Raw genomic sequence first — 115,343 nt, 5'->3', positions numbered from 1 at the left:
TACGGCGACACGCACCCGTACCGAGCCGCGCGGCTCGCCGTTCCGGTGCGCCGCTCCCGCGGCGCGCTCCGCCCGACCTCTCTCCCCCAGGATGGAGATCCCCCTCATGACCACCCGTACCCGGCGCAACCGGCTCTTCGCAGCCGGTGTGGTCGCCGCCTCCGTCTCCCTCGCACTGACCGGCTGCAGCAGCACGGGCGAGAGCAGTGGCGCCCCCAACGCCTCCGCGACCGTCAACGAGGTCAAGGCCGACCCCAAGCTGGCCGCGCTCGTCCCGGACGACGTCAAGACGGCCGGCAAGCTCATGGTGGGCGCGGACGCCTCGTACGCGCCGGACGAGTTCAAGGACGACAGCGGCAAGGTCATCGGCTTGGACGTCGACCTGGCCAACGCCATCGCCGCCAAGCTCGGGCTGAAGGCCGAGGTCCAGGACTCCGGCTTCACCGCGATCATCCCCGGCATCCAGTCGAACAAGTTCCAGCTCGGCATGTCGTCCTTCACGGACAACAAGGAGCGCGAGCAGATCGTCGACATGGTGACCTACTTCAACTCCGGCAGCGCCGTCGCGGTGAAGAAGGGCAACCCGGAGAAGATCGACCCCAAGGACCTCTGCGGCAAGAAGGTCGCCGTCCAGACCGGCACCACCCAGGCCGACGAGATCAAGGACACCCGCGACCCGGACTGCGCCAAGGCCGGCAAGCCGGGCGTCCAGAACGGCGGCGACAAGTTCGACCTCCAGACGGACGTCACCAACGCCGTGGTCTCCGGGCGCGACCAGGCGATGATGGCCGACTCCCAGGTCGTGGACTACGCGGTCAAGCAGTCCGGCGGCCAGCTGGAGAAGGTCGGCGAGACCTACGGTGTGGCCCCCTACGGTGTCGCCCTGGCCAAGGGCTCCAAGCTCGCCCCGGCCGTCCAGGGCGCCGTCCAGTCGCTGATCGACGACGGCACCTACAAGCAGATCCTCACCAAGTGGGGTGTCGAGGCCGGAGCCATCGACAAGTCGGTCATCAACGGCGCCAACTGACCCTCGTACGCTTCACCTTCTCCCCCGAGGCCACACCGTGAACTCTTTGGACAAGGGGACGGCGGAGAAGGGGCGGCCTGAGACCATCAAGGCCGTCCCGGTCCGCCACCCCGGACGCTGGGCGGGCGCAGTCGTCATCGCCGTACTCGGAGCGATGCTGCTGAGCGCCCTCTTCACCAACCCCGCCTTCAAGTGGGACATCGTCGGTCAGTACCTGTTCCACGACAGCATCATGCACGGCCTGCTGGTGACGCTGGAGCTGACCGCGCTCGCCATGCTCATGGGTGTGGTCGGCGGCATCATCCTCGCGGTGATGCGGCTGTCCCCGAACCCGCTGCTGGCCGGCGTCGCCTGGGTCTACATCTGGATCTTCCGCGGCACCCCGGTGCTGGTGCAGCTGGTGTTCTGGAACTTCCTCGGCCTGATCTGGGCCAAGCTGTCGATCGGCGTCCCGTGGGGGCCGGAGTTCTGGTCCGAGCAGACCAACGTGCTGATCCCGACCTTCGTCGCCGCGCTGCTGGGCCTCGGCCTCAACGAGGCCGCCTACATGGCGGAGATCGTCCGCGGCGGCATCCAGTCGGTGGACGAGGGCCAGGCCGAGGCCTCGCACGCGCTCGGCATGAGCCGGTTCCAGACCATGCGCCGGATCGTCCTGCCGCAGGCCATGCGGGTGATCATCCCGCCGACCGGCAACGAGACCATCTCGATGCTCAAGACCACCTCGCTGGTCTCCGTGATCTCCCTGGAGGAGATCTTCCGGGCCGGCCAGGTCATCTACTCCCGGAACTACCAGAACATCCCGCTGCTGATCGTGGTCAGCATCTGGTACCTGTTCTTCACCTCGGTGCTGACCATCGGTCAGTACTACATCGAGCGCCACTACGCCCGAGGCTCCAACCGCACCCTCCCGCCCACCCCGCTGCAGCGGCTGCGGGGCCTGTTCGCCGGGAAGCCCGCCCCCAAGGCGAACGCCGACGTCGTCCCGGGGCTTGAGGGAGGTGGTCACGTATGACCGATCTGACCAAGACCCCCGCCGGCGCCGCCGCGTCCGCCGAGCCGATGGTCCGCGCCGAGAACGTGCACAAGTCCTACGGCCTGGTCGAGGTGCTCAAGGGCATCGACCTGGAGGTCAAGCAGGGCGAGGTGTTCTGCCTGATCGGCCCGTCCGGCTCCGGCAAGTCCACCTTCCTGCGGTGCATCAACCACCTGGAGAAGATCAACGGCGGCCGCCTCTGGGTGGACGGCGAGCTGGTCGGCTACCGGCAGAAGGGCGACAGGCTCCACGAGCTCAAGGACCGCGAGGTCGCCCTCAAGCGGCGCGACATCGGCATGGTCTTCCAGCGCTTCAACCTGTTCCCGCACATGACCGCCATCGAGAACATCATGGAGGCGCCGGTCCAGGTCAAGGGCGAGGGCAAGGCCGACGCCCGCGAGCGCGGGATGGCCCTGCTGGAGCGGGTCGGCCTCGCCGACAAGGCGGGGAACTACCCCTCGCAGCTCTCCGGCGGCCAGCAGCAGCGCGTGGCGATCGCCCGCGCGCTGGCCATGAAGCCCAAGCTGATGCTCTTCGACGAGCCCACCTCCGCGCTCGACCCGGAGCTGGTCGGCGACGTCCTCGACGTCATGCGCGGCCTCGCAGAGGAGGGCATGACCATGGTGGTCGTCACCCACGAGATGGGCTTCGCCCGCGAGGTCGGCGACGCGCTGGTGTTCATGGACGGCGGGGTGGTGGTCGAGTCCGGCAACCCCCGCGAGGTGCTCACCGACCCCCAGCACGAGCGCACCAGGGCCTTCCTGTCCAAGGTGCTCTGAGCCCGTACCGTCGGCGCCCGGCAGGCCCGTCCTGCCGGGCGCCGACACTTTCCCGACCCGGGCAACAGGTCGGAGCCCCCGCACAGGTAATAGGCTGGAGGGAGTCAGCCCGTTACCAAATCCTGGAAGGACCCCTGTGGAGCTCGCCGCCTACGCCGATCTCGCCGTTCGGCTGGTGAACACCGAGGAGCCCGAGCGCGGCACCGACACGCTGACCTCCGTGGAGGCGGTGCGCGGCCTGTTCTCCGACTCCTCGCGGGCCGCCGCCCTCGCCGACGAGTCCGACCTGCCCCGGCTGCGGGCGGTGCGGACCCGGCTGCGCGGGGTCTTCGAGGCCGCCGCCGACGGCGACGAGGTCCGCGGCGTCGACCTGCTGAACAGCCTGCTGATGGAGTACCCCGTCAGCCCGCTGATCTCCGGGCACGACCACCTGGACGACGCCGGGCGGCCGCGCTGGCACCTGCACCTGGCCGACAACTCGCCCACCGCCACCGCGCACTTCAGCGCCGTCGCCTGCATGGGCCTGGCCGTCCACCTGACCGAGCTGGGCGCCGACCGGCTCGGCATCTGCCAGGCCGCGCCCTGCCGCAACGCCTACCTGGACACCTCGACCAACCGCTCCCGCCGCTACTGCTCGGACCGCTGCGCGACCCGCGCCAACGTGGCCGCCTACCGGGCCCGCAAGCGCCAGGAGGCGGAAGCCGCGGCCCGCGCCTAGCCGGGAACGCGCCCTAGACCTCTTCCACCCAGACGCCGAGCCGACGGGCCAGGCCCGGCACCCGGGCCAGCCGCGGGGCGAGCAGCAGCCGCTCCAGCCGTCGCCCCGGCGCCAGCCAGGCCGGGCTCGGGCGCAGCCGCAGCAGCGCCCGGCCGAGCACCAGCTCGTCCGGGACGGCGCCGTAGCTGCGGCTGTCGCTGTCCACCGGGCGGTTGTCGGAGAGCAGCCACCAGCCCTTGGCCCGGCGCTCGGCGGCCCGCTTCACCACCAGCAGGTCCTGCTGGAACGGGTGGCGGAAGACCACCACCGCGCCCGGCCGGATCGGCGCGCCGTAGCGGACCAGCAGCTGGTCGCCCTCGCGCAGGGTCGGGACCATCGACGGCCCCGCCACGTCGACCAGCCCGAACGGCAGCGCGCCACCGTCCCGGCCCTGCCTCCCGGCTCCGGCGCCCTCCGGCCGCGTGCTCCGCGCCACGACTCCTCCTCCCGATCCGCCCGCCCCCAGTCTGCCGCACGGACCGCCACCTGCTCGATGTCCGGAATACCCCGTTTCCGGGTCCGTCTTTTGCCCTAGGCCCGCCGCCCGACCGCGAAACCGGGAGGGCGGAAGGGTAATCTCGGGCGCGGGAAGACGATCTAAGGAAGGACTCCCATGTTCTCTCGTCTGTTTGCACCGCGCGCCACCGCCCACGCCCACTGCGACCTGCCCTGCGGCGTGTACGACCCGGCGCAGGCCAAGCTCGAGGCCGAGTCGGTCAAGGCCACCCAGGAGAAGTACCAGGCCAACGAGGACCCGCACTTCCGCGCCCGCGCCATCATCATCAAGGAGCAGCGCGCCGAGGCCGTCAAGCACCACATCTCGGTGCTGTGGAGCGACTACTTCAAGGCCCCGCACTTCGAGAAGTACCCGCAGCTGCACCAGCTGATCAACGACACCCTGAAGGCCGCCTCGGCCGCCAAGGCGTCCACCGACCCGGCCACCGGCCAGGCCCTGCTGGACCTGATCGCCGAGGTCGACAAGATCTTCTGGGAGACCAAGCAGGCCTGAGCCTGACGCGTCGCCACCCGGCCGCCCCCGTCCGCACCGCCGGACGGGGGCGGTCGTGCGTTCACGTCCGGTCCGACGCGGTAAGGGTTGCCTGCCCTGAGCGGCTGTTATGCTGCCAGGGCGTCCGAGGGGGAAGTCCGGTGTGAATCCGGCGCTGACCCGCAACGGTGAGCACGGCCCGTACCAGCCCGTACGACCGCGCCAGCCCGATCGCCCTCGGTCGCCGACCTCCCGACAACTCGCCGCGGACTGCGAGGGGAACGGCGCCCCGGCACGCCTCCGGCCCGCGCCCGCCCCGGCGCACCCGCGGCCCGAGGCAAGGCGCACCCGTGAACCGTGCAGTCGGCCCGCCCGCTCGTCGAATACCCGTCGTCCCGCTCGCCGCCGGCCTCGCCGCCGCGCTGCTGCTCTCGCTGGTCTGCGGGGTCGCCCTCGGCTCCTCCGGGCTCGGCCTGCCCCGCGTGCTGCGACTGCTGGGCGCCGGGCTGACGGGCGGCCGGCTGGACGCCGGCGAGGCGGCCGCGTACGCGATCGTCTGGGAGATCCGGCTGCCGCGCACCGTGCTGGCCGCCGTGGTCGGCGCCGGTCTCGCCGCCTGCGGGGTCGCCGTCCAGGCGCTGGTGCGCAACGCGCTGGCCGACCCCTTCGTGCTCGGCATCTCCTCCGGCGCGGCCGTCGGCGCCAACGCCGTGCTGCTGTTCGGCGCCTTCGCCTCGCTCGGGGTGTGGGCGGTCTCCGCCTCCGCCTTCGGCTCCGCACTGGCCGCCATGACGCTGGTCTACCTCGCCGCCCGCACCGCGTACGGGCTCACCCCGCTGCGCCTGGTGCTCACCGGCACCGCCCTGTCCTACGGCTTCTCCGCCACCACCACCCTGATGGTCTTCGCCGCCGACCGCGGCGAGGCCGCCCGGGACGCCATGATGTGGCTGCTCGGCAGCCTCGGCGGCGCCACCTGGGGCAAGGTGCCGATCGCCGCCGTCACGGTGCTGGCCGGCCTCGTCCACCTGACCTGCGCCGCCGGGCGGCTGGACGCGCTCGCCATGGGCGACGAGACCTCCGCCTCGCTCGGCGTGGACCCGGACCGGCTGCGCCGTGAGCTGTTCGTGGTGACCGCCGCCGTCACCGGCACCGTGGTCGCGGTCAGCGGGGCGATCGGCTTCGTCGGGCTGCTGGTGCCGCACCTGGCGCGGATGCTGGTCGGCGCGGGGCACCGCCGGGTGCTGGTGATCGCGCCGCTCGCCGGGGCGCTGCTGCTGGTCTGGGTGGACATCGCCTCGCGCACCCTGCTGGCACCCGCCGAACTGCCTGTCGGGGTGTTCACCGCGGTGCTCGGCGTGCCCGCCTTCCTGGTGATGATGCGCCGCCGCGGCCAGGCCTTCGGAGGCACCCGATGACCGGCGTGACCGAGGCGGCCGGCATGACCGGTGCGACCGGACCGGCGCAGGCCCAGGACCTCGCCGTCGACGCCGTCTCGGTGGAGCTGGCCGGCACCCGGCTGGTCCACGAGGTGAGCCTGGCAGCCGCCGCCGGGCAGGTGGTCGGGCTGGTCGGCCCGAACGGCAGCGGCAAGTCGACCCTGCTGCGCTGCGTCTACCGGGTGCTGAAGCCGGCCGGCGGCGTGGTCCGGCTGGCCGGCGACGACCTGCACGCCCTCACCGCCCGCGAGACGGCCCGCCGGGTGGCCGCGCTGACCCAGGAGCACTCCGCCGAGTTCGACTTCACGGTGGCCGAGGTGGTCGCCATGGGCCGGCTGCCGCACCGCCGCGGCTTCGGCGCCCCGGCCGAGGGGGACGGGGAGCGCTGCGCCGAGGCGCTGCGCAAGGTCCGGGCCGGGCACCTCGCCGAGCGGGGCTTCCTGAGCCTGTCCGGGGGCGAGAAGCAGCGGGTGCTGTTCGCCCGCGCGCTGGTCCAGGAGCCGCGCCTGCTGGTGCTGGACGAACCCACCAACCACCTCGACATCGCGCACCAGTTGGAGGTGCTGGCGCTCGCCCGCGAGGCCGGTCCGACGGTGCTCACCGCGCTGCACGACCTCAATCTGGCGGCGAGCCACTGCGACCTGCTGTACGTGCTGCGGGCCGGCCGGATCGTCGCCTCCGGTCCACCCGGCGAGGTGCTCCGCCCCACCCTGCTGGCCGAGGTGTTCGGCGTCCGGGGCACCCCGGTGCGGCACCCGGGGACGGGCGCCCTCCAGCTGCTGTTCGACCGCCTCGACCACCCCGCCTGATCCCACCCCTTCCAGAGGAACCACCGTGCGCACCAAGGCCGTTGCCACCACTGCCCTGCTCGCCCTCGGACTCACCGCCTGCGGCGCCGAGATCGCCCCGGAGGAGGCCGCCACCGCCTCCGCCCACTACCCGGTGACCGTGCGCAACTGCGGCGACCAGCTCACCTTCGACCGGAAGCCCGCCCGGGCGGTGACCAACGACGTCGGCATCACCGAGCTGATGCTCTCGCTCGGCCTCGCCGACCGGATGGCCGGCTACGTGATGCCCGACGACAAGGGGCGGATCGACAAGGTCGCCTGGAAGGACGGCTACCAGCAGACGGCGTGGCTCTCCAAGCAGCGGATCACCAAGGAGATCGCGCTGGACGCCAAGGCCGACCTGGTCTTCGCCGGCTGGCACTACGGCTTCGACGAGGGCCAGGGCGTCACCCCGCAGGCCTTCAGGGCGCTCGGCATCGACTCGTACGTGCTCAGCGAGTCCTGCCGCAGCGGCAAGGGCACCGAACGCGGCGTGATGGACCCGCTGGAGGCGCTCTACACCGACCTGGCCAACCTCGGCGAGATCTTCGACGTCAAGGACCGCTCCGACAAGCTGATCGCCGACTTCAAGGCGCAGATCGCCGCCGTCCCGCAGCCTGGGCGCCGCCCGTCCGTCTTCCTGTACGACAGCGGGCAGGACAAGCCGTACACCGCCGGGAAGTTCGCCGCCGCGAACGAGATCATCGCCAAGGCCGGCGGGACCAACGTGATGGGCGACCTCGCCGACAGCTGGGTCACGGCCGGCTGGGAGAGCGTGGTGCAGCGCGACCCCGAGGTGATCGTGATCAACGACTACGCGACGCCCGGGGCCGAGGAGAAGCGGAAGTTCCTCAAGTCCTTCCCGGCGCTGGCGAACGTCTCCGCGATCAGGAACGACCGGATCTTCGTCATGGACTACGTCGACCTGGTGGAGAGCCCGCGCAACCCGGCCGCGATCAGCGCGCTGGCCGAGTACCTGCGCACCGTGCCGGCCCGCTGACCGGCCCGGATCCCGGCCCTCCGGTACGGGCGGCCGGGCGTACGCTCAAGGTACGAGCCGACGGAACCCGACCGGAGGAGCGACATCATGACCACCATGGCGGCACCCACCGCCTTCGACACCCGCGCACTGCGCGAGGGCATCGAACGCTGCGACGCCGAGACCCTCCTGTCGCTCTACGCGGAGGACGCCGAACTGCGCATGGTCGATCGCAGGACCCAGCCCAGCCACCCCCTGGTGATGCACGGGCGGGAGGAGATCGGCGCCATGCTGGACGACATCTACGGCCGCGAGATGACCCACAAGCTGGAACAGGTGGTGGTCCAGGGCGACCACGTCGCCTTCCTGGAGTCCTGCCGGTACCCCGACGGCGTCCGGGTGCTGATGTCCTCGATGGCCGGGCTGCGGGACGGCCGGATCGTCGATCAGACCTCCGTCCAGGCCTGGGACGAGACCGGTCCCGAGCAGTAGGCTCACAGGCATGATCCGCACCGCCGTCGCCACCGACGTCCCCGTCATCCACGCCATGATCCGCGAACTCGCGGAGTACGAGAAGGCCCTGCACGAGGCGAAGGCCACCGAGGAGCAGCTGCACGAGGCCCTGTTCGGCGAGAATCCGGCCCTGTTCGGTCTGATCGCCGAGGACGACGCCACCGGCGAGCCGGTCGGCTTCGCCGTCTGGTTCCGCAACTTCTCGACCTGGCGCGGCACCCACGGGATCTACCTGGAGGACCTCTACGTCCGCCCGGAGTCGCGCGGCGGCGGCCACGGAAAGGCGCTGCTGCTGGAGCTCGCCCGGATCGCCGTCGAGCGCGGCTACTCCCGGGTCGAGTGGTCGGTCCTGGACTGGAACCAGCCCTCGATCGACTTCTACAAGTCGATCGGCGCGGTGTCGATGGACGAGTGGACGGTGTACCGGCTCACCGACGAGGCGCTGGCCTCCGCCGGACGACGCTGAACGGCCGTCCGGAGTCCGGGGAAAGGGTCTGCCACCCTGCGTCGCAATGCCTTACCATGAGTAACTCCCGAACCGGGGTGCGGAAGGCAGAGCGATGGCGGATCCGCGACGCCGGGCCCCCTTCGGGGGTAGCAAGCGGTAACAAGCGGGGTACCAAGAAAGCACAGCGCGCCACCCAGGAGGCAAGGGTGTCCCAGATCGACGGCGATCTCGGTGTTCAGGACTTCGTGGAGGTCCGGCTGCCCGCAGCGGGGGCCTACCTCTCCGTGCTGCGAACAGCGACGGCCGGGTTGGCGGCCCGGCTGGACTTCACGCTCGACGAGATCGAGGACCTGCGGATCGCGGTCGACGAGGCCTGCGCCATCCTGCTCCAGCAGGCGGTGCCCGGTTCCGTACTGTCCTGCGAGTTCCGGCTGGTCGGCGACTCGTTGAAGGTCACCGTCTCCGCCCCGACCACCGACGGCAAGGCTCCCGAACGGGACACCTTCGCCTGGACGGTGCTCTCCGCCCTGGCCGGCGAGGTCGACTCCTCGGTCGGTGAGGACAACACCGTGTCGATCAGCCTGCACAAGAAGCGCGGCGGGTCCCCCGCCCACTAGCCGGGCACCGGACCGAACCGCACGACCGAGCAGCACCCGCGCAAGGGCCGTCCGCCGCTCCCCCGACCCGGGGCCCGGCGGACGGCTCCCGGTACCGCCCCCCAGGCGGTACGACCAACGAGACGATTCCGGGGCCGCCGGCCCCGGTGCTCCCGGAACGGAACGGGGGAATGGCCGTGAGTGATCTGGACCGTACCGGCCTCGCGACGGCGGGACCTGCCGTACCGACCCAGGCGAGCGTTTCCGGCCTCGCCGCCAACGACGAAGCGCACCCGAAGGACGCCCACCGGATGAGCCACCCCACCGAGCCGACGTCCGAGCCGACGCCTGCCTCCGCGCCACCGCCGGACCCGGTGGACGGGACGGACCAGGAGGTCGAGGCCGAGCTGCACGGCGCCGTGCCCGCCCAGAGCTCGCACCGCACCGGCGCCCCGGACCGGGAGGCCGCCCGCGCGCTGTTCGTCCGGCTGTCCGCGCTGCCCGAGGGCTCCCCGGAGCGGGTCGAGCTGCGCAACCAGCTGGTGCGGATGCACATCCCGCTGGTCGAGCACCTGGCCCGGCGCTTCCGGAACCGGGGCGAGCCGCTGGACGACCTCACCCAGGTCGCCACCATCGGCCTGATCAAGTCGGTGGACCGCTTCGACCACGAGCGCGGCGTCGAGTTCTCCACCTACGCGACGCCGACCATCGTCGGGGAGATCAAGCGGCACTTCCGCGACAAGGGCTGGGCGGTGCGCGTCCCGCGCCGGCTCCAGGAGCTGCGGCTGTCGCTCACCACGGCGACCAGCGAGCTCTCCCAGCGGCACGGCCGCTCCCCCACGGTGCACGAACTGGCCGAGCACCTGGGGATCTCCGAGGAGGACGTCCTGGAGGGCCTGGAGTCCGCCAACGCGTACTCCACGCTGTCCCTGGACGTCCCGGACAGCGACGACGAGTCGCCGGCCGTCGCGGACACCCTGGGCGCGACCGACGAGGCGCTGGAGGGCGTCGAGTACCGCGAGTCGCTCAAGCCGCTGCTGGCCCAACTGCCGCCCCGGGAGCAGAAGATCCTGGTGCTGCGGTTCTTCCGGAACATGACCCAGTCGCAGATCGCCGCCGAGGTGGGGATCTCCCAGATGCACGTGTCCCGGCTGCTCGCCCGGACCCTGGCCCAGCTGCGGGAGAAGCTCCTGGTGGAGGAGTAGGACTGACGGCCGCCCAGCTCAGGCTCGGCGGCCGTGCGGTCACCCGGCGGCCCTGTGCGCCCCTAGTCCTCGGACGGGGCGTACAGGGCCGCCGTCGACTTCGGGTTCAGCAGGCAGCCGATGCCCACCAGGCCGAGCACGCCGACCAGCACGCCGACCGCGACCATCGCGCCGCCGCTCTGGAACATGTAGTAGGCGACCGGCAGGCAGATCGAGTTGGTCAGTACCGCCGGACTGCGGCCCCAGCGGCGCTCCTTGAGCAGCGCGAGGGCGGCCAGGACCGGCAGCACGCCGAGCAGCACGATGACCGCTCCGCCGAACTCGTTCAGGGCCAGCTGCTTGGCCTGGCCGGACAGCGCGGCCACCATGTCCCAGACGCCGACGACGGCCAGCGCGGCGCCCTCCAGGGCCGTGATGGCGGCGCCCAGGGTCAGGGAGGCCGGGCGGCCGGAGCCGGCCGAGGGTGCGGGTGCGGAGGTTTCTGCGGTCACTCCAGCAGGGTAGCCGCCGGTTGGTCCGTACCGACCCGTAGGCTTTCCCCATGCGCGCTCTCCTGGTCGTGAACCACAAGGCCACCACCACCAGTGGCCGGACCAGGGACGTCCTGATCCACGCGCTGCGCAGCGATCTCAAGCTGGAGGTCGCCGAGACCCGGTACCGGGGCCACGCGCGCGACCTGGCCCGCGAGGCGTCGGAGGACGGCACGGTCGACCTGGTGGTGGCGCTGGGCGGGGACGGCACCGTCAACGAGGTGGTGAACGGGCTGCTGGCGCACGGCCCGGGCGAGAAGGTCCCGCGACTGGCCGTGGTGCCGGGCGGTTCGACCAATGTGTTCGCCCGTGCGCTGGGTCTGCCCAACGACCCGGTGGAGGCCACCGGCGCCCTGCTGGACGCGCTGGAACACGGCCGGGAGCGGCCGATCGGGCTGGGCAAGGCGATGACCGACGGGCTGCCGGACCGCTGGTTCACCTTCACCGCCGGCCTCGGCTTCGACGCCGGGGTGGTCGGCCGGGTCGAGGAGCAGCGCCGGGCCGGGCGCAAGTCCACCCACGCCCTGTACGTCGCCCAGGCACTCCGGCACTACTTCACCCAGCGTGAGCAGCGCCGCTCCGGCCCGATCTCCCTGGAGCTGCCGGGCCACGAACGGGTTCCGGGCCTGGTCCTGTCGATAGTCAGCAACACCTCGCCCTGGACCTTCCTCGGCAACCGTCCGGTCTACCCCTCACCTCTCGCCTCCTTCGACACGGACCTGGACGTCTTCGGCATCACCCGGATGACGGCGTTCGGCACAGCTCGAACGGTCCGTCAGATCCTGCGGTCGTACACGTCTTCGAGCGATGGCGCCCCTCCGGCCGGGCCTTCCGGGAAGCACGTCGTCTCCTATCACGACGTCAGACACTTCACCTTGGTTTCGGAGGAACCGGCCCCGTTCCAGGTCGACGGGGACCATCTTGGAGACAGGAGTCGCGTCAGTTTCACAGGCGTACGGCGGGCACTGCGTGTGATTGTGTGACTGGAAGGGGGGTTCCTCCTTCTTCTCGAACGCACAAGCCCCCTTCACTCCATAGAAGTACCGGCTGTGAGCTAGGCGACACCGAAGAATCCAAAATTCCTCCCCGAAGGGGGTTGTATCCGAGCCCGAGGTTTGCGAACCTCTACATGGCGATCGGGACACATCGCAGCGACGGCAACTCCGGAACCACAGGAGCGCCGACCGCGGAGTGCCCCTCGAATCGCCGAATCCCCCCCAGCACAGACCACCCGGGCCCGGTGGGCCTTTGGTCTCTTTTGCTGTTGCGGGATTCGTGAAAGCGTTCACATTCACAAGCCATTCGATTATGCCGATCGGGTCACCCCCCGCGGCAGGAGGAGTTGGACGACCATGGACTGGCGCCACCGCGCTGTCTGCCGCGAAGAGGACCCGGAGCTGTTCTTCCCGATCGGGAACACCGGTCCTGCTCTGCTGCAGATCGAGGAAGCCAAGGCCGTGTGCCGCCGCTGTCCGGTGATGGAGCAGTGCCTCCAGTGGGCGCTCGAGACCGGCCAGGACGCCGGCGTCTGGGGCGGCATGAGCGAGGACGAGCGTCGCGCGATGAAGCGCCGCGCCGCCCGCAACCGCGCCCGCACCGCCTGATCGCCCAGCGATCACACGCCGTAGCACCGGCAGAACCGCAGTACCGATCGACACACGATCAAAGGCTTCCCTGCACCTCCTGGTGAAGCCTTCCGCACAAAGGACCTCGCCCGGCCAGGTCCCGCGACACCGGCCCCGCCCAGACACTTGATACTGTTCACTTAGAGCAATATCGTGGAGCTGTGGCGCTCACCGTGTGCAACGCACCGGCGAGGTGTCGCACCACCCAGAGCCCCCGTTCCGGCCGACTCCCCCCGACGGCCGGAACGGGTTGAGAGGCCCTGTCGACCCACCCCCCCGGTCGACAGGGCCTCGTTGCTGTTTCCGCATCCCGGCTTCCGCATCCCGACTTCCGCGCTCCGGCTTCCGCACTCCGGCGCGTGAAGCGTGCACCCGGCGCGTCCGCCGAACGCGCGCCCCTGCCATGCGCCTTGGCGCAACGGATTCTCAGCAGAATCTCAGCGAACCAGGGCCTCGGCGAACCGGGGCCTCGGCGAACCCGAGCCTCAGCGGACCGGGATCTCCAGGACCACCTTCGTTCCGCCGTTCGGGCCGGCCACCATGTCGAAGGTGCCGCCCAGCTCACCGGTCGCCAGCGTCCGGACGATCTGCAGCCCGAGGTTGCCCGCCGTCTTCGGGTCGAACCCCTCCGGCATTCCGCGGCCGTCGTCCTGCACCGTGATCAGCAGGTACTCCTCCGGCCGGGCGCCGCCGGTCCAGCTGTCCGACCAGCCCTTCCCGGTCGCCGGGGCCCGCCCGCGCAGCGCGCTGACCTCCAGGTTCCCGGAGGCGGTCGGGCCGAACGCGTGCTCCAGGGCGTTCTGGAGCAGTTCGGTCAGCACCATCGACAGCGGGGTGGCCACCTCGGCGGACAGGATGCCGAAGCTGCCGGTGCGGCGGGTCGCCACCCGGCCGTCCTGGGACAGCTCCATCACCATCGCCAGCACCCGGTCGGCGATCTCGTCGAAGGCCACCTGCTCGTCCAGCGCCTGGGAGAGCGTCTCGTGCACGATCGCGATCGAGCCGACCCGGCGCACCGCCTCGTCCAGCGCGGCCCGGCCGGACTCCGACTCCATCCGGCGGGACTGCAGCCGCAGCAGGGCCGCGACGGTCTGGAGGTTGTTCTTCACCCGGTGGTGGATCTCCCGGATGGTGGCGTCCTTGGTCATCAGCTCGCGGTCGCGGCGGCGCAGCTCGGTGACGTCCCGGCAGAGCACCAGCGAACCGGTCAGGGTGCCCTTGGGCTTGAGCGGGATCGCCCGCAGGGTCACCACTCCCCCCTGCGCCTCCACCTCGGTCTGCCGGGGCGCCCAGCCGCTCGCCAGCTTCACCAGCGCCTCGTGGACGGCCGAGCGGGAGGGCGGGGCGAGGTCGGCGGTGGCCCGGCCGAGGTGGCTGCCGACCAGGTCGGTGGTGAGGCCGAGGCGGTGGTAGGCGGAGAGGGCGTTGGGGCTGGCGTAGGTGACGATGCCGTCCGCATCCAGCCGGATCAGGCCGTCGCCGACCCGGGGGGCGGCGTCCATGTCGGCCTGCTCGACGCCGGGGTAGGGGAAGGAGCCGGCCGCGATCATCTGGGCCAGGTCGGAGGCGCTCTGGAGGTAGGTGAGCTCCAGCCGGCTCGGGGTGCGGACGGTCAGCAGGTTGGTGTTGCGGGCGATCACGCCCAGCACCTTGCCCTCGCGCCGGACCGGGATCGACTCGACCCGGACCGGGACCTCCTCGCGCCACTCCGGGTCGCCCTCGCGCACGATCCGCCCCTCGTCGAAGGCGGCGTCCAGCAGCGGGCGGCGGCCGCGCGGGACGAGGTGGCCGACCATGTCGTCCTGGTAGGAGGTGGGCCCGGTGTTGGGCCGCATCTGCGCCACCGAGACGTAGCGGATGCCGTCCCAGGTGGGGATCCACAGCACCAGGTCGGCGAAGGAGAGGTCGGAGAGCAGCTGCCACTCCGAGACCAGGTGGTGGAGCCATTCCACGTCGGCCCCGGTGAGGGTGGTGTGGCGGCGGACGAGTTCGTTCAGCGAGGGCACATGGCGAGCGTAGCGCCGCCGGTCCGGGCGGGGCGCGGCGGACCGGCGGACGGACCCGCGGGGGGCCTGGTGGGAGGCCCGGAGGGACCTGCCCGCCCCCCGGGAGTTGTTTAGACCAATTTGCCGAGAGGCCTGGACAATCGAGATTGGTCTAGTCCACAATGAAAGGGCACCAAGGAGAGGTTCCCGCGCAACTGCCCTGACCGCGCGCGGCCCCTCCTCGGTCGGACGCCGCAGATCGAGGACCCCGCACAGTTCTCGATCGAGCCCGGCGCCCGACGACAGCTCCGGGCTGCGGTGCCGCATGGGTTGAGGGTCCCGTGTCGGCGCCGTGGCCCGTAGTGTTTTCGGCCCCCGGAGCCGTGTTCCGCCGCTCAAGGAGCAGGCCCCCGGTCCACGACCTGTGGACCGGGGGCCTGCTCGCACGCGGAACGGGCTACCTCGTCTCGGTGACCTTGGCCAGGGCGCGCGGGGCGTCCGGGTCCTGGCCGCGGGCGATGGTGATCTCGTGGGCCAGCAGTTGCAGCGGCAGGATCTCCAGGATCGGCTGCACCTCCTCGGGCACGCCGGCCGGCAGCGCGAAGCCCGCCGAGGCGGCCTCCACCTGCTCCTGCCGGCCGATCACCACCAGGTCCGCACCGCGACCGCGCAGGCGGTCCAGTACCGGCTGGAGGGCCTCTCCGCCCTTGCCGTCCGGGACGATCGCGATGACCGGCGAGACGTTGTCCACCATGGCCAGCGGGCCGTGCAGCAGGTCGGCGCCGGAGAACGGGGTGGCCGGGATGTAGGTCGTCTCCATCAGCTTGAGCGCCGCCTCGCGGGCGGTCGGGTAGCCGTAGCCGCGCGAGGTGATGACCAGGCGCTGGGCGAAGCGGTAGCGCTCGGCCAGCGTCTTCACCTCGGCCTTGCGGGCCAGCACCCCGGCGGCCAGGCCGGGCAGATCCTTGACGGCCGAGCCTCCCCCGGCCTTCGGCCGGGGGAGCCCCCATGCCTCCGCGAGGCCCTCGACCAGCAGGTAGAGCGCCAGCAGCTCGGCGGTGTAGGTCTTGGTGGCCGGCAGCGCCCTCTCCGGGCCGGCCAGCACGTCGATGTGGAACTCGGAGACCTCGGCCAGCGGCGAGGCGGGGTTGTTGGTCACCGCGAGGGTGATGGCGCCTGCCTCGCGGGCGGCCTTGGTGGAGGCCACCAGGTCGGGCGAGCCGCCGGACTGGCTGACGGTGACGGCCAGGACGTCGGTGAGGTCCGGCTTGGCGCCGTACGCGGTGGTGGTGGACATCGAGGTCAGGCCGGCCGGCTTGCCGAGCAGGATCTCGATCAGGTACTTGGCGTACAGCGCGGCGTTGTCGGACGTGCCGCGCGCGGTGAGCAGGACGAAGCGCGGGCCGCGGGCGGCGATCTGCGCGGCGACCTCGCGGATCTGCGGGGCACCCTCGTCGAGGATGCGCTGGAGGACGGCCGGCTGCTCGGCCATCTCCGCCGCCATGATCCGGCCGGGGACGGGAACGGTCTGCGGGTCGGACATCTGGGTCTGCCTCCGATGAGACGGTTCGACCCCGCTCGGACGGCTGCCCGGCGGGGACCTCCACGGCGGCGAGTCCGCACACTCGCTGCGGTTCTTCGTCCCGCAATCCTACGGGCGCACCTGCCGCCGGGCACTCCGTCCGCGCGCTCCCCGTCGCGCCCCTCCGGTACGCCCCTGCGAAGACGGCGGGGGCGTACCGCGACGGGCGCGACGGAAGGTCAGGACGGCTTGTTGATCAGCTGGTCGATCGCGGCGTCGGCCTCCTTGGTGGCCTGGTCCACCGACTTGCCCTTGAGGATCGCGGCCAGCATGTCCGGGATGATCTTCTGCTTCTCGACCGCGCCCCAGCCGGGGGCCAGCGGGGTGAACCAGGCGTCCGGGACGGCGTTGGCCGCGGCGGCGGTGGTCGGCTTGTTCTTCAGCGGGTTCAGCTGGGTCAGGTTGTTCGGCAGGATGTCCTTGTCGGCCAGCGCCTGCTCCGACCTGGTGCTGGTGAACATCCGGATCCAGTCGGTGGCCAGTGCCACCTGCGGGGACTTGGCGGTGACGGCGAGGTCGGAACCGCCGATGAAGGTCGGCAGCGGCTTGCCGTCCGGACCGGGCATGGTGGCCACCTTGACGGCGTCCTTGATGCTCGGGTCGCCGGTGACCGGCGCGGTCACGCTGGCCGCCTCGTAGCCGTTGCCGTAGAAGGACGCGGCGTGCCCGCGGGCCATCGACTCGAACTGGTTCTGCTCGTTCACCGTCAGGTCGCCCTTGTTGTACTTGCGCACCAGGTCGACGAAGTGGCTGATGCCCTGCTGGGACTTGGGGTCGTGCAGGGTGCCGTGCCAGTTGCCGGAGCTGTCGAACTTGGCGATGCTGCCGCCGTACCCGGCCACGTAGCTCATCGCGGCGTACCAGTACGGGCCGGGCAGGTAGAGCGGGGAGAAGGTCTTGTCGGCCTTGTTCCGGTCCGCGATCCTGTCCAGCGCGGCCAGCAGGTCCGCCTCGGTCTTCGGGAAGTCGGCGCTGCCGGTGGCCTGCTGGAAGGCGGCGGAGTTGTAGATGGCCACGCGGGAGCCGGCGTAGTAGGGCACGCACCAGAGCTTGTCCTGGTACGTGCAGGTGTTGGCGAGCGCCTTGATCCAGCTGTCGGAGTTGTCGAAGGTGCTGCGGTCCACCGGGGCCAGTGCGCCGGAGAGCACGTACTTCATGGTCTCGGTGTTGCCCAGCTCGACCACGTCGGGTGCGTTGCCGTCGGTGATGGCCTTGTCGAGCTTGCCCACCTTGTCGGCCCAACCCTGGTAGGAGAGCTTGAGGCTGACGTTCGGGTACTTCGCCGCGAACTCGTCGTTGACCCGCTGGACCAGGTCCGGCCAGTTCTTCTGGGCGTCGTCCATCAGCCAGACGGTGACGGTGCCACCGGTGGCCTTCGGGTCCGCGGAGCCGCTCGCGCCGCCGTCGCCCGCCGGCTTCGCGGACGAGGAACAGGCCGTCAGACCGACCGCCAGTGCCATGGTCCCGAGCGTCGACATGAGCTGACGCTTCTTCACGCCATCCTCCGAGGGGTGTAGAGCCGTGTTGCCCGCCGACAGCGTGATTGGCGCCCGCGGCGGAGAGTCCGGACAGGGGGCGGCGAAGAGCTTCAGGGAGGGCCGATACCACATCCGGCGAGGTTGAATCTCGAACCGGATGACTGGACTCTGGCCTAGACCATAGGTGGTGTCAACGACCAAAAGCCTTACTCGGGAGGGCCGTTGCAGAGCTGTTGTACCGCGTGGCGGCCAGTTGCCGTTCCGTCACCCTAAGTGGATCTTAAGGTGGACTTAAGGTCTGCTTGAGGGAGCACGGTCACCTGGCGAATCCGCAGGTCAACGCCGGGGAAACGGAACGGGCCCGCCATGCGGCATGCGCATGACGGGCCCGTCGGCCGACGCCTGCCGGACAGGTCCGGTGGCGTCTCGTCGATCGGTTCAGCCGACCGCTCCCGGCTGCCCGGTGAGGACCTCCACGGCCGCCAGTCCGCAGACCCGGGCGGCGCCGTGGGTGGCGATGTGGAGCGCGCCGACCGGCTCGGACTGGGGCAGGCCCATCTCGACCACGGCGGCGTCCGGCCGGGCCGCCACCAGGCGGCCCAGCACGGCGGACATCCACGCGTGCCGGTGCACGTCCCGGACCACCAGCACCAGCCGGCGGCCCTCGGCCCCGGCCACCAGCTCCTCGACCAGGGCGTCCAGCAGCTCCGGCGCGGCCTCGGCCGCCGACACCTCGCGGGTACGGGTGCCGGGGAAGCGGTCGGCCAGCATGCCGGCCACGCCCCACGGGGTGACGTCGCCGACCGCGATGTTCGGCTCGTCCGAGAACGAGGCCACGTACGGGCGCTCGCTCACCGGCGGCACCACCAGGCCCGGCGCCCGGACCACCCTGAGCGCCCGGCGCGCGGCCCGCAGGCCGACCGCCAGGTCCGGCCCGACCCGCTCGCCCTGGGCCGCGATCCGGCCCCAGCTGCCCAGCGACCGGACCCGCTCGGCGGCGTCCGCCAGCCGCTCCTCGGCGAGCCGGCCGGAGCGCACGCCCGCCACGATGGCGTCGCGCAGCATCAGCACCGTCTCCTCGTCGGCGAGCCCGCCGCCGACGCAGATCGCGTCCGCGCCGGCCGCCAGGGCCAGCACGGTGCCCTCGCCCATCCCGAAAGTGTCGGCGATGGCGCCCATCTCGATCGCGTCGCTGACGATCAGGCCCTGGTAGCCGAGGCCGCCGTCGGCCGGGGCCGCGCGCAGCAGGTCGCGCAGCACGGTCGGGCTCAGGGTCGCGGGCAGCTTCGGGTCCAGCGCCGGGATCATGATGTGGGCGGTCATCACGGCCTTGGTGCCGGCCGCGATCGCCGCCTGGAACGGGACCAGGTCGCGGGCGCGCAGCACGTCCAGGTCGACGTCGATGACCGGCAGCCCGTGGTGCGAGTCCACCGCGGTGTCGCCGTGGCCGGGAAAGTGCTTGGAGCAGGCGGCCACACCGGCCGACTGCAGGCCCTCGACCCAGGCGGCGGTGTGCCGGGCGCACAGCTCGGGGTCGGCGCCGAAGGAGCGGACGCCGATGACCGGGTTGCGCGGGTTGGAGTTGACGTCCGCGGTGGGCGCCCAGTTGTAGTTGACGCCGGCCGCGGCCAGCGCCCGGCCCAGCTCGCGGGCGACGTCCCGGGTCAGCGCCGGGTCGTCGATCGCGCCGAGCGCGAGGTTGCCGGGCCAGGACGAGCCGGAGCCCGCCTCCAGCCGGGTGACGTCGCCGCTCTCCTCGTCGATGGCGATCAGCAGGTCCGGGTTCTCGGCGCGCAGCGCCCGGGTGAGCGCGGACAGCTGGTCGAGGTCGGCCACGTTGCGGTCGAACAGTGCGACCGAGCCGAGGCCCGCGGCGAGGTGGCGGCGCAGCCACTCCGGCGGCTCGGTGCCGACGAAGCCGGGCTGGAGGACGGTCAGGGCGTCGCGGTGCAGCTGGTCGCTGTCCGGCACGGTGGGAACGAGGATGCTCACGTTGACTCAGCCCTTCACGGCGCCGTCGGTCAGTCCGTTGACCGCCTTGCGCTGCAGGAAGATGAACAGGATCAGGATCGGCACGGCGAAGAGGGTGGACGCGGCCATGGTCGCGCCCCAGTCGGTGCCGAACGCGGTCTGGAACGAGGAGAGCCAGACCGGGAGGGTCTGCGCCGTCTCGTTCTTGTTCAACATGTTGACCAGCGGGAACTCGTTCCACGCGGTGATGAAGCCGAACAGCGAGGTCGACATCAGGCCGGGGGCGAGCAGCGGGAAGATCACCTTCACGAAGGCCTGGGTGCGGGTGCAGCCGTCCACCATGGCCGACTCCTCCAGCTCCTTCGGCACGGCGGCGATGAAGCCGCGCAGCGTCCAGATCGTGAAGGGCAGCACCATCATCAGGTAGAAGGCGGTCAGCGGCACCAGGCTGTTGAGCATCTCGTTGTCGCGGACGATCAGGTAGGCCGCGATGATCATGACCTCCCAGGGCGCCATCTGGGCGGCCATCACGACCAGGACGAAGCCCTTGCGGCCGCGGAAGCGCATCCGGGCGATCGCGAAGGCGGCCAGGGTGGCGATCACCAGCGAGCCGAGCACCGCGCCGACGGTGACGATCAGGCTGTTGGTGACGTACGTCCAGAAGTTCTGGACGTGCACGGCCCGGTCGAAGTGCTCGAACGTGCCGTTCAGCGGCAGGAAGACGGGGTCCCGGCTGACGATGTCCTTGTTCTGCTTGAACGAGGTCGAGAACATCCAGTAGACGGGGAAGATGAAGAAGACGAAGAGGACGACCGCGATCAGGTTCGGCCAGGTGCGTCCGATGAGCGAGCGCCTCACAGCTCGTCCTCCTGCTTGAGAATGATGCGGAAGTAGTAGGCCATCAGCGCGGACAGCATCAGGATGGTGAGCACCGCGATCGCGGAGCCGACGCCGAAGTGCTGGGACCCGATGCCTTCGAGGAAGGCGTGCACCGGCAGGGTGCGGGTCAGGCCGTCCGGTCCGCCCTTGTTGATCAGGTAGACCTGGGTGAAGGCCTTGAACACCCAGATGACTTCGAGGAAGGTCGTGGCCAGGAGGAACGGCTTCATGATCGGGAAGATCACCGAGCTCCAGATCTTGGCCGAGCCGGCGCCGTCCATGCGGGCGGCCTCGTAGAGTTCCTTGGGGATCGTGGTCAGGCCCGCGTACATGTTGAACGCCACGAACGGGACCGACTGCCACACGATCAGCAGGATGATCACGAAGAAGGTGGAGTACTGGCCGCTGGTCCAGTTGAAGTGGGCCATGGAGTGCCAGCCCAGCTTGTCCAGGAACCAGTTGACGACGCCGAAGTTCTGGTCGAAGAGCCAGGTGTAGACGGTGGTCGCGGCGACCACCGGCATCGCCCAGGCCAGCAGCAGGCCGATCGAGAGCAGCAGCCGCATCCGCTTGCCGAGGGTGTTGAGCAGCAGGCCGACCAGCGTGCCGAACACCATGATCAGCACGACGTTGACCGCCGTGAAGACCACCGTGCGCAGGGTGATCGCCCAGAACTCCGAACTGCCGAGCTGGTCGGTGTAGTTGGTGAAGCCGTTCCACTCGGTCAGGCGCTGGATGAACTGCCGCCTGTTGAGGTTCTGGAACGACACCACGGCCGTCTGGATCAACGGCCAGACCAGCAGGACGAGGGTCGCCGCGATGGCCGGAAGCAGCAGCAGGTAGGGGGCGAACCTGGACGCCGCGCTGGGCCCGTCCGACGGTCTGCCGCTCTTCCTCGGGGTGCGCTCGGCACCGGGGGTGGTGAACTCGTCTGTCGACGCCACCACGGAATTCGTTGGTTCCGGGGACTGTGTCTGCACCCGTTCCGACTGCGCAGCCATCGTTCTCTCTTCCTTGCAAACCCGACCACGACGGAAGGCGTCGCTCACCGGCCCCCGCCGGGAGCCGGTGAGCGACGCCGCTCGACTGCCTTACTGCTTCTGGTTGAGACGCTTCGCGATCTCGTCGTCGGCCTTCTTGGCCGCGGCGGCGTAGTCGCCGGTCAGCGCCGAGGTCAGGAAGTCCTTGATCGGGTTCGGCTCGTTCTCGACGTTGGTCCAGGTCGGAACGTTCGGGGTGGTCGCGCCGTTGGCGGACGCCGGCAGGGCGGCCTTGGCGAACTCGCCGGTGACCTTGCTGTTGAGCGAGACCTTGTTCGGGATGAGGCCGGCGCCGGCCATCAGGCCCTCGTTCTTGTCGCTCATGGCGATCTTCAGGAAGCCCTTGGCGAGCTCGGGGTTCTTGCTCTGCTGGGCGATCGCCAGGTTCGAGCCGCCGAGGAAGACGCTGGACGGCTTGTCCGCGGTCGCACCGGGGAGCGCGAAGTAACCGATCTTGTCGGCCGCCAGCTCCTCGGGCTTCGGGACCTCCCAGCCGAGGCCGATGATGGTGCCGATGTCGCCCTTGGCGAAGACGTCCTTCTGCTGCGGGGTGGCCTCGTCCTTGTCCTTCGGCGCGGTGGTCGAGTGGCTCTGCAGCTTCTTGTAGGTCTCGAACGCCTTCTGGCCCTCGGGGGTCGACAGGCCGCCGACCCACTTGTCGCCGTCCTTCTTCGCGAGCTTGCCGCCCTCGCTGGTCAGCAGGCCGAAGTAGACGTACCACTCCTGGCCGGGCATGTAGAGGGCGTCGGTGACGCCGGAGACGGCCTTGACCTTGTCCAGGTCGGTGTACAGCTCTTCCAGGGTCTTCGGCGGGGCGGCGATGCCGGCCTTGGTCCAGATGTCCTTGTTGTAGGTCACCACGCGGTTGGTGAAGTACCACGGGGCGGCGTACTGCTTGCCCTCGATGATCGAGGACTCGTTCAGGTTGGCGGCCCAGTCGGCGCCACCCAGGTCGGCCTTGTCCTTGGTGATGTCGAGCAGGCCACCGGTGGCCGCGTAACCCGCGGTCTGGGTGTTGCCGATCTCCAGGACGTCCACCGAACCCTCGGAGAGGGCGGCGGTGACCTTCTGGCCGATGCCGTTCCACTTCTGGGTCTGGATGTCGAGCTTGGCACCCGGGTAGGCGGCGGTGAAGTCGGCCTTGACGCTGTCCTCCCAGCCCTTGGGGGCCGAGCCGTCCATCAGCCACACGGTCAGGGTCTTGCCGTCGTAGTTCTTGGCCGACGAGCCGCCCTCGCTCTTCTTGCCGTCCGAGCCACAAGCCGCCAGGCCGACGACCATTGCTGCGACGCCGACCGCCGCGATGAGCTGACGCTTCACGCCATCCTCCTGAGGGATGCCTGGGTTGCCCCCGTCGGGCGGCAGCGGCAGACCCACACAAAGCGGGGGGAAAGGTGCCGCGGACCCCTTCGAACGGGTGGGGGGATTCATAGTGACCGGCCTAGTGGTGTAGACCAGATGCCTGGAGCTTGGCCTAGACCAATGGGCCTGTCAACGGCTGTTCGACCGATCCCGACCACCCGTTATCAAGCCGACACCGCACATCGTTCATCGCGTGATGAGGTATTCGTTCCGTAGCCATACATGCAACGATGTGAGCCGTTAACGATGTGGTGGGGTCGACGAAGACCTCGCGAGAAGCGGGAGAACAGGTCCGATGAGCAGCGACGGGGGAACCAGCGCCCAGGTCAACGACCCCGAGGTGAACAGCCTCCCGGCGCAGGCCGGCACCGACCCGACCGCGCGCGTCCCCAAGTACTACGGCCTGAAGCGGCACCTGCTGCAGCTCACCGAGACCCAGCCCGCCGGCACCCCGGTGCCGCCCGAGCGCGCGCTGGCCGCCCAGTTCGACACCTCGCGCACCACCGTGCGCCAGGCCCTCCAGGAGCTGGTCGTCGAGGGCCGGCTGGAGCGCATCCAGGGCAAGGGCACCTTCGTCGCCAAGCCCAAGGTCGCCCAGGCCCTCCAACTGACCTCCTACACCGAGGACATGCGGGCCCAGGGTCTGGAGCCCACCTCCCGGCTGATCGAGATCGGCTACATCACCGCCGACGACCGGCTCGCCCCGCTGCTCGACATCAAGCCCGGCGGCCGGGTGCTGCGGATCGAGCGCCTGCGGCTGGCCAACGGCGACCCGATGGCCATCGAGGTCGCCCATCTGTCCGCCAAGCGCTTCCCCGCCCTGCGCCGCAACCTGGCCAAGCACAGCTCGCTGTACGCGGCGCTGCGCGAGGTGTACGGGGTCACCGTGGCCGAGGCCGAGGAGACCATCGAGACCACCCTGGCCAACCCGCGCGAGGCCGGCCTGCTCGGCTCCGACCTCGGCCTGCCGATGCTCCAGCTCTCCCGGCACTCCTTCGACGCCGAGGGTGATCCGGTCGAGTGGGTCCGCTCGATCTACCGCGGCGACCGCTACAAGTTCATCACCCGGCTGAAGCGTCCGGAGTAGACCCACTCCCCCGCCGCACTTCGGGCACCGGCGCACGCGACCCGCGCGCCGGTGCCATGTGCGTTCTGCGACGGCGGCGCCCTTTCCGTCCACCGCGGTACCGCATTCCTGTTGCCCCGCGGCGCCTTTGCGCCCCTCGACAGCGGCACCTTTGCGCCCCCCGACGGCGGACATCGGTCGGTTACGTCCGACTGGCGGGAAGTTCCGTCGATTCCGGTGACATGGATCACCCCATGCTCTAGATTGCGCAGCCGTACTGACCTGACTGCCGATCACCGATGGTGCTGCTCGGCGGGCCCGTGCGGCGCTCGGCGCCGACCGGGCTGCGGCGCCGACGGGGACCTCTCCGGAGCGGAGCCGACGATGCCCTCTGATCCCCCGACCGTCGACGATGTCATGCCCGAGCCAGCCGGGGAACCCGTCCCGGCGGTGACGCCCGAGCGGGTGCTGGCCGGCCTCGCCCTGCTCGTGCCGATCGTCGCGATGCTCTGGGTGTCCTCCTACGACAAGGGAGACCCGGCGGTGGCCGGGATGCCGTTCTTCTACTGGTACCAGCTGCTCTGGGTGCCGGTGTCGGCCGTGTTCACGGTCGCCGCCTACCTGCTGATCACCCGGGACGAGAAGGCCCGCAAGGCGGCCCGGAAGGGCGGTGCGCGATGAAGGACGTCAACGTGCCGGCCCTCGTGGTCTTCGTGCTGTTCTTCGCCCTGGTCACCGTGATGGGCTTCCTCGCCTCGCGCTGGCGCCGCGCGGACGACGCGGCGCACCTGGACGAGTGGGGCCTGGGCGGCCGCAGCTTCGGGACCTGGGTGACCTGGTTCCTGCTCGGCGGCGACCTCTACACCGCGTACACCTTCGTCGCCGTCCCGGCGGCGGTGTACGCGACCGGCGCGGCGGGCTTCTTCGCGGTGCCGTACACGATCATCGCCTACCCGCTGGTCTTCCTCTTCCTGCCTCGGCTCTGGTCGGTCTCCCGGGTGCACGGCTACGTGACCCCGGCCGACTTCGTGCGCGGCCGGTACGGCTCGCGGCCGCTGTCGCTGGTGGTGGCGCTCACCGGCATCCTGGCCACCATGCCGTACATCGCCCTGCAACTCGTCGGCATCCAGGCCGTGCTGGACGTGCTGGGGGTCGGCGGCGGGGAGAACGCCAACTGGTTCGTCAAGGACCTGCCGCTGTTCATCGCCTTCGGCGTGCTGGCCGCGTACACCTACTCCTCCGGCCTGCGCGCCCCGGCGCTGATCGCCTTCGTCAAGGACGCCCTGGTCTACATCGTGATCATCGTCGCGGTGATCTACATCCCGATCCGGCTCGGCGGCTACGGGCACATCTTCGACACGGCCGCGCAGCACTTCAAGGAGGCCAAGGCCGGCTCACTGACCATCCCCGAGAACAAGCAGTGGACGTACGCCACGCTCGCCCTCGGTTCGGCGATGGCGCTGTTCATGTACCCGCACTCGGTGACCGGCGTGCTGGCCTCCAAGTCCCGCAACACCGTGCGCCGCAACATGGCGATCATGCCCGCCTACTCGCTGATGCTGGGCCTGCTGGCGCTGCTCGGCTTCATGGCGCTCGCGGCGGGCGTCGGCAAGGGCGTCAAGGGCTACAACTCCCAGCTGTCGGTGCCGCAGCTGTTCGCGGACATGTTCCCGGACTGGTTCACCGGCGTGGCCTTCGCCGCGATCGGCATCGGCGCGCTGGTGCCGGCCGCCATCATGTCCATCGCGGCGGCCAACCTGTTCACCCGCAACGTCTACAAGGAGTGGCTCAAGCCCGCCGCCACCCCCGCCGACGAGACCCGGATCGCCAAGCTGGTCTCGCTGCTGGTGAAGGTCGGCGCACTGGTCTTCGTGCTCGGCATGGACAAGCAGGCCGCGATCAACCTCCAGCTGCTGGGCGGCCTGTGGATCCTGCAGACCTTCGTGGCGATCGTCGGCGGCCTGTTCACCCGCTGGTTCCACCACTGGGCGCTGTTCGCCGGCTGGGCGGCCGGCATGGTGTACGGCACCTGGAAGGCGTACGGGATCGCCAGCCCGGCCACCAAGCACTTCGGCGGCAACGCGGCCGAGATCCCCGGCATCGGCCAGATCGGCTACATCGGCGTGACCGCCTTCGCGCTCAACCTGATCGTCTCGGTGGCGCTCACCCTGGTGCTGCGGGCGGTCAAGGCGCCGGACGGCCCGGACGAGACCAAGCCGTCCGACTACAGCGCCGAAGCCGGCGACGACGAGCCGAAGAACGCGCCGGAGCCTGTAGCGGCGCACTGATTCGCGCGGTACGCGCCCTGTGATCGCGCCGCCTTCTCCGTGAACACTGGAGAAGGCGGCGCGATCATATGTATGAACAGGCGTGTACGCCGGGCACCACCAGACCGGACCGGCATCCGGCCGGGACCTGATCGACCACGGGGAGCTCGCGGCCATGGCAGAACTCGGTACCACCCTCAACGGCCAGCACCAGTCCACCCAGAGCCAGCACCACCACGTCACCGCGCAGGGCCAGCACGGCACCGCCCACCGCCCGGCGGCGGCCGGCCGGCTGCCGTCCGTGCTGATCGCGACCCGGCACGGGGAGTCCACCGCCAACGTCGAGTTCCAGCTGGCCGAGGCCGCCGGAGCGCTCAGCGTCCCGATCAGCTGCCGCGACGCCGACATCCCGCTGTCGCTGCACGGCCGCCGTCAGGCCCAGGCGCTCGGCCACTGGTGGGCCGGCCTGCCCAGCGCCGACCGCCCGCGCAGCGTCTGGTGCTCACCGTACGTGCGCACCGCCGAGACCGCCCGGATCGCACTCGCCCAGGCCGCCGGGCTCGGCGCCGTTCCCGTCACCCTGGCCCTCCGCTACGACGAGCGGCTGCGCGACCGCGAACTCGGCGTCCTGGAGATGCTGCCGAAGGCTGCGATCGAGGCCAAGCACCCGGAGGAGGCGGCCCGGCGGCGCAAGATGGGCGAGCTGTACTACCGCCCGCCGGGCGGCGAGTCCTGGGCCGACGTCGCACTGCGGGTGCGCAGCCTGCTGCGGGACCTCTGCGAGGAGGAGGCCGGACGGCCCGTCCTGCTGGTCGCGCACGACTGCACGGTGCTGATGCTCCGCTACGCGCTGGACCGGCTCACCGAGGAACAGCTCACCGCGCTCGGGCCGGTGCACAACTGCTCCACCAGCCTCTGGCGGTCCCAGGAGGGACGGCTGCGGCCGGACGGCTGGAACGGGGTCGATCACCTGGCGGCCGAGGAGGACTGACGGTCCGTCATGGCGCGCCCGGTTCGGAGGCCGGGTCCGGGCCGGCGAAGCAGCGCCGGTAGGCCAGCGGCGTGGTGCCCAGCCGGCGGCCGAAGTGGTGCCGCAGGGCGGCCGCGTTGCCGAAGCCGCAACGGGCGGCGATCGCGTCCACCGACTCGGTGGTGGACTCCAGCAGCCGCTGGGCGAGCAGCACCCGCTGGCCGACCAGCCAGCGGTGCGGGGTGGTGCCGGTCTCCTGCTGGAAGCGCCGGGCGAAGGTGCGCGGCGACATGTGCGCCCGGCCGGCCAGCTGCTCGACGGTGGCCTCCTCGGCCAGGTGGTGGCGCATCCAGTCCAGCAGCGGGGCCAGCGATTCGCCGGCGGCCCCGGGCAGCGGGCGGTTCACGAACTGGGCCTGCCCGCCCTCCCGGTGCGGCGCCACCACCATCCGGCGGGCGATCTCCCGGGCCACCTCGGCGCCCTGCACCTTGCGCACCAGGTGCAGGCAGGCGTCGATGCCGGCCGCCGTCCCGGCGGAGGTGATCACCGGGTCGTCGTCCACGTAGAGCACGTCCGGCTCGACCGTGGTCAGCGGGAAGCGCGCGGCCAGCGCCTCGGTGTGCCGCCAGTGGGTCGCGGCGCGGCGGCCGTCCAGCAGCCCGGCAGCACCCAGCACGAAGGCGCCGCTGCAGATGGACAGCACCCGGCCGCCGTCCTCGACCACCCCGCGCAGCGCCTCCAGCAGCGGCTCCGGGTAGGTGCGGCGGATGCCCGCCGCGGTGACCACGGCGAGGTCGGCCCCGGCCAGCCGCTCGGGTCCGTACGGGACGTCCACCGCGAAGCCGGAGTGGGTCGCGTGCGGCCCCGGGCGGGCCCCGGCGATCGCGAAGTCGTACCCGGGCAGCCCGTCGGCGGTGCGGTCCAGGCCGAACACCTCGCAGGCCACGCCCAGTTCGAAGGGGTGGATCTCCTCCAGCACCACCGCGACCACGTTCTCCAGCATGCCGTCCAGAATGCCCCCGGCACCCGCCCCGGCGGAAGAATCCTGGTGGCAGGAATTCGAGGCGATCGGTCGTTCCTGCCACTCGTGGCCGCCGTGGGCGCCCGGCCACAGTGGTGCCCATGGACAGCGACACCCTTTCCGGCGCACTCGCCCTGGCCGCGGCCCTCGGCGGCTTCGGCCTGCTCGGCGTCCTGATCGGCCGCGAAGCCTCCCGTGGCCCGGCGGCCGGCCGCGACAACCACCACCGCCCGGGCGGCTACCCCGCAGACCCGGCCCGCCCCGAGCGGCTGTACGGCACCCCGCCCGCCGCCGCCCCGCGCCCCGGCGCCGACCGGGCCGCCCTCCCGGCCCGTTCGACCCCGGAGAACCGTCCCGCAACGGGCTCCGGCACACTGGCCCGATGGACTTCCTCATCCGCCAGGCCCTCCCGGAGGACCTGGCCGACGCCGGCCGGATCACCGTCGAGGCCTTCGTCGGCGACGGCTACACCAGGCCCACGAGCAGCTACGTCGAGCTGCTGCGCGACGCCGGGCGACGGGCCCGGGAGGCCGAGCTCCTCGTCGCCGTCGACGCGGCCGGAACCGGGGTCCTCGGCTGCGTGACCTTCGCGGTCGGCGGCACCGAGTGGGCGGACATAGCCTCCCCGCAGGAGGGCGAGATCCGGATGCTCGCCACCGCCACCGCCTCCCGCGGCCGCGGCGTCGGCGAGGCCCTGGTCCGCGCCACCGTCACCCGCAGCCGCGAACTCGGCCTGGCCGGCATGGCCTTCTCCACCCGCCCGGAGATGACCGCCGCCCACCGGGTCTACGAACGCGTCGGCTTCCGCCGCACCCCCGGGCGCGACTGGTCCCCGTACCCGGGGATGGATCTGATGGTCTACACGATGGCGTTCTGAGCGGGCGGCCCGCCCTGAACACCCGTCACGGCCTCTTGTCGTACCCGGGCGCCACGTAGACCGTGTACCGGCCGTGCTTCCCGCTCGTCACCACGGTGACCACCCGGTACCCGGCGGCCTTCAGGGTGGGCTGGATCGCCTTGTCGATGGCCGCGGTCTGGGTGAAGTCCAGGACCACGACCTTCCACTCGTGGGCCTGGATGCCGGCCTGGATCGCGGGCACCCCGTTCTGCATCTCGCCGGTGGCCGGGTCCCGGCGGAAGACGGCCACCAGGTCGTGCCACTGCTGCCAGTTGGTCTGCTTGCGCAGGTAGTACGCGGGGACGTTGTAGTTCTCGACCAGGTACCGGTCCTCGCCCTTGACGATGTACGGCTCCAGGGCGGCTACGAACTCCTTCGAGTTCGACCACTCTCCGTACATCTCCCGGCCCTGGGCCGAGCCCACCCAGACGAGCGGACCGACCACCAGGGCGGCGGCCGCCACCCCGGCCACCAGGTGCAGCCGGCCCTTCAGCCAGAGCACCGTACGGGCCAGGACCAGACCCACCACGATGCAGGAGAACCAGGCGCCGAAGTCGACGTGCTTCTGCAGGGACAGCCAGGTGTGGATGCGGATCTGGTTCACCGGCGCCATCAGTCCGGCCAGCAGCAGGAGCAGCGCCAGCCAGAACTCGGGCCAGGCCGCACCACCGCGCCGCCGCGCCCGCACCAGCTGCACCAGCACCCCGGCCAGCGCGACCACCAGCAGCGGGCCGACCCAGCGGGCGGCCTCCGAGGCCACGTAGGAGTACGAGTCGTGGCCCGGGGCGCGCTTGAGCGTGGTGTGGTTGAAGCCGTTGACGTACTTCTCGCCGGCCGCCAGCGCCGCCGCACCGACCGCCACCACGAAGGTCAGCAGCACCAGCAGCCCGCGCCGCCAGGCCTCCCGGAGGCGCAGCGAACCGCGCGGCCCGGCCAGCACCGCGATGCCCGCCACCACCGGCACCCACAGCAGCGCGGCGTACTTGGTGGCGCCGGCCAGGGCCAGCAGCAGCCCGGAGGCGACCAGGCTCGGGTAGCCGCCGCCCGTGGTCAGCCGCACCGCGAAGTACCCGGCCCAGGCGAGGATCGCCAGCGCCATCGCGTCGTAGGTGGCCAGGCCGCCGAGGAACTGGGTGGGGCCGAGCGCGACGAAGGCCGCCGCCGCGCAGAACGCCGCGAGCGAGCCGTGCAGCCGCCGGGTGGCCAGGTGGACCGCGACGGTGGCGGAGAGCATGAACGCCAGGCTCAGCAGCCGGGCGCCGTTCAGCCCGCCGAGGAAGTCCGCGACGGCCACCACCACCGGGTAGATCAGCGGGGAACCGGAGAAGAAGGTCTCGTACGTCGACACCGGGGTGCCGTGCCGCAGGTGCGCGATCTCCTGGTAGCCCGCGTAGATGTAGGTGCCCTCGTCGATGAAGGCGGTGTTGCTGAGGATCAGGTGGTACGAGAGCGCCCCCTGGATCAGCAGCACGGCCAGCAGCGGCAGCCAGTCGGCCCGCAACGCCGGCCGGGCCGGGTGCGACAACCTGGGCGGCCCTGGCTTGCGGCGGCGCCGGTCGGCCGCCGGGTAGGCCTGCGCCGTCCCGGTGGCCGCCCGGTCGCGCTCGCCGAGGGCCACCCCAGCCGGCCTGGCCCCGCCGAGGACGGGCTTGCGGGTGGACTCGGGCCGGATCCAGCGGCCGTCCGCGCTCATCAGTACTGCTCCTCATCTGGGACTTCGCATCCGGACGGGCCCTGGAGCCCACGCCCCGGGGCGCGCTTCGGCCGCCGCCCCACACTGCCGGGGGCGGCGGCCGGACGTTCACGAGGGCCGGTCGGCCCTGCGGCGGGTCCTGCGGTCGTCCTCACCGGACCGCGGAACCCGCCCCGACGGGCTCAGCCGCCGAGCCAGGCACCGGTCGGCGCGGTGGCCGGAGGCGAGCTCGGACCGGCCACGATCTTGACGATGTCGGCCTCGGGCAGCACCTGGTCCCACACCTGGATGTCGGCGACCGCGCCGTGCCAGGGATCGGCCCACTGCGAGTTGGAGCTCAGCCGGCCGATCTGAAGGGTGTTGCCGCCGCTCGGCGGCACCCCGGCCGACTTGGCCGAGGACTGCGAAGCGCCGTTGACGTACAGGGTGATCTGACCGGACGGGTCGTCGTACACGCCGGTCAGCAGCACCCACTGGTTGACCGTCGCGTCGCCCTTGGACCAGGCGATCGCCGAACCGCCGCCCGGCACCTGGACCTTGAAATACCACTGGTCGTGCCCGTTGTTGCTGGCCCGGCCCAGCGAGTACGAGTAGTACTGGCCGTCGCCCTGGCTGACCGCGCTGCGGTTGCCGTTGGGCACGTCGACCAGCACCCGCGCGGAGACGGTGAAGCTCTTGCTCACGTCGACGACCGGGGTGGACGTCGAGGCGAACGAGTCCTGGCCGCTGGGCAGTTTGAGGACCTGCCCGGAGAAGCCGGGCATCGTCCCCTGCTTGGCGTCGGCACCCAGGTTGAGCGCGGCCGAGCCCTTCTTGGCGGGCAGCGAGCCGACGGTCGGCGGGCTGTCGATGCCCTTGACCGGCGGTGCGCTCGCCGGGCTCGACGGGCTGGAGGTCGTCGGGCCGGGCTGGCCGGTGCCCTGGGCCACCGGCTTCTTCTCCTTGTCGTGCTGGTAGTACCAGTACCCGCCGCCACCACCGGCGGCGGCCACCACGACCACGGCGGTCACCACGCCGATCAGCTTGCGCCGGCGGCTGCGCGTGGCGGACTGCTCGTTCTGCTCGGCCAGCGCCTCCCAGTTCGGTGTGCCGGACTGGGAGACCGGCACACCGGACGGGGGGACCGGCTGCTGGAAGCCGCCCTGCTGCTGCCAGTGCGCCACGGGCTGGGCCGGCTGCGCGCCCGGCGGGAAGGGCTGCTGGCCGACGGGCGGACCGGGCTGTGGCATCGGCGCCTGCGGCTGGACGGGGTACGGCTGGACGGGCTGCGCCTGCTGCGGCGCCACCGGACCGGGCTGTGGCGCCACCGGACCGGGCTGCACCGGCCCCGGCGCCAGCGGGGTGGGTCCCCCGCCCGGATGCGGCACCGGCGGCACCGGCTGCGCGGCCGGATGCGGCGTCATCTGCTGGGGCTGCACGGGCGCAGCGGGCGGCGGCCCGTAGCCGGACGCGGGGCCGAAGGCTCCGCTCGGGGACTGCGGTGGCACACCGGTGGCCGGAGCGGCCCCCCCGGCCGGTGCCTGCTGCGGTGGCGTGGGGGGCTGGCCCGGCTCGCCACTCGGTACCGGTCGATCGCTCATGGCCCGAATGCTAGGGCATCCACCCGGCCACGCCCATGGGGGGTGCGCGGACGAAACGTCAATGCGGCTGCGGTTTACCGCGCGCGACGCCGGCTCACGCGGCTCCGTTGTACGGCAGCTTCCAGCGCTGCGAGACGGTGTCCGCGCACGGCCTCAGGAGCACCGCCGTACCGTCCGCGAGCGCCCCGCCCGCGGTGCCCAGGCACAGCCCGGTGTCCTGGTGCTTCAACCGCTGCCCGGGGGCGGTGACCCAGCGCTGCGCAGGGCCGCCGGTGCACTCGGCCAGCGTCACCGAGGAGCGGTCGGCGGCCGGCGTCAGGCAGGCCGCTCCGCCGCGCAGCGAACCGTCGTTGCCCACCGTCCACCCGGTCGAGACGGCCTGGTCGCCGCAGGATCCGACGGTCACCGGCGTCCCGGCGATCCCGCCGCCACCGTGCCGCAGGCAGATCCCCGGAGCCCCCGCCGGGACCTCGCCGGCCGGCAGGCCGACCCGGTTGTGGAAGGCGAAGGAGTTGCTGCGCAGGCCGGTCCCGCCGCTCCAGACCTCGAAGCCCGCCTGCACCCGACACAGGTAGGAGCCCTTGGGGACGTACCCGCGGGCCATCGCGTCGGCGGTGAACAGCCGCAGGTTGAGGCCGCGGGTGGTGTGGGTGGGTGCCGTGCGGACGTAGCTGATCACGCTGTGCGGGCCGGTGATCGGCGCCTGGTAGACGTGATAGCTGGCGTCGCCGAAGGGCAGGGCGTCCGACACCTTGTCACCGGCGGGCCGCACGTTGTCGGTGGCGTCCAGCCAGATCATCACCTCGGCGCTCTCTCCCGGGAGGCAGTTGCCCGGGCTGGAGCCGTACCAGAGGTCGAAGGAGAGGTTGAAGGAGCCGCTCACCCGGCCGTTGGCGTCCCAGTCGGCGGTGGCGTCGCCGAGTGCGCTGACCGGCACCGGCAGTCCGCTCGCGCCCGGGGCGGTGGAGACGTTGGGGTAGGCGCCCGGGGCGAGCGGGTTCTTCGGAACGAAGTCATCGGTCCGGGACAGCGTGAACCCGCTGTCCCCGACCGGGTCCACGCAGACGGTGCCGGCGGTGTTCCACGGGTTCGGTTCGAGGACCTTGGCGCCGCCGTCCAACGCCAGCTTGGGGAACGGCTCCTGCGCGGTCGAGCAGAGACCCGGCCCGGACGCCGCCGTCGTGGCGGCCGGCGGCTCCACCGCCCCGACCTCGCCGCTGCACCCGGCCAGCAGCGCGGCGACCGCACCGAACGCGGTGACCGCCCGCAGGCCCCGCGCCAAGCGCCCGGCCGTGCCGCCCTCGATGATCATCACTCTTCCCCGAACCGTCCTCGCCCGTCGAGCGGACAACCGTACACAAGCATTCCGGCCGCACCCTCGTTCACATCACGATCGGAACTCGATATCGGTTCCTGGCGGCTGACGGAAGAGGGGGGAGCGCACTCCGTGCGATCGGTCCCGTACGATCCTGGCGTCCCCTGGTGCCCGAGCGACAACGGCCGCCTGGCCGGGACGGTTCAGACTCAGTACGGCTTCGGGGGAGTAGAGCACGTGACTGTCACCGAGAGCGCGCGACTCGCGGGAGGCGGTCAGCCGCCGGTCTCACGACGCCGCAGTCGGCGCGACCCGGCCGCCCGCAACCGGTGGGGCCTGCTCCCCCAACCCCCGGACAACACCGAGAAGTACCTCTACGCCCGCACCAACCTGTGGGTGCTGACCTGCTTCTCCCTCATCAGCTTCGCCTGCATGGTGGCCAGCGAGATCGGGCTGCTGAGCGCGACGCCGTGGTTCCTCTTCTTCGTACCGCCGCTCGCCTTCACCATCGTCTACTACCTGATCTCCCGTTGGGTGCACGGCTTCAACGAGACCTTCGACCTCTCCGCCCACCGGGCCCTGGTCAAGTCCTGGCAGCCCGAGCGCTATCCGACCGTCGACATCTTCCTGCCCGTCGCCGGCGAGCCGATCGAGGTGCTGCACAACACCTGGACCCACGTCGCCCGGCTGCGCGACCAGTACCCGGGCGAGGTCACCCCGTACGTCCTCGACGACAGCAACAGCCCGCAGCTCGCGCAGATGGCCGTCGACTTCGAGTTCGTGTACGGCACCCGCGACAGGCTCGGCTGGTTCAAGAAGGCCGGCAACCTCCAGTTCGGCTTCCGCAACTCCGACAGCGACTACGTCCTCATCCTGGACGCCGACTTCGCGCCCCGGCCGGACCTGCTGAACGAAATGCTCCCCTACATGGAGGCCAACCCGCGCCTCGGCATCGTCCAGTCCCCGCAGTTCTTCCGCATCCTCGACTCGCAGAACTGGATCGAGCGCGGCGCCGGCGCCGTCCAGGAGCTGTTCTACCGGACCGTCCAGGTCTCCCGGCAGCGCAACGACGGCGCCATCTGCGTGGGCAGTTGCGCGATCTACCGGCGCGCGGCGCTGGAGGAGAACGGCGGCACCACGCTGATCGGCCACTCCGAGGACGTGCACACCGGCTTCGACCTGCGCCGCCTCGGCTGGGACCTCCAGTACATACCCGTCGCGCTGGCCACCGGCGTCTGCCCGGACAACGTCGGCGGCTTCTTCAACCAGCAGTACCGCTGGTGCACCGGCTCGATGAGCCTGCTCGGCAGCAAGAAGTTCTGGCAGACCAAACTGCGGCCGGTCACCCGGGCCTGCTACCTGTCCGGCTTCTTCTACTACATCCACACGGCGCTGTTCACCGTCGTCTCACCCCTCATACCGATCGTCCTGCTGCTCGCCCGCCCCGACCTGATCCGCTGGGAGAACACCGCGCTGGTGCTGCCCGGCCTGATCTACGCGACGATCATCTTCCCGCTCTGGCACCGCAACCCCTACCGGCTGGAGGCCTGGGCCGCCCGCATGATGTACGGCTGGGCGCACGTCTTCGCCATCTGGGACATCGTGCGCCGCAACCGGATGGCCTGGCAGCCGACCGGCTCCAGCGGCGCCAAGAGGAACAAGACCCGCCGGTTCTGGATCGGCGTCATCGCCTGGGGCGGCGGAACGGCCCTGCTCTGGGTGCTGCTGAGCATCTGGCGGATGCTCACCATGGGACCGCTGAACTTCGCCCTCGTCCTCGCCTCCGGCCTCTTCTACGCCACCATCGTGGGCCGGGTCCTCGTCCAGCCGCGCCCCACGGAAGCAGTGTGATCGCCATGACCGCCCACCTCCGGCGGGCCGGCCGGCTCCGTCGCCGGCTGGCGCTCCCGCTGCTGACCGCCGGGTTGCTGCTCCTCACCGCCTGCGGCCCGGAGGACCCGGGCTTCGCGATGCAGCAGGACGTCGCCGCGCCCGCCCCGGCCGCCGCCAGCACCCCGGGCGCGCCCCCCGCCGCCGCGGTGCCGACGCAGGCCGCCCAGCCCAAGGCCCTGCCGGCCGGCGTCCCGTACGACGTCACGCCGCTGCTCAAGCCGAAGAACAAGTACCTCGGCACCGCCCTGCCCGGCGTGCCCGCCACGATGGACGCGCTGCCCGGCTACGGCGGCGCGATCGGCAAGCAGCCCAACGTCCTGGAGTTCTACGCCCATTGGAAGGGCGGCTTCGACACCGCCGGCGCGCGCCGGATCCACGAGGCCGGCGCGCTGCCCTTCATGGCCTGGGAGCCGCACGAGCCCTCGCTCGCCGCGATCGCGGCCGGCGACACCGACGACTACGTGCGCGGCGTCGCCAAGGCCGTCGCCAAGCTCAACCTGCCGATCGCCATCAGCATCGCGCACGAGATGAACGGCGACTGGTACCCGTGGGGCCGCCAGGCCGCCAGCCCCCAGGACTTCGTGGCCGCCTGGCGCCACGTCCACGACCTCTTCGACCAGGCCGGCGCCACCAACGTGATCTGGGTCTGGAGCCCCAACATCACCGTCCCCGCGCCCAACACCCGCCTGGCGCCGTACTACCCCGGCGACACCTACGTCGACTGGGCCGGCATGACCGGCTACTTCACCAACGACGGCCCCAAGACCTTCGAGGCCCTGTACGGCCCGACCATGGCCGAGATCCGCACCTTCTGCAACAAGCCCTTCTTCATCAGCGAGACCGCCGCCGAGCAGGGCAGGCACCAACAGGCCTTCGTCGACCAGCTGTTCTCCGGGATGGAGGCGCACGACGACATCGTCGGCTTCATCTGGTTCAACATGATCAAGCGGGCGGACTGGCGGGTCGAGACCGTTCCGGACACCCTCGCCGCCTTCAAGAAGCGGGTGTCCGCCCCCCGCTACGGCTTCGACATCCGGAACCCATGATGACCAGCGACCTCTCCCCCACCCCGAAGCACCCCGCCGGCCCGGTGTCGGACGTCCCCCCGCCGGACGGCCCGGAGCCCCGTACGCCCGTGCCCGTCGACAACCCCGACGGCGTCGAGCTGGCCCCGTACACCATCCCGCAGGTCCCCGCGATCGGCTGGGACCCGGGCCCCAGCCCCCGCCGCCGCTGGATCGCCCGCGGCCTGCTGGGCGCCGTCCTGACCGTCCAGGCCGCACTCTCGCTGCGCCTGCTGGCCGCCGCGCACCCCGAGGAGGCGGCCGCCATGGTCGTCGGGCGCCAGCAGCTGGCCCACCTGCTGCACGGCACCCCGGTCACCACCGACCTGGTCGACCGGGTGCACGGCTCGCCCTGGCTCTACCCGCCGCTGGCCGGCGCCGCCGCCGACGCCAACGGCATCTGGGGCACCCGGCTGCTCAGCCTCGGCTTCGCGCTGCTGACCACGGTGCTGCTGTACTCGCTGACCAGGCGGCTGTTCAACGAGCGGGTCGCCATCTGCGCCATAGCCGTGTACGCCGTCCTCCAGTCCACCGTCGTGGTCGGCTTCTACGCCGCGCCCGAGTCCCTCGCCGTCCTGCTGGTCGCCGTCGCGGCCTGGACCACGGTGTTCACCGCCCGCCGCCACCCGGCCATGGCCCTGCTCGCCGCCCCACCCACGGCACTGGCCTGCGCCGTGGCCTACTCCGCGGCCTTCGCCGTCCCCGCGCTGGTCGCTCTCGCCTTCGCCTGCGCCCGGCCGTACCATCGGGCCGGCCCGGCCGCCGTGCGCGCGCTGCTGGCGGCCCTCGGCACCCTCGTCCTGCTGCTGCCGTTCGGCACCCTGGGCAAGGTCGCCGGATGGTCGCCCTCGCAGGGCAACGCCCCCGGCTCCACCGGCTCGATCCTGCTCGGCACGCTCCAGTGGGCCGGCCTGTTCACCGTCCTCGCGGTGGCCGGCACCATCGCCTACGCGCGCCGCGAGCAGATGAACGAGCACGACGCACCGGAGAAGGACGCCGTCCCCACCTCCCGGAGCCGGCGCGCCCTGCTCGGGGCCACCCTGACCGTCACGGCCCTGCTGATCCCCGCCGCCCACCTGTGGACCGGCACCTCCGGCGCGTTGTTCCGCCACCTCGGCTACGGCATGCTGCTCGCCGCCCCGCTCGCCGGGGTCGGCCTGACCCGGCTGGTCGGTGCCCACTTCCGCCATCCCCAGCTGGGCATCCTGGTCTGGGTCGCCCTGCTCGCCCTCGGCCTGGAGCAGTCCGCCCTGCGCTACCAGAACGGGCCCGACTCCGGCCGCCTGCTGGCCGTCCTGCGGGCCCACACGCAGCCCCAGGGCCGCTACCTCACCGAGGTCGACGGACTCGCCGAGTACTACCTCGGCAGCGTCTCCAAGCCCGAGCAGTGGGTCTCCGCGCGCACCGGCACGGAGTACCGCGACGGGGCCGGGGTCGAGCATCACGGCGACGACGGCAGCGTGGCCGCGATCCGGGACGGCTGGTTCACGATGGTCGTCCTCGACAGCACCGCGCCGAGGGCCACCGACCGGGCCCTGAGCGAGGCCCTGGCCGTCGCCGGGCACTACCGGCTGGTCGCCCAATTCACGTCGCCGACCGGCGATTCGAGTACGTACAAGGTCTATCTCAAGCACTGACCGGCCGCCCGGCCTACGCACATCCGCGACACGACAGGCACAACATATGGTGCCGCCGCAGTCCGGCGGCACTACATGTATGCTCACTCCTGCTGTCGATGCAGGGGAACCCGGTGCGAATCCGGGACTGCCCCGCAGCGGTGTGCGGGCGGCTCCAGCAGCCGTACCCGCGAGTCCGATGACCTGCCGAACAGTGTGCGCCACGGCCCTCCCGCAGAGGCCGCGCCGGCACCAGCAGTACCCCCTCCGGGCCTCGCGGGCGGGCCGGGGAGTCACCGTCGCGCGACGCCGTCTGCGTTCGCGCCGTGCTCCCCTGCCCAGATCGGCCCGGTGCCCCCGATCACCGCCGCCGATCGCCGCCAGGAGAGAGCGCCTTGACCATCGCCGCCTCAGCCACCCTGCCCGCCCAGGGCTCCGGTACCGCCTTCACCGACCCGACGGTCTCCGACCCCGGCGGCGCCCTGCTGCGGCTGCTCACCGACCGCAGCACCGACCTCACCGAGGTGGACCCCGGCCATGTCGCCGCCGCCGCGCTGCGCGGCCGCCACGCCGGCTCGGACTTCGCCGAGCTGCGCGGGCTGGCCGTGGACGCCGCCGCGTCGATGATCGCCGAGGACCCCCAGTACTCGAAGCTGGCCGCCCGCCTGCTCGCGCTGGAGATCGTCGACGAGGCGACCAGCCAGGGCTCGGTGTCCTTCTCCGCCTCGATCGCCGTCGGCCACGCCGAGGGCCTGATCGGCGACACCACCGCGGCCTTCGTCGCCAAGCACGCCGCCGCCCTGGACGGGCTGGTCGACGCCGCGGGCGACGACCGCTTCGAGTACTTCGGCCTGCGCACCGTGCAGTCCCGCTACCTGCTGCGCCACCCGATCACCCGCAAGGTGATCGAGACCCCGCAGCACTTCCTGCTCCGCGTCGCCTGCGGCCTGGCGGTCGGCGACAGCGAGCAGTCGGTGCGCGAGGTGGCCGAGCTGTACGGCCTGATGAGCCGCCTGGAGTACCTGACCTCCTCGCCGACGCTCTTCAACTCCGGCACCCGCCACCCGCAGATGTCGAGCTGCTACCTGCTCGACTCCCCGCTGGACAACCTGGACTCGATCTACAACCGCTACGCGCAGATCGCCCGGCTGTCCAAGCACGCCGGCGGCATCGGCCTGTCCTACTCGCGCATCCGCTCGCGCGGCAGCCTGATCCGCGGCACCAACGGCAAGTCCAACGGCATCGTGCCGTTCCTGCGCACCCTCGACTCCTCGGTCGCCGCCGTCAACCAGGGCGGCCGCCGCAAGGGCGCGGCCTGCGTCTACCTGGAGACCTGGCACGCCGACATCGAGGAGTTCCTGGAGCTCCGCGACAACACCGGCGAGGAGGCGCGCCGCACCCACAACCTCAACCTGGCGCACTGGATCCCGGACGAGTTCATGCGCCGGGTCAACGCCAACGAGGACTGGTCGCTGTTCTCCCCGGCCGACGTGCCGGAGCTGGTCGATCTGTGGGGCGCCGACTTCGACGAGGCGTACCGCAAGGCCGAGCTGGCCGGCAAGGCCGTCCGCACCATCCCGGCGCAGACCCTGTACGCCCGTATGATGCGCACCCTCGCGCAGACCGGCAACGGCTGGATGACTTTCAAGGACGCCTCCAACCGCGCCGCCAACCAGACCGCGCTGCCGGGCCGCACCGTGCACTCCTCCAACCTGTGCACGGAGATCCTGGAGGTCACGGACGACTCCGAGACCGCCGTCTGCAACCTGGGCTCGGTCAACCTCGGCGCCCACGTGGCTCTTGATGCCCGTGCCGATGACCTGATCAACGCCATGGACTGGGAGCGGCTGGACGCCACCGTGCGCACCGCCGTGACCTTCCTCGACCGTGTGGTGGACATCAACTTCTACCCGACCACCGAGGCCGGGACGTCCAACTCCCGCTGGCGGCCGGTCGGCCTCGGCGTGATGGGCCTCCAGGACGTCTTCTTCAAGCTGCGCATCGACTTCGACTCCGCCGAGGCGAAGCAGCTGTCCACGCTGATCGCCGAGCGCATCATGCTCACCGCGTACGAGCGCTCCGCCGACCTGGCCGAGCAGCTCGGCCGCCACGAGGCGTACGGCGAGACCCGCGCCGCCCGCGGCGAGCTGCACATCGACCACTTCGCGAGCGCCGCCCCGCAGTGGGCCGACCGCTGGACGGCGCTGCGCGCCCGGATCGCCGAGACCGGCCTGCGCAACTCGCTGCTGCTGGCCATCGCGCCGACCGCGACCATCGCGTCCATCGCCGGCGTGTACGAGTGCATCGAGCCGCAGGTGTCCAACCTGTTCAAGCGCGAGACGCTGTCCGGCGAGTTCCTCCAGGTCAACCCGTACCTGGTGCGCGAGCTCAAGGAGCTCGGCGTCTGGGACCAGCAGACCCGCGACGCCCTGCGCGACGCCAACGGGTCCGTCCAGGAGCTGAACTGGCTGCCGTCCGAGGTGCGTTCGCTGTACCGGACGGCCTGGGAGCTGCCGCAGCGCGCGCTGATCGACCTGGCCGCCGCCCGCATGCCGTACCTGGACCAGAGCCAGTCCCTGAACCTGTTCATGGCGGCGCCGACCATCGGCAAGCTCAGCTCGATGTACGCCTACGCGTGGAAGGTCGGTCTGAAGACCACCTACTACCTGCGTTCGCGCCCGGCCACCCGCATCGCCCAGGCCGCGCCGGGTGCCGCCCGTGCCGCCGCGCCGGTGCCCGTGAACACCCCCTCCCTCACCCCGGAGCAGGAAGCCGCCATCGCCTGCTCCCTGGAGAACCCCGAGTCCTGCGAGGCCTGCCAGTGAGCACCCCTGAAGACCGCAAGATGCTGCTCGACCCCGGCTTCGAGCTGACCCTGCGCCCGATGCGCTACCCGTCGTTCTACGACCGGTACCGCGACGCGATCAAGAACACCTGGACCGTCGAGGAGGTGGACCTGCACTCCGACGTCGCCGACCTGGCGAAGCTCAGTGAGGGCGAGCGCCACCTGATCGGCCGGCTGGTCGCGTTCTTCGCCACGGGCGACTCGATCGTCTCCAACAACGTGGTGCTGAGCCTCTACAAGCACATCAACTCCCCTGAGGCGCGGCTGTACCTGAGTCGGCAGCTGTTCGAGGAGGCCGTGCACGTCCAGTTCTACCTGACGCTGCTGGACACCTACCTGCCCGACCCGGAGGACCGCAACGCGGCCTTCGCCGCGGTGGAGAACATCCCCTCCATCCGCCAGAAGGCCCAGTTCTGCTTCAAGTACATGAACGCGGTCGACCACATCGACTCGCTGCAGACGAAGGAGGACCGCCGCGCTTTCCTCCTGAACCTGATCTGCTTCGCGGCGTGTGTCGAAGGCCTGTTCTTCTACGGCGCGTTCGCGTACGTGTACTGGTTCCGGTCGCGCGGTCTGCTGCACGGCCTGGCCACCGGCACCAACTGGGTGTTCCGCGACGAGTCCATGCACATGGACTTCGCGATGTCGGTCGTCGACACCGTGCGCGAGGAGGAGCCCGACCTCTTCGACGACGAGATGGCCAAGCAGGTCACGGAGATGCTGGAGGAGGCCGTCGAGGCCGAGCTCCAGTTCGCACAGGACCTGTGCGGTGACGGCCTGCCCGGCATGAACACCGCCTCGATGCGCGAGTACCTCCAGGCTGTGGCCGACCAGCGCCTCGCGCGGCTCGGCCTGCCGATCCGGTACGGCTCGGCCAACCCGTTCGGCTTCATGGAGCTCCAGAACGTCCAGGAGCTGACCAACTTCTTCGAGCGTCGCGTGTCGGCGTACCAGGTGGCCGTCGAGGGCTCGGTCGCCTTCGACGACGACTTCTAAAAGAAGTACGGACACAGTGGTGCCCCGCACGGCCACAGCCCGTGCGGGGCACCACTGTTGTTTCAGTCGGTCGGAAACTCCCCGGACTTGACCCCGACGAGGAACGAGGACCAGGCATACGCCGGGAAGAGCAGCGCCGGCCCACCCGGCTCCTTCGAGTCCCGAACAGCCATCCCGCCCACCATCAACAGCCGGGTCTCCACGCACTCGTTCGCCTGGGCGCTATAGCTGCTCTTGCGCCACTCACGTTCGGGGACGGCCACGACGTCGGCTACCTCGATGCAGTCGCTCTGCGCGCCCGAGTAGGACGACTTACGCCACTCAAGTCCGACAGCAGAAGCGGACGGCAGGAACATACTCACCATTTCTAGATCTTGTCCTTTGCACGCTCGATGAGTGCGATCGATTCGGTACGCGGCAGCGACTCCGCCAGTGCACGGCGGAACAGGTTGGTGTACTTGAACACTTCCTCCGGCTCCTCGATGTAGAGCGTGCTGAGCAGACTGTCGACGTACACAACGTCCGTTTCTGTCGCCTCGGGGAAGCTCAGGATGGCGACAGGCCCGAACAACGCAGCATGAACGTCCGACTCCTCCGGCAGGATCCGGATGTTGATGTTCGGCTGTTCGGCACTCACCACCAGGAAGTCGAGTTGCTCCCGCATGACCGAGCAGCCGCCGATCCGGTGCTTCAGTACGGATTCCGACAAGACGACCCACATCCGAAGCGGTGCCTCCCGCGCCAGCACAGCGCGCCGTTCCTGACGGACCTTCGTCAGTCGCTCGACCTGCTCCGAAGTCGCATCCTCTATCTGCGCACGGACCACCGCACGCGTGTAGTCCTCCGTCTGTAGCAGGCCCGGCACCAGGAACGTCTGGATGCTGTACATGTCTGACGCATCGGATTCCAGTGCGATGAAGTCGGCGTAGAGCGGCGACAGCGTGTCCGAGTATCGATCCCACCAGCCGCGCAGGCGGCCTTCGCGCGCCAAGGCCTCCAACCGACCCCGAACCGTTGGATCCGCCACCCCGTACAAGTCGAGCAGCAGCCGGAGATCCACCAACCGAATGCCCGACTGAGCTGCCTCGATACGGCTGATCTTGCTCTCGGCGCAGGCAAGTTGTCGAGCCGACTGGGCAATCGTCAGATCAGCGCCTGTTCGCAGTTCTTTGAGCGTTCGGGCCAGCCTTCGCTGCCGAACCGTCGGGTTCTTGTTCACGGGCACCGCCGCGACCTCCCCACTTCCGTGAGCTGCCAGTCTGCCCTCCCCCGGCACCGACAACAATCTTTGATCACTTCCAAAGTGGGGACTTGCACTTTAGAAGCCACCAGGAGCATGCTACTCAACGTATCCAGCCAGTCGACACATCGTGATCATGCGAGCTGGTCGCCTGGCATCCCCATGCCTTCTTCAGCCGTCTTCACCCCGCACCACCGGAGGTGGCCCCGCCATGTCTGAAGCCGTCTTCCCTTCCCCCGTCGAGCAGACCTGCCGACTCACCCGGCACCGAAAGTCCGCCCGAACCGCCCGCCGGAAGCTCCACGACTTCCTCCTCCCCCACCCCGCGGGCGAACTCCTCCTCCCGACCGGCGAGTTGCTGGTCAGCGAGCTGGTCACCAACGCCATCCAGCACTGCCGCGCCCCGCGCGACCGGCACATCCTCGTCCACTTCCAGCTCTCCCCGGACGGCACCCTCCGCATCGAGGTGCACGACGCCGACGGTGAGAAGCCCACGCCCCGCCCCATCTCCACCTCCTCCGAGACCGGCCGAGGCCTGTTCCTCGTGCAGGAGTTGGCCACCCAGTGGGGCTGCTGCCCGCGCGAGGGCGGGATCGGGAAGTTCGTCTGGTGCCACATCTCCCCCGAGGCGGGCGCCGCGTGAGCGCCGTCCGGGCCGGGATCGTCGGCATCATGCGCCCCACCGACTTCCCCAGCGTCGACCACGCCCTCCCCGTCCTCTGGGAGCGCGTGCGCGAACTCCCCATCCGCGAGGCCCACCGGGACTTCATCCGGATCTGCATCGGCCCCGGCGGCGGCGAGGGCGTCGCCCGCTGCCTCAGCCGTAACAACACCTGGAGCACCACCCTCTACGTCGGCGAGATGACCGACTGGACCTCCCACCTGATCACCATCACCAGCCAGCCCTGAACTCCCGCTCCCCCGACCGGCGTTCACGCCGGGCAGGGACTACCGGAATCGGGGCAGCGCTGCGGGAGCTTCGGCCGGCTTCCGGCAAGGAGGCCAAGGCCGTGGCGCGCAGAGCCGTCACGCCGCCGCACAAGTCGCACAAGACCCATCAGCCGCCAGATCCGTTTGGGCCTCACGACACAGGAAGTCGGCCGGCCCGACTTCCCGTGCACGGGTTCGGTGGGACCACCTGGGCGTTGGACCTTTGCCTGCCGGCCGGCTCACCACCGCATCGGCCTCTGGCGCTGCCGGGCCGACCTCTTCCCCTCATTCTTCCGCCCAGGTCCTGGGCGGGGCGGGGCCGTTCCATGCCGCCCCGAAGCGATACCGAAAGGTGCAGACGATGACCGATCACAACCTGTACGAACTCGACCTCTCCCGAGTCGAGTTCAACCGCGCGTGCGGCGGCAACCAGGGCGGGGGCGACGACGGCGAGTCGTGCGTGACCCTCGGCCTGGTGCAGCACGGCGTCTTCGCCCTCGGCGACAGCAAGCGTCCCGACCGCGAGCCCCTGCTCTTCACCGCCGAGGAGCTGACCAACGCCGGGATCGACCCGGCTCGGTTCGGCCTGCGCGCCTGACATCCCCCGAACCACCCTGGCCGCCCGCAATCCCGTGCGGGCGGCCGGGGCACCAACCACACCGAGGAGCAGCACAGTTGCACTTCCACGGTTACGAATGGGCCGGCGACGGCCGGCTTCTGGCGAAGGAATCCGAGCGCCGGCCGATCGACCGTGCACAATTCAGCCACTCCGGCCTGCCACCTCTGATGACAGGCTGGTGGCTGCTGCGGCCCGCCGCCCAGGTCCGGAGCACCTGGTCAACACCGGCCGATGCGGCCGACTGGCTCGTACAACGCTACGCGGAGCACACGCCCGGCGGAGACCCCTGGCTCCCGCTCTCCACCCGCCGACAGCACGCGCTCGACCAACTGGCCGATCACTCCGACGTGGTGTGGTCCCGATGGGTCTCCGACAGCCGTTGGTCCGGCCACTACATGATCGTGTGCCCCAACCGCTTTTGGACCGACGTCCCCTGCCCGGCCGCCCCCTGGGGGCCGGCACGGTAGCCCCGCCCCGCCCTCAGTCGTGCTCGTCCCAGTCCGGTGCGCAGAAGCGGGCCTCGCTGAGCATGGTGTCCCCGGCCCTGGTCGCCCGGACGTACATGTTGCTTCCGTCCGGCCCCTGGTCCCCGGCGCAGGTGAGGCGCAGGTGCAGGTCTCGTTCCTCGACGTAGCGGGTGATGGCCGCGTCGACATCGGAGACCGACCGGCCGATCAGCCGGATGCCTTCGAACTCGACCTGGGGCCCGGTACGCCCGTGCAGGGTCACCGCCGCGAGGACGGGGGCGCCCAGCCGGCCGCCGTAGTGGGCGGTCACCCCGGTCTCGTCGAAGACGTCTGCGCTCAGGGTCCACTGTGCGGCCTGCGGCCAGGGTGCGGCCCAAGGGTGGGAGCCGCGGCGCACGGCCGGTACTTCGCCGTACAGGGCGGCCGCCACCTGCGACGGGCTCATCCCGAACCGAAGCGGGCCCACGCCCTCCAACGGGGTGCAGTCCCAGCGGGGCCGGTCCTCGTCCGGCGTCACCTGCCACGTCCCGGAGTGCATCTCCCCCGCGCGGACGCCCGACCAATCGCTCACCGGCCCCGGCCCGTAGGGGTCCTCGGCCAGTTCGGGGCCGACCAGCAGGACATCGGTGATCGCTCCGCTCCTCCGCTCCACGTACCCTTCGGGCGCCACCCCCCACTCCTGCTCGGCCCCCATGGACACTCCCCATGCGGCCACCTCCGGGTCACCGCTCCGGTTCACCCGTATCGATGCCCCGTCCTGGCGGGCGAGTTCGTGGAGGTCCGCACGAACCTCCGACGGAACCCGGGCGATCAGCTCGATACCCCGTAGCAGTACCAGCGGTCCGGACATCGCGTCGACCGCCACTGCGACCAACCGCGACTCCGACCCGTAGATCGCGGTCACCCCGAGGTCGCGGTAGCACTGCCGGGGGCCCACGCCTTCCGGTCCCTGCGTGATCCCGGCGACCTCCCCTCCCAGGGCGGCCTCGACGTGCCCGGGACTCATCCCGAACCGCAGCGGCCCGACCCCCACCAGCGGGTCGAGCACCCACCGCACCCGCTCCTCGCCGGGCTTCCTGTTCCACCAGCTCACCGCCGCACCCCCACCACCCGATGATCTTGTCGGCCACCCTAGGCCCGACCTCCGACAAGGGAGCCGACTCCTCCCCGGCCGCCGAAATATATCGGACCCGCTACGGTCGCATGCGCGATGAAAGAAACCGGCGCCCAGCCCGCCGAGACCGAGCTCCGGATGACCCTCGGCACGAGAGCGGTCGTCTGGGAAGGCGCCCGAGCTCCCGTGTGGCAGATTGACCGGACGGCCCCGCGCAGGGGCGCGTGATCGAGAACCGAGGTCTCCCGTGTCCGCATACAAAGCCGCACCGCGAACGGTCGTCGAGGCCTGCTTCGACCCGCAGGGCACGGCCGCACTCGACTACGTCTACGACGTCGCCGCGGCGGTCGGCCTCTCGGACCAGCCGGTCCGGTTGGCCGTCCGCCGGCTGGAGGCGGCCGGCATCCTGCGCCAGGAGGGGCGGGGCCGCAAGGGCCGTCTCGTCCTGACCGACGCGGGCAGGCTCCGCTCGGACACCGACGTCCGGTTCGTCGCGCTCGCCTACGCCCAGGACGCCGGTCTCGTCCCCTGGGACGGCCTCTGGCGCCTCTACACCTTCTCCGTCCCCGAACGGCACCGGTCGGAACGCGACGCCCTGCGCACCGCGCTGACCCGGCTCGGCGCCGTCCCGCTCGCGCCCGGCGCCTACGTCAGCCCCCACGACCTCCTCGACGAACTCACCGTCGAGGCCTCCGCACGGACCGTCGGCACCTACCTGATCACGGCGGAGGCCACCCGCCTGACCGGCCCGGGCTTCACCGATCCCACCGCCACCGCGGAGCACCTCTGGCCCCCGGCCGAGACGGTCGAGGCCTACCGACCGCTCGCCGAAGCGCTCGCAGAGGAGCCCCTCGGCCCCGACCGCGACCCCGTCGAACTGGTCGCGGCCGCGCTGCGCCTGGCCGAGGCATTCACCCACGCCCTGGAGTGCGACCCGCTCCTCCCACCGGAGCTGCGGCCCACCCCCTGGCCGCCGTCCCGGGTGCGGCACGACTTCCACGAGGCCTGGACCGCCATCCGCGGCCGCACCCCCGACCTCTCGCTCTTCCGGGCCTTCGACACGGAACCGGCGGCCACCGGCCGTTCCTGATCCCCGGGCCGTTCCTGATCCCTCGCGTCCGGCACGGCTGCCCCGTGCCGGAGCGGACAACGCACAGGGCCGGTACGGAACTTCCGTACCGGCCCTGCCGACTCGGGGTCGGTCCTTACTCGTTCGGCACGGTTGCGTACTTCGGGGTGCCCTCGGCCATCTGCCGCAGGGCGTCCTTGCGGTCCCGCTTCGACAGCTTGTCGATGTAGAGGGTGCCGTAGAGGTGGTCGGTCTCGTGCTGGAGGCAGCGGGCGAAGAAGCCGGTGCCCTCGACGCGTATCGGCTTGCCGTCCTTGTCGACGCCGGTGACCGCGGCGTAGTCCGGGCGGGCCAGCTCGGCGTAGGCGGTGGGGACGGAGAGGCAGCCCTCGTTGCCGTCGTCGAGGACGCGGCGACGGTCGGCCGGGTACTCCTCCAGCACGGGGTTGATCACGTGGCCGATGTGGCGCACGCCCTCGTCGTCCGGGCAGTCGTAGACGAAGACCTTGAGGTCGACGCCGATCTGGTTGGCGGCGAGGCCGACGCCCTCGGCGGCGTACATGGACTGGAACATGTCGTCGATCAGCCCGGACAGCTCGCCGTCGAAGGCGGTGACGTCCTTGACCTCTCGGTGCAGCACCGGGTTGCCGAAGACGGTGATCGGGCGCGCGGTGCCCTTGCTGAGGTCGGGCTCCTCGCCGATCACCTTCACGGGCGTCTCGGGCGCCGTCCCCTCCACGTCGTGCTCGTGCTCGTGCTGCTCGGCCTGCTCCGCCATGTCTTCCGCTTCCGTAGGTCTACGCGTTACCTCACCAGGGTACTCAGCACACTTCTTCGAGATCCCGGTAAGCCCGACTTCCCGGGGCCGCCGCGACCCAGCGGTCCAGCAGGGTGCGCACGAGGTGGGCCGGGGCGGCGATCCCGCACTCGCGCTCGACCAGCCAGGACATCCCGGCCGCGCCGCCCTGGCTGAGGTGGCTGAGGTGGCCGGGGTGGGCGGCGTCGCCGTCGTCGTGCGGGTCGTGGTGGGCGGCGACGCCGTCGTCGGAGGCCATCCGGCTCTCCGAGCAGGCGCGGCACAGCAGCCGCACCGAGGAGGTCCAGTCCTCGGCCGCGTAGCCGGCGTCGGCGACCAGCCGTTCCAGCGCGTCCCGGTCCCCGGCGGTGGCGGCCTGGAGCAGCACCACGTAGGTCGGCACCGGGGAGGGCGCCCACAGCTCGATCTCGTCGAACACCGGGTAGGCGACGCCGTCGGTGACCCGCTCGCCGTGCGGGGCGCCGTCGTGCAGCACCACCTCGCCCCAGCGGCGGCCGGAGGAGGGCAGCGGGATGGACAGCACCTCGATCCGGGCCGGATCCAGCCGGCGGCCCCAGACCACCTCGGACTCGCCGTCCGGGGAGAGCCGCACCGGGGTGGTGCCGAGGTCCAGGCTGACCGGGCCGTCCGGCTGCCCGCCGGGGCCTCCCGGCAGCTTCAGCCCGTACGCCTGCCAGGCGCGGCGGGCCAGCGGCCAGTCCTGGAGGGCGGTGGCGGTGATGCCGAGGTTCCACCAGTCCGGGGCGCCGTGCTCGCGGTCCAACAGGGCGACGGCGCGCAGGCCGGCCGAGCGGGCCTGCTCCCAGTCCCGGCGGAACTTGTGCAGCAGGGCGAGGTTGAACCAGGAGTCGGAGAGCCACGGCTCCAGGTCGGCGGCCATCACCAGCAGCGCGCCGGCGTCCTCGTAGCGGCCGTCGCCGATCAGCGTGAAGGCCCGGTCGGTCGTCTGCCGCCAGGTGGCGGACGGCCGGTGCCGTGCCCGGTGGAAGATCCTCACGTTCGTCCCTGCCGTCGTCGTCCGCTCAAGTCCCGTGCCACCGTGCCCGTCCCGCCTCGGACGGCGTTCGGGCCCGGTGTCCCGGGTCGGTGTTCCACGCTACGACCGCATCCAACCACGCCCGCCCCCGCCCGCGCTCCCCACCGCCGAGGTTGGGGCCCGCCCCTCCCCAGCCTGCCTGCCCGATCCCGCCCGCTCAACCCCTGGCGTCCGGGAGCCGGTTCCCGGGCGCCGCGAAGGCGGCGGCGGGCCCGTGCTGAGCGAGCCCCGCGCACCCGGGCCCGCCCTCGGCGACGGGCTATCCGCCCACCCTGGCCAGGGCGTCCACCACGCGGGCGTCGTAGACCCGGCCGCGGCCCAGCCGCAGCGCCTCCAGCGCCTCCAGCCGCCCGACCGCCTCGCCGACGCCCCGGCCGCGGGCCGCCGTGAGCAGGTCGTCGTGGGCGTTGGCGACCCGGATGATCCGGGACGCGAGCGGCACCGGGCCCTCGCCGGGGGCTGCCCCGGTGCCGGGGTCGGCCAGTCGGGCGACCTGCTCGGCGACCTGCCGGGGCACCCCGGTGCGGCTGATCACCTCGCTGCCCAGGCGGGCGATCCGCTGCTGCTCGGCGCAGGGCAGCAGGGCGGTGGCGCCGTCCGGCACCGGTTCGACCAGGGACAGCTGGCCGACGTCGTGCATCAGCGCGGCGTACTCCAGCAGGGCGAGCTCGCGGGTGCCCAGACCCAGCTCGCGGCCCAGCGCGCACGCCGTGTCCGCGACCCGGCGCGCGTGCCCGTGCGGGGTGTAGCCGGCCAGCTCGGTGGCCCGGGCGAGGCTCGCGATGGTCTGCCCGGTGGTGGCCCGCACGGCGGCGGCGCGCCGGAAGGACACCTGGGCGAGCAGCAGCGGGGTGCAGAACAGCGGCAGCGCCCACAGCCCGACCTCGCCGGCCGCGAGGCTGACCAGCATCCCGGTGGCGACGATCGCCGAGCCGATGCCGAACAGCGAGCGCAGCTCGTCCTCCAGCGCCGCCGGGAACCGCAGCCCGCCGCCGGAGCGGCGCAGCAGTGCCGCCAGGGTCGCGTCGCAGAGCGCGGCCAGCGCGGCGACGGCGGTCAGGAACACCCCGTACGCCGGGCCGTCGGGGGAGAAGCGGTCGACCGTGCCGCCGTTGTAGAGCGGCTGGAAGACGGCGGCCGCGAAGCCGACCGCGAGCACCCGGCGGGCGGCGCCGTCGCGGCGGGCCGGGTCGGCCCAGGGCGGACGGCGGTGCGGGTGCCCGGGACCGTCCGGCGGAACGGGGCGCGGCAGGACGAGACCGGCCAGCCCGCCCAGCAGCAGGCCGGCCCCGGTCACCGCGACCACCTGGAGCGTCCCGTGCGCGGTCGGCACTCCGCGCAGCGGCCCGAGCAGGGCGTACGCCAGCGCGCCGGCCGCACCGATCGGGGCCTGCTCCCGATCCCCCGGAAGGGTGATCCGGACGCACTCGCCGAGCGCGATCAGCACGGTGAACGCCAGCGCGACCCTGGGCCCCGCGACCCCGCGCACCGCGACCGCGCCCAGCGCGAGCACCAGCAGCGCGGCGGCCGCCGCGTGCACCGCGCGCGCGGTGCGCCCACAGGGCGTGCGGCCGCGGACCACGCGCCGCAGCGCCCGGGCCCCGGGCCCCGCACGACCGGCAGCGGAACCAGCGGCAGCCGTACGGCCGGAAGCGGTACGCCCGGAAGCGGCACGGCCGGACGTCGCGCGCCCCCGGGCCTCGCGCCCGAGGGCCCTCACGGTTGCCCGGCCGCGGGGACGGTCCCGCCCCGGGGTGGCACCCGGCCCGGTGCCGCCCGGACCGGTTCGGGCACCCCGAGCGGGATGTCCGGCACCGCCTGGATGCAGTCCTCGGAGTGCACCACCGGCTGCCAGTCGTGCCCGGCCAGCGCGTCGATCAGCGCCCGCACCATCACCGGGTCGAACTGGCTGCCTGAGCAGCGCTCCAGCTCCGCGACCGCCTCGCCGACCGGGCGGCCGCGCCGGTAGGAGCGGGTGGAGGTCATCGAGTCGAAGGCGTCGGCGACCGAGATGATCCGGGCGAACTCGGGGATCTGCTCGCCCGCCAGCCCGCTCGGGTAGCCGCGGCCGTCCATCCGCTCGTGGTGGTGCAGGATCCCGGCGTGCGCCTCGCCGAGGAAGTCGATCCCGCGCACCAGCTCGTACCCGTACACCGGGTGGATCTCCACCGCCCGGCGCTCCGCCTCGGTCAGGGGACCGTTTCTGCGCAGCAGCTCGGTGGCCACCCCGAGCTTGCCGACGTCGTGCAGGATGCCGGCGAAGCGCAGGGTGCGCAGCCGCTCGGCCTCCATGCCGAGCTGATTGGCAATCAGCACCGAGGCGTGGCCCACCCGTTCGCTGTGGCCCCGGGTGTAGGAGTCCTTGATCTCCACGGCCTGCACCAGTGACTGCACGGTGGCCTGGTGGGCGTCCCGCTCGCGCTGGCCCTGGGCGAACACCCAGGCCGAGATGGACAGCGGCAGCAGCGCCAGCAGCGCCGCGAACGCGCCGTACGGGCCCTGCCAGAGCACCGCGACCATCAGCCCGCCGGCCGCGTGCACCAGCACCGGCAGCCCGCACACCGACTGCGCCCCGCGCAGCAGCACCCCGGGCCGGCGCCCCTCGCTGAGCATCAGCATGACACCCACCACCACCCCGTTGACCAGGCAGAACACCGCGACGGCGGCGAAGCCGGGCAGCAGCGCGGCCGGGAAGCGGGAGCCGAGCAGCAGCTGCGGACCGTGCAGCAGGCAGAAGGCGGCCGAGGAGGCGAAGGCGCACAGCGCGAGCTGGGAGCCGTTGAACAGCTGGCGCGGGCGGCAGCCGCGCCCGCCCGGTCCGCCGAGCAGCGCGGCCGGGGCGGCGACCAGGGCGGAGGCGGCCGGCGGGAGCATCAGCACCCCGGCGAACAGCACCGGGAAGAAGGCGTTCACCCCGGGCCGGGCGGGCGCCCGCTCGGGCAGTGCCGGCCGGCGCAGCAACCGGCGCACCAGCACCAGGCAGGGCGTGGGCAGGCCCTGGGCCAGGGACTCCCAGCAGCCGTGCAGGAAGGCCAGCAGTCCGACCTTGGGCCAGTCCACCGGTGCGCCGAGCCAGCCCGGCACCCCGGGGGTGGCCGCGGCGGGCAGCAGTGGCACCAGGCAGCACAGCGCCGCCACCGGGACGGCCACCAGGTAGCGCGCCGCCCCTCGCGGCAGGGCCGATCCTCCACAGTCGGTAGCGATCGCGACCTCCCCGCCGTACGGACCTTTGTTGCCTCAACGCGCCGGGCGGACCGACGGTGAGTGTCCGTCAGGAGAATAGGCCGCCGCCCGGGCATGGGGACGCATGGTGCCGCAATGGCGCAGTTGGCGCACCGCCAACTCACTCGAACGAGTGACGGCGCATGTGAGCAGGACGGGAGCGGCCCCGGGGGCGCATGCTCCCGGGGCCGCTGTACTCCTGGTCCGAACCGTCCGGCCCGCCCTCACCGGCGGACCGGCGGACTACCGCACCCGGCGGTCGACCACCCGGCCGGCCACCGTACGGGCGTTCGACCGACGGGCCGTCATTCCGCCTGGGCGCCGGCCTCGACCGGGGCGCCGGAGCGCTCGGCCGACTCCGCCCCGGCCGCTCCACCCGGCCCGGGCGCCGGCCGGGCCGACTCGGCGTGCACCTCGACGGTGGTCTCCACCGCGACCACCACCTGCTCGCCCGAGCGCTGCCCGGCCCGGATCGAGTCGATCCTGGCCAGCACCTTGCCGCGCAGGTCGGTCGGGGTGTCGTCGCACCCGCAGGAGCGCTTGATCAGCGCCTTGATCGCCTGCTCCAGCCCGTACTGCTTCAGGCAGGGCGAGCACTCCTCGAAGTGCACGCGCAACTTTGCGCAGTCGCCCTCGGGCATCTCGTTGTCGAGGAATTCATAGAGGTGGTCGAGGACCTCGCCACACTCGGTTTCGTGCGGATCGCCGCAGCTCATGAGCCCGAGCCCTTCGCTTCCTGCCCTGCCCCGCTGCCGGCCGGGACCAGCCCGCGCTCACGGGCGTAATCCTCCAGCATGCCGCGCAGCTGACGGCGGCCGCGGTGCAGCCGGGACATCACCGTACCGATGGGAGTACCCATGATGTCCGCGATCTCCTTGTACGCAAAGCCTTCTACGTCCGCGAGATAGACGGCGATCCGGAATTCCTCCGGGATGGCCTGGAGCGCGTCCTTCACGTCGCTGTCGGGGAGGTGGTCCAGCGCCTGGGTCTCGGCCGAGCGCAGACCGGTCGACATGTGCGACTCGGCCCGGGCCAGCTGCCAGTCCTCGATCTCCTCCGCCGCGGTGCGCTGGGGCTCCCGCTGCTTCTTGCGGTACGAGTTGATGAACGTGTTGGTGAGGATGCGGTACAGCCAGGCCTTGAGGTTGGTGCCCTCACGGAACTGGTGGAAGGACGCGTACGCCTTGGCGAACGCCTCCTGGAGCAGGTCCTCCGCGTCGGCCGGGTTGCGCGTCATGCGCAGCGCCGCCGAGTACATCGGATCCAGGTAGCCCAAGGCGTCGCGCTCGAAGCGCTCCCGCCGGGCCTCCTCGCTCTCCTCCGCCGACACCCGGTAGGTGTCCTCACCGATCGCCTCGGCCAGCTCCTCACCGGTGAGCGCCTCGCCCGCAGGCAGGGCGTCGCCCGGGCCACGGCCCGGATCGGCCTCGTGCTCGGTCCCGACGACCGGACCCACCTCCTCGGCATGACGGGCACGGCCCACGGCGGGCCGTCCAGAAATGGAGGATATCGGGCTGACGGGCTTCTCGCCCGCGTCGAGCCACTCCGACCAGGAAGGGGCGAACGCCGCGGTGGCCTCGCGCTCCTCAGGCCGTTCGGGGCACGCGATCGAACCCATCTGCCCTGCCTCTCACCGGTGACTCCTGCTGACGGTGACGACAACCACGGGGGCCCCTCCCGCATTCCCGCCCGCGCCGGCCGTTCACTCGCACGCGCGATCGAGTGGAAGCGCCCTGCTCACCGGCGCCGGACGAGGGCCAGCACCCAGTCCCCCACCGCACCGCAGACCAGGTCCAGCACCTCGTCCTGCCCCACCGGCGCCCGCTTGGGCACCTCGAAGCCGTGGCTGCCGTACGGCACCCCCACCAGCTCGTGCCCCGCCGGCAGCTCCGGGAACTCCCCCGGCCCACCGAACGGGTCCGCCGCGCTCTGCACCACCAGCGTCGGCAGCCCGGAGTCCAGCAGCTCCTCGGCCCGGCTCTTCTCCGGCTTGCCCGGCGGGTGCAGCGGGAACGCCAGCGCCACCACCCCGACCGCCCCGGTCGCCGCACCCGTCCGGCAGGCCACCCGCGCCCCGGCGCTGCGCCCGCCCACCACCAGCGGCAGCCCCTGCCCGGCCAGCCGCTCGGCCACCGGCCGCCAGCCGAGGTCCAGCGTCTTCGGCGCCGGGCCGAGCTTCCTGCCCGCCACCCGCCAGGGCTGCTCGACCAGCGCCACGGTGATCCCCCGGGCCGGCAGCCTCCCGGCCAGCGCCACCAGGTCCCGGGCCTCGATCCCGCCGCCCGCACCGTGGCCGAGCGCCAGTACGGCCTCGGGCTCCGCGGCCCGGTGGTAGCTGATCCGGGCCTCCCCGGCCTCGGTGGGGACCAGTTCGGTGGTGCTCATCTCGACGTCTCCAGGAACGCTCGGCACGGGTCAGAACAGGGTGGTCTCGTACTCGACCTCGGCCCACGGCTCCTTGAGCTCCGGGCCGTTGTTGCGGATGCTGCCGACCGCCGGCGACACCGGGGTGGCCAGCAGCGCGCCCGGCGGCGGGGGTATCAGCAGCCGGCGCAGCCCGTCCGGGTCGGTCAGCCGCGGGTCCAGCCACTCGTCCCAGTCCTGCGGGTCCAGGAACAGCGGCATCCGCTCGTGGATCGGCGCCAGCGCCTCCTCGGCGTCCGTCGTGACGATGGTGAACGTCACCAGCCAGGCCTCCGGGTGCCCGGGCGGCACCGCCCGGTTGCGCCAGAACTCGTACAGCCCGGCCAGCGCCAGCGGGCTGCCGTCCGCCCGGGAGACGAAGTACGGCTTCTTGCGCGCCTTGCCGCGCTCCCCCGGGACCGTCTGCCACTCGTAGTAGCCGTCCACCGGCAGGATGCACCGGCGCGCGGCGAAGGCCTGCCGGTACGAGGGCTTCTCGTGCACCGTGTCCGACCGGGCGTTGATCATCTTCACCGCCGTCTCGGCGGAGTTCGACCACTGCGGCACCAGCCCCCAGCGCAGCACCCGCAGCTGCCGCACCGGCCGCGGCCGGTCCCTGCCCAGCCGCTCCAGCACCACGAACGCGCTGTCGGTCGGCGCGACGTTCCAGTTCGGGTCCAGGGTCTCCTCGGGGTCCCAGTGCTCGACGCCGAACAGCTCGACGACGTCCTCGGGCTTGCTGCTGGCTGCGAACCGACCGCACATGCGGGCCAGCTTGCCATGCCGCCGGTCCTCAGGACTTGTTCATCCCCGGCCCGGAACCGCCCGCTCCCGCCAGCCCGTCCCCGCATGGGAGGCTGCCCCGAACGGCCCAGTGCGACGGCCCAGTGCGACGGACGGAGGCGGAGAGACACCGATGAACGCGAACGACCAGACTCTCGGCGACCTGTGGAACCAGGTGGCCGGCACCCAGACCGCCCCGCCCGGCTGGCTGGTCCTGGCCACCGGCGCCGCCGCCCTGCTCGCCGTCCTGGCCCGCCCGCTGTGGCACGTCGCCCGCAACGCGGTGACCATCGCCCACGAGGGCGGCCACGGCCTGATCGCCCTGGTCACCGGCCGCAAGCTGGCCGGCATCCGGCTGCACTCGGACACCTCCGGACTCACCCTGTCCTACGGCCGCCCCACCGGCCCCGGCATGGTCCTCACCGCCGCCGCCGGCTACACCGCCCCCGCCCTGCTCGGCCTCGGCTGCGCCGCCCTGCTCGCCGCCGACCGGATCACCCTGCTGCTCTGGCTGGCGGTCGTGCTGCTGCTCGCCCTGCTCCTGCGCATCCGCAACGCCTTCGGCTTCCTCTCGGTGCTGGTCGCCGGCGGCGCCTTCTTCCTGGTCTCCTGGTTCGGCAGCGCCGAGGTCCAGGCCGGCTTCGCCTACCTCGGCTGCTGGTTCCTGCTCTTCGGCGCCGTCCGCCCCGTCCTGGAGCTCCAGCACCAGCGCCGGACCGGCTGGGCCCGTGACTCCGACGCCGACCAGCTCGCCCGGCTCACCCACGTCCCCGCCCTCGCCTGGGTCACCGTCTTCCTGCTCGTCGCCCTCGCCTGCCTCGCCCTCGGCGCCGCCTGGCTGCTCCAGCCCCTGCAGTAGGGCCCGTCTTCGAACTCCCATCTGCGGGACCGTTCCGGCGCGGCCCCTAGACTTGCCCCATGACCGAGACCCTGTGGCCCGCCCCCGTCGCGACCAGCCCCGTCGACGCCACCGTCACCATCCCCGGCTCCAAGTCGGTCACCAACCGGGCCCTGGTGCTGGCGGCACTCGCCGACGGGCCGGGCTGGGTGCGCCGCCCGCTGCGCAGCCGCGACTCCCAGCTGATGGCCGACGGCCTGCGCGCCCTCGGGGTCACCATCGAGGAGAAGGTCAACAACGACTCCGGCGGCACCGGCGGCGGCGAGGCCTGGCGGGTCATCCCGGCCCCCGCGCTGCTCGGCCCCGCCTCGATCGACGTCGGCAACGCCGGCACGGTGATGCGCTTCCTGCCCCCGCTCGCCGTCCTCGCCGACGGCCCGGTGCACTTCGACGGCGACCCGCGCTGCTACGAGCGCCCCCAGCACGGCGTGATCAACGCCCTGCGCGCGCTCGGCGCCCGGATCGAGGACGGCGGCCGCGGTGCCTTCCCGCTCACCGTGCACGGCACCGGCTCGCTGGACGGCGGCCCGGTCGAGCTGGACGCCTCCTCCTCGTCCCAGTTCGTCTCCGCGCTGCTGCTCTCGGGCGCCCGCTACAACCACGGCATCGAGGTCCGCCACGTCGGCGGCCCGGTTCCGTCGCTGCCGCACATCCGGATGACGGTGGAGATGCTGCGGCTGGCCGGCGCCCAGGTCGACGCCCCCGAGGACGGCGGCGAGAAGGACGTCTGGCGGGTCACCCCCGGCGCCCTGCTCGGCCGCGACCTGGTGGTCGAGCCGGACCTCTCCAACGCCGCGCCGTTCTTCGCCGCCGCCCTGGTCACCGGCGGCCGGGTCACCGTGCGGGACTGGCCCAAGCACACCACCCAGCCCGGCGACCAGCTGCGCGAGATCTACACCCGGATGGGCGGCGCCTGCGAGTTCACCGACGAGGGCCTCCAGTTCACCGGCACCGGCCGGATCCACGGCATCGAGGCCGACCTGCACGACGTCGGCGAGCTCACCCCGGTGATCGCCGCGGTCGCCGCGCTCGCCGACTCCGAGTCCCACCTGTACGGCATCGCCCACCTGCGCCTGCACGAGACCGACCGGCTCGCCGCGCTCGCCAAGGAGATCAACGACCTGGGCGGCGACGTCACCGAGACCGAGGACGGCCTGCGGATCCGCCCCCGTCCGCTGCACGGCGGCGTCTTCCACACCTACGAGGACCACCGGCTCGCCACCGCCGCCGCCGTCCTCGGCCTCGCCGTGCCCGGCGTCGGGGTCGAGAACGTGGCCACCACCGCCAAGACCCTGCCCGACTTCCCCGGGATGTGGTCCGAGCTGCTCGGCGAAGCGGCGGCGGGCGTCTGAGCGGAGACTGAGCACATGCGCCGTTACGGCAAGGACGCCGACGAGGACGACATCCGCAACCGCCCCGCCCGCCGGGGTTCCCGGCCGCGGACCCGGATCCGGCCCAAGCACGAGGACGCCGCCGAGGCGATGGTGCTGACCGTCGACCGCGGCCGGATCACCTGCCTGATCGACCCGGGGACGAAGCAGGAGCGCGAGGTCGTCGCCATGAAGGCCCGCGAGCTGGGCCGCAAGGGCGTCGTCGTCGGCGACGTGGTCAACCTGGTCGGCGACCTCTCCGGGGACGCCGACACCCTCGCCCGGATCGTCCGGGTCGAGGAGCGCAGCTCGGTGCTGCGGCGCACCGCGGACGACGACGATCCGTACGAGCGGATCGTGGTCGCCAACGCCGAGCAGCTGGCCATCGTCACCGCCCTGGCCGACCCGGAGCCGCGTCCCCGGCTGATCGACCGCTGCCTGGTGGCGGCCTACGACGCGGGCATGGAGCCGCTGCTGGTGCTCACCAAGTCCGACCTGGCCCCGGCCTCGACGCTGCTGGACTCCTACGCGTCGCTGGGCATCACCTACGTGGTCACCCGCCGCGACGAGCTGGAGACCACCGGCGCCGAGGCCGTGCGCGAGCACCTGCGCGGGCTCTCCACGGTGTTCATCGGCCACTCCGGCGTCGGCAAGACCACCCTGGTCAACGCGCTCGTCCCGGACCGTCAGCGGCAGACCGGGCACGTCAACGCGGTCACCGGCCGCGGCCGGCACACCACCGTCTCCGCCCTGGCCCTGCGGCTGCCCCCGCCGCCCGGCGCCAAGCCGGGCTCGAAGAAGGCGCTGAACTCCGGCTGGGTGATCGACACCCCCGGCTTCCGCTCCTTCGGCCTCTCGCACATCGACCCGTCCCGGGTCATCCACGCCTTCCCCGACCTGGAGCCGGGCACCGTCGACTGCCCGCGCGCGTGCAGCCACGACGAGCCGGACTGCGCGCTGGACGCGTGGGTCGCGGACGGCCACGCCGAGGCCGCCCGGCTCTACTCGCTGCGCCGTCTGCTGGCCAGCAAGGAGGGCGAGGGCGACTGAGCCCGGCCGCCCTTTGCCGTTCCCTCAGGTTGGTGACCCGCTCGAGGTGTCGGAGCGGGCTCACCTGGCGATCATAGGAAAGTCGGGCCATCGCGGTCCGGCCGTCGATCGACAGGGAGGGCACGCGATGGCATGGGCCCTGGTGGTCCTGGCCGGCCTGCTGGAGACCGGCTTCGCGGTCAACCTGAAGCTCAGCGAGGGCTTCACCAAGCTCTGGCCCACCATCAGTTTCTGCGTGTTCGCCCTCGGCAGCTTCGGCCTGCTCACCCTCTCCCTGAAGACCCTGCCGGTCGGCCCCGCCTACGCGGTGTGGACGGGCATCGGCGCGGCCGGCACCGCGGTCTACGGCATGGTCTTCCTGGGCGAGAGCACCTCGGTGCTGAAGCTGGTCTCGATCTCGCTGGTGATCGCCGGCGTCGTCGGCCTCCAGCTCAGCAGCACGGCGCACTGAACGGCCGAACGCCCGCACCTGCTCCGTCCCGCCCCGCGAGCCCGGCTGTGCCGATCGGGGGAGGCTCGCTAGGGTTTCGGGCATGGCCGACTACCACGACGACCTCCGACTCGCCCATGTCCTCGCCGACTCGGCCGACTCGGTCACTCTGGAGCGCTTCCGCGCGCTCGACCTGAAGATCGAGACCAAGCCCGACCTCACCCCGGTGAGCGACGCCGACAAGGCCGCCGAGGAGCTCGTGCGCAGTGTGCTCCAGCGCGCCCGCCCGCGCGATGCCGTCCTCGGCGAGGAGTTCGGACTCCAGGGCTCGGGCCCGCGCCGCTGGGTGATCGACCCGATCGACGGCACCAAGAACTACATCCGCGGCGTCCCGGTCTGGGCCACCCTGATCGCCCTGCTGGAGGACGGCCCGGACGGCGTCGAGCGCCCGGTGGTCGGCATCGTCTCCGCCCCCGCGCTCCAGCGCCGCTGGTGGGCGGCCAAGGGCCTCGGCGCGTTCGGCGGCCGCAGCCTGGCCAAGGCCTCCCGGCTGCACGTCTCCGGCGTCTCCCGGATCGAGGACGCGTCCTTCTCCTACTCCTCGCTCACCGGCTGGGAGGAGCGCGGCCGGCTCGACCCGTTCCTGGACCTCACCCGCGCCTGCTGGCGCACCCGCGCCTACGGCGACTTCTGGTCCTACATGATGGTCGCCGAGGGCGCCGTCGACATCGCCGCCGAGCCCGAGCTGTCGCTGTGGGACATGGCGGCCAACTGCATCATCGTCGAGGAGGCCGGCGGCCGCTTCACCGGCCTGGACGGCGTCCCCGGCCCCGGCGGCGCCGACGCGGTCGCCTCCAACGGGCTGCTGCACGAGGAAGCCCTGCGCCGGCTGAGCGTCTGAGCGTGGTCGCGGCCCCTTGACCGGTGGGAGCCGGTCAAGGGGCCGCCGCTCTGCCCGGCCCTACTGCTTGCGCAGCTCCCGGACCGCCGCGTCCAGCCGCTGCCCGAAGTCGGCGTCGGCCTTGCGGAAGTTGTCGACCGCCCGCTCCACGATGTCCTCGCGGTCGGCGGAGACCTTGGCGATGAAGCCCGCCAGGTTGGCGATCAGACGCTGCTTCTCCTCCTCGGAGAACAGCCGGTACAGGTCGCCGGCCTGCACGAAGTCGTCGTCCTCGGCGTGCGAGGGCGCGACGTGGTTGCCGGTGAGACCGTCGACGGCGGTCGCGGCCCACAGCGGGCGGCCGGTCTGCACCGGGCCGCCGAAGCTGTTCGGCTCGTAGTTCTTCTGACGGCCGTGGCGGCCGTCGTACAGGTGGCCGTCCCGGCCGTTGGTGCGGGCCTCGGTGGCGTGCGGACGGTTCACCGGCAGGTGGTCGGCGTTGATGCCGACCCGGTAGCGGTGGGCGTCGGCGTACGCGAACAGGCGGCCCTGGAGCATCTTGTCCGGGGACGGGCCGATGCCGGGCACGAAGTGCGCCGGGGAGAAGACCGACTGCTCGACCTCGGCGAAGACGTTGTCGGGGTTGCGGTTGAGCTCCAGCCGGCCGATCTCGATCGGCGGGTAGTCGGCGTGCGGCCAGACCTTGGTCAGGTCGAAGGGGTTGAAGCGGTAGTTCGCCGCGTCGGCCGCGGGCATGATCTGGACCTGCACCGTCCAGCTGGGGAACTCGCCGCGCTCGATCGACTCGCGCAGGTCGCGCTGGTGGCTGTCCGGGTCCTCGCCGGCGAGGGTGTTGGCCTCGGCCTGGGTGAGGTTGCGGATGCCCTGGTCGGTCTTGAAGTGGTACTTGACCCAGAAGTGCTCGCCGGCCTCGTTCTGCCACTGGTAGGTGTGCGAGCCGTAGCCGTTCATGTGCCGGTACGAGGCCGGGATGCCCCGGTCGCCGAACAGCCAGGTCACCTGGTGGGTGGCCTCGGGCGACAGGCCCCAGAAGTCCCAGACGTTGTCCGCCTCCTGCGAGCCGGTGTACGGGTCGCGCTTCTGGGTGTGGATGAAGTCGGGGAACTTGATGGCGTCCTTGATGAAGAACACCGGGGTGTTGTTGCCGACGAGGTCGTAGTTGCCCTCCTCGGTGTAGAACTTCAGCGCGAAGCCGCGCGGGTCGCGCACCGCGTCGGCCGCGCCGAGGTTGCCCGCCACGGTGGAGAAGCGCAGGAAGGCCTCGGTCTGCTTGCCGATCTCGGACAGGAACGCCGCCCGGGTCCAGGGCGTCACGTCGGCGGTCACGGTGAAGGTGCCGTACGCACCCGCGCCGCGGGCGTGCACCACGCGCTCCGGGATCCGCTCGCGGTTGAAGTGCGCGAGCTTCTCGAACAACAGCTGGTCCTGGATGAGCGCCGGACCCCCGACGCCCGCCGTCTCGGCGTTCTGGTTGTCGGCGACGGGGGCACCCGCCTCCGTGGTCAGGGTCGGGCGCTGCTCGTCCTGGGTCGTCATGGGAGTGCCTCCGCGGTATCCGGTCGTGATGACACGATCCTAACTTGGACTTTGTCCAAGTCAACACTGGAACCAATCTCGGAGCGTGACCTACTCTGGATGACATGAGCGACCTGCTGGAGAGACTGCGCGGAAGAGGCTGGCGGCTGACCTCGCAACGCCGGGTCGTGGCCGAGGTCCTGGACGGCGAGCACGTCCACCTGACCGCGGACGAGGTGCACGCCCGCGCGACGGCCCGGCTGCCGGAGATCAGCCGCGCCACCGTCTACAACACGCTCGGCGAACTCGTCGCCCTCGGCGAGGTCCTGGAGGTGGCCACCGACGGCCGCGCCAAGCGCTACGACCCCAACGCGCACCGCGCCCACCAGCACCTGGTCTGCTCGGGCTGCGGCGCGATCCGCGACGTCCACCCGCAGGGCGACCCGCTCGCCGCCCTCCCCGCCGCCGAACGCTTCGGCTTCGCCGTCACCGCCGCCGAGGTCACCTACCGCGGCCTGTGCCCGAACTGCCGCGCGTAGCCGGCCGCCTGTCCGGCTACGCGCTCAACTCCGCGCTCAGCGCGCCCAGCAGCCGCCCGGCCCGTTCGGCCACCTCGGCCGGCCCGTGGTCGATCGCCCGCCGGCACCAGTTCTCCGCCTGCGTCGGCTCCCCGCGGCGCAGCGCGAGCAGCGCCAGGCGCAGCGCCGCCCGGCCGTGCCCGGCGTCGGCGGCCCGGGTGTACCAGAGCATCGCCTCGGCCTCGCTGTCCTGCCGGGCCAGCAGCAGCCCGAGGTTGAACGCGGCACTGCGGCTGCCCGCCTCGGCGGCCCGCCGGTACAGGCTCTCGGCGATCTCCAGCGCCCCGCGCTCGGCCGCCCGCACGCCCATCCGCACCTGCGCCCGGCGGTGCCCGGCGTCGGCCGCCAGCGCGTACCAGTGCTCGGCCTCGGCGTCCGCGTCCCCGCGCCGGTCCAGCAGCGAGGCCAGCCGGAACGCGCCCTCGGCCGAGCCCCCGGCCGCCGCCTGCCGGTAGCGCTCCAGCGCCCCGGCCAGGTTGCCGCGCTGCTCCTGGACGACCGCGAGCTGCAGGGCCGCCTCGCCGTGCCCCTCGGCGGCGGCCCGCGCGTACCACTCCTGCGCCTGCTGCTGCTCGCCGCGCCCGGCGTGCAGCACGCCGAGGTTGAACGCGCCGTCGACGCTGCCGGCCTCGGCCGCCTTGGAGAACCAGGGCTGGGCGCCGGACTCGTCGCCGCGCTGCAACAGCACCACGGCCAGCGCGTTGCAGGCCTCCCGGTGCCCGGCGTACGCGGCCCGGCGGTACCACTGCTCGGCCTGCTGCTCGCGGCCGGTGCCGGCGCAGAGCAGGCCCAGGTTGAAGGCTCCGTTCTGGTCGCCCGCGTCCAGCGCGGCGCGGTACCAGCGCTCGGCCGCGGCGGCCTCGCCACGGCTCGCGTGCAGCGCGCCCAGCGCGTTGGCGGCGTTGCCGTCCCCGGCCTCGGCGGCCTCCTGCCACCACTCGGCGGCGGCCGCCAGGTCCCCGGAGTCGCGCAGCAGGAAGCCCAGCGCGCAGGCCGCGCGCGGCTCCCCGTTCTGCGCGGCCTGCCGGTACCAGCGGGCCGCCTCGTCCAGCAGCGACCGGTCGGTGCGGGCGCGCTCCTCCAGCAGCACGCCCAGGCGCAGCGCGGCGCGGGCGTGGCTGCGCGCGGCGGCGGTGCGGTACCAGGTCTCGGCGGTCTCCTTGTCCCCGGCGGCCTCGCGCATCCGGGCCAGCCGGTAGGAGGCCTCCCGGTGCCCGGCGTCGGCGGAGACCTTGAACCAGCGCTCGGCGCGCACGTCCCGCCGGTGCTCCATCAGGTCGCCCAGCGCGTAGGCGCCCAGCGGGTGGCCGTGGTCGGCGGCGAAGTGCAGCCAGTACTCGGCGGCCTCCTCCTCGCCCTGGTCGCGCAGTTGCAGCCCGAGCGCGTGCGCGGCCGGCGCGCTGCCGGCCACGGCGGCCTGGCGCCACCACTGGCCGGCCTCGGCCCGGTGGCCCTGCTGGTGCAGCAGCACGCCGAGGTTGTTGGCGGCGGCGCGCACCCCGGCGGCCGCGGCGGCGCGCAGGTAGGGCTCGGCGTCCTCCAGTTCCCCGCGGCGCAGCAGCAGGGTGCCGAGCCGGCAGGCGGCGTCCGGGTCACCGCCGTCGGCGGCCTGCCGGTGGCGGGCCTCCAGCGCGGCGGACTCGCGGGCGGCGAGGGCGGTCTCGAAGCTGGTCGAGTCGAGGCCGGCCGGGTCGAGCGCGGCTCCGGCGGCCGGCTCGCCACCGGGCTGCCCGCCGTACGCGCCGACCGCGGGGGCGAACTGACGAGTCGACACGTGGACCAGGCTGTCGGGCCCGTAGCCCGGGGTGGGGCGCTCGGACAGTCCGCTGGTGCGCTGGGCGGGCAGGGCTCCGGGGTGGCTCTCGGTGCTCTCGGCGCTCTCCGCCCAGGCGTCGGTGTCCGCCTCGACGGCCGCCGAGGACTTGGCGCCTGACTTGCCGATCAGCCTCATGCCGACTCCCGCTCCCCCAGAGTGTCGCGGCATAGTGCCCCGGCGTGCGGCCGGGGGGACTCCCAGGAGAGGTGCCGGACCCGACGGCCGGTCAGCGGCCGTGCACCGTCCCCCATGTGTCCCATCGTCGCATCACCCAGTACCCGCGTACACCTGCCCCGGCCGAATTCCGGCGGGGCCGACCCGAAGCCGACGAAATTGCTTCGGCGCTTTGTCGATTTCCCGACACTTCAACCCCACAAACCCCGCTGCCGTCGTCCTTGGCGACGGTCGATAGTACCGGAGCGGTTCCCGCCGCTTCCGTGCGAGAACGGCGCGGGAAACACCAGAGGCCCGGAGGAAGGATCCTCCGGGCCTCTGGCCTTTGTAGCGGGGACAGGATTTGAACCTGCGACCTCTGGGTTATGAGCCCAGCGAGCTACCGAGCTGCTCCACCCCGCGTCGGTGGTTGAACCATAGCACGGACGCGGGGTGGAACGGAAAACGGTTGCCGCAGCTCAGCGGGCTACGGCTGCGGGCTGGTCGCTCCGCCCCCGGTGGCGCCCGGGGCCGGAGCGCCGGTCGGGGCGGGCGCCGGGCTGCCGCCGCGGGCCGCCGTGGCGGCCTTCAGGGCGTCGCCGAGCGCCTTCTGGGCGTTGCCGTAGGCCACCCAGTCGCCGTTCTTGAACGCGGTCTGGCTGTCGTTGTACGCCTTCTCCGCGTCCGAGAGCGCCTTCTGGAGCTCCGGCGAGATCGTCCCGCCCGGCGCCGGTGCGGTGGGCGGGGTCGGGGTGGCCGGCGTCGTCCCGGTGCCGGGCGTGGACGGCGCGGTCGGGGTGGCCGCCGGGGGCGCCCCGCCGAACACCTTCTTCAGCGCGGCCTCCAGGGTGTCCTCGAACGCCACGTTGTCGTCCCCGTACACCGCCAGGACCTTCTGCATCGTCGGGTACTTGGCGCCGCGTCCGCGCACGTACACCGGCTCGATGTTGAGCAGCCCGCCACCGACCGGCAGGGTCAGCAGGTTGCCGTACTCCAGCTCGGAGTCACCGCCGCTCTTCAGCAGGGTGATCTGCGAGGCCACCTCCTGGCGGGAGTTGAACTTCGACTGCACCAGGCCCGGGCCGGGGGCGCCGCTCTCGCCCGTCATCTTCAGGATGCGGATCTTCCCGTAGTCGTCCCCCGGGTCCGCGTTGACGGCCATGAACGCCGCCAGGTTGGGCCGCTGGTTGGGCACGAAGGTGCTGGTCAGCGAGAAGCTCGCGGCGTTGGTGTCCGGCATCCGCACCGTCACGTAGTACGGCGGCTGGACCTGCTTGGTGTCGCTGGTCGGGTCCACCGGGGTCTGCCAGATGTCACTGCCGTTGAAGAAGGAGTTGGCGTCGGTGACGTGGTACTGGCCGAGCAGGTCGCGCTGCACCTTGAACATGTCCTGCGGGTAGCGCAGGTGCGGCAGCAGCGTCTGCGGGATGTCCGCCTTCGGCTCCACGGTGCCGGGGAAGGCCTTCATCCAGGTCTTCAGCACCGGGTCCTTCTCGTCCCACTGGTAGAGCTTCACCTCTCCGGTGTAGGCGTCCACCGTGGCCTTGACCGAGTTGCGGATGTAGTTGACCTGGTTGGCGACGGTCAGCAGCTCACCGCGCTGGTTGGTCAGCGAGTCCTTGGTGGCGGCGCCCAGCGTCGTCTTCGAGGAGAACGGGAAGCCGTCCGAGGTGGTGTAGCCGTCCAGCACCCAGAGGATCCGGCCGTCCTGCACCACCGGGTACGGGTCGGCGTCGATCGACAGCCACGGCGCGACCTTCTCCACCCGCTCCTTCGGCGTCCGGTTGTAGATCACCTTGGCGCCGTCGGTGATCGCCCCCGCGTAGAGGATCTGCGGCTCGGCGAAGCGCACCGCGTAGGCCGCACGGGTCAGCGGGTTGTCCAGCGAGACCCCGCTGTCGCCCTCGTAGGTGGTCTCGGCGTTCTGACCGGTCTTGGTGTCGGTGTAGTCGATCTCCTTGTTGGAGCCGCCGACGATCGAGTACGTCGTGGTCTTCTCGCCGTAGTAGATCCGCTGCTGGTAGTCGCCCAGCGTGCCGGAGGCCGGCAGGCCCGACTCGGTGAACACCGGCTGGCCCTTGTCGTCGACCTGGTTGCCCTTGGCGACCACCGCGCCGTAGCCGTGGGTGTACTTGAAGTGGTCGTTGATCCAGTTGCGCTGCACGCCGTTGAGGTCCAGCTCGCGCAGGCCGATCACGCTGTCCTGCTTGTCCTGCCCGGTGCCGTAGCGGTCCACGTCCAGCGTGTTCGGGAAGGCGTAGTAGTTGCGCTGCTGCTCCAGCGACTGGAACGCCGGCGAGACGACGTTCGGGTCCAGCAGCCGGATGTCCGAGATGGTCTGGGCGTCCGGCTTGAGTGCGTCCGCGGTGGTCGTGCCCTGCGGGGTGTACGGGATGGTCTGCGCGTCCGCGATCCCGTACGCCTGGCGGGTGGCGTCGATGTTCTTCTGGATGTACGGCGTCTCCTTGGCCTGCTCGTTCGGCTTGACCTGGAACTGCTGCACGATCGCCGGGTACAGCCCGCCGATCAGCACCGCCGACAGCACCATCAGCCCCAGGCCGATCAGGGCCGGGGCCCAGGTGCGGCGGATCGGGGTCAGGAAGAACAGCACCGCGCAGATGATCGCGACGAAGAACAGGATGTTCTTGGCCGGCAGGAACGCGTTGGCGTCCACGTAGCGCAGGCCGGTCCAGCCGGAGACGCCCTTGTACGAGCCGGTCTTCACCGCCAGCGCGTACCGGTCCAGCCAGTACGCGACGGCCTTCAGCAGCACGAACACGCCCAGCAGCACCGCCAGGTGCCCCTGCGCGCCCGCGCTCGCCCGGCGGCCCGGGCCCTGCAGCCGCAGCCCGCCGTACAGGTAGTGCACCAGCGCCGAGGTCAGCAGCGAGACGATCACCGCGCTGAACGCGAAGCCCAGTACGAACTCGTAGAACGGCAGGTCGAAGGCGTAGAACGAGACGTCCATGCCGAACTGGGCGTCCTTCTCACCGAAGGAGGTCGCGTTCGTCCACATCAGCCAGGTCCGCCACTGGCCCGAGGCCGCGGCGCCGGCCACCAGGCCGATCACCAGCGAGACGCCGATCAGCGCCCAGCGCTTGAACGGCGCCAGGCCGGCCCGGTAGCGGTCCAGGCTCTGCTGCTCCACCGACATCGCCGACAGCGGCGGCCGCAGCCGGTGCGCCAGCCAGATGTTGAAGCCGACGATCACCGCCATCAGCAGGCCGAACACCGCGAACAGGCCGATCTTCGTCCACAGCTGGGTGGTGAACACCGAGGAGAAGTGGACCGACCTGAACCACAGCCAGTCCGTCCAGAAGCCCGCGAACATGACGAACAGCAGGAAGAGCACCGCGAGCACGCCCAGGGTCAGCAGGGCCACCCGCGCCCGCCGGGAGGGCGGGCCTACCCTGCGCCGGAAACCCGGCCCTGAGCGTTCGGGCATCTGGAAGACCACGGTGGCACCTCGGCTGTGTCGTCTGAATGGGGTCGGTCGTCAGAGCAACTTAACCAGGCTTTGGCCGAGTTCCCACCGTTAGCAGACGGTTACGACCCCCGCCCGCTTCCGGCCGTCCCCGCCACGGCTCCTCCGTCCCTTCGGCGGCTCTCCCGGCAGCTCTTCCGGCGGGCTCTCCCGGCGAGCACGGACCGTCCGGCGGGCGCGGGCCGCCCGGCGTGTGAGGATTGAGGCATGTCCGACGCGTCTGATCTGAACAACTCCCCCGACGACGTCTCCAAGCTCCCGGCCGCCACCCCGCTGACCCGGGCCGCGCTGGAGATCGACGAGTACGCCGCCACCCTCGGCTGGGACCTCCCGGCCCGGCTGTTCGCCCTGGTGGACAGCGCCGCCCTGCGCAAGGCCAACCCGAAGATCGCCAAGCAGCTCGGCCTCACCGAGGGCGACGAGGCCGGCCTGACCCCGATCGAGCAGGACGAGCTGCCGGCCGGCATGGAACTCGACAAGTTCCTCGGCACCATCGCCTGGCCCGACGCCGTGGCCGGCTGCGCCCTGGTCGTCGAGCGCCTGATGCTGCCCCCGGGCGCCGAGCAGTCCCGCCCGCGGGGTGCCACCGACGCCCAGCTCGCCGAGTGGGTGGCCAACCACCCCAAGCGCGAGGAGGTGCGGATCACCGCCGCGGTGCTCCGCGACGGCAAGAAGGAGATCGCCCTGCGGCTGCGTTCCAAGGACGTCGCCCGCGAGGTGCTGACCGGCCCCGACCTGGTGCCGGGCCTGACCGACGCGCTGCTGGCGACCTTCGCCTGACGCCTTCCCCGGTGGCCGCCCGGCGTTGCTCGGCGGCTGCCCGGTGGCTACTTGGCGGCGCAGGACGGCAGCGCGGAGGTCTGCCCGGAGCGCAGCTGCTCCAGCGACTTCAGCGCGCCGTCCAGCGTGTCCGTCTTGATCAGGGTCAGCCCGGACGGGATGTCCTTGCTCGCCTCGGCGCAGTTCGAGGACGGGGTGAAGAAGTACTCGGCCCCGGCGTCCCGGGCGGCGATCAGCTTCATCGAGATGCCGCCGATCGGGCCGACCTTGCCGTCGTCGTCGATGGTCCCGGTGCCGGCCACGAACCTGCCGCCGGTGAGGTCGCCACCCGGGGTCAGCTTGTCGATGATGCCGAGCGAGAACATCAGGCCGGCGCTGGGGCCGCCGACGTCCTGCAGGCCGATGTCGATCTGGAACGGGTAGGTGTGCCGGATCCCGGTGCCGATGCCCACCACCGCGAGCTCCGCCCGCTCGGCCGGGGCCTTCGGGTCGAGGTCCTTGGCCCGTACGGTCGGCACGGTGACGTCGGTCTTCCCGCCCGGCGCGGCGCCGCCGCCCGCGTCCTTGACCCGCGGCACGACGGTGAAGACCACCGGCTCGCCCGGCTTGTGCTTGGTGACGGCCGCGACCACCTGGTCGACCGAGCCGACCGGCGCGCCGTCCACGGCCACGATCTGGTCGCCCGCGTGCAGCCGGCCCTCGGCCGGGGCGCCCGCGGTGACCGACTTCACGATCAGCTCGCTGCCGACCGGGATGCCCAGCTGCTTGAGCGCCGCGGTGCGGGCGCTGTCCTCGGAGGAGGCGAACTCCTCGGCGTTCTGCTTCTTGGCGTCCGCGTCCGACTGCCCCTTCGGGTAGACGTTGTCGTGCGGCACCACCAGCACGTCGTCCCGCAGCCAGCCGACCACCGCGTTGACCAGGCTGGGCTCGTACTTGGCCCCGGTGACCTGGACGGTGGTCATGTTGAGGTGCCCGGTCGTCGGGTACGACTCGTGCCCGCTGATGCTGATCACCGGCTTGCCGCCCTGGCTGCCGAGCGTGTTGTACGTCGGCCCCGGGCTCATCTCCGTGTACGGCACCTTCATCAGCACCGAGACGCAGAGCAGCGCTATGAGCAGCAGGGTGGCAGCGAGCATCGTCGCGGAGCGGCGTGGCATGCCTCGACAGTACGGGACGCGCCGGAACCGGCGCCCGCCGGGCTACCTGCCGGGGCGCTCACCCGGGGCGGCGGCGCCGGCGGTGGTGCGCTCCATGGCGGCCATGAAGCGCCGGTGTTCGGCGAGTGAGGCCGGGTCCCCGGCGGCCCGCGGCTCCCGCTGGGCCCACAGCGCCCAGAGGCCGGCGGCCACGCCGGCGACACCCGGGATGATCAACCAGGCGAGCGCACCCATACCAGTACTCCCAGCTCGTCGTGTCTATGAGCAGATTAACCACTCCGGCGGACAACGCGGCCGGCGCCGTCCGGGTTACGGCACGGCCGATCGGCTCACTTCCAGGGAGTATTCGGAGTGCCGCTGCGCACCCGTTGGAGTGAAGCCGCGGCGCGCCTGACCCGACGGACGCACGAGGTGTGCATATCGGTTCCGTCGCACCGGGAGCGGCCTCAGCAGCCGCCGGCGCCGACCCACTCCTCCTCGCCGTCGGAGAAGACCTGGTGCTTCCAGATCGGCACCTCGTGCTTGAGGTCGTCGATCAGCCGGCGGGCGGCGGCGAAGGCCTCACCGCGGTGGGCGCAGGAGACGGCGACGATCACGGCCTTGTCGGTGATCTCCAGCCGGCCCACCCGGTGGACCGCGGCGAGCGCCCGGACCGGGAAGTCCGCGACCACCTTCTCGGCGATCCGGCGCATCTCCTGCTCGGCGGTGGGGTGGCAGCTGTACTCCAGCGCGGCGACCGACTTGCCGCCGTCGTGGTCCCGGACCGTCCCGACGAAGACGGTGGTGCCGCCGGCCGCGTCGTCGCCGACCGCCTCGTACACCTCGTCCAGCGAGAGCGGGGTGTCGCGGATGGCGAGCAGGCGGATGGGGTCGTGGATCTCGGACATGACCCCATGATTCCCCATCCGGGACGGTGCGGGGCAAGTACTTTCCGCATCACGGCGAGGAAATTTCGCATCGTGAGAAGTGCTGCCCGTCGACCGGCTCCCCCGGCCGATCAGAACCGCCGCCGCTTGCGGGCCCGGCGCACCAGCGCCGCCGTACCGACCAGCGCCACCGTCGCCCCGGCCGCCCCCAGGCTGGTCGCCGCCTCCTTGCCGCCCAGTCGGCGCCCGGCCACCGCGTGCTTGCCGGACACCTGGTCCAGCAGTTCGGCCAGCACCCGCTCGTTGGTGTGCGCCGGGCGCCAGCCCGCCTCGTGCAGCCGGCTGCCGGACACCACCCACGGGTACATCGTGTACGCCAGGTCCCCGGCCGGGGCCGGGGTCAGGCCCAGCCGGTGCAGCCGCGCCGCCGTGCCGAGCGCCAGCGAGGCCGGCAGCTCCATCCGCCGGATCCCGGACAGCCGCTCGACGTCCTCCTGCTCCAGCCAGCCGTCGCAGCCGACCGTCACCTCGCCCTCGACCAGGCCCAGCGCCGCGTACTCCAGCGCCGACGCCAGGTCGTCCACGTGGCAGAACTGCCAGCACGGCCGGGACCCGGCCACCACCAGCAGCCGGGGCGCCTCGAAGTGCCGGGTCAGCACGGTGTCCACGCCGGGGCCCACCACCACGGCCGGGCGCAGCACCGTCACCTGGAGGCCCGGGTGGGCGCGCGGCGCCCGGCGGGCCAGCCGCTCGATCTCCAGCAGGTCCCCGACCAGCGAGGCCTCCTCGGTGGCCCGCAGCTCGGAGTCCTCCGCCAGCGGCACCTCGTTGTCGGCCAGCGCGCCGTAGACCATCGCCGAGGTGCACAGCACCACCCGGTGAACCCCGGCGGCCGCGGCCGCGGTCAGCACCGTCTGGGCGCCGCGCACGTTGTAGGCGCTGCGGGCCCGGGCGTCGGACTCCATGCCGAAGTCCATCGCCAGGTGCACCACCACGTCGACCCCGGCCAACCGCTCGGCCACCGCCGGGTCCCGCACGTCGAGCACCCGCCAGTGCACGCCCGGCACCTCACCGCGCCGGTCGTCCACCGCGAGGACCTTCCGCACGTGCGGGGAGGCCACCAGCCGGGCGGCGACCCGCTCGCCCAGCACGCCCGCGGCACCGGTGACCGCCACGGTCAGCGGCCGCCCGCCGTAGGCTGGAGGCGGCGACGCCGTGGTGTCCGACGCGTCCTCTCCTCCGGTCAGCCCAGAGCGAACGTCCGAAGGCGGGGAACTCACCGGCCATCCTCCACGGTTAGCTTTATGTGCGTACGGACGTGTGTCACGTACGTCCATCCTGCCCGAGGCGAAGGCCCGGCGGTGCACCCGGCGCGGGCCTGCCGCGTGGGAGCCGCCCCCGAGTCCCCCACTCCGCCGTCGCTCCGGGCACAGACTTTCCCGCCACACCCGCATGACGGCCGACCGGATCGAGGACCCCGTGAGCGACCTTCCCTTCGGATTCGGCGTTCCGCCCGAGGAGCCCGAGGACGGCAAGGCCAAGCCCGACGACGCCCAGAAGAAGAAGGACCAGGAGTCCGGCAGCGGCCCGCAGCCGTTCGGCTTCGGGGGCGGCAACCCCTTCGGTGCGATCTTCGGCATGCCCGGCGCCCCGGGCGGCGCCGGCGCCGACAACCCCTTCGCCGCGATGTTCGGCGGCATGAACCCGGGAGACCTCGGCGCCGCCTTCCAGCAGCTCGGCCAGATGCTCTCGTTCGAGGGCGGCCCGGTGAACTGGGACCTCGCCACGAACATCGCCCGCCAGACGGTGGTCGCCGAGCCCGCCGAGGGCAAGAGCAAGGACCGCTCGGTCAGCGCCGCCGAGCGCTCCGCCGTCGCCGAGGCCGTCCGCCTGGCCGACCTGTGGCTCGACGGCTCCACCGAGTTCCCCTCCGGCGCCGGCACCGCCGTCGCCTGGAGCCGCGCCGAGTGGATCGAGGCCACCCTCCCGGTCTGGAAGGACCTGGTGGACCCGGTCGCCGAGCGGGTCGGCAACGCCATGGGCGGCGTCCTGCCCGAGGAGATGCAGGCCATGGCCGGCCCGCTGATGGGCGTGATGCGCTCGATGGGCGGCGCCATGTTCGGCACCCAGATCGGCCAGGCGCTCGGCGCGCTCGCCGCTGAGGTGGTCGGCTCCGCCGACGTCGGCCTGCCGCTCGCCCCGGCCGGCAAGGCCGCGTTGCTGCCGCAGAACGTCGCCGAGTTCGGCGAGGGCCTGAACGTGCCCGCCGACGAGGTCCGCCTCTACCTCGCCCTGCGCGAGGCCGCCCACCAGCGGCTCTTCGCCCACGTGCCGTGGCTGCGGGCCCACCTGCTGGGCGCCGTCGAGGCCTACGCGCGCGGCATCAAGGTCGACACCTCCCGGATGGAGGAGCTGGTCGGCCAGCTCGACCCGAGCAACCCGGAGGCCCTCCAGGAAGCGCTGGCCGGAGGCCTGCTCCAGCCCGAGGACACCCCCGAGCAGAAGGCCGCGCTCGCCCGCCTGGAGACCGCGCTCGCCCTGGTCGAGGGCTGGGTCGACGCCGTCGTGCACGCCGCCGCCGAGCCGCACCTGCCGCAGGCCGGCGCACTGCGCGAGACCGTCCGCCGCCGCCGTGCGGCCGGCGGGCCCGCCGAGCAGACCTTCGCCACCCTGGTCGGTCTGGAGCTGCGCCCGCGCCGGCTGCGCGACGCCTCCCGGCTCTGGGCGCTGCTCGCCGACGCCCGCGGCATCGAGGGCCGCGACGCGCTCTGGGAGCACCCCGACATGCTGCCCACCGCCGCCGACCTGGACGACCCGGACGCCTTCGTGCACCGGGGCTCCGCCGACGACCTGGAGGGCGGCATCGACTTCGACGCGCTCGACAAGCTGCTCGGCGAGGCCGCGGCCGGCAAGCCCGACCTCACCAAGAGGGACGAGCAGCCGAAGACCGACGAGGACGGCACCGACGGGAAGGGCGAGCCCACCGCATGACGGACACCGAGACGCCCGCCGCCACCCTGCACGCGGACGCCGTCCGCACGCTGACCGGGTGGCGGTCCGCCGACCAGGACCAGGAGCAGCTGCGGCTCGACTACCTGGAGCACCTCGCCGCACAGCCCGACGGCCTGTACCGCTCCTGCCTGCCCGCGCACATCACCGCGAGCGCGGCGGTCGTCGACCCGGCGGCCGGGCGGGTGCTGCTCACCCTGCACCCCAAGGTCGGCATGTGGCTGCAGATGGGCGGGCACTGCGAGCCCGGCGACCGCGACCTCGCCTCGGCCGCCCTGCGCGAGGCGGTGGAGGAGTCCGGCATCCCCGACCTGGTGCTGCTGGAGAGCGGCGGTGCCCCGGTGCCGGCCAAGCTGGACCGGCACCTGGTCCGCTGCGCCGGCAAGGACCGGCCGGAGAACACCCACCTGGACGTCCAGTACATCGCGCTGGCCCCGGCCGGCGCGCAGGCGCTGATCAGCGAGGAGTCGCTGGACCTGCGCTGGTTCGACTACGACCGGCTCCCGGAGCTCACCGACCACTCGGTGCGCGACCTGGTGGCCCGGGCGCGGCAGCTGACCGGCTGAGGTGTGACACCGGAAGGGGGCGCGGAGCCTGTCGGCCCGCGCCCCCTTCCGTCGTTCCTGCGGTCGAACCGGCCCGCACCGTCCGGCCCTGCCCGTACCGTCCGGCCACGGGATCGCACCGCCGCGGCCTCAGCTGCAGGAGGCGGCCGGGTCCGGCCCGGTCGGGCCCGGGTCGGCGTGCCGCGCGCCGGGGATGTGCGGCAGCCGGGCGGCGGAGACCACGCCCTCCAGGTACCCGCGGGCCCGCTCGGTCCGCGGGTAGGCCTCCAGCAGGGCCCAGAACGCCGGGCCGTGGTCCGGCACCAGCAGGTGCGCCAGCTCGTGCAGCAGCACGTAGTCCAGCACGTACTCCGGCATGCCCTGGAGCCGATGGGAAAGGCGGATCGTCCCCTCGCTGGGGGTGCAGGAGCCCCAGCGGGAATTCTGGTTGGTGACCCAGCGGACCTGACTGGGCCGGGCGCGATCGCCCAGGTAGGCGGCCGACAGCTCGCGGGCCCGGGTCATCAGGGCCTCGTCCCCCGGGATCCGCCGGGACTCCTGGGCGGCGAGCTTCTCCAGCATCTGCGCGACCCAGCGCTGCTCCTCGGCGTGCGACATCCGGGCCGGGATCAGCACGACGGTGCGGTCGCCCTCGCGGTAGGCGGAGACGGTACGGCTGCGGCGGGCGCTGCGGCGCACCTCGACCCGGCTGCGGTCGTGCGCCTCGGGGGGCACGGCACCGGTGCGCGGCGGCTGCGGTGGGGCCTGCTGCCGCTGGTCCGGGCGCCCGCGCGTGTTCGGCGCCGCAACCTGCGACCCGGACGCCGCACGGGCACGCCGACGCGACGCCGGTGGATGGGAGTCCCGCTCGGCTGCCATGGCACACGACGTTACCCCGCACCACCGACAGAAGTCCGCTGCCCTGGCCGGAATCTTTCATGGAGTGATCGGGAACGAAAAGTCGACGGCGGGTGTCCGGAAAGCGACGCCGGGGAGGATGGCCAGTTATCCACAGGGTGCGCGAACGGATGGTGTGATCATGCGCACGGGCCTGTGGATAACTCCCTGCACGCCGTCGCCACGATGGGGCATGCTGCGGTCAGCCGTCCGGAAACGATCGGAAGGGAGATCGTCGTGCGCCTCGCCCTCAAGCCCGCCCTGTCCCGCAGCTGGCGGGACTCGGAGACCCTGCAGTTCGGCACCGTCACCCGTTTCGCCGGGGTGCTCGGCAACGCCGACAAGACCCTCTGCGACTTCCTCGCGCTGCTCGACGGGACGCGCGACCGACCGGAGCTCCTGAACGAGGGCGAACGCATCGGGCTCGGCCGCGAACCGGCCGACACCCTGCTCACCGGTCTGGAGGAGACCGGCCTGCTGGACGACGCAGAGGCCGGCGACCGGGCGCTGGCCCGCTTTCCCGGGCAGCAGCGGGAACTGCTCGAACCCGACCTCGCCTCGCTCTCCCTGGTCCACTCCGGCCCGGGCGCCGCACCGGCGGTCCTGGGCCGCCGGGCCGACGCACGGATCGAGGTGCGCGGTGCGGGCCGGGTCGGTGCCGCCGTGGCGGCGGTGCTCGCCGCCGGCGGCACCGGCACGGTCACGGTCGCGGACGGCGGCCGGGTGAAGCCCGGCGACTGCTCCCCCGCCGGGCTGCCGCCCGGGGACGTCGGGCGGCTGCGCTCGACGGCGGCCCGGGAGGCGGTGCAGCGCGCCGCGGGCCGGCCACCGGCGCCCGCACCCCGGCGTCGGCCCGGGGATCCGCCACCGGACTTCGTGGTCCTCGCGCCCCGGGACGGCAGCGCCGCCTTCGCGGGCGGGACGTACGAGGCCCGGCTGCTGTTGCGGGCCGGGGTGCCGCACCTCTACGTGGGCGTGGTCGAGGAGTTCGGCGTCATCGGACCGCTGGTGATCCCCGGGATGTCGGCCTGCGGGCACTGCCTGGTGCTGCGTCGGGAGGACGAGGACGCCGCCTGGCCGCGGGTCCTGGCCCAACTGGCCGGCGGAGGTCCCGGACGGGCCCGTACGCCGGCCTGCGACACGGCCCTGGCGACGGCGGTCGCCGGACTGGCGGCGCTGCACGTCCAGGTGTTCCTGGACGGCGGCCGGCCGCCGAGCGTGGACGGCTGGTGCGAGGTCTCGGCCGGGGACGGCATGCCACGGCGCCTGCGACTGCGCGGGCACCCGGACTGCGGCTGCCTCTGGCAGCCGCTGCCGCCGGCGTGAGGGACGGAAGAGGGAGAGGGAGAGGAGGAGAAGAACGAGTCTGACGGGAGCAGGCCCGGCGGCTGCACGGCTCGGCAGCCTCTCGGCCTCCCCACGGCACCACGGGCATCCACCCGGCCATACGAGCCGATGGCCAGGTGAGCCCGCGGTCCCGACGGACCCCTGACGGGGGTCGACGCCCCACGGGCGGGTACGAGGCCTCTGGCGGCCCGTGCCCTGCCCTGGGCAGGGCACGGGCCGCCAGAGGACGGGGAGCCACCGTTCCGGGTACGAGGCGGCGGGTGCGGTGGGCGGGTGGCGGGTGGCGGGCGGGTGGTGGGTGGCGAGGGTGGGTGGGGGGGAGGGGGCCCCGGAAATAGCGGCCGACCCGGGTCGGGGAACGGGCACAATGGCGTAGAGATGGTCGGCCGTCCGGAACCGGACGGCCAGGGAATGGAGGCCCGGGGTGAGCGATCTTCCGCGCAAGGCGATGACCCGCACGGCACGGCTCGCTGCCCTGCCGCTGGGGATAGCCGGCCGCGCCACGCTCGGCCTGGGCAAGCGGATCGGCGGCCGTTCCGCCGAGGTGGTCACCGCCGAGCTCCAACAGGCCACCGCCGACCAGCTGTTCAAGGTCCTCGGTGAACTCAAGGGCGGGGCGATGAAGTTCGGGCAGGTGCTGTCCGTCTTCGAGGCCGCGCTGCCCGAGGAGATTGCCGGGCCGTACCGGGCGGCGCTCACCAAGCTCCAGGACGCCGCTCCCCCGATGCCCGCCGCCAAGGTGCACACCGCGCTCGCCCAGCGGCTCGGCGACGACTGGCGCGAGCTGTTCCGGGAGTTCGACGACCGGCCCGCGGCCGCCGCCTCGATCGGCCAGGTGCACAAGGCGGTCTGGCACGACGGCCGCACGGTCGCCGTCAAGGTGCAGTACCCGGGCGCGGGCGACGCGCTGCTCTCGGACCTCTCGCAGCTGAGCCGGGTGGCCTGGCTGCTGGGCCCGCTGATCCCCGGGCTGGACATCAAGCCGCTGATCACCGAGCTGCGCGAGCGCGTCTCGGAGGAGCTGGACTACGAGCTGGAGGCACAGGCCCAGCGCCGGCACGCCGAGGAGTTCACGGGCGACCCGGACATCGTGGTGCCGGGCGTCGTGGCGCAGGCCGACCAGGTGCTGGTCACCGAGTGGATGGACGGCACCCCGCTGGCCCAGGTGATCACGGACGGCACCCAGGAGGAGCGCGACCGCGCCGGGCAGCTGCTGGCCCGGTTCCTGTTCGCCGGCCCGTCACGGACCGGCCTGCTGCACGCGGACCCGCACCCGGGCAACTTCCGGCTGCTGAAGGACGACGGCCCGGTGTCGGGCTGGCGGCTGGGCGTGCTGGACTTCGGCACCGTGGACCGGCTGCCCGGCGGGCTTCCCGCGCCGATCGGGGCCTCGCTGCGGATGGCGCTGGCCGGGGACGCCACGGGCGTGCTCCGGATGCTGCGCGAGGAGGGCTTCGTGAAGCCCTCGATCCGGCTGGATCCGGACGCGGTGCTGGACTACCTGCTGCCGATCATCGAGCCGGCCGCGGTGGAGGACTTCCACTTCACCCGGCCCTGGATGCGCGCCCAGGCGGCCCGGATCGCCGATCCGCGCTCGCCCGCCTACAACCTGGGCAAGCAGCTGAACCTGCCGCCGGCGTACCTGCTGATCCACCGGGTGACGCTGAGCACCATCGGGGTGCTCTGCCAGCTGGGGGCCAAGGCGCCGTTCCGCACGGAGATGCTGGAGTGGCTGCCCGAGTTCGCCGACGGCCCGTCGGCGAAGCCCGCCGAGCCCGCGCTGCCGGCCCGTCAGGCCGGTCCGGCCCCCGAGCTCGCCGAGCCCGCCCGGGTCCGCAAGGACTGACGCCGGCACCGCGACAACGGCCGCAGGCCGCTCCCCGACGACGGGGAGCGGCCTGCGGCACGACGGGGGTGGGAGCGGAGCCGGCGAGGGCCTGTCGACGACGGGCCTGCGGGCCGGCAGGCCCTACATCAGCGCGACGGCGAGCGCCTTGCGGGCCCGCATCGAGGCCCGCTCGGCACGCTGCCTGAGCTTGCGGGCCCGGATGACCCGGCTGACGAGCCGTTGGTTCTCGGCCTCGTGCAGCCTGTCTTGCATATGGGCACGGGCCAGGGATTCGTGGAGGAGTTGCATCTCGAGGATCCTGTTCTGGGTCTGGAGTTCGGTGGCCTGCTCGGCGCGGGCGGTGGGGTCGACGGCGGCGGGGTTCATGTCGTGGTCCTGCTCGTGGTGCTTGCTCGGGAACGGGATGCGGGCTGCGGCATCGGCCTTGGCGGCGGCGATCCGCACGGATCGGCGGAGGGCGCTGTCCAGCGGGGGCTGCTCTCCCCGGCGGATGGCCCTGGCTTCGACGGCGGGGTTCACGCCATGACCTCGGTCTTGCGCGGACGGCCACGGGGACGCTTGCGGGCCACCACGACGCCCTGGACGAACAGCTCGCCACCCCAGACGCCCCACGGCTCACGCCGCTCCAGGGCGCCGGCCAGGCAGGCGTCCTTCACCGGGCAGGTGCCGCAGAGGGACTTCGCGTACTCGACGTCGGCCGGCGTCTCGGCGAAGAAGACCTCGGGGTCGAAGGCGCGGCAGGGGATGGGGAGACCGAGGGACTCGGCCTGCTCGATCGAGCTGAGCTGCATGGAAGGAACCTCCGGGGGGTCGGCCTGGTCGGCCTTGGTGATCTGGCTTGTCGGCGGTACGGACGGGGTGGGCGGTGTGATGACCGTGGACACTGTGGGCGTCTTCCTCGTCTTTTCTCAGTGGTTCCGGCCCAGGGGACTGGTGGTGCTGGGCCGGAGGCCCCGGAGGGCCTGGGTGGTCTTGCGTACCGGACAAAACAGAAGGGCCGCGGATCCCGGTGGTGACGGGTTCCGCGGCCCTGGAGGTGCCGACCTGAGGTTGGCTCAGGTTCGTTCTCTCCAGGGTTCAGGGCCGCGGAAGGCCCACATCCGGACGGCCTTGGCGCCTGCGAAGGCGGCCTTGGCCTGGTTAATCTGCTGCTCGTTCTGCTTCTGGGTGTTTCCGGCACCGATGACCTGCGCATAGCCGCCATGCATGGCGGCGGCTACAGCCGCCTTCGGTGCCTGGATCGGTCGCTCGTCGTGCACGGAGCACGACGTGCCGAACGACGCCCAGTCACGGGACAGACCGGTCTCGACAAAGGTGCCGTCGACGCTCCTGCTGCCCGTGAAGCACAGATCAGTGTGTCCAAGACCACTGACAGCGGGGACGACGGAGACACCGGTGGTGTCGAGACCCAGACCGGTTCCACCGAGCTCGGCGAGCGCCCGCAGGCGGGCGGCACGCAGGGAGGCAGCGACAACGGTCTGGCCAGTCATTTTGGTGATCATGATGTTTCCCACTGTCTTCGCCTCCTCTCGGCGTCTCGCGGAGCCTGGTCTCCCTGGCTCCGAATGTTCGGATGTCTGTCTCGGTGAAGCTCTGGGTGAAGCTCTCGGGCGAGGGGAATCGGCACAGGTTTCACCCCGTGCGACCGCGTCCCCTTGACCGCTCCGGCAGGCTATTGCGCTCCCGGCACGCGGCGCAAACTATTTTTCACGCGAGTTCTTCGGCACGTCACACAACGGGTTCCGAAGCCACCCGGACAGCCCCCGTGACCGCGCCTGGACCGGCTCAGGCCGGATCGGCCGGACCACCGTCCTCGACGCCGTCCGGACCCTCCTCGGGCTCCTCCCCCGCACACAACGAGAGCACGGCGTCCCCGTACTTGTCCAGCTTCATGGCGCCGACCCCGGAGATGGCGGCCAGCTCCCGGCGGCCGGCGGGCACGTCCTCGGCGATCGCCATCAGCGTGGCGTCGGTGAACACCACGTAGGCCGGCGCGCCCTGCTTCTTCGCCTGCCGGGCCCGCCACTCGCGCAGCCGCTCGTACAGCCCCTCGTCCATCGTGGACGGGCAGCTCTCGCAGCGGCGCAGCTTGCGCTCGACGGCCTCGGTGAGCACCTTGTCGCAGACCCGGCACTTGACCGGTCCGCGGACCCGCCGCGCGGCGGAGCGCTCGCCGGGCTCGAAGCCCCCTCGCCCGCCGCGCGCGCCGGAGCGCGTGCCCGGGGCGGCGGAGCCGGGGCGCAGCCCGTCCAGGAAGCGGCTGGGCTTGCGGCCGGCCCGGCCGCCCGGGGAGCGGGAGAGCGACCAGGAGAGGGTGAGGTGCTTGCGGGCCCGGGTGACGCCGACGTAGAGGAGGCGGCGCTCCTCCTCGACCTGCTCGTCGGTCTTGGCGTAGATGATCGGCAGGGTGCCCTCGGTGAGGCCGACCAGGAAGACGGCGTCCCATTCGAGGCCCTTGGCGGCGTGCAGCGAGGCCAGCGTGACGCCCTCGACGGCCGGGGCGTGCTGGGCGGCGGCGCGGGCGTCCAGTTCGGCGACGTAGGCGGCGAGGTCGGTTCCCTCACCGGCCGCGGTGCGGGTGCGCTCGAACTCCTCGGCCAGCCGGACCAGGGCGGCCAGTGACTCCCAGCGGTCCCGGACGGCGCCGGAGCCGGCCGGGGGCTCGGCGGTGAAGCCGCGGGCGGCCAGCACCGCGCGGACCTGGCCGGCCAGGTCGGGGGCGCCGTCGGTGAGCGGGTCGGAGGCGGCCCGGGCGGCGCCGCGCAGCAGCACGCCGGCGTCCCTGACCTCGGGGCGCTCGAAGAACCGCTCCGCGCCCTTGAGCTGGTACGGGACGCCGAGGTCGGCGAGGGCCTGCTCGTAGACCTCGGACTGGCCGTTGGTGCGGAACAGCACCGCGATCTCGCTGGCGCGCACCCCGGCGGCGAGCAGCTCCTTGATCCGGCGGGCGGTGGTCTCGGCCTCGGTGGGCTCGTCCTCGTACTCGGTGTAGACCGGCTCGGGGCCGGCCTCGCGCTGGGAGACGAGCTCCAGGCGGTGCCGGGCGGCCTCGCCGCGGGCCTGGGCGAGCAGTCCGTTGGCGAGGTGGACGACCTGGGGGGTGGAGCGGTAGTCGCGGACGAGCTTGACCACCGTCGCCGCGGGGTGCCGGCCGCGGAAGTTCAGCAGGTAGTCGGGGGTGGCGCCGGTGAAGGAGTAGATGGTCTGGCTGGCGTCGCCGACGACGCAGAGGCTGGCGCCGCCTTCGGGGCCGGTCCACTGGTCGAGCAGGCGCTGCTGGAGCGGGGAGACGTCCTGGTACTCGTCGACGGTGAAGTGCCGGTACTGGGAGCGGACCTGGTCGGCGATGTCCGGGCGGTCCTCCAGGATCGCGGCGGTGAGCAGCAGGACGTCCTCGAAGTCGATGTTGCCGCGGCGGCTCTTGGTCTCCTCGTAGACGCGGTAGACCTGGGCGGTCTCGGCCGGGTCGCGGGGGGCCTCCCGGCCGGACTTGGCGACGGCCGCGGGGTAGTCCTCGGGGGCGGTCTGGGTGACCTTGGCCCATTCGATCTCGGCGGTGAGGTCGCGCAGTTCGGTGCGCTGGACGCGCAGGCCGCAGCGGCCGGCCGCCTCGGCGACCAGCTGGACCTTGCGTTCCAGGAGCTGGGGGACGGGGCCGCCGACGGCGCGCGGCCAGAAGTACTGGAGCTGGCGCAGCGCGGCGGCGTGGAAGGTGCGGGCCTGGACGCCGTCGGCGCCGAGCTGGCGCAGCCGGCCGCGCATCTCGCCGGCCGCGCGGGCGGTGAAGGTGACGGCGAGGACCTGCTGGGGGTGGTAGACGCCGCTGCGCACGCCGTAGGCGATCCGGTGGGTGATGGCGCGGGTCTTGCCGGTGCCGGCGCCGGCGAGCACGCAGACGGGGCCGTGCAGGGCGGTGGCGACGGCGCGCTGCTCGGGGTCGAGCCCGGCGAGCACGGCGTCCGGGCCCGTGGCGGCGCCGGGGTCGGCCCAGGGGGAGCCGTGGGGGCCGTCGTACGGGCTGCCGCTCAAGAGGTCTTCCTGCATGCGTTCCATCTTCTCAGCCCGGTGGGACAACCCGGACGGAGTTGTCCACAGGCCCGGTGTGATCGCAGGATGATCGCTCCGCATGACGGTCGACGGCGTGCCGGAATGCCCGCCGCCCGGTGGACGTTCCTGCCGGAGACCGTACGCACCTCTCTTCCCAAGGAGCCCCCTCGATGTCCGGCACCGTGACGATGTACAGCACGACCTGGTGTGGGTACTGCAACCGACTCAAGAGCCAGCTGGAGCGTGAAGGCATCGGCTACACCGAGATCAACATCGAGGAGGACCCGGCGTCGGCGTCCTTCGTCGAGTCGGTGAACAACGGCAACCAGACCGTCCCGACGGTGCTGGTGACGCCGGCCGGCGGCGGCGAGCAGGTCGTGATGACCAACCCGAGCCTGCTGCAGGTCAAGAAGGCCCTGGCGGCCTGAGTCCGCCCGGCCCGAGCCGCCGGGCCGGCGCGCGTCACGGCGCGTCGGCCCGGGCCGGGTCGACGGGCGTGGCGGGGGCGGGCAGGGTGGTGCGCGCGCCGAGGTCGCCGACGCCGTAGACGAGCCGGCTGCGGTCGGCCGAGTAGCGGGTCTCGATGACCCGCACGGGCCCGCGCCGGTCGTAGGTGACGCGGGTCTGCACCATCAGCGGCACGCCGGGGCCGCCCTGGAACCACTGGGCCTCCTCGGGGCCGGGCATCCGGGCGACCAGGTGGTCGACGGCGCCGATCTCGGTGCGCCCGAGGGTGGCGAGCACCGCCTCGTCGCCGCCCTCGACGGGGTCGGGTTCCATGAGCGGGGTGCCGGCGGCGAGGCCGGCCCGGTAGTGGCTCTCCTCGATCGAGTACGGCTCGCGGTCGAGCAGCCGCAGCTGGCGGCGGACCACGATGGCCTCGCCGGGGCGCAGTCCGAGCCGTTCGGCGATGTCCACCCGGGCCCGGACGATCATCATCTCGAAGTCGGTGCCGAGTTCCCGCCCGGCTTCGTCCGCCTCGCCGAGGTAGACGGCGGAGGGTGCGGCGAGGCAGTCGCGCGGTGCGTCGGGCGGGCAGGGTCCGTAGGCGCGGTGGTCCAGGACGGGGTGTTCGCGCAGGTACGTGCCCTTGCCCTGGAGGCGGACCAGGCGGCCCTCGTTGACCAGGACGTCGACGGCGAGCCGGACGGTGTTGCGGGCGACGCCGTACTGGCGCTCCAGTTCGCTCTCGACCGGCAGGGCGGCGTCGGCGGTGAACTCGCCCTCGGCGATCCGGCGGCGCAGGTCGGCGGCGAGGCGCTGGTATTTGGGGGATTGGGCAGTGCCCCGGGGGATTGTCACCCTCGTGAATGTAGCGAGCGCGGTGAGCCGGTTTCAGCCGTTTCCGGCAATATCGTCCGAGCGGGGTGACCGCGGGCCCGTGCCGGCTCCTCCCAGTAGCAGAACTGGCCCGTCCGGATACGAACAGCTGGTCGTGGCGAATTCGGGAAGGGGTTGGAACGAAAAAGGGGGGCGCGTGGAATTGCCCGCGCGCCCCCTTTCGTACGGAACCCTCTTCGTACGGACCCTCTTGGTGCGGGCCCCCTTCGTGCGGGCCCCCTTCGTACGGGCCCCTTTCCGGCCGGCCCCTTTCCTGCGGGACTACCAGCGCGCCGCCGAGGGCAGCGGCTCCCCGTACCAGAGCTCGACCAGGTGCCGGGCGATCGAGATGCCGGACGGCGGCAGGATCTCCCCCGCCTCCATCCCGGCCCGCAGCTCCTCGCGGGAGAACCAGCGCGCCTCGGCCAGTTCCTCGCCGTCCACGGTGATCTCGGTGCCGCCGGGCAGCGCCCGGCCCGTGAAGCCGAGCATCAGGCTGGACGGGAACGGCCAGGGCTGGCTGGCGACGTAGCGCACCTCGCCGACCCGGACGCCCGCCTCCTCCTGCACCTCGCGGGCCACCGCCTGCTCGATCGACTCCCCCGGTTCGACGAAGCCGGCCAGCGTCGACCAGCGGCCCTCCGGCCACAGCGCCTGCCGGCCGAGCAGGCAGCGGTCCTGCTCGTCGGTGATCACCATGATCACCGCCGGGTCGGTGCGCGGGTAGTGCTCGGCCGCGCAGGACGTGCAGCGCCGCACGTGCCCGGCGCCGGCCTTCTCCGTCGGGTGCCCGCAGCGCGAGCAGAAGCTGTGCAGCCGGTGCCAGTGCTCCAGCGCCACAGCGTGCACCAGCAGCCCGGCGTCCCGGTCGGACAGCAGCCCGCCGACCTCGCGCAGCCCGGCCGGGCGGGCGTCGCCGTCCAGGCGCCCGGGCAGGCTCTCGCCGGCCAGCGCGAAGTACGAGACGCCGTCCTGGTCGGTGCCGAGGAAGTACCGGTCGCCGGTCTGCGGCGCCTCGAAGGAGGGCAGCAACACGAGCTCGGTGCCCTGCGCGGTGTCGACCACGAACGCCTCGCCGCCGGCGATCGGCAGGACCCGGGTGCTCGGGTGGCTCCAGGCGGCCGCCAGCCAGGGCTCGTCGAAACGGTGCTCGGCCGCCCGGTCCACCCCGGACCGGGCCAGTGCCAGGTGCAGCGGGCGCTCGGTCTCAGGCACGGTGCTCACGTCTGTTCCATCCCCACGTGGTGAATCATCCGGATGAGTGATCTGGCTGCCATGGTGCACGCAGCGGGGGTCATGCCCCCGGCCGGAAGTTCTCGGCCAGGTCGCCCCAGAGGTACGCGGCGGTCTCCACGCCCTTGGCCAGCAGGTCCAGCTCGACCTTCTCGTTGACCGAGTGCCAGCCGTCCGAGGGCACCGAGATGCCGAGGAACAGCACCGGCGCGCCCAGCACGTCCTGGAGGTCGGCGGCGGGGCCGGAGCCGCCCTCGCGGGTGAAGAGGATCTTCTGCTCGAAGGCCCGCCCCATCGCGCGGACGGTGGACTGGAGCGCGGGGTGGTCCAGCGGGGTCAGGCAGGGGCGGGTCGCGCCCGGGAAGACCAGCTCGTACCGGATGCCCTCGGGCACCTGCTCGGCCACCCAGGCCCGCACTGCCTCGCGGACCTTCTCCACCTCCTGCCCGGCGACCAGCCGGAAGGACAGCTTGAGGTGGGCCGAGGCGGGGACGATGGTCTTGCCGCCGGGGCCGGTGTAGCCGCCCCAGATGCCGTTGACCTCGGCGGTCGGGCGGGCCCAGATCCGCTCCAGGGTGGAGTAGCCGGCCTCGCCGCGGGTGCCGTACGACTTGGCGACCGTCAACCACTGCTCCTCGTCGAAGGGCAGCTCGGCGAACAGCTCGCGCTCGCGCTCGGTGAGCTCGATGACGCCGTCGTAGAAGCCGGGGATCGCGACCCTGCGGTCGGTGTCGTGCAGGGCGGCGGCCATCTCCGCCGCGACCTGGGCCGGGTTGGGGACGGCGCCGCCGAAGGAGCCGGAGTGGATGTCGGTGTCCGGCCCGTACAGGTCGACCTGGGCGTCGGCCAGGCCGCGCATGCCGGTGCAGACGGTCGGCGTGGTCGCGGACCACATGCCGGTGTCCGAGATGACGACCACGTCGGCGGCCAGCCGCCCGGCCTCGCGCCGGACCAGGTCGGCGAAGTTCGGCGAGCCGGACTCCTCCTCGCCCTCGATCAGCAGCTTGAGGTTGACGGCCGGCGCGGTGCGGCCGGTGGCGGCCAGGTGGGCGCGCACGCCCAGGGTGTGGAAGAACACCTGGCCCTTGTCGTCGGCGGCGCCGCGCGCGTACAGCCGGCCGTCGACCACGGTCGGGGTGAACGGCTCGGTCTCCCAGCCGTCCTCCCGGGCCGCGGGCTGCACGTCGTGGTGCCCGTAGACCAGGACGGTCGGCGCGGACGGATCCCCGGAGGGCCACTCGGCGAACACCGCCGGCAGTCCGTCGGTCTCCCACACCTCGGCCACCGGGAAGCCGGTCTCGCGCAGCTTGGCGACCAGCCACTCGGCCGAGCGCCGCACGTCGCCGGACCGGGCCGGGTCGGCGGACACCGAGGGGATGGCCAGCCACTCGGAGAGGTCCGCGAGGAAGGCGGCCTGGTGCTGATCGATGTAGGAGCGGACGACGCTGTCCGGGGTTCTCGTCATACCGACGACTGTAGTTCGCCCGTGCGGGTGCCCGCCCCGGCCGTCCGGCTGCCGGGCGCTCCGGGGGCTGTAACCTCCGTCACCCCCGTCGCGGCGGTGACGCGCGACGGGGGTGACGGACGGGTGCACCGGGCTCAGCCCGAGCGGCGCAGCAGGGTGATCCGCGAGCGGGTCATCAGCGCCGCGAGGGCGGCCGCGAGCACCGGCAGCAGCAGCACGGTGGCGGCGATGGTGGGCCACGGGAAGACCAGGCTCGCCTTGTTGGCGAGTTCCTCGGCGCTCATGCCGGGGTAACTGTTCGCCGCGGCCTCGACCTTGCGCAGCGCCACCCCCGGCACCACGCCGCAGACCGCGCCGAGCAGGGCGCCCATGGCGGCGATCACCCCGCACTGGAAGCCGGACAGCGAGCGCCGGATGCGGGGCTCGGCACCGACCGCCGCGAGGGTGGTCAGGTCGCGCTGGGAGTCGGCGGCGGCCAGTCCGGTGGCGATGCCGGCCGCGCCGAGGGCGACGATGGCGGCGAAGACGTTCAGGCCGAGGCGGACCAGGCTGGCCTCGGACTCGTAGCCGCGTTCGATCTTGAGCAGGTCGCGGTCGCTGATCTTGGACAGCGCGCCGTCGGCCTTCTGCTGGGCGCCGTCGGAGGGCATCGCGCCGGGCAGCCAGACCGAGCCGGCCGGGGCGGTGAAGAAGCCGAGCCGGGCGGCGGTGGCCGGGCTGATCACGGCCTGGGCCGGGGAGGCCAGCGAGGGCTCGGCGACGACGGCGTCCACGACGATCTCGTTCTGGACGGGCTTGCTCCGGGCGGTGACGGCCCCCTCGGCGGCGACCGGGGCGCTGTACTGGAGCGTGACCTTGCCGTCCTTGAGGTAGCGGGCGTCGAAGACCACGGCCTTGCCGGCCGCGAGGGCCTGGCCGGCACCCTGGTCGGTGACGCCGTAGAGGTTGCGCAGCAGGTTGGCGTCGCCGGCGGTCAGCGGGCTGTAGGTGCTGCTGTAGCGGTGGTCGACCTGGCAGCGCTTGTCGGTGCGCAGGACCCGGTCGCTCTCCTCCGGGGTGAGATCGTTCTCCAGGACGCGGACGGGGCAGCGGTCCTCCTTGGGCAGCTCGACGCTGATGTAGCCGCAGTAGCTGCCCTCGGAGCAGTTGACCTTGGGCTGGACAAGCTGGACATCGGCGCGCGGACCGAGGTCGGGGACGCTGCGTTCGACGGCCTCGCGCATCTGGGGCAGCAGCTTGATCTCGGCGCCGGCCAGCCAGCCGTTGCCGAGGATGACGGCACCGGAGGGCCCGGAGGCGACGTAGTCGCGCCGGTACTGCTCTTCGAAGCTGGCCATGTAGACGCTGACCGCGACGGAGCCGGCGACGGCGGCCATCACGGCGGCCACGGCGGGCGCGGTGCGGGCGCGGTGGCGCACCGAGTCGCGCAGGGCGAGGCGGGGACCGAGCGGGAGCCAGCGGCCGAGCCGGCCGAAGAGGCCGACCAGGTACGGCACGAGGGCGACCATGCCGAGTTCGGCGACGGCCGAGCCGCCGAGGACGGCGAAGCTGCTGTTGCCGACACCGCTGGTGGCGCCGTACAGGGCGAGGGCCGCGCCGCCGCCGAGCATCAGCAGGCCCAGGGCGGCGAGCTTGCGGCTCGGCGGCTTGAGCGTGTCACGACCGGTGAGCGCGGCGACGACGTCCTGGCGGGAGGCCTGGACGGCGGGCACGACCGCGGCCAACAGGCCGGTGGCGAGGCCGACCAGGAGGATGCCGAGCAGGTCGAGCGGCGTGACGGCGAAGTGGGCGAAGCGCCGGCCGGCGTACTCCTCGGCCTGGGTGCGCAGCAGGGCGACCAGGCCGACGCCGAGGCCCAGGCCGGTCAGCGCGCCGGTGACGCCGAGGACGACGCCGCCGCCGAGGACGACCGCACGGACGTTGGCGCGCTCACCACCGGCGGCGGCGAGCAGTCCGAGCTGTCGCCGGGAGCGCCGGGCGCCGACGGCGAAGGCGGGGCCCGCGAGGAGGACGATCTCCAGCAGGGCCATGCCGACGACGGTGGCGAGGATGACGACATCGGTCCGGTTGAAGTAGTCGGTGCCGCCGTACTGCTTCTGCTCGACGAAGTACGGGACCTCGTCGCGGGCCGGCGGGTCGGCCAGGACGGCGCGCGAGGTCACCACGAAGCCGTACTCGTTGAACTCCTTGACCTTCTGCCAGTCGAGCGAGGCCCCGGCCGGGAGCTTGACCAGCCAGCGGGTGGGCTCGTCGGGGCCCTTCGTCGGGCCGCCGGAGCCGCCCTCCATCGGGCTGTTGGAGTCGCCCGACGACTTGGGGAGCCGGTTGAGCACGGTGCCGGGGCGGGCGGTGAGCTCGGTGGCACGCAGTTCGCCGGGGTACTCGTAGACGCCGGTGATGGTGAGGGGGACGGCCTCCAGGCCGCGGACGGCGGTCCTGTCCCCGATCTTGAGCCCGGAGCGCTTGAGGAAGTCCCGGGTGACGGCGGCCTCGGTGTCGGCGGCGGGTGCGCGGCCCTGGACCAGGTTGATCCGGCCCCGCCAGACCGGGTCGGTCAGGTCGGCCTCGCTGACCCGGGTGTTGAGCAGGCCCTCGGTGCTGCTCGCGGCGGTGTACGGGCCCTGGAGCTCGGGCACCAGGGTGGTTCCGGCCGGGAGCAGCCGGCGGGCCAGCTCGGCGGGTGCGGTGTCGAGGGCGCGCTGCTGCGCGGGGGTGTACTTGAGGGCTTCGCCCTCCTTGACCTCGTCGTCCTTCGGGCCCTTGACGGTGTACCCCTTATCGGGGTCGGGCGCCTGCTTGACGGAGGAGCCGCGTTCGGTCATGTACAGCTCGCCGGCCGCCTGGCCCATGGCCCGGACGGCGCGTTCGGCGGGCGTGGGTTCGGCGCTGCGGAAGACCACGTCGGCGCCGGTGACGCCGAGGACGGGAAGGGCGACCATGGCGATGACGAGGGCGCTGCGGCCCTTGGCGCGCAGGGCGTCGCGGCGGGCTATGCGCAGGGCCACCCGCCAGGCGCTGAGCTTCACTCGTCCACCTTCAGGCTGTTGGTGGCGGCGCTGACGAGCAGGCTGGCGGCGTCCTGGCTGACGGACTCGTCGACCATGCGGCCGTCGCGCAGGAAGACGACCCGGTCGGCCCAGGCGGCGTGCCGGGCCTCGTGGGTGACCATCATGGCGGCGGCGCCGGCGTCGCAGCGGGCGCGCAGGACGGCGAGGACGGCCTCGCCGGTGGTGGAGTCGAGGGCGCCGGTGGGTTCGTCGGCGAGGACGAGGCGGCGGTCGCCGATCAGGGCGCGGGCGATGGCGACGCGCTGCTGCTGGCCGCCGGACATGTCGTCGGGGAAGCGGTCGGCGAGTTCGGGGATGCCGAGCTCCTCCAGGGCGGCGAGGGCCTCGCGGCGGGCGGCGCGGGTGGACAGCCCGTCGAGTTCGCGCGGCAGCGAGATGTTCTCGGCGGCGGTGAGCGCCGGGATCAGGTTGTAGTCCTGGAAGACGTAGCCGACGGAGCGGCGGCGGACCTGGGCGAGCTTCTTGCGGTTGAGCTCGCCGAGGGCGACGCCCTCGACCAGGACCCGGCCGCCGCTCGGGGTGTCCAGGCCGCCGGCCAGGGTGAGCAGGGTCGACTTGCCGGAGCCGGAGGGGCCCATGACGGCGACGAACTCGCCGGGGTGGACCTTGAGGTCGACGCCGCGCAGGGCCTGGACCTCGGCGGCGCCGTGGCCGTGGACGCGGGTGACGTTCTCCAGGTGGAGCACCGGCGCCTGCCGGGCCTCTTCGGTGTGGGACACGAATTCCCCCCTTGTGCTGGGTGTGGGCCCGGGCTCGGGGCCGGGCCTGGTGGTTCGGGTGTTGCGGGGGCTCAGGTGCGCACGCGGCGGCCGCGCTTGGCGGGCGCGGCGCCGTCGCGGGCGGCCTCGGCGGTGCGGTTCTGCAGGACTTCGGCCTGCTGGGCGAGCCGGGTCTCGCAGTGGTCGAGCCAGCGGATCTCCGCTTCGGTCTGGAAGATCAGCTGGTCGAGGACGAGCAGCCAGGCCAGGTCGTGGCCGTCCGAGGGCACCGTGCCGGGGCGCGCCTCGCCGGACAGGGCGCGGCCCTTGAGCCGGGTGTAGTCCTGGAGCGCCTTGATGCTGTGCCGACGCTGGCCCTGGACGACGGCGGAGACGTCCACCCCGGGGACGGTCACCGCCATGGCGAGCTTGATCGCCAGTTCGTCGCGCGGGGGGTTGGTCCGGGGCACCGGGGTGTCGAACCAGGTCCGCAGTTCCTCCCGGCCGGCGTCGGTGGCGGCGTAGAACTGGTGGCCCTCGCCGTCCTCCCCCGCGGGCTCGACCAGCCCGTCACGCTCAAGGCGCGACAGCGTGGTATAGACCTGCCCGACGTTGAGTGGCCAGGTGGCGCCGGTGCGCGCCTCGAACTCGGTGCGCAGCTGGTAGCCGTAGCGCGGGCCCTGGTCGAGCAGGGCGAGCAGACCGTGACGGATGGACATACCGAGTATGTATACCCGGTATGTCGTACCGCCTCAAGCCGGGCCCCCTCCCCCGGCGACCGGGTACCGTCGTGCGGTGTGAGCCAGTTGCGCATCGCCACCTTCAACCTGTTGCACGGCCAGCCGCTCGCCCCGGACGGCGCCCCACGGCCCTACCCCTCCGACGCCGGCACGCCGCTGGCGGATGCGGTGGCCGCCCTGGACGCCGACGTGCTGGCGCTCCAGGAGGTGGACCGGCACCAGTCGCGCTCCGGCGGCACCGACCAGGCGGCGGTGGCGGCCTCCGCGATGGGCGCCAAGGACTGGCGCTTCGCCGCCGCGCTGCACGGCCGCCCGGCGCCGGTGGCGGGCTGGGTGCCGGAGCCGTCCGGCCCGAACGGCCTGCGGGTGTACGGGCCGGACGAGGTGGACGACGGCGCCCCGCCCTCCTACGGGACAGCGCTGCTGACGAGGCTTCCGGTGCGGCACTGGCGGGCCCGGCGGTTCGCCCCGGCGCCCTTCGGGCTGCCGCTGCGGGTGGCCGGGCGGCGCGGGCTGACCCCGGTGCCGGACGAGCCGCGGGCCGCGCTGGCGGCCGTCCTGGACGGCGAGCGGGGCCCGTTCACCGTGGTGGCGGCGCACCTGTCCTTCGTCCCCGGCTGGAACATGGCGCAGCTGGCCGGCATCCGGCGCTGGATCGCCGACCTGCCCCAGCCGTACCTGGTGCTGGGCGACTTCAACCTGGTCGGCGCGGTGCCGCGCACGGTGCTCGGCGGGGCGACGGTGCTGGAGCGCACCGCGCCCCGGGTGCGGGTGCGCGAGCTGCGGGCGGCCCGGCGGGCCCGGCCGGCCCTGGCCGAGCCGCAGCGGCGCCGGGTGCGCGGGCCGCGCCCCCGGCTCCAGGGCTGGCACGACCTGGCGCGCACGCCGACCTACCCCTCGCACCGGCCCGCGGTGCAGTTCGACCACGTCCTGGCGATCGGCGTGCCGCGCACGGCGGTCGGCCCGGCGGCGGCGCCGCGCGCGGCGGTGTCGGACCACCGCCCGCTGCTGGTCGAGGTGTCGCTGTAGGCGCAGGCCGGCCCGGGCGCACCTACTGACGCGTCAGGACTCCTGCCTGCTCCGGGAGGTGAACGGTGCTCACGATCCGGGATCCCGCCGTGCCGAGCGCGGGCGGGGGGTCGAACTGGAGCAGCAGCATGGCCGCGTCGTCGCCGAGCTGGCGCCCGACGTGGCGCACCACGTCCTCGTGCAGGCGTTGCAGGACGTCGGCCGGGTGGCCGGCGGCGCAGCGCGGGAAGCGTTCGGCGAGCGGGTAGAAGACGCCCGTGCGGTCGCGGGCCTCGATCACCCCGTCGGTGAACAGCAGCACCCGGTCGTCGCCCTGGAGCAGCAGCCGGTGCACCGGCGGACGCACGTCGGCCGGGTCGAGGACGCCCAGCGGCGGTACGGTCTCGGCGAGTTCGAGCGGGCTGACCTCCCCGCCGCGCAGCAGCAGCGGGGCGGGGTGGCCGCAGTTGACGATCTCCGCGGCGCCGTCGGGCCCGACGGCGATCAGCACCAGGGTGACGAACTCCTCCTCCACGCCCGGGTGGTCGTTCTCGTGCAGGGCGCGGTCGAGGCTGACGGCCAGCCAGCCGGCCACCCGGTCCAGGGCGGCCTCCTGGTGGGCGGCCTCGCGGAAGGCCCCGAGCACGGCGGCGGCCGTCTCCACCGCGCCGAGGCCCTTGCCGCGCACGTCCCCGACCACGGCCCGCACCCCGTGCCGGGTGTTGACCACCTCGTAGAGGTCGCCGCCGATCCGGGCGTGCGCGGCGGCGGCCTCGTAGTGGACGGCCGCGCGGACGGTGCCGACCCGCTCGGGGACGGGCCGCAGCAGGACGCGGCGGGCGATCGAGGCGACCAGTTGGGCGTCGGCCAGCGCCCGTTCCTGGCGCAGCCTCAGGGTGGCGCTGACCCAGCCGATCGTGGCGACGAGCAGGATCGCGAAGACGCTGGCGACGTGCACGGACTCGCCGAGGGTGTCGCTGCGGAAGGCCATCAGGAAGGCCGCCGCCTCGGTGCCCAGACCGATGGCGAGCGGGTACCAGGTGCGGCGGCTGACCACGGCGGCCAGCGCGGGCACGGCGGTGAGGGCCGGTTCGACCGTCACCTTGGTGCCACTGAGGTAGTCGAGGGCGACGATCAGCACCATGCCGATGAACGGCAGCGCGAGTGCCGTCCTCGGCCAGGTGCCGGTCGCGCGCGGGGCGGGCCCCGGTGTCGGCCCGGCGAACCGCTCTCTGATCCATCCGGTCGCGCTCAACTTCGGTCTCTCCAGCAGAAGACGCCGATGCCCTAGGGCACCTGCGGTGATGACTGAGGGTTAGGGAATGCGGGCCTCGCTGGCGGCCGGAGCACGGGGGTTGACCGGTTACCGACCCCACAATAGGCGCGAAACGTGCACGACGCACAGGTTTCGGGCACTGGCGCGATGACTTGGATGCTCTGCGTGACTCAATAGTCACTGTTCCCGATCAGGAGCCGTTCCAACTCTTTTCGGTCGGGAAGTCCTGTCGGACGCACGATCCGGCCACTGCGGACGTACAGGAACGAAGCCGTGACCTGCTCGGGATCGACGCCCGCGTGCTCGGCCCAGGCCAGCCGGTAGACCGCGAGCTGCAACGGGTCGGCGGTCTCCTCCCGGTGGGTCTTCCAGTCCACCACTTCGTAGCGTGACGCACCGCCGGATTCCGACAGCACGTCATCTTCCCGGTAGACCGCGTCGATCCGCCCCCGCACCACCCGGCCCGCCAGCACCAGCTGGAACGGCACCTCCACCCGGTGGGGCCTGCGCTGCGCGTACGGGGTGCGCAGGAACGCCTCCTTGAGCCGTTCCAGGTCCTGCTCGTCCTCGATGCCGTCGTCGTCGGCGCCGGGCAGGGCGCCGGGCTCGACCAGCAGCAGCGGCTCGATCCGGGACTGGACCCAGGCGTGGAAGCGGGTGCCGCGCCGGGCCGCCGGCTGCGGCGGGCGCGGCATCGGGCGGGCCAGGTCGTGCGCGAAGCCGTCCGGGTCGGCGGCCAGCCGCAGCAGCTGGGTGGCGGACAGCGCCGCGGGCAGCGGCACGTCCCGCGCGGTGCGCCGGGACCGCTCCAACTCGCCCAGCAGCGCGGTCAGATCGCGGTCCCAGGAGGCGATCTGGCGCTGGTCCTCGGGGGCCGCCTCCTCGGCCTCGGGAGCGGGCGCTCCGGCCACCCGCGCGCGCACCACCTCGGCGACCCGGCGGCGGGCGTGCTGGGCGGCCGGGTCCAGCGGCAGCGGCCAGGGGCGCTCGACGGGTGCGGCCAGTGCCGGGTTCCCGGCGTCCTTCTCCGGCTGCTCGGCCCAGTGCTCGACCTCGCCGGCGCCGGGCCGCTCGCAGTGCTCGCGCAACCGCTCCAGGAAGGCGGACGGGCCGCGGACGGTCTTCTGGCTCGGCCCCCACCAGTGCCCGGAGGCCAGCAGCAGCGACCGCGGCCGGGTGAACGCCACGTAGCCCAGGCGCAGTTCCTCGATGCCGGAGTGCTCGGCCAGCTCCTTCTTGAACGCGGCCATCGACTTCCCGTTCCACCCCCCGCGCACGTCGGGCAGAGTTTCGGCGTCGCCGCGCAGGGCGTGCGGGAGCACGCGCTTGGTGCTCGTCCAGCGTTCGCGCGGGCTGGACGAGGGGAATGCGCCCCGCACCAGGCCCGGGACGGCCACCACGTCCCACTCCAGGCCCTTGGACTTGTGCGCGGTGAGCACCTTCACGGTGTCCTCGCCTCCGGGCAGGCTGCTGTCCAGGCCGCGCTCGTACTCCTGGGCGGCCCGCAGGAAGCCGAGGAAGGCCGACAGTCCCGGGTCGCCGTCGAGGTCGGCGAAGGAGGCGGCGACGTCCAGGAAGGCGTGCAGGGTCTCCCGCCGGCGGGCGGCCAGGGCCTGCGGGGAGGCGGCGAGTTCGACCTCCAGACCGGTGACGGACAGCACCCGGTGCAGCACGTCCATCAGCGGGTCGGCGAGCGAGCGGCGCAGCTCGCGCAGCTCGGCGGCGAGCCGGGCGAAGCGCACCCGCGCCTCGGCGGAGAACGGCAGCTCGTCCGGCTTCCCCTCCTCACCGGACGGGGCGTCGAGGAAGGTCTCCACCGCGTCGGCCAGCGAGACCACCTCGGTCGGGTCGGCCTCGGCGACCGCCGCGGCCAGCGCCTCGACGCCCTCGGGCCGGTCGGTGCGCACCAGGTCGGCGGCCCGGCGGCCGAGCAGCGCGAGGTCGCGCGGGCCGATCCGCCAGCGCGGTCCGATCAGCAGGCGCACCAGCGCGGCGTTGGCGGTCGGGTCCTGCAGCACCTCGCAGACCGCCACCAGGTCGGCCACCTCGGGCAGCTGAAGCAGCCCGCCGAGGCCCACGACCTCGACCGGCACCTCCCGGGCGACCAGCGCGGCGTGGATGTCCGGGAAGGCCGCGCCGCCGCGGCACAGCACGGCGATCCGGCCCGGCGCGGTGCCGGTGCCCACCAGGTGGGCGATCGAGTCGGCGAGCCAGTCGATCTCCTCGGCGTGGGTGGGCAGCAGCGCCGCGCGCACGTAGCCGTCCTGCTCGGCGCCGGGGGCCGGGCGCAGCGCCTCCACGCCCTCGTGCATCTCCCGCAGCGGGGCGGCGAGTTCGTTGGCGAAGGCGAGCAGGCGTCCGCCGCTGCGGCGGTTCTCGCTGAGCGCGTAGCGGTCGGCGGGGCGGCCGTCGGCCTTCGGGAAGTGCCGGGGGAACTCGTCCAGGTTGGCCACGGAGGCGCCGCGCCAGCCGTAGATCGCCTGGCAGGGGTCGCCGACGGCGGTCACCGGGTGGCCGCTGCCGGTGCCGTCCGGGCCGGCGCCGAACAGGCCGGCGAGCATCAGCCGCTGGGCGACCGAGGTGTCCTGGTACTCGTCCAGCAGCACCACCTTGAACTGGCCGCGCAGCAGCCCGCCGACCTCCGGGCGCTGCTGGGCGAGGCGGGCGGCGGCGGCTATCTGGTCTCCGAAGTCCATCAGCCCGGCGGAGCGCTTGCGGCGCCGGTAGTCCTCGACCAGCCGCAGCAGCTCCAGCCGGGCCCGGGCGGTGGCCGGGACGGCCCGCAGGTCGTCGTTGGTCAGCTTGACGGTGGCGAGGGTGTCCAGCAGCTCCTCGTCGAAGTCGCGCAGCATCTGCGGCTCGACCAGGTGCTCGGCGAGCTCGCCGTCCAGCGCGGTCAGGTCGGCGACCAGGTTGGCGAAGGTGCCGGTGAGCGCGGGGAACGGACCGCGGGCGGCGCGCAGGACCTTGGCGGCGAGCTGGAAGCGGGTGGCGTCGGCGAGCAGCCGGACGTCCGGCTCGATGCCGATCCGCAGGCCGTGCTCCTTGAGCAGGCGGCCGGCGAAGGCGTGGTAGGTGGAGATCTCCGGGTCCCCGAGCGGCTCGGCGGCGTCGGCCTCGGCCACGCCCGCGCGCAGCAGGGCGGCGCGCACCCGTTCGGAGAGCTCGCCGGCGGCCTTGTTGGTGAAGGTGAGGCCGAGCACCTCCTCGGGCCGTACGGCACCGGAGCCGACCAGCCAGACGACCCGGGCGGCCATCACCGTGGTCTTGCCGGAGCCGGCGCCGGCCACGATCACGGCCGGCTCCAGGGGGGCGCCGATGGCCGCCATCTGCTCCCGGTTGAACGGGATCCCCAGCAGCTCCTTGAGCTGGTCGGGATGGCTGAGCACGGCGGTCACCCCGCAACCGTAACCGGAGCGGCGGACAACCCTCACTCGACCAGTTGGGCGCCGTCGCGCTGGGCCGAGCAGCTGCGGCGGAAGGCGCAGCGGTCGCAGCCGCCGCCGGTCTGCGGGACGAAGCGCTCGGCGAGGACCTTCCCGGCCGCCTCGGCGAGCAGGTTCTCGATCCAGGGCTCGCCCTGCGGCGGCTCCTGCCGCTGCACCTTCGGGGCGTCCTGGGCGGCCTTGGCGGCGGGCTCGCGCAGGTGGACCAGTTCGGCGCCGCCGGTGTCCGGCGGGTGCGCGGTGAAGCCGGGCAGCTCGTCGAGGGCGCCGGCCCGGACGGCGAGCTGGTACACGGCGAGCTGCTTGTGCTCGGGCAGCGACTTGTCGGTGGGCATCTGCTTGCCGGTCTTGAAGTCGACCACGTAGGCGCGCCCGGCCGCGTCCTTCTCCACCCGGTCCATCGAGCCCCGGATGCGCACCGAGACGCCGCCGACGTCGAGGGTGACGTCGAAGCCGTGCTCGGTGGCGACGAGGTCCCGGCCGCGCTCCAGGACGTGCCAGTTGAGGAAGCGCTCCAGGGCGGCGCGGGCCTCGGCCTTCTCCTGGTGGGACTTCCAGGGGGCGTCGAACGCCAGCGCGTCCCAGACGGTGTCCAGCCGCTCCATGAGCACGGCGAGGTCGGCGGGGGTGCGGCCGGAGCCGACCTCGTCGGCGAGGGCGTGCACCACGTTGCCGAAGCCCTGGGCGGCCGAGCCCGCGCCGCGCGCCTTGACCTCCTTGTCCAGGAACCACTGCAGGGAGCAGCTCTCCAGCTGCTCCAGCCCGCTGCCGGACAGCCGGACCGGCGCGTCGGCGCTGCGCAGCGGCTCGGGGGCGGTGGTCGGGTCGTCCAGCCCCCACCAGCGCTCGGGGTGGGCGGCGGGCACCAGCGGCAGCCCCTCCTCGTCGGTGGCGGCGGCGAGGGTGGCGAGCCGTTCGGCGGCGGCGCGGCGCAGTTCGGGCGAGCGGGCGGGGTCGACGGTGACCGCGCGCAGTTCGGCGACCAGCGCGGCCACCGACAGCGGGCGGCGCGGGCGGTGGGTGACGTCCTCGACGGTGACCGGCGGGGTGCGACGGACCACCTTGCCGGTCCTGGGGTCGACGTCCTCGCGGTAGAGCTCGCGCAGGAAGCGGGACGGCTCGTCGCCGTCGTCGGCGGGGGCCTTGACGGCGGTGACGATCAACCGCTCCTTGGCCCGGGTCGCGGCGACGTAGAAGAGCCGGCGCTCCTCGCCGAGCAGCGCGCCCGGGGAGAGCGGTTCGGCGAGGCCGTCGCGGCCGATCCGGTCGGCCTCCAGCAGGGAGCCGCGGCGGCGCAGGTCGGGCCAGAGGCCGTCCTGGACGCCGGCCACCACGACCAGGCGCCACTCCAGGCCCTTGGACCGGTGGGCGGTCATCAGCCGCACCGCCTCGGGGCGCACGGCCCGGACGGTGAGGGTGTCGGCGGCGATGTCCTGGGCTTCGAGTTCGGCGAGCAGGTCCAGGGCGCTGCGGTGGCCGGTGACCTGCTCCTCGGCCCGGGCGGCGGTCTCGAACAGGGCGCACAGCGCGTCCAGGTCGCGGTCGGCGTTGCGGCCGCCCGCGCCGCCGCGCAGGGCGGCCCGCTCCAGGCGTTCGCGCCAGCGGCGGCTGCCGTCCCACAGCTCCCAGAGCGCCTCCTCGGCGGTGCAGCCGCCGGCCAGCAGCTCGCGGACCTTGCGCAGCAGGGTGCCGAGGTCGCGGGCCCGGCGGGCGTGCGCGGGGTCGAGGGCGACGAGGCGCTCGGGTTCGGCGAGGGCCTCGCGGATCAGCTCGCCGGCCGGGCGCGGGGCGGTGGCGGGGCGGCCGTCGGCGCGCAGCGCGGCGCGCTCCTCCTCGCGCAGGGCCCGGCCGAGGCGGCGCAGGTCGGAGCCGTCGAGGCCGCCGAGCGGGCCGGTGAGCAGGGCGTGCGCCAATTCGGTGGTGAGCGGGTCGGGAGCGTCCGGGTCGCCCTGCTTGTCCCGGGTGGCCTGCTCGGCGCAGACCCGCAGGGCGAGCAGCAGCTGGGCGACGGCCGGCTCCTCGCGCAGCGGCAGGTCGTCGCCGTCGATCTCCAGCGGGACGCCGGCCGCGCCGAGCGCCCGCCGCACGCCGGGGATGGAGCGGGCGCCGGCCCGGACGAGCACGGCCATCTCGCCCCAGGGCACGCCGTCCTCCAGGTGGGCGCGGCGCAGCAGGTCGGCAATCGAGTCCAGCTCGGCGCCGGGGGTCGGGTAGGTGTAGACCTCGACCCTCCCGCCCTCCCGGGAGGGCAGCAGGGCGCGGTGCTGGGCGAGCTTGTCGGCGGGCAGCCGGCCCATCGGCATCCGGCGGGCGACCTCCCGGGAGGCGGCGAGCAGCACGGCGCCGGAGCGGCGGGAGACCCGCAGCACCTTGACCTCGGCGGGGCTGCCGTCGGCCTGCCGGAAGGTCTGCGGGAAGTCGAGGATGCCGTTGATGTCGGCGCCGCGGAAGGCGTAGATCGACTGGTCCGGGTCGCCGACCGCGACCAGGTCGCGCCCGCCGCCGGCCAGCTGGCGCAGCAGCCGGACCTGGGAGGGGTCGGTGTCCTGGTACTCGTCGACGAAGACGACCTCGTAGCGCCGCCGCAGCTGCTCGCCGACCTCGGGGCGCTCGGCGAGCAGCACGGCGCGGTGGACGAGTTCGGCGTAGTCGAGGACGCCGCGCAGGTCGAGCACGTCGAGGTAGTCGGCCAGGAAGTGCGCGGCGGCGGCCCAGTCGGGGCGCTGGACGCCTCGGGCGAAGCGCTCCAGCTCGGCCTCGCCGAGGCCCAGTTCGCGGCTGCGGGCGAGGACGGCGCGGACCTCGTCGGCGAAGCCGCGGGTGGTCAGGCAGGCCCGCAGGTCCAGCGGCCACTCGATGCGGGTGCTGCCGAGCTTGGCGTCCTCGGCGCCGCCGGCCAGCAGTTCGCGGACCATGACGTCCTGCTCGGGGCCGGAGAGCAGCCGCAGCGGCTCGGCGTAGTCCTCCGGGTCCTGGTGGGCGCGCAGCAGGGCGTAGCAGAAGGAGTGGAAGGTGGTGGCCTGCGGGGCGGCGGCCGAGCTGCCGAGCCGGCCGGACATCCGGTCGCGCAGCTCGGTCGCGGCCTTGCGGCTGAAGGTGAGGACGAGGATCCGCTCGGGGTCGGTGCCGTCCTCGATCCGCCGGGCGACCGCCTCGACCAGCGTCGTGGTCTTGCCCGTGCCGGGGCCGGCCAGGACCAGCAGCGGCCCGCCGGCGTGCTCGACCACGGCGCGCTGGTAGGCGTCCAGCACGGGCGGATCGGGCTGGACGAGCGGGCTGCGCACGAGCCGGTAGGGGGAGCTCACGTAGTGGTCCTGAGGTCGAACTGGGGCATGGCGGAGGCGGACCCGCCGGGCCCGCCCGCATCGAGCCTACGATCCTGCCCCGTCAATCCCGCTCGTGTGGCGGTTTCGCCCGGTTCTCCTCGCCGTCCCAGCGGGCCCGCCCGAGGTCGACCCGGGGCGGGTCGGCGAGTTCGCGCAGCGGGGTGCCCTCCTCGCCGTAGTGGGCGAGGGCGCGCTGTTCGTGCCCGGGCAGGAGGCGGCCGTCCGCGCGGATCACCCGCCACCAGGGCACCGAGCCGCCGTACAGTGCCATCACCCGGCCGACCTGCCGGGGGCCGCCCTGGCCGAGGTACTCGGCGACGTCGCCGTAGGTCATCACCCGGCCGGGTGGAATCCGCTCGGTCAGATCGAGCACCAGTTCGGCGAACGGTGGCAGGGCATCCGGAAGACCGTCGTGTGTTACGTCCGTCACCTGCGGCATCCTTCCCTATGGGGGCGAACCCGCGGCACCGTGCGATCGAACCGCCGCGCCTGATTCGCCCCCTGTCCCGCACGGGGGGCCGGGGCATGCCACCATCTTCCGGGGCGGTGAGTGGTGATACGAGGACAAGACCAGATGACCGGGACGGCTGACGTGGGCGTGGACAAGGACTCCGACGAGTCCGCTGCCGCCGTGCCGTCGGCGCCCGGGAACGAGAGCGAAGGCCGGCCCGAACCGGGGCCGACGCCGGAAGTCTCCCTGATCAAGGACCGGACGATCAAGACCCCCGCACCCGCGAAGACCCCCGGACAGCCCGGCCCGCCCCCGGCCGAGACCACCACGGCCCCGGAACCGGCCGCCCCGGAACCCGCGGCCGCCGGCCCGGAGGCCCCCGCCGGCCCGCCCGACGACCACGACGCGCTGGACGACGCCCCGCACCTGGACGTCGACGAGCCGCTGCTCGCCGCCCGCGCGCACCGCCCGTCCGACCTGATCCGCTTCCTGGCCGGCGTCCTCGGGATCGTCGCCGTCTTCCTGCTGGCCGGCATCGCCACCTCGACCACCACCGGCATCGAACAGGACATCGCCACCAACGCACCGCACTTCTCCGCGGTGTTCTCCACCATCACCGGCCTGATCTCCAGCGTCGCGGTGCTCGCGGTCCCGCTGGCCTTCGCCGTCGAGCGGCTGATCAAACGCGACGGCCTGCGGGTCGCCGACGGCGTGCTCGCCTCGGTGCTGGCGTACGGCGTCTCGCTCGGCATCGACTGGTGGGTGGCCGAAGGCGCCTCCGACAACATCCGGGAAGCGCTGACCCGGCTGCCGATGGACAGCAACGGCACCCTCACCGACCCGGTGCACGGCTACCTCGCCCCGGTGATCGCCTACATGACCGCCGTCGGCATGTCGAGCAGACCGCGCTGGCGGATCGCCCTGTGGGTGGTGGTGGTCTTCAGCGGGATCACCGAGCTGCTCGGCGGCTACACCACCCCGCTGTCGCTGCTGCTCACCGTGCTGATCGGCTGGTCCGTCGCCTACGGCACGCTCTACGCGATCGGCTCCCCCAACATCCGGCCCACCGGCCAGCACCTGATGATCGGCCTGCGCAAGGTCGGCTTCACCCCGGCCGGCGCCGTGCGCGCCCCCGACGCCCCCGGCGGCACCCGCCGCTACCACGTCATCCAGCAGGACGGCCCCCCGCTGGACGTGCACATCATCGACCGCGAGCAGCAGGCCTCCGGCTTCTTCTACCGGGGCTGGCGACGGCTGCGGCTGCGCTCGGTCGCGGTGCGCCGCAGTCCCCAGTCGCTGCGCCAGGCGCTGGAGCAGGAGGCCCTGATCGCGTACGCGGCGGCCGCCTCGGGCGCCTGCGCACCGCAGCTGGTCGCCACCTCCGAGCTCGGCCCGGACGCCGCGATCCTGGTGTACGAGAACGTCGAGGGCTGCACCCTGGACGAGCTCGCCGACGAGGAGGTCACCGACCCGGTGATGGCCTCGATCTGGCAGTCGGTGGCCGCCCTGCACGAGCGCCGGATCGCCCACCGCCGGCTCACCGGCGAGTCGCTGCTGGTGGTGGACGAGCGGACCGGCTGCCTCGTCAACCTCTCCGGCGGTGACATCGCCGCCACCGACCTGACGCTGCGGATCGACGTCGCCCAGCTGCTCACCACCTTCGCGCTGCGGGTCGGCCCGGAGCGCGCCGTCGCCACCGCCAACGCGGTGCTCGGCGCCGAGCGGGTGGCCCAGGCGCTGCCGCTGCTCCAGCCGGTCGGGATGAGCCGCTCCACCCGGGTCGACCTCGCCAAGCTCACCAAGGAGCGCAAGGCCGCCGCCCGGGCCAGGGCGCTGGAGCAGGTCGCGGCCGGCGAGCGCACCCAGCAGCAGGCCGAGGAGGACATCGCGGCGGCCGGCGAGGACCTGCTGAGCCGCATCCGCGGCCAGATCCTCCAGATCGCCCCCGAGGCCCCGATGGCCCCGGCCAAGCTGGAACGGCTGAAGCCGAAGAGCCTGATCATGGTGATCGCGCTCACCTTCGCCGCCTACCTGGCACTGACCACCATCAAGCCGGCCCAGCTCAAGCTCTCCCAGCTGAACTGGGCCTGGGCGGCGGCGGCTCTGCTGGCGGCCGCGTTCAGCTACGTCGCCGCCGCGATGAGCCTGACCGGCTTCGTCCCCGAGCGGCTGCCGTTCCGGCGCACCGTCGCGGCCCAGCTGGCCGGCTCCTTCGTGAAACTGGTCGCCCCCGCCGCGATCGGCGGCATCGCGCTCAACACCCGCTACCTGCAAAGGGCCGGCATCCGCTCCGGCCAGGCGGTCGCCTCGGTCGGCGCCTCCCAGCTGGCGGGCCTGGCCGGGCACCTGCTGCTGCTGTTCAGCTTCGGCCTGATCACCGGCAGCCAGACCAACGGCGACCTCTCCGCCTCCCGGGCGGTGATCATCGGCGTGCTGACCGCCGCCGTGCTCGCCCTGGTGGTGGCCGCCGTCGCGCCGCTGCGCCGCTTCGTGCTGGGCCGGCTGCGCTCGCTGTTCTTCGGCGTGGTGCCGCGGATGCTCGACCTGATGCAGACGCCCAGCAAGCTGGTCACCGGCTTCGGCGGCATCCTGCTGCTGACCCTCTCCTTCACCGCCTGCCTGGACTTCTCGGTGCAGGCCTTCGGCGGCGACGTCAGCTTCTCGGCCGTCGCGGTGGTCTTCCTGACCGCCAACGCGGCCGGCTCGGCGATCCCCACCCCGGGCGGCATCGGCCCGGTCGAGGTCGCCCTGATCGGCGCCCTGACCGCCGCGGACGTCTCCCTCTCGGTCGCCACCCCGGCGGTCTTCCTCTACCGGGCGCTCACCTTCTGGCTGCCGGTGCTGCCGGGCTGGATCGCCTACAACGTGCTCCAGCGCAAGAACGCGCTCTGAGCGGCCCCGGGGCGGTCCGGACCTCCCCGCGCAAACGGAAAGGGCCCGCCGGACGGCGGGCCCTTCCGCGTGGAGCGTCGGTCAGTAGACCGGCTTGTGCGGCTCGATCTGGTTCACCCAGCCGAGCACGCCGCCGCCCAGGTGGACGGCGTTGCCGAAGCCGGCCGCCTTCACCACGGCCAGCACCTCGGCCGAGCGCACACCGGACTTGCAGTGCAGCACGATCTTCTTGTCCTGCGGCAGCTTCTCCAGCGCGTCGCCCATCAGGAACTCGTTCTTCGGGATCAGCACCGCGCCGGGGATGTTGACGATCTCGTACTCGCCGGGCTCGCGGACGTCGATGAGGTAGATGTCCTCCTCGTCGTCCTGCCACTGCTTGAGCTGCTGCGAGGTGATGGTCGAACCGGCGGCGGCGGCCTGCGCCTCCTCGGACACGACGCCGCAGAAGGCCTCGTAGTCGATCAGCTCGGTGACCGTCGGGTTCTCACCGCAGACGGCGCAGTTCGGGTCCTTGCGGACCTTCACCTGGCGGTAGTTCATCTCCAGGGCGTCGTAGATCATCAGCCGGCCGACCAGCGGGTCACCGATGCCGGCCAGCAGCTTGATCGCCTCGTTGACCTGGATCGAGCCGATGGACGCGCACAGCACGCCCAGCACGCCGCCCTCCGCGCAGGAGGGGACCATGCCCGGCGGCGGGGCCTCGGGGTAGAGGCAGCGGTAGCAGGGGCCGTGCTCGGCCCAGAACACGCTGGCCTGGCCGTCGAAGCGGTAGATCGAGCCCCACACGTACGGCTTGCCGAGCAGCACCGCGGCGTCGTTCACCAGGTAGCGGGTGGCGAAGTTGTCGGTGCCGTCCACGATCAGGTCGTAGCCGGAGAAGATCTCCATGACGTTGGAGTTGTCGAGGCGCTCCTCGTGCAGCACCACGTTGACGTAGGGGTTGATCTCCTTGACCGAGTCACGCGCCGACTCCGCCTTGGAGCGGCCGACGTCCGACTGGCCGTGGATCACCTGACGTTGCAGGTTCGACTCGTCCACCACGTCGAACTCGACGATGCCCAGCGTGCCGACACCGGCGGCGGCCAGGTAGAGCAGCGCGGGCGAGCCGAGACCGCCGGCGCCGACGCACAGCACCTTGGCGTTCTTCAGCCGCTTCTGCCCCGCCATGCCCACGTCCGGGATGATCAGGTGGCGGGAGTACCGGCGGACCTCGTCAACGGTGAGCTCGTCGGCCGGCTCGACCAGGGGTGGCAACGACACGGGGACTCCGATGGGTCTTGTTCGGGTGGCCAGGGCCAACCTCGGCGTTGGGTTGCTGCTCCGCCACTCGGGTGGCTCTCTAGGCCAACAGTGTCACGCCCCTGCGGTATTCCGAGACAGCCCGTCCGATGGGCGAGATGGGCGGCGCCGGATCGTGGAACCGGCGACAGGGCCCCGGAAGGCGCCCCGGGCCCGTGGTTGACGGGCCCGGGGCACCGCGCGGCGCCGTCACACCCGACAGGCCGTCTCCAGCCAGATGTCTCCCAGCGACTCCTCCAGCGGCACCTGTGTCCGCCATCCGAGACGGTCCCGGGCGGTGCGCACGTCCGCCTGCCGCCACGGCACCGGCTCGCCCGGCACCCCCCGGCCCTCCGGGCGGTGCCCCTCCGGCCGGTGCCCGGGCAGGTGGTGCCCGGGCAGGTGATGGCCGGGCAGGTGGTGGTCGCCACCCGCCGACCCGGCGAGTTGCGCGGGCAGCAGGACCTGCCGGTTCTCCTCGACGATCTGCCCCTCGAAGCCCGAGGCCCGCACCAGCAGCTGGGCCGCGTCCCGGGCCCGGACGGCGTGTCCGCTGCCGATGTTGACGACCCCGGTGGCGGCCGACACCGCGGCCGCCTGGATGGCCCGGGCGACGTCCCGCACGTCCACGAAATCCCGGTATCCGGACAGGTCCGGCATCCGCACCTGGTGCTCGTCCCGCTCCAGCGCCCGCCGCAGGCCCTCGGCCAGCCGCCCGAACAGCGAGGCGGTCGGCGCCCCCGGGCCCACCACGTCGAACACCCGCAGCACCGCCGCGTCCAGCCCGGAGGCCAGCACCAGCTCCGTCCCGGCCAGCTTGGACACCCCGTACGGGCCGACCGGCCGCGGCTCGGCCTGCTCGGAGACCGGCACCCCGCCGGGCACCGGCCCGTACTCGGCGGCCGAGCCGACGTGCACCAGCCGGGCCGGCTCCCGGCTGCGCCGGATGCCCTCGCAGACGGTCGCGACGGCCAGCGTGTTCGCCCGGATCAGGGTGCGCGAGCTGCCGTAGGTGGCGCCCGCGCAGTTGATCACCACCTGCGGCGCGACCGCGTCCAGGAACCGGGCCAGCGCGCCCGGGCTCCCGGTGGTCAGGTCGAAGCGGATGTCGGCCGAGTCGCGCCGGCCGAGCACCGTCACCTGCAACTCCTGGTCCATCAGCAGACGATCGGTGACCCGGCGGCCGATGAAGCCGTCGGCGCCCAGCAGCAGCACCCTCATCGGGGGTGTCCTTCCACGAAGCCAGTTCGGGACGACCTGGCGGACCGAATTCAACGAAGTTCAACGAACGGGACGAAAGCGGGGACCGCGAACCGGACCCCAACAAAGGTCGAACAGGGGTTTGCGACGGAGGCGGACGGTGCTCGACACGGCGCTCAACGGTGCGAGCCGGCCCGGCCGAGCACCGCCCCGGCGTACGCCAGCAGCGCCACCGCGACGGTCCCGCCACCCAGCAGCCAGGCCTCCGGGGCGGAGCGCCCCAGCGCGAGCGGCCCGAGCACCGCGGCGGCCCCGGCGCACGTCCCCGCCGCGGCGGCCGCCGTCCGGCCGCACCGCGCCAGCAGCACCGACAGCACCAGCAGCAGGCCCAGCACGCCTTGCGCCGCCCACTGGGCGAGGCCGGCCCGCTCGGCCGCCAGGTGCAGCAGCCCGTCACCGTGGCCCGGCCAGGGGCGCGGCGCGGCCACGGCCGGCACGGCCAGCGCGGCGAAGCTCAGCGCCCCGAGCACCGCCAGGTACAGGGCCAGCGCGACCGGGAGCACCGGACGCATCCGGGCCCGGAACCCGGCCAGGGTGCCCGCCGCGCCCAGGTGGCCGCGGCCGACCTCCCGGTACCAGCGGGCCGTCCGCTCGGCCGCCCCGGCCGACACCGCCGCCGCCAGCACCAGTGCGACGGCCGGCGGGCGGTCCCCGCCCGGCGCGGCCTGCGGGATCAGCAGCAGCGCGGCCAGGCCCAGCCCGTGGCCCAGCGCCGCCGGGCACAGCCGGGAGCCGGGGCGCGGCCGGGGCGCCGGCACCGGCCCCAGGGCATCCGGCGGGCGGGCGGGCACGGCGCACGGCGGGCCGGGCTCGGCCGGGGTCGGCGCGGTCAGCGCGGGCAGCAGCACCAACGGGACGGCGGCGGACAGCAGCACCGGCCAGTGGGGCCCGAGCGCGGCCACCCCCGCGCAGGGCAGCGCGGCCAGCGCGGCGGCCGTCAGCGCGGCCCGGGTGGCGGCCCCGCCCGGGCGCGGCTCCACCGGCCCGGGCACCGGCAGCCCGGGCACCGGCGGCCGACGGGGCACCCGGGCGTACAGCTCCTCGGCCAGCGAGAACAGGTCGGCGTGCCGGCAGCGGGCGGCGGTGTCCGGGCCGAGCCCGGCCTCCTCCAGCCCGGCGGCGATCTCCAGCGGGTCGACGGCGCGCTCGCACAGCTCCCGGTGCGCCGTCATCACCTCGCGCACCGGGTCCGCGCTGCTGCCGAGCAGGGTGACGCCGGACATCAGAGGGCCTCCGCGAGTTCGGCCGTCCGCTGCCCGGCCGGCTCCCGCACCCCGGTCCGGCCGGTGCCGCCGCACTGCTCGTCGCCGGAGCCGCCGCCGTCCGCCGGAGCCTCCTGCGCACCGCCGCGCGGACCGTCGGCCGGCCAGTACTCGGCAGGGCGGGCGAACGGGCGCGGCACCGGCCCGTCCTCGCCGCCGCCCCCGCCGCCGGGGAAAGCCGGGTACAGCGAGACCAGCTCCAGGTAGATCTCCCGGAAGGCACCGATCACCGGCTCCACGGCGAAGCGTTCCTGCGCCCTCAGCCGCCCGGCCAGCCCGAGCCGGCCCCGCCGCTCCTCGTCGCGCAGCAGCGCCAGGCAGGCGCCGGCCAGGGCGCGTGGATCGCGGGCGGGCACCAGCAGCCCGGTCGGCCCGACCACCTCGCGGGCCACCCCGGCGTCGGTGGAGACCACCGCCCGGCCGCTGAGCATCGCGTCCGCGAGCAGCCGGGGGCTGCGCTGGGAGAGCCCCGAGAAGACCGCCACCGTGCCCGACTCCCAGGCCCCGGCGAGCGAGCCGGGCCGCCCGGCGAAGTCCACCGCCTCGGCCACCCCCAAGCGTTCGGCCACCGCCGCGCAGTGCGCCCGGTAGCCGGGCACCACCTCCTCGCCGTACACCACCAGCCGGGCGGCGGGCAGTGCGGCGCGGACCCGGGCGAAGGCGTGCAGCGCGAGCTCCGGGTCCCGCCCCGGCTCCAGCGCGCCCGCCCACACCAGGACCGGCGCCGCGGGCTCCGGCCCGGCGGCCGGGCGGTCGACCGCCGGCGTGCCCTCGTACACGACCCGGGTGCGGGCCGGGTCGGCCCCGCAGCGGCGCTGCCACTGCTGGTCGTGGGCACTGCCGGGGGTGAGTATCGCGGCCTGCCGGTAGGTCTCCTCGGTGAGCGCCCGGAAGAAGGACAGCAGCAGGGCCCGGACCGGCCACCGGTACGGCGCCTCGCGGTAGCCGAGGTACTGGTCGCGCAGGTGCAGGCCGTGCTCGGTCACCACGAACGGCACCCCGTGCAGGTGCCGGGCCACCAGGGCGGGCAGCGCGGCCGGGCCGCCGCCGACCACGTGGCACAGGTCGACCGCGCCGAGGCCGCCGGGACCGGTGCCGTACCAGGGCGCGGACAGCGGGCGCAGGCACTGCTCCAGCAGGTCCGCCGCGACCAGCACGTCGCACACCAGCGGCTGCCCGGCCGCGGTGTCCACGCCGGGCAGCCGCCAGATCCGCTCCAGCAGCCGGCGGGCGTGCGCGGAGGCCAGGAAGGCGGGCAGCGCGCCGTCCTCCCGGGCGAGCGCCGCCAGCCGGTACAGCCCGGGGCCGAAGCCGGCCCGCTCCCCGGGCAGCACGAGTGCCCGCACCAGTTGTTCGTACGCTCCGGCGTACCGGCGTCTGCGCAGCGCGCCCGGCGCCCGGCCGCCCGGCCTGCGCCCCCACAGCGCCAGCTCGTACGCGCCGCGCCGGGCGGGCGACGGCCGCTCGGGCCCCGCGCCCTCCGGGCCGGTCAGCAGGTACAGCTCGAACCCGTGCTCCGGCAGGCCCTCGGCCAGCCGGTCGCACCAGCCTCCGGCGCCACGCTGGGGATGCGGACGGGCACCCTCGGTGAGCAGGGCAACGCGCACGGGAGACCTCCAGGGCAGAGCGGATTCGCTGGGCGGGATCGCGGACGGATCGACGGATTTCCGGACGGCCCGGGCAGTCGCCCGGGGCGCCCCCGCACGGCGGCGGGGACGGTCGGGGCCGGGGAGTCCGGTCGCCCGGGCCGGCGTCGCGGGTGACTGCGTGCGGCCCGCCGGCGGCCCGGTCGCGAACGCGCCGCGTTCCGGTCCCCCGGGCGCCCGCCCGCTCCGACGGTCGGGCCCGACCCGCCGGGCCCCTCGGCCGCGGCCGCCCTCCGGTTCCTCCGGCGGCCGCGACTCCCCCACACCTGTTCGGTCCGACAGCAGAAAGGTAGGACCGGCCCAGGCCGATCCATCGGTCACATGCCTGCCTGCCACCTGATCGAGTGAACCGCCGTGACCTCGGCCCGAGCCGGACCGTTACCGGGCGGCATGCCCGGTCGCCCGCGCGGCCCCGCACGGGCGCACGCCCAGCCCGCAGGGGCGCGCTCAGCCCTCGGTGTGCGCGATCAGTTCCCGCACCGCCCGGGCGACCGCCTCGGGGTGCTCCATCATCGCCACGTGCCCGGACTCCGGCAGCACCAGGAGCCGGGCGTCCGCGAAGGCCGCGCAGGCGCGGCGGGCCGAGCGGTAGGAGACCAGCTTGTCGCGCAGCCCGTAGACCAGCAGCACCGGCGCCTCGACCTGCTCGGCCTGCCGCCACAGCGCCTGGTCGCCGCGCTCGGTGTACGCCGAGACGATGCCGCGGGCCGAGCCGACCAGCGCCTGCATCGCGTGCGGCACCTCCAGTCGGCGTCGGTACTCGGCCACCGCGAGGGCCCGGGTCGCCGGGCTCAGGCTGTCCGGGTCGCCGTAGACCAGCCGCAGCAGGTCCTCGGTGGCCGCCTCGACGTCGCGCCCGCCCGTGGACCGCCGGCGCAGCAGCGCGGGCACCCCGGGCACCGCGAGCAGGGCGGTCGGCCAGGCGGAGCGCTGCGGGGGCAGCTCGGGCAGGGCCGGGGAGACCAGGGTGAGGCTGCGCACCAGGTCCGGGCGCAGGGCCGCCAGCCGGACGGCGACCGCGCCGCCCAGCGAGTTGCCGAACAGGTGGACCGGGCCGCGGCCGGAGGCCTCCAGGTAGCCGATCACCGCGCGCACGTGCCCGGAGACGGTGAGGTTGCCGTCGGTGGGCGGGTTGGAGCGGCCGAACCCGGGCAGGTCCACGGCCTCGCCGTCGACCTGTCCGGAGAGCCGGCCCATCAGGGCCTCCCAGTTGGCGGCGGAGCCGCCGAGGCCGTGCACGAAGAGCCCGGGCTCACGCCCGTCGGCGGCGCCGTCGACGGGGCGGTGCACCGCGAGCACCGCGCCGGGGACCTCGACCGTACGTACCTGCTGCTCAGCGCTGCTCATGGTGGACGATGGTAGTGAGCCCCGGTCGACCGCCCCGAGGTGGTCCGGCCGTCGGCCGCCTCCGTCACACCACTGCCGAGGCCGAGGTCAGCGCCGTATTGTGGGCTCCTGACAACCAGGCCGATCGTCTTTTCTCGCCTTCGCCGAACGCGGGCGCGGTTACCGAAAAGTAGAATCGGCCATCTTGCCAGCCGCGAACAGACCCGAAGTGAGGAGCGCCGTGACGGCCATCCAGGAGGCGCAGGAGCGCCCGCGCGGTGCCCGCCTGCCGCGAAGCGCCCGCCGTGAACAACTGCTCGGTGCCGCCCAGGAGGTGTTCGTCGCGCAGGGCTACCACGCGGCCGCCATGGACGACATCGCCGACCGCGCCGGGGTCAGCAAGCCGGTGCTCTACCAGCACTTCCCCGGGAAGCTGGAGCTCTACCTGGCGCTGCTGGACAAGCACTGCGACGCCCTCGTCGAATCGACCCGCGAGGCCCTGTCGACGACCACCGACAACAAGCAGCGGGTGGCCAACACCATGGAGGCGTACTTCAACTACGTCTCCAGCGAGTCCGGCGCCTTCCGGCTGGTCTTCGAGTCGGACCTCACCAACGAGCCGGCCGTGCGCGAGCGGGTCGAGCGGGCCTCCGAGGCGAGCGCGACGCTGGTCAGCAAGGTGATCCAGGAGGACACCGACCTGCCCGAGGCGGAGTCCAAGCTGCTCGCCGCCGGGGTCTGCGGTCTGGCCCAGATCACCGCCCGGTACTGGCTCTCGCAGGGCCTGGAGATCCCCCGCGACGAGGCGGTGCGGCTGGTCGCCAGCCTGTCGTGGCGCGGGCTGAAGGGCTTCCCGATGCACTCGGGCGAGCAGCCCGGCGAGGGCACCGCCCACCAGGGCTGATCCGCCGACCTTCGCCTGGCCGGTGATCCGGTGCTCTATGGTGAAGCCGTACGGCGCGGTCGCCGCGAACGCTTGTCCAGGCGGTCGGGTGGCCGTGCGTGGAGGCTGCAACCCCGGAGGGACGGAAGCCGTGGAGGTCAAGATCGGCGTGCAGAACGCGCCGCGCGAGATCGTGATCGAGAGCTCGCAGACTGCCGATGAGGTCCAGAGCGCGGTCGCGAAGGCGCTGGAGGGCTCGGAGAAGATCTTCGCACTGTCCGACGAGCACGGCCGCCGCATCATCGTCCCGGCCGAGCGCCTGGCGTACGTGGAGATCGGCGAGCAGGCCGCCCGCAAGGTCGGCTTCGGCACCTCCTGAGGCGCCGTCGCACAGGATCGTCCGGTGCCCCGTTCCCGCGAGGGAGCGGGGCACCGTCGCGTGTACGGCCAGGCGGGGCGGGGTACGGCGAGGGTGCGGCGCCGGTGCCGCACGCCCGTCCCCCGGGAGGCAGCCTTGATGGTCGAGTCGATCGCCTTCGCCCTCGTCGGCCTGGTCACGGGCTGCACCGCCCTGCTGGTCCTGCCCGGGTACTTCCGGGCCACCCGGTCCCTGACGCTGGGCACCGCGCTGGCGGCGGCGCTGGTCGGCGGGGTGGTCGCACACTTCGGCGTGGACGGGCGCCAGCCGGCGGTGTCCGTCGCGGCCGCTGCGGTGGCCTCGGGCGTGCTCACCTCGCTGCTGGCCCGGCCGGACCACGCCTCCGGGCGCGCCCCGGCGCACCGGCACCACCCGCACCGGCCCGGCACCCACCGCGCTTCGCGGCGGCACCGGGCGGCCTGAGCGCCGTCCTAGGAGGCCAGGCCGAGGGCGGCCATCCGCCTGGTGTGCGCCTCGGTGATCCGGTTGAACATCTTGCCGACCTCGACCAGGTCGAAGCCCTGCACCTGGACACCGCCGACCAGCAGGTTGGACAGCGCGTCGCGCTCGGCGACCACCCGCTGGGCCTGGCTGAGCGCCTCGCCCATCAGCCGCCGGCCCCACAGGGCGAGCCGGCCGCCGGCCCGCGGGTCGGCCTCGATCGCCTGGCGGACCTTGTCGACGGCGAACTGGGCGTGGCCGGTGTCGGACATGACGCTCAGCACCAGGTCGCGGGTGTCGTCGTCCAGCCGGACGGCCACCTCGCGGTAGAAGTCGGTCGCGATGGCGTCGCCGACGTAGGCCTTGACCAGGCCCTCCAGCCAGTCCGCGGGCGCCGTCATCCGGTGGAACAGCTCCAGCGGCTCGACGAAGGGCCGCATCGCGTCCTGCGGGTCGGCGCCGACCTCGGCGAGCCGGTCGTGCAGCCGCTGGTAGTGCTGGAACTCGGCGGAGGCCATCCGGGCCAGCGCCGCCTTGTCGGCGAGGTCGGGCGCCATCTTGGCGTCCTCGGCGAGCCGCTCGAAGGCGCTCAGCTCGCCGTACGCGAGCGCCCCGAGCAGGTCGAGCACGGCCGCCCGGTAGCCCGGGTCGGCCGAGCACGCGGCCCAGTCCCCGATCGAGCCGGCCGCCGCGTCCTGCGTCTCACCATGGGTCTCCATGACCCGCAACCTTAGTCCCGCCCGCCCGGCTCCCCCACCACCAGGCGCGCCCGGGTGACCGGCCGGACCGGCCGGTCCGGTGGCAGTTGCCGGGGGCAATGTCAGACGCGTCACGTGTTCGAGTCGTCGGCTGACTGTATGGTGGTACGGAGCCCGTCGTGTTCGCATGGTGTCACCGCCGTCTCGGTACCCGCGCGAGCCCTCCGTGGCGGCGCCGTCCAGCCGGACGTGTCCGCACCGGAGGCACGGGTACTCACGTACGCGGATGCCCGGTCGGAGAGCCGATCGGCTCCGACCATGGCTTGGACTTCAAGCCTTGGCACCGCATCAGTGGCCGAGCGAGGGCCGCCGAGACCACGCCCCGAGGCGGAGGTCCCGCGCAGGTCCCTCACGGGAACTCTCCCCGACGCCGCCGGCGACGCGCCCCGCACCAGGGCAGCGCGCACCGGCCGGCCGCAGGGACCGGCGCGGTTGTGCGTTCGCGCAGCTGTAACAGGGCCGCCCAGGCCCGTAGGCAGCCGCGCGGCTGCCCGCCCGCCGCTCGCTCTCGGCCCCTCCACACGGAAGAGGCAGCACCCTGTCCACCACCACTGAACCCATCAAGACGACCTTCCGGGAACTGGGGATCCTCCCGGAGACCGCCGAGGCGCTCGAGTCCGTCGGCATCGTCCACCCCTTCCCCATCCAGGAGATGACCCTCCCGGTCGCGCTGACCGGCCACGACGTCATCGGCCAGGCCAAGACCGGCACCGGCAAGACCCTCGGCTTCGGCCTCCCGCTGATCGAGCGGGTCGTCGTGCGCGCCGACGTGGACGCCGGCCGGGCCACCGAGGAACAGCTCTCCGACTTCCCGCAGGCGCTGATCGTCGTCCCGACCCGCGAGCTGTGCACCCAGGTCACCAACGACCTCCAGACCGCCGGCAAGGTGCGCGACGTGCGCGTCCTCGCCGTCTACGGCGGCCGGGCGTACGAGCCGCAGGTGGAGGCGCTCACCAAGGGCGTCGACATCGTGGTCGGCACCCCGGGCCGGCTGCTCGACCTGGCCGGGCAGAAGAAGCTGAACCTGTCCAAGGTCCGCGCGCTGGTCCTGGACGAGGCCGACGAGATGCTCGACCTGGGCTTCCTGCCCGACGTCGAGAAGATCATCACCATGCTGCCGGCCAAGCGGCAGACGCTGCTGTTCTCGGCCACCATGCCGGGCCAGGTGATCAGCCTCGCCCGCCGGTACATGAGCCAGCCGACCCACATCCGGGCCGCCGCCCCGGACGACACCGGCGCCACCGTCGCCAACATCGAGCAGCACATCTTCCGTGCGCACTCGCTGGACAAGGTCGAGATGGTCTCGCGCATCCTCCAGGCCGACGGCCGCGGGCTGGCGATGATCTTCTGCCGCACCAAGCGCACCGCGGCCGACGTCTCCGACCAGCTGACCCAGCGTGGCTTCGCGGCCGGCGCGGTCCACGGCGACCTCGGCCAGGGCGCCCGCGAGCAGGCCCTGCGGGCCTTCCGCAACGGCAAGGTCGACGTGCTGGTCTGCACCGACGTGGCGGCCCGCGGCATCGATGTCGAGGGCGTCACCCACGTCATCAACTACCAGTGCCCCGAGGACGAGAAGACCTACCTGCACCGGATCGGCCGCACCGGCCGGGCCGGCGCCTCCGGCACCGCCGTCACCCTGGTCGACTGGGACGACATCCCGCGCTGGCAGCTGATCAACAAGGCGCTGGACCTGCCGTTCAACGACCCGGAGGAGACCTACTCCACCTCGGCGCACCTGTACGAGCTGCTGAAGATCGCGCCGGGCACCAAGGGCATCCTGCCGCGCTCGGAGCGGACCCGCGCCGGGCTCAACGCGGAGGAGGTCGAGGACCTCGGCGAGACCGGCGGACGCGGCGCCCGCCCGGGCCGTGGCGGTCGCGGTGGGCGCGGCGGCCAGGGCGGCTCCGGCCGTCCGGGCGCCGGTGCCGCCCCGGCCGAGACCGAGGAGCAGAAGCCGCGCCGCACCCGTGAGCGCCGGCGCACCCGCCGGGGCACGGCGGTCGGTGCCGAGGGCGAGGCCGCTGCCGCCGTGACCGAGGCCGCCGTGGTGGCTCCGGCCGTCGAGGGCGCCGAGGGCGAGGCCGCGCCGCGCCGTCGTCGCCGCCGCTCGCGCAGCGGTGCCGCGGTGGCCGAGGCCGCGGTGGCGGTGGCGGTCGAGACGGCTCCGGCCGCCGAGACCGCTCCGGTCGTCGAGGCCCCCGCCGAGACGGTCGCCGAGGCTCCGGCCCCGGCCAAGAAGGCCACCCGGACCCGCACCCGCAAGCCGAAGGCGGAGACCGTCGAGGCCCCCGCCCCGGCCGCCGAGACCGTTGCCTCCGAAGCCGTCGCCGCCGAGGCTCCGGCCCCGGCGAAGAAGGCCACCCGGACCCGCACCCGCAAGCCGAAGGCGGAGGCCGCCGAGGCCCCCGCCCCGGCCGCCGAGACCGTTGCCTCCGAAGCCGTCGCCGCCGAGGCTCCGGCCCCGGCGAAGAAGGCCACCCGGACCCGCACCC

The 115,343-nt window shown here is 73.0% G+C and carries 99 protein-coding genes, 1 tRNA gene and 2 riboswitches; of the genes, 47 read left to right on the top strand and 53 right to left on the bottom strand.

All coding sequences use genetic code 11. The annotated features are described in order from the left end of the window. Positions 1-106: 106 nt before the first annotated feature. The 4 genes from AB0O11_RS06885 (at position 107) to AB0O11_RS06870 (ending at position 3,557) form a co-directional block, all read left to right on the top strand. Positions 107-1,027, top strand: coding sequence for an ABC transporter substrate-binding protein (locus AB0O11_RS06885; protein WP_363382574.1), 921 nt, complete (start codon positions 107-109; stop codon positions 1,025-1,027). Positions 1,028-1,064: 37 nt separating this feature from the next. Beyond that, complete coding sequence (locus AB0O11_RS06880; RefSeq protein WP_363382571.1) at positions 1,065-2,039, top strand: amino acid ABC transporter permease; 975 nt, start codon at positions 1,065-1,067, stop codon at positions 2,037-2,039. Between the two features lie 47 nt (positions 2,040-2,086). Then, entirely contained in the window at positions 2,087-2,839 is a 753-nt protein-coding gene (locus tag AB0O11_RS06875) for an amino acid ABC transporter ATP-binding protein (RefSeq protein WP_363382978.1), read from the top strand. A gap of 136 nt (positions 2,840-2,975) precedes the next feature. Then, complete coding sequence (locus tag AB0O11_RS06870) at positions 2,976-3,557, top strand: CGNR zinc finger domain-containing protein (RefSeq protein WP_363382569.1); 582 nt, start codon at positions 2,976-2,978, stop codon at positions 3,555-3,557. Between the two features lie 13 nt (positions 3,558-3,570). Here the strand turns inward: AB0O11_RS06870 and sodX are convergent, their stop codons facing one another. Continuing rightward, positions 3,571-3,933 carry a nickel-type superoxide dismutase maturation protease gene (gene sodX / locus AB0O11_RS06865; RefSeq protein ID WP_263455005.1) on the bottom strand — a complete coding sequence of 121 codons (363 nt, stop codon included), beginning with the start codon at positions 3,931-3,933 and terminating at the stop codon, positions 3,571-3,573. Between the two features lie 276 nt (positions 3,934-4,209). Between sodX and sodN the strand changes: the two genes are divergently transcribed. From sodN to AB0O11_RS06825, 8 genes are all read left to right on the top strand, one after another. Beyond that, positions 4,210-4,605, top strand: a complete 396-nt coding sequence (gene sodN / locus AB0O11_RS06860; RefSeq protein ID WP_045699892.1) for a superoxide dismutase, Ni — start codon at positions 4,210-4,212, stop codon at positions 4,603-4,605. 67 nt (positions 4,606-4,672) lie between these two features. Beyond that, a riboswitch (cobalamin riboswitch) is annotated at positions 4,673-4,812 on the top strand. A 122-nt stretch (positions 4,813-4,934) separates the two neighbouring features. Beyond that, positions 4,935-5,999 carry an iron ABC transporter permease gene (locus AB0O11_RS06855; RefSeq protein WP_363382566.1) on the top strand — a complete coding sequence of 355 codons (1,065 nt, stop codon included), beginning with the start codon at positions 4,935-4,937 and terminating at the stop codon, positions 5,997-5,999. Between the two features lie 23 nt (positions 6,000-6,022). Further along, positions 6,023-6,829, top strand: coding sequence for an ABC transporter ATP-binding protein (locus tag AB0O11_RS06850; RefSeq protein ID WP_363382975.1), 807 nt, complete (start codon positions 6,023-6,025; stop codon positions 6,827-6,829). 25 nt (positions 6,830-6,854) lie between these two features. Then, positions 6,855-7,847, top strand: coding sequence for an ABC transporter substrate-binding protein (locus AB0O11_RS06845; RefSeq protein WP_363382564.1), 993 nt, complete (start codon positions 6,855-6,857; stop codon positions 7,845-7,847). 87 nt (positions 7,848-7,934) lie between these two features. Beyond that, positions 7,935-8,318, top strand: coding sequence for a nuclear transport factor 2 family protein (locus tag AB0O11_RS06840; RefSeq protein ID WP_363382562.1), 384 nt, complete (start codon positions 7,935-7,937; stop codon positions 8,316-8,318). 10 nt (positions 8,319-8,328) lie between these two features. Then, on the top strand, positions 8,329-8,805 hold the full coding sequence (locus AB0O11_RS06835) for a GNAT family N-acetyltransferase (RefSeq protein ID WP_363382559.1): 477 nt from the start codon (positions 8,329-8,331) through the stop codon (positions 8,803-8,805). A gap of 188 nt (positions 8,806-8,993) precedes the next feature. Beyond that, positions 8,994-9,404, top strand: a complete 411-nt coding sequence (locus tag AB0O11_RS06830) for an anti-sigma regulatory factor (RefSeq protein ID WP_224280723.1) — start codon at positions 8,994-8,996, stop codon at positions 9,402-9,404. 176 nt (positions 9,405-9,580) lie between these two features. Next, positions 9,581-10,588 (top strand): RNA polymerase sigma factor SigF, encoded by a 1,008-nt coding sequence (locus AB0O11_RS06825; protein WP_363382556.1) that lies wholly within the window; start codon positions 9,581-9,583, stop codon positions 10,586-10,588. A gap of 62 nt (positions 10,589-10,650) precedes the next feature. Here AB0O11_RS06825 and AB0O11_RS06820 read toward each other — a convergent pair whose 3' ends face one another. Continuing rightward, positions 10,651-11,079, bottom strand: a complete 429-nt coding sequence (locus AB0O11_RS06820; RefSeq protein ID WP_363382554.1) for a hypothetical protein — start codon at positions 11,077-11,079, stop codon at positions 10,651-10,653. Between the two features lie 50 nt (positions 11,080-11,129). On the opposite strand from AB0O11_RS06820, the gene AB0O11_RS06815 reads away from it, so the two are divergent. Beyond that, on the top strand, positions 11,130-12,101 hold the full coding sequence (locus AB0O11_RS06815; RefSeq protein WP_363382553.1) for a diacylglycerol kinase family protein: 972 nt from the start codon (positions 11,130-11,132) through the stop codon (positions 12,099-12,101). A 369-nt stretch (positions 12,102-12,470) separates the two neighbouring features. Continuing rightward, a complete protein-coding gene (locus tag AB0O11_RS06810) occupies positions 12,471-12,722 on the top strand; it encodes a WhiB family transcriptional regulator (protein WP_014138019.1) in 252 nt (83 codons plus the stop codon). Between the two features lie 506 nt (positions 12,723-13,228). On the opposite strand, the gene AB0O11_RS06805 is transcribed toward AB0O11_RS06810, so the two are convergent. The 7 genes from AB0O11_RS06805 to AB0O11_RS06775 form a co-directional block, all read right to left on the bottom strand. Further along, positions 13,229-14,749 (bottom strand): PAS domain-containing sensor histidine kinase, encoded by a 1,521-nt coding sequence (locus AB0O11_RS06805; RefSeq protein ID WP_363382551.1) that lies wholly within the window; start codon positions 14,747-14,749, stop codon positions 13,229-13,231. 436 nt (positions 14,750-15,185) lie between these two features. Then, positions 15,186-16,271, bottom strand: coding sequence for an SIS domain-containing protein (locus AB0O11_RS06800; protein WP_363382549.1), 1,086 nt, complete (start codon positions 16,269-16,271; stop codon positions 15,186-15,188). Positions 16,272-16,489: 218 nt separating this feature from the next. Then, complete coding sequence (locus tag AB0O11_RS06795) at positions 16,490-17,806, bottom strand: extracellular solute-binding protein (RefSeq protein WP_363382547.1); 1,317 nt, start codon at positions 17,804-17,806, stop codon at positions 16,490-16,492. Between the two features lie 420 nt (positions 17,807-18,226). Then, positions 18,227-19,780, bottom strand: a complete 1,554-nt coding sequence (locus AB0O11_RS06790; RefSeq protein ID WP_363382546.1) for a glycoside hydrolase family 3 protein — start codon at positions 19,778-19,780, stop codon at positions 18,227-18,229. Positions 19,781-19,786: 6 nt separating this feature from the next. Continuing rightward, a complete protein-coding gene (locus AB0O11_RS06785) occupies positions 19,787-20,617 on the bottom strand; it encodes a carbohydrate ABC transporter permease (protein ID WP_363382545.1) in 831 nt (276 codons plus the stop codon). Then, positions 20,614-21,582 (bottom strand): sugar ABC transporter permease, encoded by a 969-nt coding sequence (locus tag AB0O11_RS06780; RefSeq protein ID WP_363382543.1) that lies wholly within the window; start codon positions 21,580-21,582, stop codon positions 20,614-20,616. Before AB0O11_RS06780 ends, AB0O11_RS06785 begins: the two co-directional genes overlap by 4 nt. A 147-nt stretch (positions 21,583-21,729) precedes the next feature. After that, positions 21,730-22,998, bottom strand: a complete 1,269-nt coding sequence (locus AB0O11_RS06775) for an extracellular solute-binding protein (RefSeq protein WP_363382542.1) — start codon at positions 22,996-22,998, stop codon at positions 21,730-21,732. A 337-nt stretch (positions 22,999-23,335) separates the two neighbouring features. Between AB0O11_RS06775 and AB0O11_RS06770 the strand changes: the two genes are divergently transcribed. The 4 genes from AB0O11_RS06770 to AB0O11_RS06755 all read left to right on the top strand — a co-directional run bounded on the left by AB0O11_RS06770 (position 23,336) and on the right by AB0O11_RS06755 (position 27,364). Then, positions 23,336-24,127 (top strand): GntR family transcriptional regulator, encoded by a 792-nt coding sequence (locus AB0O11_RS06770; protein ID WP_363382540.1) that lies wholly within the window; start codon positions 23,336-23,338, stop codon positions 24,125-24,127. 396 nt (positions 24,128-24,523) lie between these two features. Beyond that, positions 24,524-24,787: a DUF3311 domain-containing protein gene (locus AB0O11_RS06765; protein WP_363382538.1), complete on the top strand. Its 264-nt coding sequence runs from the start codon at positions 24,524-24,526 to the stop codon at positions 24,785-24,787. Next, the gene (mctP, locus tag AB0O11_RS06760) at positions 24,784-26,394 is read left to right on the top strand and encodes a monocarboxylate uptake permease MctP (RefSeq protein WP_363382535.1); all 1,611 of its coding nucleotides are present in this window, start codon (positions 24,784-24,786) and stop codon (positions 26,392-26,394) included. Before AB0O11_RS06765 ends, mctP begins: the two co-directional genes overlap by 4 nt. A 154-nt stretch (positions 26,395-26,548) precedes the next feature. Continuing rightward, the gene (locus AB0O11_RS06755) at positions 26,549-27,364 is read left to right on the top strand and encodes a histidine phosphatase family protein (RefSeq protein ID WP_363382533.1); all 816 of its coding nucleotides are present in this window, start codon (positions 26,549-26,551) and stop codon (positions 27,362-27,364) included. 7 nt (positions 27,365-27,371) lie between these two features. Here AB0O11_RS06755 and AB0O11_RS06750 read toward each other — a convergent pair whose 3' ends face one another. Further along, the gene (locus AB0O11_RS06750) at positions 27,372-28,346 is read right to left on the bottom strand and encodes a helix-turn-helix domain-containing protein (protein ID WP_363382531.1); all 975 of its coding nucleotides are present in this window, start codon (positions 28,344-28,346) and stop codon (positions 27,372-27,374) included. Between the two features lie 400 nt (positions 28,347-28,746). Between AB0O11_RS06750 and AB0O11_RS06745 the strand changes: the two genes are divergently transcribed. Continuing rightward, positions 28,747-29,241: an N-acetyltransferase gene (locus AB0O11_RS06745; RefSeq protein WP_363382529.1), complete on the top strand. Its 495-nt coding sequence runs from the start codon at positions 28,747-28,749 to the stop codon at positions 29,239-29,241. A gap of 25 nt (positions 29,242-29,266) precedes the next feature. On the opposite strand, the gene AB0O11_RS06740 is transcribed toward AB0O11_RS06745, so the two are convergent. The 3 genes from AB0O11_RS06740 to AB0O11_RS06730 all read right to left on the bottom strand — a co-directional run bounded on the left by AB0O11_RS06740 (position 29,267) and on the right by AB0O11_RS06730 (position 33,847). Then, a complete protein-coding gene (locus AB0O11_RS06740; RefSeq protein WP_363382527.1) occupies positions 29,267-30,955 on the bottom strand; it encodes a hypothetical protein in 1,689 nt (562 codons plus the stop codon). Positions 30,956-31,137: 182 nt separating this feature from the next. Beyond that, the gene (locus tag AB0O11_RS06735) at positions 31,138-32,535 is read right to left on the bottom strand and encodes a LamG-like jellyroll fold domain-containing protein (protein ID WP_363382524.1); all 1,398 of its coding nucleotides are present in this window, start codon (positions 32,533-32,535) and stop codon (positions 31,138-31,140) included. 94 nt (positions 32,536-32,629) lie between these two features. Next, a complete protein-coding gene (locus AB0O11_RS06730) occupies positions 32,630-33,847 on the bottom strand; it encodes a ricin-type beta-trefoil lectin domain protein (protein ID WP_363382521.1) in 1,218 nt (405 codons plus the stop codon). Between the two features lie 435 nt (positions 33,848-34,282). Between AB0O11_RS06730 and AB0O11_RS06725 the strand changes: the two genes are divergently transcribed. The 5 genes from AB0O11_RS06725 (at position 34,283) to AB0O11_RS06705 (ending at position 42,264) form a co-directional block, all read left to right on the top strand. Further along, the gene (locus AB0O11_RS06725) at positions 34,283-35,701 is read left to right on the top strand and encodes a glycosyltransferase family 2 protein (RefSeq protein ID WP_363382973.1); all 1,419 of its coding nucleotides are present in this window, start codon (positions 34,283-34,285) and stop codon (positions 35,699-35,701) included. 5 nt (positions 35,702-35,706) lie between these two features. Continuing rightward, positions 35,707-36,789 (top strand): glycosyl hydrolase, encoded by a 1,083-nt coding sequence (locus AB0O11_RS06720; RefSeq protein ID WP_363382519.1) that lies wholly within the window; start codon positions 35,707-35,709, stop codon positions 36,787-36,789. Beyond that, positions 36,786-38,444 (top strand): glycosyltransferase family 39 protein, encoded by a 1,659-nt coding sequence (locus AB0O11_RS06715; protein ID WP_363382517.1) that lies wholly within the window; start codon positions 36,786-36,788, stop codon positions 38,442-38,444. Before AB0O11_RS06720 ends, AB0O11_RS06715 begins: the two co-directional genes overlap by 4 nt. Positions 38,445-38,490: 46 nt before the next feature. After that, a riboswitch (cobalamin riboswitch) is annotated at positions 38,491-38,650 on the top strand. A 192-nt stretch (positions 38,651-38,842) separates the two neighbouring features. Continuing rightward, positions 38,843-41,248 carry a ribonucleoside-diphosphate reductase subunit alpha gene (locus AB0O11_RS06710; protein WP_363382972.1) on the top strand — a complete coding sequence of 802 codons (2,406 nt, stop codon included), beginning with the start codon at positions 38,843-38,845 and terminating at the stop codon, positions 41,246-41,248. A 20-nt stretch (positions 41,249-41,268) separates the two neighbouring features. Beyond that, complete coding sequence (locus AB0O11_RS06705) at positions 41,269-42,264, top strand: ribonucleotide-diphosphate reductase subunit beta (RefSeq protein ID WP_224279777.1); 996 nt, start codon at positions 41,269-41,271, stop codon at positions 42,262-42,264. A 62-nt stretch (positions 42,265-42,326) separates the two neighbouring features. Here AB0O11_RS06705 and AB0O11_RS06700 read toward each other — a convergent pair whose 3' ends face one another. Together AB0O11_RS06700 and AB0O11_RS06695 are read right to left on the bottom strand one after the other, a co-directional pair. Then, a complete protein-coding gene (locus tag AB0O11_RS06700; protein WP_363382516.1) occupies positions 42,327-42,620 on the bottom strand; it encodes a DUF397 domain-containing protein in 294 nt (97 codons plus the stop codon). An 11-nt stretch (positions 42,621-42,631) separates the two neighbouring features. Next, positions 42,632-43,483, bottom strand: a complete 852-nt coding sequence (locus AB0O11_RS06695) for a helix-turn-helix transcriptional regulator (protein WP_363382514.1) — start codon at positions 43,481-43,483, stop codon at positions 42,632-42,634. A gap of 232 nt (positions 43,484-43,715) precedes the next feature. Here AB0O11_RS06695 and AB0O11_RS06690 point away from each other — a divergent pair, with 232 nt between their 5' ends. The 4 genes from AB0O11_RS06690 (at position 43,716) to AB0O11_RS06675 (ending at position 45,520) form a co-directional block, all read left to right on the top strand. Beyond that, positions 43,716-44,147: an ATP-binding protein gene (locus tag AB0O11_RS06690; RefSeq protein WP_363382511.1), complete on the top strand. Its 432-nt coding sequence runs from the start codon at positions 43,716-43,718 to the stop codon at positions 44,145-44,147. Further along, positions 44,144-44,413 (top strand): hypothetical protein, encoded by a 270-nt coding sequence (locus AB0O11_RS06685; protein WP_363382508.1) that lies wholly within the window; start codon positions 44,144-44,146, stop codon positions 44,411-44,413. Before AB0O11_RS06690 ends, AB0O11_RS06685 begins: the two co-directional genes overlap by 4 nt. A 382-nt stretch (positions 44,414-44,795) precedes the next feature. Beyond that, positions 44,796-45,032 (top strand): DUF397 domain-containing protein, encoded by a 237-nt coding sequence (locus AB0O11_RS06680; protein WP_224279752.1) that lies wholly within the window; start codon positions 44,796-44,798, stop codon positions 45,030-45,032. 77 nt (positions 45,033-45,109) lie between these two features. Further along, entirely contained in the window at positions 45,110-45,520 is a 411-nt protein-coding gene (locus tag AB0O11_RS06675) for a hypothetical protein (protein WP_363382506.1), read from the top strand. A gap of 13 nt (positions 45,521-45,533) precedes the next feature. On the opposite strand, the gene AB0O11_RS06670 is transcribed toward AB0O11_RS06675, so the two are convergent. Further along, entirely contained in the window at positions 45,534-46,613 is a 1,080-nt protein-coding gene (locus tag AB0O11_RS06670; RefSeq protein WP_363382504.1) for a hypothetical protein, read from the bottom strand. 268 nt (positions 46,614-46,881) lie between these two features. Between AB0O11_RS06670 and AB0O11_RS06665 the strand changes: the two genes are divergently transcribed. After that, positions 46,882-47,724: a transcriptional regulator gene (locus tag AB0O11_RS06665; protein ID WP_363382502.1), complete on the top strand. Its 843-nt coding sequence runs from the start codon at positions 46,882-46,884 to the stop codon at positions 47,722-47,724. A 115-nt stretch (positions 47,725-47,839) separates the two neighbouring features. Here AB0O11_RS06665 and def read toward each other — a convergent pair whose 3' ends face one another. The 8 genes from def to AB0O11_RS06625 form a co-directional block, all read right to left on the bottom strand. After that, positions 47,840-48,481, bottom strand: a complete 642-nt coding sequence (gene def / locus AB0O11_RS06660; RefSeq protein WP_363382500.1) for a peptide deformylase — start codon at positions 48,479-48,481, stop codon at positions 47,840-47,842. Positions 48,482-48,524: 43 nt separating this feature from the next. Further along, entirely contained in the window at positions 48,525-49,517 is a 993-nt protein-coding gene (locus tag AB0O11_RS06655; protein WP_224279740.1) for a hypothetical protein, read from the bottom strand. Between the two features lie 298 nt (positions 49,518-49,815). Then, complete coding sequence (locus tag AB0O11_RS06650; RefSeq protein ID WP_363382497.1) at positions 49,816-51,096, bottom strand: HD domain-containing phosphohydrolase; 1,281 nt, start codon at positions 51,094-51,096, stop codon at positions 49,816-49,818. A gap of 176 nt (positions 51,097-51,272) precedes the next feature. Then, complete coding sequence (locus tag AB0O11_RS06645) at positions 51,273-52,706, bottom strand: HD-GYP domain-containing protein (RefSeq protein WP_363382495.1); 1,434 nt, start codon at positions 52,704-52,706, stop codon at positions 51,273-51,275. Positions 52,707-53,083: 377 nt separating this feature from the next. Next, positions 53,084-53,494 carry a mycothiol system anti-sigma-R factor gene (rsrA, locus tag AB0O11_RS06640; protein WP_363382493.1) on the bottom strand — a complete coding sequence of 137 codons (411 nt, stop codon included), beginning with the start codon at positions 53,492-53,494 and terminating at the stop codon, positions 53,084-53,086. Next, complete coding sequence (locus AB0O11_RS06635; RefSeq protein WP_224285424.1) at positions 53,491-54,129, bottom strand: sigma-70 family RNA polymerase sigma factor; 639 nt, start codon at positions 54,127-54,129, stop codon at positions 53,491-53,493. The genes rsrA and AB0O11_RS06635 overlap by 4 nt, the downstream gene beginning before the upstream one ends. A 386-nt stretch (positions 54,130-54,515) precedes the next feature. Further along, positions 54,516-55,163: an alpha/beta family hydrolase gene (locus AB0O11_RS06630; RefSeq protein ID WP_363382490.1), complete on the bottom strand. Its 648-nt coding sequence runs from the start codon at positions 55,161-55,163 to the stop codon at positions 54,516-54,518. A 30-nt stretch (positions 55,164-55,193) separates the two neighbouring features. Then, positions 55,194-55,946, bottom strand: coding sequence for an SOS response-associated peptidase (locus AB0O11_RS06625; protein ID WP_363382488.1), 753 nt, complete (start codon positions 55,944-55,946; stop codon positions 55,194-55,196). Positions 55,947-56,097: 151 nt separating this feature from the next. On the opposite strand from AB0O11_RS06625, the gene AB0O11_RS06620 reads away from it, so the two are divergent. The 5 genes from AB0O11_RS06620 (at position 56,098) to hisN (ending at position 60,613) form a co-directional block, all read left to right on the top strand. Further along, on the top strand, positions 56,098-56,823 hold the full coding sequence (locus AB0O11_RS06620) for a M50 family metallopeptidase (RefSeq protein WP_363382486.1): 726 nt from the start codon (positions 56,098-56,100) through the stop codon (positions 56,821-56,823). 59 nt (positions 56,824-56,882) lie between these two features. After that, positions 56,883-58,214, top strand: coding sequence for a 3-phosphoshikimate 1-carboxyvinyltransferase (gene aroA, locus AB0O11_RS06615; protein WP_363382483.1), 1,332 nt, complete (start codon positions 56,883-56,885; stop codon positions 58,212-58,214). Positions 58,215-58,229: 15 nt separating this feature from the next. Continuing rightward, positions 58,230-59,282: a ribosome small subunit-dependent GTPase A gene (rsgA, locus tag AB0O11_RS06610; protein ID WP_363382480.1), complete on the top strand. Its 1,053-nt coding sequence runs from the start codon at positions 58,230-58,232 to the stop codon at positions 59,280-59,282. A gap of 127 nt (positions 59,283-59,409) precedes the next feature. Continuing rightward, positions 59,410-59,733: a multidrug efflux SMR transporter gene (locus AB0O11_RS06605; protein WP_363382478.1), complete on the top strand. Its 324-nt coding sequence runs from the start codon at positions 59,410-59,412 to the stop codon at positions 59,731-59,733. Positions 59,734-59,815: 82 nt separating this feature from the next. Continuing rightward, positions 59,816-60,613, top strand: a complete 798-nt coding sequence (gene hisN / locus AB0O11_RS06600) for a histidinol-phosphatase (protein ID WP_355259466.1) — start codon at positions 59,816-59,818, stop codon at positions 60,611-60,613. A gap of 60 nt (positions 60,614-60,673) precedes the next feature. Here the strand turns inward: hisN and AB0O11_RS06595 are convergent, their stop codons facing one another. Further along, positions 60,674-62,149: a catalase gene (locus AB0O11_RS06595; RefSeq protein WP_363382476.1), complete on the bottom strand. Its 1,476-nt coding sequence runs from the start codon at positions 62,147-62,149 to the stop codon at positions 60,674-60,676. Positions 62,150-62,253: 104 nt separating this feature from the next. On the opposite strand from AB0O11_RS06595, the gene AB0O11_RS06590 reads away from it, so the two are divergent. After that, on the top strand, positions 62,254-62,667 hold the full coding sequence (locus AB0O11_RS06590) for a Fur family transcriptional regulator (RefSeq protein ID WP_363382474.1): 414 nt from the start codon (positions 62,254-62,256) through the stop codon (positions 62,665-62,667). 16 nt (positions 62,668-62,683) lie between these two features. Here AB0O11_RS06590 and AB0O11_RS06585 read toward each other — a convergent pair whose 3' ends face one another. From AB0O11_RS06585 to AB0O11_RS06575, 3 genes are all read right to left on the bottom strand, one after another. Further along, positions 62,684-64,657, bottom strand: coding sequence for a tetratricopeptide repeat protein (locus AB0O11_RS06585; protein WP_363382470.1), 1,974 nt, complete (start codon positions 64,655-64,657; stop codon positions 62,684-62,686). Positions 64,658-65,024: 367 nt separating this feature from the next. Then, positions 65,025-65,098 (bottom strand) — tRNA-Met (locus AB0O11_RS06580). Positions 65,099-65,162: 64 nt separating this feature from the next. Further along, positions 65,163-68,120, bottom strand: a complete 2,958-nt coding sequence (locus AB0O11_RS06575) for a UPF0182 family protein (RefSeq protein ID WP_363382970.1) — start codon at positions 68,118-68,120, stop codon at positions 65,163-65,165. Between the two features lie 246 nt (positions 68,121-68,366). Between AB0O11_RS06575 and AB0O11_RS06570 the strand changes: the two genes are divergently transcribed. Beyond that, positions 68,367-68,939 (top strand): PPA1309 family protein, encoded by a 573-nt coding sequence (locus tag AB0O11_RS06570; RefSeq protein ID WP_363382467.1) that lies wholly within the window; start codon positions 68,367-68,369, stop codon positions 68,937-68,939. 47 nt (positions 68,940-68,986) lie between these two features. Here AB0O11_RS06570 and AB0O11_RS06565 read toward each other — a convergent pair whose 3' ends face one another. From AB0O11_RS06565 to AB0O11_RS06550, 4 genes are all read right to left on the bottom strand, one after another. Then, on the bottom strand, positions 68,987-70,096 hold the full coding sequence (locus AB0O11_RS06565) for a PDZ domain-containing protein (protein WP_363382464.1): 1,110 nt from the start codon (positions 70,094-70,096) through the stop codon (positions 68,987-68,989). 42 nt (positions 70,097-70,138) lie between these two features. After that, complete coding sequence (locus AB0O11_RS06560) at positions 70,139-70,330, bottom strand: hypothetical protein (protein WP_363382461.1); 192 nt, start codon at positions 70,328-70,330, stop codon at positions 70,139-70,141. A gap of 212 nt (positions 70,331-70,542) precedes the next feature. Beyond that, positions 70,543-70,983 carry a molybdenum cofactor biosynthesis protein MoaE gene (locus tag AB0O11_RS06555; protein WP_224282463.1) on the bottom strand — a complete coding sequence of 147 codons (441 nt, stop codon included), beginning with the start codon at positions 70,981-70,983 and terminating at the stop codon, positions 70,543-70,545. Positions 70,984-71,093: 110 nt separating this feature from the next. Continuing rightward, positions 71,094-72,242 carry an NAD-dependent epimerase/dehydratase family protein gene (locus AB0O11_RS06550; protein ID WP_363382458.1) on the bottom strand — a complete coding sequence of 383 codons (1,149 nt, stop codon included), beginning with the start codon at positions 72,240-72,242 and terminating at the stop codon, positions 71,094-71,096. Between the two features lie 199 nt (positions 72,243-72,441). On the opposite strand from AB0O11_RS06550, the gene AB0O11_RS06545 reads away from it, so the two are divergent. Together AB0O11_RS06545 and AB0O11_RS06540 are read left to right on the top strand one after the other, a co-directional pair. After that, a complete protein-coding gene (locus tag AB0O11_RS06545) occupies positions 72,442-73,953 on the top strand; it encodes a zinc-dependent metalloprotease (RefSeq protein WP_363382455.1) in 1,512 nt (503 codons plus the stop codon). Further along, positions 73,950-74,537, top strand: a complete 588-nt coding sequence (locus AB0O11_RS06540; protein ID WP_363382452.1) for an NUDIX hydrolase — start codon at positions 73,950-73,952, stop codon at positions 74,535-74,537. The genes AB0O11_RS06545 and AB0O11_RS06540 overlap by 4 nt, the downstream gene beginning before the upstream one ends. A gap of 129 nt (positions 74,538-74,666) precedes the next feature. On the opposite strand, the gene AB0O11_RS06535 is transcribed toward AB0O11_RS06540, so the two are convergent. Further along, positions 74,667-75,251: a YgjP-like metallopeptidase domain-containing protein gene (locus AB0O11_RS06535; protein WP_363382449.1), complete on the bottom strand. Its 585-nt coding sequence runs from the start codon at positions 75,249-75,251 to the stop codon at positions 74,667-74,669. A gap of 399 nt (positions 75,252-75,650) precedes the next feature. Here AB0O11_RS06535 and AB0O11_RS06530 point away from each other — a divergent pair, with 399 nt between their 5' ends. Both AB0O11_RS06530 and AB0O11_RS06525 read left to right on the top strand, forming a co-directional pair. After that, on the top strand, positions 75,651-76,739 hold the full coding sequence (locus tag AB0O11_RS06530; RefSeq protein ID WP_363382446.1) for a ThiF family adenylyltransferase: 1,089 nt from the start codon (positions 75,651-75,653) through the stop codon (positions 76,737-76,739). Positions 76,740-77,184: 445 nt separating this feature from the next. Next, on the top strand, positions 77,185-78,606 hold the full coding sequence (locus AB0O11_RS06525; RefSeq protein WP_363382443.1) for an AarF/ABC1/UbiB kinase family protein: 1,422 nt from the start codon (positions 77,185-77,187) through the stop codon (positions 78,604-78,606). Positions 78,607-78,729: 123 nt separating this feature from the next. Here AB0O11_RS06525 and AB0O11_RS06520 read toward each other — a convergent pair whose 3' ends face one another. From AB0O11_RS06520 to AB0O11_RS06505, 4 genes are all read right to left on the bottom strand, one after another. Further along, positions 78,730-79,128, bottom strand: coding sequence for a hypothetical protein (locus tag AB0O11_RS06520; protein WP_363382440.1), 399 nt, complete (start codon positions 79,126-79,128; stop codon positions 78,730-78,732). Further along, a complete protein-coding gene (locus tag AB0O11_RS06515) occupies positions 79,125-79,442 on the bottom strand; it encodes a WhiB family transcriptional regulator (RefSeq protein WP_308020301.1) in 318 nt (105 codons plus the stop codon). The genes AB0O11_RS06520 and AB0O11_RS06515 overlap by 4 nt, the downstream gene beginning before the upstream one ends. Before the next feature lie 222 nt (positions 79,443-79,664). After that, positions 79,665-80,111 carry a hypothetical protein gene (locus AB0O11_RS06510; protein WP_363382437.1) on the bottom strand — a complete coding sequence of 149 codons (447 nt, stop codon included), beginning with the start codon at positions 80,109-80,111 and terminating at the stop codon, positions 79,665-79,667. Positions 80,112-80,394: 283 nt separating this feature from the next. Next, complete coding sequence (locus AB0O11_RS06505; protein WP_363382967.1) at positions 80,395-82,563, bottom strand: UvrD-helicase domain-containing protein; 2,169 nt, start codon at positions 82,561-82,563, stop codon at positions 80,395-80,397. Between the two features lie 263 nt (positions 82,564-82,826). Here AB0O11_RS06505 and AB0O11_RS06500 point away from each other — a divergent pair, with 263 nt between their 5' ends. Continuing rightward, positions 82,827-83,084, top strand: a complete 258-nt coding sequence (locus AB0O11_RS06500; protein ID WP_224285395.1) for a mycoredoxin — start codon at positions 82,827-82,829, stop codon at positions 83,082-83,084. A gap of 34 nt (positions 83,085-83,118) precedes the next feature. Here the strand turns inward: AB0O11_RS06500 and AB0O11_RS06495 are convergent, their stop codons facing one another. The 6 genes from AB0O11_RS06495 to AB0O11_RS06470 all read right to left on the bottom strand — a co-directional run bounded on the left by AB0O11_RS06495 (position 83,119) and on the right by AB0O11_RS06470 (position 91,159). After that, positions 83,119-83,958 (bottom strand): GntR family transcriptional regulator, encoded by an 840-nt coding sequence (locus AB0O11_RS06495; RefSeq protein WP_363382434.1) that lies wholly within the window; start codon positions 83,956-83,958, stop codon positions 83,119-83,121. A 300-nt stretch (positions 83,959-84,258) separates the two neighbouring features. Further along, entirely contained in the window at positions 84,259-85,200 is a 942-nt protein-coding gene (gene nudC, locus AB0O11_RS06490; RefSeq protein ID WP_363382431.1) for an NAD(+) diphosphatase, read from the bottom strand. A gap of 70 nt (positions 85,201-85,270) precedes the next feature. Then, positions 85,271-86,674: a dipeptidase gene (locus AB0O11_RS06485; RefSeq protein ID WP_363382429.1), complete on the bottom strand. Its 1,404-nt coding sequence runs from the start codon at positions 86,672-86,674 to the stop codon at positions 85,271-85,273. Positions 86,675-86,808: 134 nt separating this feature from the next. Next, entirely contained in the window at positions 86,809-89,700 is a 2,892-nt protein-coding gene (locus tag AB0O11_RS06480) for an FtsX-like permease family protein (RefSeq protein WP_363382426.1), read from the bottom strand. Then, entirely contained in the window at positions 89,697-90,461 is a 765-nt protein-coding gene (locus tag AB0O11_RS06475; RefSeq protein ID WP_363382424.1) for an ABC transporter ATP-binding protein, read from the bottom strand. Before AB0O11_RS06475 ends, AB0O11_RS06480 begins: the two co-directional genes overlap by 4 nt. Before the next feature lie 71 nt (positions 90,462-90,532). After that, positions 90,533-91,159 (bottom strand): PadR family transcriptional regulator, encoded by a 627-nt coding sequence (locus AB0O11_RS06470; protein ID WP_363382421.1) that lies wholly within the window; start codon positions 91,157-91,159, stop codon positions 90,533-90,535. 78 nt (positions 91,160-91,237) lie between these two features. On the opposite strand from AB0O11_RS06470, the gene AB0O11_RS06465 reads away from it, so the two are divergent. After that, positions 91,238-92,209 carry an endonuclease/exonuclease/phosphatase family protein gene (locus tag AB0O11_RS06465; RefSeq protein WP_363382418.1) on the top strand — a complete coding sequence of 324 codons (972 nt, stop codon included), beginning with the start codon at positions 91,238-91,240 and terminating at the stop codon, positions 92,207-92,209. Between the two features lie 22 nt (positions 92,210-92,231). On the opposite strand, the gene AB0O11_RS06460 is transcribed toward AB0O11_RS06465, so the two are convergent. From AB0O11_RS06460 to AB0O11_RS06445, 4 genes are all read right to left on the bottom strand, one after another. Continuing rightward, positions 92,232-93,443, bottom strand: coding sequence for a PP2C family protein-serine/threonine phosphatase (locus AB0O11_RS06460; RefSeq protein WP_363382416.1), 1,212 nt, complete (start codon positions 93,441-93,443; stop codon positions 92,232-92,234). A gap of 191 nt (positions 93,444-93,634) precedes the next feature. Next, positions 93,635-96,862: an ATP-dependent DNA helicase gene (locus tag AB0O11_RS06455; RefSeq protein ID WP_363382414.1), complete on the bottom strand. Its 3,228-nt coding sequence runs from the start codon at positions 96,860-96,862 to the stop codon at positions 93,635-93,637. A 32-nt stretch (positions 96,863-96,894) separates the two neighbouring features. Beyond that, positions 96,895-100,215, bottom strand: coding sequence for an ATP-dependent DNA helicase (locus AB0O11_RS06450; RefSeq protein WP_363382411.1), 3,321 nt, complete (start codon positions 100,213-100,215; stop codon positions 96,895-96,897). 82 nt (positions 100,216-100,297) lie between these two features. Further along, on the bottom strand, positions 100,298-100,666 hold the full coding sequence (locus AB0O11_RS06445) for an MGMT family protein (RefSeq protein WP_224283397.1): 369 nt from the start codon (positions 100,664-100,666) through the stop codon (positions 100,298-100,300). 144 nt (positions 100,667-100,810) lie between these two features. Here AB0O11_RS06445 and AB0O11_RS06440 point away from each other — a divergent pair, with 144 nt between their 5' ends. Then, positions 100,811-103,579 (top strand): lysylphosphatidylglycerol synthase transmembrane domain-containing protein, encoded by a 2,769-nt coding sequence (locus tag AB0O11_RS06440; protein ID WP_363382408.1) that lies wholly within the window; start codon positions 100,811-100,813, stop codon positions 103,577-103,579. Between the two features lie 81 nt (positions 103,580-103,660). Here the strand turns inward: AB0O11_RS06440 and moeZ are convergent, their stop codons facing one another. From moeZ to AB0O11_RS06415, 5 genes are all read right to left on the bottom strand, one after another. Further along, positions 103,661-104,839 carry an adenylyltransferase/sulfurtransferase MoeZ gene (moeZ, locus tag AB0O11_RS06435; protein ID WP_363382405.1) on the bottom strand — a complete coding sequence of 393 codons (1,179 nt, stop codon included), beginning with the start codon at positions 104,837-104,839 and terminating at the stop codon, positions 103,661-103,663. A 228-nt stretch (positions 104,840-105,067) separates the two neighbouring features. Continuing rightward, entirely contained in the window at positions 105,068-106,078 is a 1,011-nt protein-coding gene (locus AB0O11_RS06430) for an NAD-dependent epimerase/dehydratase family protein (protein ID WP_363382403.1), read from the bottom strand. Between the two features lie 155 nt (positions 106,079-106,233). Then, entirely contained in the window at positions 106,234-107,340 is a 1,107-nt protein-coding gene (locus tag AB0O11_RS06425) for a hypothetical protein (RefSeq protein ID WP_363382400.1), read from the bottom strand. Beyond that, positions 107,340-108,986 (bottom strand): DUF3492 domain-containing protein, encoded by a 1,647-nt coding sequence (locus tag AB0O11_RS06420; protein WP_363382398.1) that lies wholly within the window; start codon positions 108,984-108,986, stop codon positions 107,340-107,342. The genes AB0O11_RS06425 and AB0O11_RS06420 overlap by 1 nt, the downstream gene beginning before the upstream one ends. Before the next feature lie 486 nt (positions 108,987-109,472). Further along, complete coding sequence (locus AB0O11_RS06415) at positions 109,473-110,372, bottom strand: alpha/beta hydrolase (protein WP_363382395.1); 900 nt, start codon at positions 110,370-110,372, stop codon at positions 109,473-109,475. Between the two features lie 220 nt (positions 110,373-110,592). On the opposite strand from AB0O11_RS06415, the gene AB0O11_RS06410 reads away from it, so the two are divergent. The 3 genes from AB0O11_RS06410 (at position 110,593) to AB0O11_RS06400 (ending at position 112,075) form a co-directional block, all read left to right on the top strand. Then, the gene (locus AB0O11_RS06410) at positions 110,593-111,255 is read left to right on the top strand and encodes a TetR/AcrR family transcriptional regulator (protein ID WP_363382393.1); all 663 of its coding nucleotides are present in this window, start codon (positions 110,593-110,595) and stop codon (positions 111,253-111,255) included. Between the two features lie 130 nt (positions 111,256-111,385). Beyond that, the gene (locus AB0O11_RS06405) at positions 111,386-111,613 is read left to right on the top strand and encodes a DUF3107 domain-containing protein (RefSeq protein ID WP_224285174.1); all 228 of its coding nucleotides are present in this window, start codon (positions 111,386-111,388) and stop codon (positions 111,611-111,613) included. Positions 111,614-111,751: 138 nt separating this feature from the next. Then, entirely contained in the window at positions 111,752-112,075 is a 324-nt protein-coding gene (locus AB0O11_RS06400) for a hypothetical protein (RefSeq protein ID WP_363382390.1), read from the top strand. Between the two features lie 8 nt (positions 112,076-112,083). Here the strand turns inward: AB0O11_RS06400 and AB0O11_RS06395 are convergent, their stop codons facing one another. Next, the gene (locus AB0O11_RS06395) at positions 112,084-112,812 is read right to left on the bottom strand and encodes a ferritin-like fold-containing protein (RefSeq protein WP_224285110.1); all 729 of its coding nucleotides are present in this window, start codon (positions 112,810-112,812) and stop codon (positions 112,084-112,086) included. 691 nt (positions 112,813-113,503) lie between these two features. On the opposite strand from AB0O11_RS06395, the gene AB0O11_RS06390 reads away from it, so the two are divergent. Next, positions 113,504-115,343 (top strand): DEAD/DEAH box helicase (locus AB0O11_RS06390; RefSeq protein WP_363382387.1); only part of this gene is annotated, 1,840 nt, incomplete at its 3' end.

Source organism: Kitasatospora sp. NPDC093102 (assembly GCF_040683915.1).
In the GTDB taxonomy this organism is placed as follows: Bacteria; Actinomycetota; Actinomycetes; order Streptomycetales; family Streptomycetaceae; genus Kitasatospora.
This window is presented reverse-complemented; position numbering and strand designations above follow the sequence as displayed.

Bases quoted from the DNA above. Each gene is read 5' to 3' on its own strand.
- AB0O11_RS06885 (WP_363382574.1), top strand. From the start codon at position 107: ATGACCACCCGTACCCGGCGCAACCGGCTCTTCGCAGCCGGTGTGGTC.
- AB0O11_RS06875 (WP_363382978.1), top strand. From the start codon at position 2,087: ATGGTCCGCGCCGAGAACGTGCACAAGTCCTACGGCCTGGTCGAGGTG.
- sodX (WP_263455005.1), bottom strand. From the start codon at position 3,933: ATGGTCCCGACCCTGCGCGAGGGCGACCAGCTGCTGGTCCGCTACGGC.
- sodN (WP_045699892.1), top strand. From the start codon at position 4,210: ATGTTCTCTCGTCTGTTTGCACCGCGCGCCACCGCCCACGCCCACTGC.
- AB0O11_RS06850 (WP_363382975.1), top strand. From the start codon at position 6,023: ATGACCGGTGCGACCGGACCGGCGCAGGCCCAGGACCTCGCCGTCGAC.
- AB0O11_RS06840 (WP_363382562.1), top strand. From the start codon at position 7,935: ATGACCACCATGGCGGCACCCACCGCCTTCGACACCCGCGCACTGCGC.
- AB0O11_RS06835 (WP_363382559.1), top strand. From the start codon at position 8,329: ATGATCCGCACCGCCGTCGCCACCGACGTCCCCGTCATCCACGCCATG.
- AB0O11_RS06815 (WP_363382553.1), top strand. From the start codon at position 11,130: ATGCGCGCTCTCCTGGTCGTGAACCACAAGGCCACCACCACCAGTGGC.
- AB0O11_RS06810 (WP_014138019.1), top strand. From the start codon at position 12,471: ATGGACTGGCGCCACCGCGCTGTCTGCCGCGAAGAGGACCCGGAGCTG.
- AB0O11_RS06800 (WP_363382549.1), bottom strand. From the start codon at position 16,271: ATGTCCGACCCGCAGACCGTTCCCGTCCCCGGCCGGATCATGGCGGCG.
- AB0O11_RS06770 (WP_363382540.1), top strand. From the start codon at position 23,336: ATGAGCAGCGACGGGGGAACCAGCGCCCAGGTCAACGACCCCGAGGTG.
- AB0O11_RS06765 (WP_363382538.1), top strand. From the start codon at position 24,524: ATGCCCGAGCCAGCCGGGGAACCCGTCCCGGCGGTGACGCCCGAGCGG.
- mctP (WP_363382535.1), top strand. From the start codon at position 24,784: ATGAAGGACGTCAACGTGCCGGCCCTCGTGGTCTTCGTGCTGTTCTTC.
- AB0O11_RS06755 (WP_363382533.1), top strand. From the start codon at position 26,549: ATGGCAGAACTCGGTACCACCCTCAACGGCCAGCACCAGTCCACCCAG.
- AB0O11_RS06750 (WP_363382531.1), bottom strand. From the start codon at position 28,346: ATGCTGGAGAACGTGGTCGCGGTGGTGCTGGAGGAGATCCACCCCTTC.
- AB0O11_RS06745 (WP_363382529.1), top strand. From the start codon at position 28,747: ATGGACTTCCTCATCCGCCAGGCCCTCCCGGAGGACCTGGCCGACGCC.
- AB0O11_RS06740 (WP_363382527.1), bottom strand. From the start codon at position 30,955: ATGAGCGCGGACGGCCGCTGGATCCGGCCCGAGTCCACCCGCAAGCCC.
- AB0O11_RS06735 (WP_363382524.1), bottom strand. From the start codon at position 32,535: ATGAGCGATCGACCGGTACCGAGTGGCGAGCCGGGCCAGCCCCCCACG.
- AB0O11_RS06730 (WP_363382521.1), bottom strand. From the start codon at position 33,847: ATGATCATCGAGGGCGGCACGGCCGGGCGCTTGGCGCGGGGCCTGCGG.
- AB0O11_RS06725 (WP_363382973.1), top strand. From the start codon at position 34,283: ATGGTGGCCAGCGAGATCGGGCTGCTGAGCGCGACGCCGTGGTTCCTC.
- AB0O11_RS06720 (WP_363382519.1), top strand. From the start codon at position 35,707: ATGACCGCCCACCTCCGGCGGGCCGGCCGGCTCCGTCGCCGGCTGGCG.
- AB0O11_RS06715 (WP_363382517.1), top strand. From the start codon at position 36,786: ATGATGACCAGCGACCTCTCCCCCACCCCGAAGCACCCCGCCGGCCCG.
- AB0O11_RS06705 (WP_224279777.1), top strand. From the start codon at position 41,269: ATGCTGCTCGACCCCGGCTTCGAGCTGACCCTGCGCCCGATGCGCTAC.
- AB0O11_RS06700 (WP_363382516.1), bottom strand. From the start codon at position 42,620: ATGTTCCTGCCGTCCGCTTCTGCTGTCGGACTTGAGTGGCGTAAGTCG.
- AB0O11_RS06690 (WP_363382511.1), top strand. From the start codon at position 43,716: ATGTCTGAAGCCGTCTTCCCTTCCCCCGTCGAGCAGACCTGCCGACTC.
- AB0O11_RS06680 (WP_224279752.1), top strand. From the start codon at position 44,796: ATGACCGATCACAACCTGTACGAACTCGACCTCTCCCGAGTCGAGTTC.
- def (WP_363382500.1), bottom strand. From the start codon at position 48,481: ATGGCGGAGCAGGCCGAGCAGCACGAGCACGAGCACGACGTGGAGGGG.
- rsrA (WP_363382493.1), bottom strand. From the start codon at position 53,494: ATGAGCTGCGGCGATCCGCACGAAACCGAGTGTGGCGAGGTCCTCGAC.
- AB0O11_RS06630 (WP_363382490.1), bottom strand. From the start codon at position 55,163: ATGAGCACCACCGAACTGGTCCCCACCGAGGCCGGGGAGGCCCGGATC.
- AB0O11_RS06625 (WP_363382488.1), bottom strand. From the start codon at position 55,946: ATGTGCGGTCGGTTCGCAGCCAGCAGCAAGCCCGAGGACGTCGTCGAG.
- AB0O11_RS06620 (WP_363382486.1), top strand. From the start codon at position 56,098: ATGAACGCGAACGACCAGACTCTCGGCGACCTGTGGAACCAGGTGGCC.
- aroA (WP_363382483.1), top strand. From the start codon at position 56,883: ATGACCGAGACCCTGTGGCCCGCCCCCGTCGCGACCAGCCCCGTCGAC.
- rsgA (WP_363382480.1), top strand. From the start codon at position 58,230: ATGCGCCGTTACGGCAAGGACGCCGACGAGGACGACATCCGCAACCGC.
- AB0O11_RS06605 (WP_363382478.1), top strand. From the start codon at position 59,410: ATGGCATGGGCCCTGGTGGTCCTGGCCGGCCTGCTGGAGACCGGCTTC.
- hisN (WP_355259466.1), top strand. From the start codon at position 59,816: ATGGCCGACTACCACGACGACCTCCGACTCGCCCATGTCCTCGCCGAC.
- AB0O11_RS06595 (WP_363382476.1), bottom strand. From the start codon at position 62,149: ATGACGACCCAGGACGAGCAGCGCCCGACCCTGACCACGGAGGCGGGT.
- AB0O11_RS06590 (WP_363382474.1), top strand. From the start codon at position 62,254: ATGAGCGACCTGCTGGAGAGACTGCGCGGAAGAGGCTGGCGGCTGACC.
- AB0O11_RS06585 (WP_363382470.1), bottom strand. From the start codon at position 64,657: ATGAGGCTGATCGGCAAGTCAGGCGCCAAGTCCTCGGCGGCCGTCGAG.
- AB0O11_RS06575 (WP_363382970.1), bottom strand. From the start codon at position 68,120: ATGCCCGAACGCTCAGGGCCGGGTTTCCGGCGCAGGGTAGGCCCGCCC.
- AB0O11_RS06570 (WP_363382467.1), top strand. From the start codon at position 68,367: ATGTCCGACGCGTCTGATCTGAACAACTCCCCCGACGACGTCTCCAAG.
- AB0O11_RS06565 (WP_363382464.1), bottom strand. From the start codon at position 70,096: ATGCCACGCCGCTCCGCGACGATGCTCGCTGCCACCCTGCTGCTCATA.
- AB0O11_RS06560 (WP_363382461.1), bottom strand. From the start codon at position 70,330: ATGGGTGCGCTCGCCTGGTTGATCATCCCGGGTGTCGCCGGCGTGGCC.
- AB0O11_RS06555 (WP_224282463.1), bottom strand. From the start codon at position 70,983: ATGTCCGAGATCCACGACCCCATCCGCCTGCTCGCCATCCGCGACACC.
- AB0O11_RS06540 (WP_363382452.1), top strand. From the start codon at position 73,950: ATGACGGACACCGAGACGCCCGCCGCCACCCTGCACGCGGACGCCGTC.
- AB0O11_RS06510 (WP_363382437.1), bottom strand. From the start codon at position 80,111: ATGATCACCAAAATGACTGGCCAGACCGTTGTCGCTGCCTCCCTGCGT.
- AB0O11_RS06500 (WP_224285395.1), top strand. From the start codon at position 82,827: ATGTCCGGCACCGTGACGATGTACAGCACGACCTGGTGTGGGTACTGC.
- AB0O11_RS06485 (WP_363382429.1), bottom strand. From the start codon at position 86,674: ATGACGAGAACCCCGGACAGCGTCGTCCGCTCCTACATCGATCAGCAC.
- AB0O11_RS06470 (WP_363382421.1), bottom strand. From the start codon at position 91,159: ATGTCCATCCGTCACGGTCTGCTCGCCCTGCTCGACCAGGGCCCGCGC.
- AB0O11_RS06440 (WP_363382408.1), top strand. From the start codon at position 100,811: ATGACCGGGACGGCTGACGTGGGCGTGGACAAGGACTCCGACGAGTCC.
- AB0O11_RS06430 (WP_363382403.1), bottom strand. From the start codon at position 106,078: ATGAGGGTGCTGCTGCTGGGCGCCGACGGCTTCATCGGCCGCCGGGTC.
- AB0O11_RS06425 (WP_363382400.1), bottom strand. From the start codon at position 107,340: ATGTCCGGCGTCACCCTGCTCGGCAGCAGCGCGGACCCGGTGCGCGAG.
- AB0O11_RS06415 (WP_363382395.1), bottom strand. From the start codon at position 110,372: ATGAGCAGCGCTGAGCAGCAGGTACGTACGGTCGAGGTCCCCGGCGCG.
- AB0O11_RS06400 (WP_363382390.1), top strand. From the start codon at position 111,752: ATGGTCGAGTCGATCGCCTTCGCCCTCGTCGGCCTGGTCACGGGCTGC.
- AB0O11_RS06395 (WP_224285110.1), bottom strand. From the start codon at position 112,812: ATGGAGACCCATGGTGAGACGCAGGACGCGGCGGCCGGCTCGATCGGG.